General features: G+C 70.1%; 87 protein-coding genes and 2 pseudogenes. 56 read left to right on the top strand and 33 right to left on the bottom strand.

The annotated features are described in order from the left end of the window. The first annotated feature begins 9 nt into the window (after nucleotides 1-9). Nucleotides 10-114 carry a hypothetical protein gene (locus IEZ13_RS48045; protein WP_373293093.1) on the top strand — a complete coding sequence of 35 codons (105 nt, stop codon included), beginning with the start codon at nucleotides 10-12 and terminating at the stop codon, nucleotides 112-114. 41 nt (nucleotides 115-155) lie between these two features. Here the strand turns inward: IEZ13_RS48045 and IEZ13_RS41380 are convergent, their stop codons facing one another. The 7 genes and pseudogenes from IEZ13_RS41380 to IEZ13_RS41355 form a co-directional block, all read right to left on the bottom strand. Continuing rightward, nucleotides 156-935: a S8 family peptidase gene (locus IEZ13_RS41380; RefSeq protein ID WP_260179617.1), complete on the bottom strand. Its 780-nt coding sequence runs from the start codon at nucleotides 933-935 to the stop codon at nucleotides 156-158. Nucleotides 936-1,007: 72 nt separating this feature from the next. Beyond that, nucleotides 1,008-1,100: pseudogene (locus tag IEZ13_RS47675) on the bottom strand (protease inhibitor I9 family protein); the annotation flags it as partial. A gap of 90 nt (nucleotides 1,101-1,190) precedes the next feature. Continuing rightward, nucleotides 1,191-1,952 (bottom strand): VOC family protein, encoded by a 762-nt coding sequence (locus IEZ13_RS41375; protein ID WP_183225932.1) that lies wholly within the window; start codon nucleotides 1,950-1,952, stop codon nucleotides 1,191-1,193. A 51-nt stretch (nucleotides 1,953-2,003) separates the two neighbouring features. Beyond that, nucleotides 2,004-2,744, bottom strand: a complete 741-nt coding sequence (locus IEZ13_RS41370) for an ABC transporter permease (RefSeq protein WP_183225931.1) — start codon at nucleotides 2,742-2,744, stop codon at nucleotides 2,004-2,006. Then, nucleotides 2,741-3,622: an ABC transporter ATP-binding protein gene (locus IEZ13_RS41365; protein ID WP_183225930.1), complete on the bottom strand. Its 882-nt coding sequence runs from the start codon at nucleotides 3,620-3,622 to the stop codon at nucleotides 2,741-2,743. The genes IEZ13_RS41370 and IEZ13_RS41365 overlap by 4 nt, the downstream gene beginning before the upstream one ends. Beyond that, entirely contained in the window at nucleotides 3,619-3,945 is a 327-nt protein-coding gene (locus IEZ13_RS41360) for a winged helix-turn-helix domain-containing protein (RefSeq protein ID WP_183225929.1), read from the bottom strand. The genes IEZ13_RS41365 and IEZ13_RS41360 overlap by 4 nt, the downstream gene beginning before the upstream one ends. Continuing rightward, a complete protein-coding gene (locus IEZ13_RS41355) occupies nucleotides 3,942-4,553 on the bottom strand; it encodes a transporter (protein WP_183225928.1) in 612 nt (203 codons plus the stop codon). The genes IEZ13_RS41360 and IEZ13_RS41355 overlap by 4 nt, the downstream gene beginning before the upstream one ends. Nucleotides 4,554-4,615: 62 nt before the next feature. Here IEZ13_RS41355 and IEZ13_RS41350 point away from each other — a divergent pair, with 62 nt between their 5' ends. Continuing rightward, nucleotides 4,616-5,029: a GNAT family N-acetyltransferase gene (locus tag IEZ13_RS41350; protein ID WP_183225927.1), complete on the top strand. Its 414-nt coding sequence runs from the start codon at nucleotides 4,616-4,618 to the stop codon at nucleotides 5,027-5,029. Between the two features lie 56 nt (nucleotides 5,030-5,085). On the opposite strand, the gene IEZ13_RS41345 is transcribed toward IEZ13_RS41350, so the two are convergent. From IEZ13_RS41345 to IEZ13_RS41335, 3 genes are all read right to left on the bottom strand, one after another. After that, nucleotides 5,086-5,952, bottom strand: a complete 867-nt coding sequence (locus IEZ13_RS41345; RefSeq protein ID WP_183225926.1) for an LLM class flavin-dependent oxidoreductase — start codon at nucleotides 5,950-5,952, stop codon at nucleotides 5,086-5,088. Beyond that, on the bottom strand, nucleotides 5,952-7,952 hold the full coding sequence (locus IEZ13_RS41340) for a HelD family protein (protein WP_183225925.1): 2,001 nt from the start codon (nucleotides 7,950-7,952) through the stop codon (nucleotides 5,952-5,954). The genes IEZ13_RS41345 and IEZ13_RS41340 overlap by 1 nt, the downstream gene beginning before the upstream one ends. A 160-nt stretch (nucleotides 7,953-8,112) precedes the next feature. After that, entirely contained in the window at nucleotides 8,113-9,303 is a 1,191-nt protein-coding gene (locus IEZ13_RS41335) for an ATP-binding protein (RefSeq protein ID WP_183225924.1), read from the bottom strand. 322 nt (nucleotides 9,304-9,625) lie between these two features. Here IEZ13_RS41335 and IEZ13_RS41330 point away from each other — a divergent pair, with 322 nt between their 5' ends. Then, on the top strand, nucleotides 9,626-10,477 hold the full coding sequence (locus IEZ13_RS41330) for a menaquinone biosynthetic enzyme MqnA/MqnD family protein (RefSeq protein ID WP_183225923.1): 852 nt from the start codon (nucleotides 9,626-9,628) through the stop codon (nucleotides 10,475-10,477). An 87-nt stretch (nucleotides 10,478-10,564) separates the two neighbouring features. Continuing rightward, nucleotides 10,565-12,085, top strand: coding sequence for a COG1361 family protein (locus IEZ13_RS41325; RefSeq protein WP_183225922.1), 1,521 nt, complete (start codon nucleotides 10,565-10,567; stop codon nucleotides 12,083-12,085). 275 nt (nucleotides 12,086-12,360) lie between these two features. On the opposite strand, the gene IEZ13_RS41320 is transcribed toward IEZ13_RS41325, so the two are convergent. The 4 genes from IEZ13_RS41320 to IEZ13_RS41305 form a co-directional block, all read right to left on the bottom strand. Then, the gene (locus IEZ13_RS41320; protein WP_183225921.1) at nucleotides 12,361-13,308 is read right to left on the bottom strand and encodes an aldo/keto reductase; all 948 of its coding nucleotides are present in this window, start codon (nucleotides 13,306-13,308) and stop codon (nucleotides 12,361-12,363) included. 190 nt (nucleotides 13,309-13,498) lie between these two features. Next, entirely contained in the window at nucleotides 13,499-14,332 is an 834-nt protein-coding gene (locus IEZ13_RS41315) for an SWIM zinc finger family protein (protein ID WP_183225920.1), read from the bottom strand. A 1-nt stretch (nucleotide 14,333) separates the two neighbouring features. Beyond that, nucleotides 14,334-17,339, bottom strand: coding sequence for a DEAD/DEAH box helicase (locus IEZ13_RS41310; protein ID WP_183225919.1), 3,006 nt, complete (start codon nucleotides 17,337-17,339; stop codon nucleotides 14,334-14,336). A gap of 33 nt (nucleotides 17,340-17,372) precedes the next feature. Continuing rightward, nucleotides 17,373-17,753 (bottom strand): VOC family protein, encoded by a 381-nt coding sequence (locus IEZ13_RS41305; protein ID WP_183225918.1) that lies wholly within the window; start codon nucleotides 17,751-17,753, stop codon nucleotides 17,373-17,375. A 67-nt stretch (nucleotides 17,754-17,820) separates the two neighbouring features. On the opposite strand from IEZ13_RS41305, the gene IEZ13_RS41300 reads away from it, so the two are divergent. The 22 genes and pseudogenes from IEZ13_RS41300 to IEZ13_RS41195 all read left to right on the top strand — a co-directional run bounded on the left by IEZ13_RS41300 (nucleotide 17,821) and on the right by IEZ13_RS41195 (nucleotide 41,541). Further along, nucleotides 17,821-18,576, top strand: coding sequence for a TetR/AcrR family transcriptional regulator C-terminal domain-containing protein (locus IEZ13_RS41300; RefSeq protein ID WP_229795689.1), 756 nt, complete (start codon nucleotides 17,821-17,823; stop codon nucleotides 18,574-18,576). Nucleotides 18,577-18,622: 46 nt separating this feature from the next. Further along, a complete protein-coding gene (gene mqnC / locus IEZ13_RS41295; protein WP_183225916.1) occupies nucleotides 18,623-19,861 on the top strand; it encodes a cyclic dehypoxanthinyl futalosine synthase in 1,239 nt (412 codons plus the stop codon). 347 nt (nucleotides 19,862-20,208) lie between these two features. Then, nucleotides 20,209-20,904, top strand: coding sequence for a demethylmenaquinone methyltransferase (locus IEZ13_RS41290; RefSeq protein ID WP_268240201.1), 696 nt, complete (start codon nucleotides 20,209-20,211; stop codon nucleotides 20,902-20,904). A 49-nt stretch (nucleotides 20,905-20,953) separates the two neighbouring features. Next, nucleotides 20,954-21,211 carry a hypothetical protein gene (locus IEZ13_RS41285; RefSeq protein WP_183225914.1) on the top strand — a complete coding sequence of 86 codons (258 nt, stop codon included), beginning with the start codon at nucleotides 20,954-20,956 and terminating at the stop codon, nucleotides 21,209-21,211. Between the two features lie 122 nt (nucleotides 21,212-21,333). Next, nucleotides 21,334-22,626: a geranylgeranyl reductase family protein gene (locus IEZ13_RS41280; protein ID WP_183225913.1), complete on the top strand. Its 1,293-nt coding sequence runs from the start codon at nucleotides 21,334-21,336 to the stop codon at nucleotides 22,624-22,626. Between the two features lie 93 nt (nucleotides 22,627-22,719). After that, on the top strand, nucleotides 22,720-23,085 hold the full coding sequence (locus tag IEZ13_RS41275; protein WP_203737666.1) for an NADH-quinone oxidoreductase subunit A: 366 nt from the start codon (nucleotides 22,720-22,722) through the stop codon (nucleotides 23,083-23,085). A 6-nt stretch (nucleotides 23,086-23,091) separates the two neighbouring features. Then, a complete protein-coding gene (locus tag IEZ13_RS41270) occupies nucleotides 23,092-23,763 on the top strand; it encodes a NuoB/complex I 20 kDa subunit family protein (RefSeq protein WP_183225912.1) in 672 nt (223 codons plus the stop codon). Then, entirely contained in the window at nucleotides 23,760-24,467 is a 708-nt protein-coding gene (locus tag IEZ13_RS41265; protein ID WP_183225911.1) for an NADH-quinone oxidoreductase subunit C, read from the top strand. Before IEZ13_RS41270 ends, IEZ13_RS41265 begins: the two co-directional genes overlap by 4 nt. Continuing rightward, nucleotides 24,464-25,789 carry an NADH-quinone oxidoreductase subunit D gene (locus IEZ13_RS41260; protein WP_183225910.1) on the top strand — a complete coding sequence of 442 codons (1,326 nt, stop codon included), beginning with the start codon at nucleotides 24,464-24,466 and terminating at the stop codon, nucleotides 25,787-25,789. The genes IEZ13_RS41265 and IEZ13_RS41260 overlap by 4 nt, the downstream gene beginning before the upstream one ends. Nucleotides 25,790-25,799: 10 nt before the next feature. Continuing rightward, nucleotides 25,800-26,487, top strand: a pseudogene (gene nuoE / locus IEZ13_RS41255) (NADH-quinone oxidoreductase subunit NuoE); the annotation flags it as partial. Nucleotides 26,488-26,522: 35 nt separating this feature from the next. Next, the gene (nuoF, locus tag IEZ13_RS41250) at nucleotides 26,523-27,839 is read left to right on the top strand and encodes an NADH-quinone oxidoreductase subunit NuoF (RefSeq protein ID WP_183225908.1); all 1,317 of its coding nucleotides are present in this window, start codon (nucleotides 26,523-26,525) and stop codon (nucleotides 27,837-27,839) included. Then, nucleotides 27,839-30,337, top strand: a complete 2,499-nt coding sequence (locus tag IEZ13_RS41245) for an NADH-quinone oxidoreductase subunit G (protein ID WP_183225907.1) — start codon at nucleotides 27,839-27,841, stop codon at nucleotides 30,335-30,337. The genes nuoF and IEZ13_RS41245 overlap by 1 nt, the downstream gene beginning before the upstream one ends. Then, on the top strand, nucleotides 30,334-31,704 hold the full coding sequence (nuoH, locus tag IEZ13_RS41240; RefSeq protein WP_221246137.1) for an NADH-quinone oxidoreductase subunit NuoH: 1,371 nt from the start codon (nucleotides 30,334-30,336) through the stop codon (nucleotides 31,702-31,704). The genes IEZ13_RS41245 and nuoH overlap by 4 nt, the downstream gene beginning before the upstream one ends. A gap of 1 nt (nucleotide 31,705) precedes the next feature. After that, nucleotides 31,706-32,338 carry an NADH-quinone oxidoreductase subunit NuoI gene (nuoI, locus tag IEZ13_RS41235; RefSeq protein ID WP_183225906.1) on the top strand — a complete coding sequence of 211 codons (633 nt, stop codon included), beginning with the start codon at nucleotides 31,706-31,708 and terminating at the stop codon, nucleotides 32,336-32,338. Continuing rightward, entirely contained in the window at nucleotides 32,335-33,078 is a 744-nt protein-coding gene (locus IEZ13_RS41230; protein ID WP_183225905.1) for an NADH-quinone oxidoreductase subunit J, read from the top strand. The genes nuoI and IEZ13_RS41230 overlap by 4 nt, the downstream gene beginning before the upstream one ends. Continuing rightward, nucleotides 33,075-33,374 (top strand): NADH-quinone oxidoreductase subunit NuoK, encoded by a 300-nt coding sequence (gene nuoK / locus IEZ13_RS41225; protein WP_183225904.1) that lies wholly within the window; start codon nucleotides 33,075-33,077, stop codon nucleotides 33,372-33,374. Before IEZ13_RS41230 ends, nuoK begins: the two co-directional genes overlap by 4 nt. An 11-nt stretch (nucleotides 33,375-33,385) precedes the next feature. Continuing rightward, entirely contained in the window at nucleotides 33,386-35,308 is a 1,923-nt protein-coding gene (nuoL, locus tag IEZ13_RS41220) for an NADH-quinone oxidoreductase subunit L (protein WP_183225903.1), read from the top strand. After that, complete coding sequence (locus IEZ13_RS41215; RefSeq protein ID WP_183225902.1) at nucleotides 35,305-36,843, top strand: NADH-quinone oxidoreductase subunit M; 1,539 nt, start codon at nucleotides 35,305-35,307, stop codon at nucleotides 36,841-36,843. The genes nuoL and IEZ13_RS41215 overlap by 4 nt, the downstream gene beginning before the upstream one ends. A 2-nt stretch (nucleotides 36,844-36,845) precedes the next feature. After that, nucleotides 36,846-38,378, top strand: a complete 1,533-nt coding sequence (gene nuoN, locus IEZ13_RS41210; protein WP_183225901.1) for an NADH-quinone oxidoreductase subunit NuoN — start codon at nucleotides 36,846-36,848, stop codon at nucleotides 38,376-38,378. Between the two features lie 407 nt (nucleotides 38,379-38,785). Then, a complete protein-coding gene (locus IEZ13_RS41205) occupies nucleotides 38,786-39,745 on the top strand; it encodes a polyprenyl synthetase family protein (protein WP_183226004.1) in 960 nt (319 codons plus the stop codon). A 217-nt stretch (nucleotides 39,746-39,962) separates the two neighbouring features. Further along, nucleotides 39,963-40,757: an IclR family transcriptional regulator gene (locus tag IEZ13_RS41200; protein ID WP_043522768.1), complete on the top strand. Its 795-nt coding sequence runs from the start codon at nucleotides 39,963-39,965 to the stop codon at nucleotides 40,755-40,757. A gap of 127 nt (nucleotides 40,758-40,884) precedes the next feature. After that, nucleotides 40,885-41,541 (top strand): anti-sigma factor family protein, encoded by a 657-nt coding sequence (locus IEZ13_RS41195; RefSeq protein ID WP_183225900.1) that lies wholly within the window; start codon nucleotides 40,885-40,887, stop codon nucleotides 41,539-41,541. Nucleotides 41,542-41,570: 29 nt separating this feature from the next. Here the strand turns inward: IEZ13_RS41195 and rarD are convergent, their stop codons facing one another. The 3 genes from rarD to IEZ13_RS41180 all read right to left on the bottom strand — a co-directional run bounded on the left by rarD (nucleotide 41,571) and on the right by IEZ13_RS41180 (nucleotide 44,826). Further along, the gene (rarD, locus tag IEZ13_RS41190) at nucleotides 41,571-42,506 is read right to left on the bottom strand and encodes an EamA family transporter RarD (protein WP_183225899.1); all 936 of its coding nucleotides are present in this window, start codon (nucleotides 42,504-42,506) and stop codon (nucleotides 41,571-41,573) included. Between the two features lie 92 nt (nucleotides 42,507-42,598). Beyond that, the gene (locus tag IEZ13_RS41185; RefSeq protein WP_183225898.1) at nucleotides 42,599-42,976 is read right to left on the bottom strand and encodes a phage holin family protein; all 378 of its coding nucleotides are present in this window, start codon (nucleotides 42,974-42,976) and stop codon (nucleotides 42,599-42,601) included. Nucleotides 42,977-43,056: 80 nt separating this feature from the next. Continuing rightward, a complete protein-coding gene (locus IEZ13_RS41180; protein ID WP_183225897.1) occupies nucleotides 43,057-44,826 on the bottom strand; it encodes a type VII secretion protein EccE in 1,770 nt (589 codons plus the stop codon). A 286-nt stretch (nucleotides 44,827-45,112) separates the two neighbouring features. On the opposite strand from IEZ13_RS41180, the gene IEZ13_RS41175 reads away from it, so the two are divergent. From IEZ13_RS41175 to IEZ13_RS41155, 4 genes are all read left to right on the top strand, one after another. After that, nucleotides 45,113-45,430: a WXG100 family type VII secretion target gene (locus IEZ13_RS41175; protein WP_183225896.1), complete on the top strand. Its 318-nt coding sequence runs from the start codon at nucleotides 45,113-45,115 to the stop codon at nucleotides 45,428-45,430. 17 nt (nucleotides 45,431-45,447) lie between these two features. Then, the gene (locus IEZ13_RS41170; protein ID WP_183225895.1) at nucleotides 45,448-45,741 is read left to right on the top strand and encodes a WXG100 family type VII secretion target; all 294 of its coding nucleotides are present in this window, start codon (nucleotides 45,448-45,450) and stop codon (nucleotides 45,739-45,741) included. Between the two features lie 276 nt (nucleotides 45,742-46,017). Next, entirely contained in the window at nucleotides 46,018-49,179 is a 3,162-nt protein-coding gene (locus tag IEZ13_RS41160; RefSeq protein WP_229795688.1) for an SseB family protein, read from the top strand. Beyond that, a complete protein-coding gene (locus IEZ13_RS41155; RefSeq protein WP_183225894.1) occupies nucleotides 49,176-49,541 on the top strand; it encodes a hypothetical protein in 366 nt (121 codons plus the stop codon). The genes IEZ13_RS41160 and IEZ13_RS41155 overlap by 4 nt, the downstream gene beginning before the upstream one ends. Before the next feature lie 280 nt (nucleotides 49,542-49,821). On the opposite strand, the gene IEZ13_RS41150 is transcribed toward IEZ13_RS41155, so the two are convergent. After that, complete coding sequence (locus IEZ13_RS41150; protein WP_183225893.1) at nucleotides 49,822-50,748, bottom strand: alpha/beta fold hydrolase; 927 nt, start codon at nucleotides 50,746-50,748, stop codon at nucleotides 49,822-49,824. Nucleotides 50,749-50,814: 66 nt separating this feature from the next. Next, nucleotides 50,815-50,976, bottom strand: coding sequence for a hypothetical protein (locus IEZ13_RS47205; protein WP_229795686.1), 162 nt, complete (start codon nucleotides 50,974-50,976; stop codon nucleotides 50,815-50,817). Nucleotides 50,977-51,004: 28 nt separating this feature from the next. On the opposite strand from IEZ13_RS47205, the gene IEZ13_RS47200 reads away from it, so the two are divergent. Next, nucleotides 51,005-51,394: a hypothetical protein gene (locus IEZ13_RS47200; RefSeq protein WP_229795684.1), complete on the top strand. Its 390-nt coding sequence runs from the start codon at nucleotides 51,005-51,007 to the stop codon at nucleotides 51,392-51,394. A 1-nt stretch (nucleotide 51,395) separates the two neighbouring features. Here IEZ13_RS47200 and IEZ13_RS41140 read toward each other — a convergent pair whose 3' ends face one another. Continuing rightward, on the bottom strand, nucleotides 51,396-53,747 hold the full coding sequence (locus IEZ13_RS41140; RefSeq protein ID WP_183225891.1) for an immune inhibitor A domain-containing protein: 2,352 nt from the start codon (nucleotides 53,745-53,747) through the stop codon (nucleotides 51,396-51,398). A 286-nt stretch (nucleotides 53,748-54,033) separates the two neighbouring features. After that, nucleotides 54,034-56,025: an acetate--CoA ligase gene (gene acs, locus IEZ13_RS41135; RefSeq protein ID WP_183225890.1), complete on the bottom strand. Its 1,992-nt coding sequence runs from the start codon at nucleotides 56,023-56,025 to the stop codon at nucleotides 54,034-54,036. A gap of 212 nt (nucleotides 56,026-56,237) precedes the next feature. Here acs and IEZ13_RS41130 point away from each other — a divergent pair, with 212 nt between their 5' ends. After that, complete coding sequence (locus IEZ13_RS41130) at nucleotides 56,238-56,969, top strand: Fic family protein (RefSeq protein WP_183225889.1); 732 nt, start codon at nucleotides 56,238-56,240, stop codon at nucleotides 56,967-56,969. Between the two features lie 20 nt (nucleotides 56,970-56,989). Then, the gene (locus IEZ13_RS41125) at nucleotides 56,990-57,466 is read left to right on the top strand and encodes a PH domain-containing protein (protein ID WP_183225888.1); all 477 of its coding nucleotides are present in this window, start codon (nucleotides 56,990-56,992) and stop codon (nucleotides 57,464-57,466) included. Between the two features lie 503 nt (nucleotides 57,467-57,969). On the opposite strand, the gene IEZ13_RS41120 is transcribed toward IEZ13_RS41125, so the two are convergent. Further along, entirely contained in the window at nucleotides 57,970-58,770 is an 801-nt protein-coding gene (locus IEZ13_RS41120; protein ID WP_183225887.1) for an HAD family hydrolase, read from the bottom strand. Between the two features lie 309 nt (nucleotides 58,771-59,079). Beyond that, the gene (locus IEZ13_RS41115) at nucleotides 59,080-59,436 is read right to left on the bottom strand and encodes an STAS domain-containing protein (protein WP_183225886.1); all 357 of its coding nucleotides are present in this window, start codon (nucleotides 59,434-59,436) and stop codon (nucleotides 59,080-59,082) included. Between the two features lie 229 nt (nucleotides 59,437-59,665). Between IEZ13_RS41115 and ssd the strand changes: the two genes are divergently transcribed. The 8 genes from ssd (at nucleotide 59,666) to IEZ13_RS41075 (ending at nucleotide 64,572) form a co-directional block, all read left to right on the top strand. Continuing rightward, complete coding sequence (ssd, locus tag IEZ13_RS41110) at nucleotides 59,666-60,715, top strand: septum site-determining protein Ssd (protein ID WP_183226002.1); 1,050 nt, start codon at nucleotides 59,666-59,668, stop codon at nucleotides 60,713-60,715. Beyond that, nucleotides 60,712-61,887, top strand: a complete 1,176-nt coding sequence (locus IEZ13_RS41105) for a TadA family conjugal transfer-associated ATPase (protein WP_183225885.1) — start codon at nucleotides 60,712-60,714, stop codon at nucleotides 61,885-61,887. Before ssd ends, IEZ13_RS41105 begins: the two co-directional genes overlap by 4 nt. Beyond that, nucleotides 61,884-62,633 carry a hypothetical protein gene (locus IEZ13_RS41100; RefSeq protein ID WP_229795682.1) on the top strand — a complete coding sequence of 250 codons (750 nt, stop codon included), beginning with the start codon at nucleotides 61,884-61,886 and terminating at the stop codon, nucleotides 62,631-62,633. Before IEZ13_RS41105 ends, IEZ13_RS41100 begins: the two co-directional genes overlap by 4 nt. Further along, nucleotides 62,630-62,875 (top strand): hypothetical protein, encoded by a 246-nt coding sequence (locus IEZ13_RS41095; RefSeq protein ID WP_183225884.1) that lies wholly within the window; start codon nucleotides 62,630-62,632, stop codon nucleotides 62,873-62,875. Before IEZ13_RS41100 ends, IEZ13_RS41095 begins: the two co-directional genes overlap by 4 nt. Then, on the top strand, nucleotides 62,872-63,570 hold the full coding sequence (locus IEZ13_RS41090; protein ID WP_183225883.1) for a type II secretion system F family protein: 699 nt from the start codon (nucleotides 62,872-62,874) through the stop codon (nucleotides 63,568-63,570). Before IEZ13_RS41095 ends, IEZ13_RS41090 begins: the two co-directional genes overlap by 4 nt. A 167-nt stretch (nucleotides 63,571-63,737) precedes the next feature. Beyond that, nucleotides 63,738-63,866 carry a DUF4244 domain-containing protein gene (locus IEZ13_RS41085; RefSeq protein WP_221246146.1) on the top strand — a complete coding sequence of 43 codons (129 nt, stop codon included), beginning with the start codon at nucleotides 63,738-63,740 and terminating at the stop codon, nucleotides 63,864-63,866. Beyond that, a complete protein-coding gene (locus IEZ13_RS41080) occupies nucleotides 63,863-64,225 on the top strand; it encodes a TadE family type IV pilus minor pilin (RefSeq protein WP_183225881.1) in 363 nt (120 codons plus the stop codon). The genes IEZ13_RS41085 and IEZ13_RS41080 overlap by 4 nt, the downstream gene beginning before the upstream one ends. Further along, on the top strand, nucleotides 64,222-64,572 hold the full coding sequence (locus tag IEZ13_RS41075; RefSeq protein WP_183225880.1) for an Rv3654c family TadE-like protein: 351 nt from the start codon (nucleotides 64,222-64,224) through the stop codon (nucleotides 64,570-64,572). The genes IEZ13_RS41080 and IEZ13_RS41075 overlap by 4 nt, the downstream gene beginning before the upstream one ends. Here IEZ13_RS41075 and IEZ13_RS41070 read toward each other — a convergent pair. Further along, the gene (locus tag IEZ13_RS41070; protein ID WP_183225879.1) at nucleotides 64,559-66,910 is read right to left on the bottom strand and encodes a DEAD/DEAH box helicase; all 2,352 of its coding nucleotides are present in this window, start codon (nucleotides 66,908-66,910) and stop codon (nucleotides 64,559-64,561) included. The two genes, IEZ13_RS41075 and IEZ13_RS41070, sit on opposite strands and share 14 nt — an antisense overlap. A gap of 113 nt (nucleotides 66,911-67,023) precedes the next feature. Between IEZ13_RS41070 and IEZ13_RS41065 the strand changes: the two genes are divergently transcribed. The 6 genes from IEZ13_RS41065 to topA all read left to right on the top strand — a co-directional run bounded on the left by IEZ13_RS41065 (nucleotide 67,024) and on the right by topA (nucleotide 74,991). Beyond that, complete coding sequence (locus IEZ13_RS41065; RefSeq protein ID WP_183225878.1) at nucleotides 67,024-67,380, top strand: STAS domain-containing protein; 357 nt, start codon at nucleotides 67,024-67,026, stop codon at nucleotides 67,378-67,380. After that, nucleotides 67,377-67,817 (top strand): ATP-binding protein, encoded by a 441-nt coding sequence (locus IEZ13_RS41060; RefSeq protein ID WP_183225877.1) that lies wholly within the window; start codon nucleotides 67,377-67,379, stop codon nucleotides 67,815-67,817. Before IEZ13_RS41065 ends, IEZ13_RS41060 begins: the two co-directional genes overlap by 4 nt. A gap of 315 nt (nucleotides 67,818-68,132) precedes the next feature. After that, nucleotides 68,133-70,556 carry a sodium-translocating pyrophosphatase gene (locus tag IEZ13_RS41055; protein WP_183225876.1) on the top strand — a complete coding sequence of 808 codons (2,424 nt, stop codon included), beginning with the start codon at nucleotides 68,133-68,135 and terminating at the stop codon, nucleotides 70,554-70,556. Nucleotides 70,557-70,721: 165 nt separating this feature from the next. Then, nucleotides 70,722-71,252: a hypothetical protein gene (locus IEZ13_RS41050; RefSeq protein WP_183225875.1), complete on the top strand. Its 531-nt coding sequence runs from the start codon at nucleotides 70,722-70,724 to the stop codon at nucleotides 71,250-71,252. Between the two features lie 4 nt (nucleotides 71,253-71,256). After that, a complete protein-coding gene (locus tag IEZ13_RS41045; protein ID WP_183225874.1) occupies nucleotides 71,257-71,988 on the top strand; it encodes a hypothetical protein in 732 nt (243 codons plus the stop codon). 192 nt (nucleotides 71,989-72,180) lie between these two features. Beyond that, a complete protein-coding gene (topA, locus tag IEZ13_RS41040; protein WP_183225873.1) occupies nucleotides 72,181-74,991 on the top strand; it encodes a type I DNA topoisomerase in 2,811 nt (936 codons plus the stop codon). A 1-nt stretch (nucleotide 74,992) separates the two neighbouring features. On the opposite strand, the gene IEZ13_RS41035 is transcribed toward topA, so the two are convergent. Continuing rightward, nucleotides 74,993-76,288: a D-arabinono-1,4-lactone oxidase gene (locus IEZ13_RS41035; RefSeq protein ID WP_183225872.1), complete on the bottom strand. Its 1,296-nt coding sequence runs from the start codon at nucleotides 76,286-76,288 to the stop codon at nucleotides 74,993-74,995. Between the two features lie 161 nt (nucleotides 76,289-76,449). Between IEZ13_RS41035 and IEZ13_RS41030 the strand changes: the two genes are divergently transcribed. Beyond that, the gene (locus tag IEZ13_RS41030) at nucleotides 76,450-77,079 is read left to right on the top strand and encodes a TetR/AcrR family transcriptional regulator (protein WP_183225871.1); all 630 of its coding nucleotides are present in this window, start codon (nucleotides 76,450-76,452) and stop codon (nucleotides 77,077-77,079) included. A 7-nt stretch (nucleotides 77,080-77,086) separates the two neighbouring features. On the opposite strand, the gene IEZ13_RS41025 is transcribed toward IEZ13_RS41030, so the two are convergent. Next, on the bottom strand, nucleotides 77,087-78,337 hold the full coding sequence (locus IEZ13_RS41025; RefSeq protein WP_183225870.1) for an amino acid deaminase/aldolase: 1,251 nt from the start codon (nucleotides 78,335-78,337) through the stop codon (nucleotides 77,087-77,089). A 126-nt stretch (nucleotides 78,338-78,463) separates the two neighbouring features. On the opposite strand from IEZ13_RS41025, the gene tmk reads away from it, so the two are divergent. Further along, the gene (tmk, locus tag IEZ13_RS41020) at nucleotides 78,464-80,503 is read left to right on the top strand and encodes a dTMP kinase (RefSeq protein ID WP_229795691.1); all 2,040 of its coding nucleotides are present in this window, start codon (nucleotides 78,464-78,466) and stop codon (nucleotides 80,501-80,503) included. Here the strand turns inward: tmk and IEZ13_RS41015 are convergent. After that, nucleotides 80,472-81,809 carry an SGNH/GDSL hydrolase family protein gene (locus IEZ13_RS41015; protein ID WP_183225869.1) on the bottom strand — a complete coding sequence of 446 codons (1,338 nt, stop codon included), beginning with the start codon at nucleotides 81,807-81,809 and terminating at the stop codon, nucleotides 80,472-80,474. The genes tmk and IEZ13_RS41015 overlap by 32 nt on opposite strands. 325 nt (nucleotides 81,810-82,134) lie before the next feature. Next, a complete protein-coding gene (locus IEZ13_RS41010; RefSeq protein WP_183225868.1) occupies nucleotides 82,135-83,331 on the bottom strand; it encodes a DNA polymerase III subunit delta' in 1,197 nt (398 codons plus the stop codon). 211 nt (nucleotides 83,332-83,542) lie between these two features. Here IEZ13_RS41010 and IEZ13_RS41005 point away from each other — a divergent pair, with 211 nt between their 5' ends. The 3 genes from IEZ13_RS41005 to IEZ13_RS40995 are packed head-to-tail and all read left to right on the top strand — an operon-like array spanning nucleotide 83,543 to nucleotide 84,775. Beyond that, nucleotides 83,543-83,869, top strand: coding sequence for a YbaB/EbfC family DNA-binding protein (locus IEZ13_RS41005; protein ID WP_183225867.1), 327 nt, complete (start codon nucleotides 83,543-83,545; stop codon nucleotides 83,867-83,869). Nucleotide 83,870: 1 nt separating this feature from the next. Beyond that, nucleotides 83,871-84,170, top strand: coding sequence for a hypothetical protein (locus IEZ13_RS41000; RefSeq protein ID WP_183225866.1), 300 nt, complete (start codon nucleotides 83,871-83,873; stop codon nucleotides 84,168-84,170). Then, entirely contained in the window at nucleotides 84,170-84,775 is a 606-nt protein-coding gene (locus tag IEZ13_RS40995) for a hypothetical protein (RefSeq protein ID WP_183225865.1), read from the top strand. Before IEZ13_RS41000 ends, IEZ13_RS40995 begins: the two co-directional genes overlap by 1 nt. A 161-nt stretch (nucleotides 84,776-84,936) precedes the next feature. Here IEZ13_RS40995 and IEZ13_RS40990 read toward each other — a convergent pair whose 3' ends face one another. Next, nucleotides 84,937-86,244: a hypothetical protein gene (locus IEZ13_RS40990; protein WP_183225864.1), complete on the bottom strand. Its 1,308-nt coding sequence runs from the start codon at nucleotides 86,242-86,244 to the stop codon at nucleotides 84,937-84,939. 714 nt (nucleotides 86,245-86,958) lie between these two features. On the opposite strand from IEZ13_RS40990, the gene IEZ13_RS40985 reads away from it, so the two are divergent. The 3 genes from IEZ13_RS40985 to IEZ13_RS40975 all read left to right on the top strand — a co-directional run bounded on the left by IEZ13_RS40985 (nucleotide 86,959) and on the right by IEZ13_RS40975 (nucleotide 89,219). After that, complete coding sequence (locus tag IEZ13_RS40985; RefSeq protein ID WP_183225863.1) at nucleotides 86,959-87,801, top strand: PSP1 domain-containing protein; 843 nt, start codon at nucleotides 86,959-86,961, stop codon at nucleotides 87,799-87,801. Nucleotides 87,802-87,912: 111 nt separating this feature from the next. Further along, nucleotides 87,913-88,461 (top strand): hypothetical protein, encoded by a 549-nt coding sequence (locus tag IEZ13_RS40980; RefSeq protein WP_183225862.1) that lies wholly within the window; start codon nucleotides 87,913-87,915, stop codon nucleotides 88,459-88,461. Continuing rightward, nucleotides 88,458-89,219, top strand: coding sequence for a sigma-70 family RNA polymerase sigma factor (locus IEZ13_RS40975; RefSeq protein WP_183225861.1), 762 nt, complete (start codon nucleotides 88,458-88,460; stop codon nucleotides 89,217-89,219). The genes IEZ13_RS40980 and IEZ13_RS40975 overlap by 4 nt, the downstream gene beginning before the upstream one ends. A gap of 13 nt (nucleotides 89,220-89,232) precedes the next feature. On the opposite strand, the gene IEZ13_RS40970 is transcribed toward IEZ13_RS40975, so the two are convergent. The 4 genes from IEZ13_RS40970 to IEZ13_RS40955 form a co-directional block, all read right to left on the bottom strand. Beyond that, the gene (locus IEZ13_RS40970) at nucleotides 89,233-90,141 is read right to left on the bottom strand and encodes a JmjC domain-containing protein (RefSeq protein WP_183225860.1); all 909 of its coding nucleotides are present in this window, start codon (nucleotides 90,139-90,141) and stop codon (nucleotides 89,233-89,235) included. Between the two features lie 517 nt (nucleotides 90,142-90,658). Then, nucleotides 90,659-90,895 carry a DUF397 domain-containing protein gene (locus tag IEZ13_RS40965; protein ID WP_183225859.1) on the bottom strand — a complete coding sequence of 79 codons (237 nt, stop codon included), beginning with the start codon at nucleotides 90,893-90,895 and terminating at the stop codon, nucleotides 90,659-90,661. A 151-nt stretch (nucleotides 90,896-91,046) separates the two neighbouring features. Beyond that, the gene (locus IEZ13_RS40960; RefSeq protein ID WP_183225858.1) at nucleotides 91,047-91,301 is read right to left on the bottom strand and encodes a hypothetical protein; all 255 of its coding nucleotides are present in this window, start codon (nucleotides 91,299-91,301) and stop codon (nucleotides 91,047-91,049) included. After that, nucleotides 91,298-91,555 carry a hypothetical protein gene (locus IEZ13_RS40955; RefSeq protein ID WP_183225857.1) on the bottom strand — a complete coding sequence of 86 codons (258 nt, stop codon included), beginning with the start codon at nucleotides 91,553-91,555 and terminating at the stop codon, nucleotides 91,298-91,300. The genes IEZ13_RS40960 and IEZ13_RS40955 overlap by 4 nt, the downstream gene beginning before the upstream one ends. 447 nt (nucleotides 91,556-92,002) lie before the next feature. On the opposite strand from IEZ13_RS40955, the gene IEZ13_RS40950 reads away from it, so the two are divergent. After that, nucleotides 92,003-92,813: helix-turn-helix domain-containing protein (locus IEZ13_RS40950; RefSeq protein ID WP_229795677.1), on the top strand; the 811-nt coding region annotated here is incomplete at its 3' end.

Below are 92,813 nucleotides of genomic sequence, written 5' to 3'. Positions count from 1 at the left end.
CCGAAGGCGATCGCGATCGGCGCGGCCCTGCTGCTGGCCGGCAACTGGATGCTCCACGAGATGATGACCTACACCACCCAGCTCTTCGAGAAGGTGCCGAGCCTGCTCGCCTGAGCAGGGCCGCCCGAACCGGGCGGCCCTTCCGTCAGGGAGGATCAGGAACCGACGTAGAGCAGCCGGTTCGGCGAACCGGTGCCGCGGCTGGTGACCACTCCGGTGGTGGCGTTGTTCACGATCGCCGCGTTGACCGTGCTGACCGAGGCGCCCGGGTTGGCGGCCAGGTAGAGGGCGACCGCGCCGGCCACGTGCGGGGCCGCGAACGAGGTGCCGCTACCGGTGTAGGTGGCGGTGTTGCCGGTCCGCCACGCCGAGGTGATCGAGACGCCGGGTGCGAAGAGGTCCAGCACCGGGCCGTAGTCCGACCAGGAGGCCTTGGCGTCGGTGTTGCTCGTGGCGCCGACGGTGAGCGCCTCGGTGACCCGGGCCGGGGAGGTGTTGCTCGCGTTGACCCCCGAGTTGCCGGCCGCGATCGTGTACGGGATCCCCGCCGTGATCGACCGCCTCACCGCCGCGTCCAGGGTGCTGCTCGCCCCGCCGCCGAGGCTCAGGTTCGCCACCGACCGGCCGGGGGCCGCGTTGGCGGTCACCCAGTCGATGCCGGCGATGACCCCGGCGGTCGTGCCCGAGCCGTTGTTGTCGAGCACCCGGACACCGACCACGTTGGCGCTCTTGGCGACGCCGTAGGTGCTGCCGGCCGCGACCCCGGCCACGAAGGTGCCGTGCCCGTTGCCGTCCTGCGCGATGTCGTCGCCGTCGACGGCGTCGTAGCCGTACGACGCCCGGCCCCCGAAGTCCTGGTGGGTGATCGTGATGCCGGTGTCCACCACGTAGACGGTGACGCCGCTGCTCGCCCCGTACGTGTAGGTGCCGCTCAGCGGGAGCGCGCGCTGGTCGATGCGGTCCAGGCCCCACGGCGCCGAGGTCTGCGTGCCGGCGATCCGGACGACCTGGTCGGCCTCGACCGACGCGACGGCGGGATCGGCGGCGAGCCGGGCGGCCTGGGCGTCGCTCAACTTCGCGGTGTAACCCTCGACGGCGCTGCCGAAGACTCGGGTGGACGCCTGGCGAAGACGCTAGAGAGAAACCTTTGATTGAAGATCAACGATTCGTTAGGACTCGGACAACGACTTTTATCGCTGGTTGTTGAGGATTGCGAACGTGCCGCCCTGCGGATCGGACAGCACCGCGTAACGCCCGGGCGCGATCGGCGTGGGCGGATGCACGATCCGGCCGCCAAGGGCGGCGGCGTGCTCGGCGGCGCGATCACAGTCGCTCACCGCGAAATAGACGAGCCAGTGTGCCGGGAGGTCGTCCGGCCAGCCGCTGCCGACCATCAACTGGAGGCCGGCGACCGGGGTGCGGTTGAGTTCGCAGATCACGTACGGCAGGCCGGTGACGTGGGCCTGCCGGAAGGTCCAGCCGAACACCGCGCCGTAGAAGGCCATCGCGCCCTCCAGGTCCCGGGTGTTCAACTCGTTCCACGTCAGGGCGCCGGGCAGGCCGAACACCTCGGCGCCGCGCATCATCCCGGCCTCCCAGGTGCTGAACGGCGCCCCGGCCGGATCCAGGAACGCCGCCATCCGTCCCTGGTCCATCACGTCGAACGGCGGCACCAGCACCTTGCCCTGCGCGCTCTCCACCCGGCCGGCGACCGCGTCCGCGTCACCGGCCGCGAAATACGTGCTCCAGGCGGTCGGCTGCCCCTCGCCGAGGAGCGGTCCGGCGCCGGCCACGGGCAGCCCGTTCAGCTGGAAGGTGGTGTAACCCCCGAAGTCGTCGCCGGAGATCTCCGCGGTCCAGCCGAACAGAGCGGTGTAGAAGCGGATCGCGTCATCGAGGTCGGCGGTGGCCAGATCCACCCAGTTGGGCACTCCGGGCGATGGAACGGTCATGTCAGGCATCGTGGCATTTCCATGCCACCACATGTATGAAAGTGTCAACCTTCAGCCGAAACGGCGGCCCTCGTCGCGGCGGTAGGACCAGATGGCCAGGGCGCCGAAAAGGGTCGTCCAGGCGACCAGGGCCAGCATCGAACCGGTATCGAACGGGAAGTCGCCCACCGCCGCCCACATCAGGCGGACCGCGCCGCCGGTCGGCAGGTAGGGCGCCAGATTCTCGACGAAACCGGGCGCGCCACCCGGCGGCGTCATGAGGCCGCCACCGAAGGCCAGCGGCAGGAACAGGATCTGTGCCACCACGAGCGCCGCCTTCGACGGCAGCGCGTACCCGATCGACAGGCCCATCAGGATGAACGGGATCGAGATCACGGCGCAGACCGCGACCGCGAGCAGGAACGCGACCGGCGTGACGCTCGCCTCGGTGAACAGGGCGGCGATCAGCGCCACCGGGATCAGCGAGACCGCCATCATCAGCAGGCCGGTCAGGATCCGGCCGGCGAACCGGGGCGCCGTTCCGGCCGGCAGCGTCCGGACATAGGGATCCCAGGGTTGTGCACGGTCCTCGGAGACGCCGATGCCGTACTGGAAGAGGTTGGTGTTCATCACCGCGAACGTGATCATCGAAGCGGTCGCGTAGGTGGCGTAGACCGGTTCGTCGCCGACGAACGGCACGACGAACGCCAACATCGACGCGGCCGGCCAGAACGCGCTGCCCACCACGGCGATCGGGATCCGGAAGATCTCGGTGATCTGGAAACGGGCATGGATCAGGGCGAGAGCGGTCATTGCGCATCCTTTCCGGTCATGGCGAGGAATGCCTCTTCGAGTGAGGTCGGGCGCACCTCCAGATCACAGAACGGCACATCGTGCGAGACCAGGGTGCGAACCATCCGGTCCGCGTCCGGCGTGAGCAGATGCACGCGGTCACCGGCACGCTCCACGGACACCAGACCATCAAAATCAAAATCAGTCAGGGGTACGGCTGACGTAAGGCTGATCCGCCGTATCCCGACCAGCCCGCGCACCGCCGCCACACTGTCGTCGGCCAGCACCCGGCCCTGGGCGAGCACCACGACCCGACTCGCCAGCGCCTCGATCTCCTCCAGGTAGTGGCTGGTCAGCACCACCGTGCCGCCGCCCGCGTGGAACTCCCGGATGCTCTCCCAGAGGGCGCGACGGGCCTCCACGTCGAGTCCGGTGGTCGGCTCGTCCAGGAAGACGATCTCCGGGCGGCCGGCGAACGCGAGGGCCACCGCCAGTCGCCGCCGCTGCCCGCCGGACAGTCCACCGGTCTGCCGCCGGATCAGATCGGACAGTCCGAACCGGTCCAGCAGTTCGTCACGGGGGAGCGGATCGGGGAAGTGCGCTCGTACGAAATCGACGACCTCGCCGACGCGGAGCGAGGCGGGCAGACCGGTCTCCTGCGGGGTGACGCCCAGCGTGCGCCGGCTCGCCGGATCGCGCGGATCGCCGCCGCACAGCTCGACCCGCCCGGACGTCGGCCGCCGGCTGCCGGTGAGCAGGCCGACCAGGGTGCTCTTGCCGGCGCCGTTGGGACCGAGCAGGCCGACCATCTCGCCCCGGCGGACCTCGAAGTCGACGTGGTCCAGGGCGATAGTGGCGCCGAACCGGCGGGTGACGCTCTCGGCGCGGGCGTGGATCATGACGGCTCCTCTCCCGGATCGATCAGGGTGCGCAGGGCGGCCACGTACTCCTCGAAGGCGAACCGGCCCCGGCGGGTGAGCTGCACGAGCGTGGCCGGGGTGCGCCCCCGGTGGGTCTTGGTGACCTCGACGTAGCCGGCCTCCTCGAGCTTGCGCAGGTGTACCGAGAGGTTGCCGGGGGTCATCCGCAGGATCTCCTGCAGGCGCGGGAAGGCGATCCGGTCGCCGCCGTTGAGCTGCGACAACGCCGCCACCACGCGGAGCCGGGCCTGTGCGTGGATGACCGGGTCGAGGTCGGGGAGGGTGGGTTCGTCGATGGTCATCGCAGCCGCATCCAGCCGATCAGCCCGGCGGCCAGCATGCCGCCGCCGCCCGCGAGCGCGGCGACGAGCGCGTGCCAGCCCGGCCCGAGAAGGACGCCGACCACGTTGACCGCGCTGATCCAGGCGCCGAGCGTGAACATGGTCCGCTCGTTCCAGATCGCGCCGCCGGCCATGTAGAGCGCGCCGACCAGGGCGACCATGCCGCCACCCCAGAGCAGGCCCATCAGGTGCTCCGGGAGCACCTCGCTGATCCGGCCGAAGACGACCGCCAGGCCGGTGAAGCCCGCGGACCAGGCGATCCCGTACCAGATGCCCTGCCGGCTCGTCGGGCCGGAGACCGACCGGCCGGAACGCGCGCCGACCAGGCCGGTGAAGAGGCCGGCCGCGATCATCAGCGCGGTCAGGCCGAAGAGCGGCACCCACTCCGGGAGGGCGACCAGCGTCCGGCCGTCGGGTCCGTAACGAAGGAAGGACAGTCCGAAACCGATCAGCCAGGTGAGGCCCCACGGCCAATACATCAACCGGGGATCGGGGGTCAGCGCGCGGCCGGTGTTGGCCCGCTCCTGCCGGATCAGATCCAGCGCTTCAGAGGGATCCATCGATGCCATGGCTCTACTTTACGACGCAAAGTCAAAGAACTTTGTGCCATAAAGTTGACTAGGCTGGATACATGATCTTGCGTGCGGCCACGGCCCCGGAACTCCCCACGGTACTCACCTTCTGGCAGGAGGCGGCGGAGAACGACAGCCGCCCGGTGGACACAGTGGAGGCTGTCACGGCGCTGCACCAGCGGGATCCGGAGGCGCTGATCCTCGCCCTCGACGCCGGCGAGATCGTCGGCACGATCATCGCCGGATGGGACGGCTGGCGGTGCCACCTCTACCGGCTCGCGGTCGCGCCGGCCAGGCGACGGGCCGGCATCGGGGGGCGCCTCATCGCCGCTGCCGAGGAGCGCTTCAGATCCTTCGGGGGTACGCGCGCCGACGCCATGGTCCTGGACGCCAACGAGGCCGCCCACCGAATCTGGAAGCTCCACGGCTACACCCCGCAGGACGAGTGGTCCCGCTGGGTCAAGCCCCTCTGAGGAGTTATCCACAGCCCGCGGTGCCGGGCTGTGGATAACTCATATCGTTCTTCCGCTCAGCGGCCCAGGGCTTTGAGGGCGGCCAGCGACTGGCCCAGGTGGTCGTCGCCGAACGGGCGCAGGATCACCGTGTCCACCCCCGCCTCGACCAGGGCGTCCACCTTCGCCGGGATGTCCTCGGCCGGGCCCAGCAGGCCGAACACCTCCTCCGGCTCGATGCCCAGGAAACCGGCCTGACCGGTCAGCTCCGCCGCGGCGGTCCGGGCGGCCCGCTCCGCGTCCTCGTCGACGTGCAGGAAGGTGAACCCGATCACCTCGTGCTCCGGGCCCGCGCCGCCGCGCCGCAGGTGGCCGATCGCCTCGACGAGCCGGTCCGGGCTCAGGCCCTCGACCAGGATCGTGCCGTCCGCCGACCGGCCGGACAGCTCCAGCGACTTCTCCCGGATCACCCCGGTGACCACCGGCGGGACCACCTCGGGCGGGTGCACGAGACGGACCCCGTCCAGATGCACCTCCCGGCCGTCCAGCGTCACGGTCTCGCCGCGCAGCAGGCCGCGGACCGCCGTGACGCTCTCCTCCAGCAGGGCCAGCGGCGACTTCGGGGCTACGCCGACCTGCCGCATCCAGTCCCGGACACCGTGCCCGAGACCGGCCACCACCCGGCCGGGGTGCACCCGGGCCAGATTGGCGATCTCCATGGCGTACAGCATGGGACTGCGCAGCGGGGCCGGTGCGATGCCGATGCCGACGCGCAGCCGGGAGGTGGCGGCCAGGGCCAGCGCGGCGGCGCTCACGCCACCGGTCCAGCCCAGATCCTCCACCACCCACAGGTCGTCGGCGCCGGCCTCCTCCAGGGCGGTGGCGAAGCCGGTCAGCTCTTCGGGGGCACGGTCACGGTCGAACATCACACCGATACGAGGCATCACGCGAGAGTAAGCGCCTCCGGCAGCGGCTTGGCATGCAATACCGAAAGGCGGGTCACGGCCCGGGTGAGGACCACGTACAGCCGGTTCAGGCCCTTCGGCTCGGCGGCCACGATGTCGGCCGGCTCGTGCACGATGACATGGTCGTACTCCAGGCCCTTGACCAGCGTGGCGGGCACCACCGTGACGCGCGCCCCGGCATCGACGTCGTCGGGGGTCGCGTGCTTGATGCCGGCGGCGTCCAGATGCGCGCGCAGTCGATCCACCGCGGCGTCCGCCGCGATCACCGCGACCGACCCCTCGTGCACCAGCGCCGCGGTCAGCTCGGCCATCGTCACCGCGTCCAGATCGGCGGGCTCGGCGACCGGCACGACGGCGAGATCGCCGTCGGCCCGCAGCGAGACCGCGGCGGGCACATTCACCCCGAGCGCCGGCAGCAGGCGGTTGGCCAGCCTCACCACCACTTCCGGTACGCGGAAGCCGACCGTCAGGGGCACCACGGCCGCGTCCGGCTTGCCCAGATGACCCAGAATGTCCCGCCAGTCGGTGGTGGCCCACGGCGCCGTGCCCTGCGCCAGGTCACCGAGCAGGGTGATCGAGCCGTGCTCGCTGCGCCGGGCGATCGCGCGGGCCTGCATCGGTGACAGGTCCTGTGCCTCGTCGACGACCACGTGACCGAAACTGGTCTCCCGCTCCAGGAGCCCGGCGGCCTCGTCGATCAGCAGCAGGTCGGCCGCGCTGAACTTCGCCGACTTCACCGTCTTGGGCGGCTTCACCCAGCGGATCGCCTCCCGCTCCTCCTCGGTGAGCAGGTCCGTGGGCGGCTCGGTCAGCACGCCAGCCACCAGCGACTCCGGGGTGACGGCCGGCCAGACCGACTCGAGGAACTCGGTGACCTGCGCGATCCGGCTCATCCGGCGTAGCCAGGACTCGCTCGGTGAGTTGCCGGTCCGGTACTCCGACTGGCGCTGCAACAGGCCCACCACCCGGGCCCGCACCCGCTCCCGGCCGACCGAATACGGCAGGCCCTCGCGGCGGGCCTCGTCGACGATCCGGCGCAAGGGCTCGACGTCGATCCGCCACCGGTACGAGCCGTCCGACACCATGATCGGCTCGGTCGGCCTGGTGATCCGGCTCCACAGTGCCCGGCTCAGTACCTCGGCCATCCGTACGTCATGTTTGATGGTTTTCGCGGCATCCGTGTCGGTCGCCCTGATCGGAGCCCGGCCCACCAGCTCGTCCAGGGTGGACTGGAGCACCTCCACCTCGCCGAGGGTCGGCAGGACCGCCGAGATGTACGACAGGAACGCCGTGTTCGGCCCGACGATCAGCACCTTCGACTTCCGCAGCCGCTCCCGGTGCAGATAGAGCAGATAGGCGGCCCGGTGCAGGCCGACCGCCGTCTTACCGGTGCCGGGCGCGCCCTGCACACAGATCGAGTCGGCCAGATCGGCCCGGACCAGCTCGTCCTGCTCCGGCTGGATGGTCGCGACGATGTCCCGCATCGGCCCGACACGCGGCCGCTCGATCTCGGCGGTCAGGATCCGGCTGCTGGTGCCCAGCTCCTCGCCACGATCCAGGTGTTCGTCCTCGAAGCTGGTCAGCTCACCCTTGACGAAACCGAACCGGCGGCGGACCGCCACCCCCTGCGGGTCGCGCACGCTGGCCCGGTAGAACGACCGGGAGAGCGGCGCCCGCCAGTCCAGCACCATCGGCTCGCCGGCATCGTCGGTGACGTGCCGCCGGCCGACGTGGTAGGCGCTGTCGTCGATGTCCAGCCGCCCGAAGAACAGCGGGGTGTCCGGATCGTCGGCCAGCTCCTTGACCCGCCGGGCCATGTGCCGGCCCAATTGCTCGGCGGTGTACGAGTCCCCGGCGACCTTGTCACCGGTGGCGAAGAGCGACTCGGCGCGGTCCCGCATCCGCCGCAGCGCGGCCCGCGACTCGGTGAGATGGCTTCGTTCGGCGGCGAGTTCGGTGTCCAGATCGGTAGTGGGCACAGGTCGTCCTCAGAATGCGGATCGAGTCTGCTCGCGTATCCGGGAGGGCGGGTCGGCCGCCCCTCGGCGCGGGGACGCCCGCTGCGGTGCATGTTCACCACGGCCGTCAAGCGGCCCTCCACGCTACGCGATTCCCCACCGCTGTCCACCGAGTTTCGAGTCAGGGAGCCAGCCGGTACCGCCGTAGAGGGGAGCGGGCGGGGGCTGTGGGCTGTACCGTGCCAGCGACCTCAAGGTCTTTCAGGGCGCGGAGTACCTTCATGTAGCTGAGTCCGGTTCGTTGCTCGAGGTCGCGGCGGCTCAATTCCCGCCCGTCCCCGAGCGCCCTCTTGATGATCTCGGCGTCGCTGACGCCCGTGGCGGTCAACAGCGCCAGTTGTTCGGCCTGCGGGGCGACCAGATAACGGGCATGACGGCGTTCTCCGACGCGGACCACGATCCCTCGGCTGACAAGATCCGCGAGTTCGCCAGTCGCTCGATGCGCCTCAAGGCCGAGGTTACGCATGGTGGAGTTGGTGACCGCCCGCCCCAGCCGCATCTCGGCCAAGGCCAACTGTTGCGTGGTCGTAAGGCCCTGCTGGCCGAGGCCGTCGATCCATGTGGTCGTCTCGTCGTCCAGCAGGGTGTGGCGCGGGAGAAGCAGCTTGAAACGAGTGATGCGGTTGTGGAACTCGGGTAGCGGGGAGCCGGTGCGCCGTAGCTCTCGCAGCATGGTGGGAATCCCGCTAGCCCGGTTCTCGCACCCCATCCGGCCGGTCTCGGGTAGGCGAACGTCCTGGAGCAGGCGTGCGAGAACCGGATTACGAGTGGAGGTCACGCCTTCACGGCCGAGATCGTCCTCGGTCACGGCGCCGAACAGCCCACCCGGGTTGGCGATGACAAGTCGATCGGAGTAGAGGGTGATCTGGACCGGTGTACCTCGCGAGTAGGACGAGTAGTCCCGGTGCAGGAGCGCGTTCGCCACTCCCTCGCGGATCACCTCCGCCGGATAGTCGTACCGGTCGATCCGGCCGCTGCCGTCGATGAAGGAGCGGACAGACGTGTTCCGGAGCACGGCCGTGACCGCCTCGTCGACGATCACTGGGATCGGACCGTCGAACGTGCGGTTCTCCAGAAAGCGGGGCCCGTTGACCGGGATGTCCTGAGCCGATGTGCCTGGGTAGACGACCAGGGTGGCGTTCAGCTGCGGAAAGAACTGCTGTGGGTAGATCCCCAGGGTGAGGAGCCCGCCCAGACTGGGGCGGAGGACACCCGTGGAGTCCTCGGTGAGGATGTTGAGCCGGCGTAGTACCTGTTGCCGGTCAAGATCAGCGAAGGCCCGCGGCTGTCTTTGCCGGACTCGCGCCAGCAAGAACTGGATCTCGGTGTCGTGGCCAACCCAACGACGATCGGGAACCGGTGGAACCCGACCTTCTCCTCCAGCCCGAGAATGACCGTGCCACCCCGGTCATTGCTGAACGCGCTGAGCGTGTCACGTATCGATTTGGGCAGGCCGCCTCCGGCCGCCTTGACCTCCACATCGCGAAGGTCGGTTCCGCTCTGGCGCAGAAGCGCGACAAGCCGGGCGATCTCCTCGGAAGTCATAGCCACCCTTGCTAAAGACTTTAGCGGGGATCCTGCGATCTGGGCCACGCGAGTCAGCCGTCCGGGAAGATCGGGGATAACGTCGCAGCATGAGCGACAGCGTCCGTCGGCCCCGGGTCGGGCACATCCAGTTCCTCAACTGCCTGCCCATCTACTGGGGGCTGATGCGCTCGGGTGCTCTTCTCGACGTCGACCTGCACAAGGACACCCCGGAGCGGCTCAGCGCCGACCTGGTCGCCGGTGACCTCGACATCGGGCCGATCACCCTGGTGGAGTACCTGCGCCATGCCGACGAGCTGCTCCTGCTGCCCGATCTGGCGGTCGGCAGCGACGGACCGGTGCTCTCGGTCAACCTGGTGTCCACCCGGCCGCCAGCCGAGCTGGACGGGCGGCCGGTCGCGCTCGGCTCCACCTCCCGGACCGGGGTGATGCTCGCCCAGATGCTGCTCTCCGAGCGGTTCGGCGCCGAGCCGGAGTATTTCCGCTGCCCGCCCGATCTGTCGCAGATGCTCATGGAGGCGGACGCCGGCGTGCTGATCGGCGACCCGGCGCTCCGGGCGATGTACGAGGCACCTGCCAAGGGCCTTCAGGTGATCGACCTGGCCGAGGCGTGGAAGGAGTGGACCGGCCTGCCGATGGTCTTCGCCGTCTGGGCGGTCCGGAGGGACTTCGCTGTCGCGCATCCCGGTCTCGTCAAGGATGTGCACGAGGCCTTCCAGCGGTCCCGTGATCTGTGCCTTGGTGAATTGGACGAGGTGGCCGCGTCGGCCGCCCGCTGGGAGCCGTTCGACGCCGCGACACTCGCCAACTATTTCCGGGCGCTCGACTTCTCGCTCGGTGAACGGCAGATCGCCGGTGTTCGCGAGTTCGCCCGGCGTGCGGCAGAACGGGGCGAAGTGCCCAGCCTGCCGAAGAACGGCCCGTTCTTCGCCGACGTTTGATCTTCACGGTTCGCGCGCCTTAAGATCCTCGAACTTTTTCCGCGGCCGATTCTCTGGCCGGCCGTATCAGTTCGAAAATCGGTGATCATGCGACTGCGCGCCCTGTTCAGCCGTCTTGCCCTGACCACAGCGGCATCTGGATTGGCCGTCACCGGCCTGTCCCTGCCGGCTCAGGCCGCGGAAGAGGTCGAGGTGCCCTATATCGGCATCTTCAGCCCGGAAACGGTGACCGTGATCAACGGTCAGTCGAAGACGGTCAAATTCGACCTCTACAACCTCAGTGACGTTTCCGCCAAGAATGTGGTTCTCACATTCGGTAGCGCCGCCAAGCCGATCAGCGCCGATTTGGGATTCACCGCGCCCACCGGTTGCGACGCCACCACATGCACGATCGGTGACTTGGCGCCGGGTCAGCGGCGCAGCATCAAGTTCACGATCAAGCCGGCCGCCGCAGCGGGTGCCGCCGACCCGGCCAAGAGCATCGCGCTCAGCACGACGGTCGGCGAGCTGCCCAGCGACGAGACGTCGATCACCGTGGTCCGCACCGACAAGGGTGGCATCGACCTCGAGGTCGAGGACGTCGCCGACCTGAAACTGGCCCAGGGCGAGAGCGCCGACGTGCCGGTCCTGGTCCGTAACACCGGCAACAAGGACGTCGCGGCCCTCGGTCTGGTGGTGATGGCCCCGTACGGGGTGACGCCGCTGCTGAACTACCGCAACTGCGAGCAGGACGCCGAGATCGGTGGCTTCATCTGCGTCTTCAACGAGCCGCTAGCCGGCGGGGGCGCCTTCACCCTGCCGGACAACATGCCGCTGCGGGTCAAGGTGCCGTCGGACGCCGCCGGGCCGTTCGAGTACCCGGTCTACATCGCGGCGATCGGCCTCACCGACAAGTACGTATTCGACTTCACGAAGCGCACCGCCGGCGCCGCCGGCAAGGAACTGTCGCTGGAGGCCGTCTCGTCGGTCTCCGCCGAGGAGCCGGAGGTCGCCGAGGACCTCAACGAGGACGACAACTTCACGATCTTCTCGGTGACCGTGCCGAAGTCGACGGCGGAGACCGCGGCCGTCGGCGGTTCCTTCACCGGCGAGATCGGCGAGGAGCGCACCGCCGAGGTGGGCCTGCGCAACCTGGGCCCGTCCGGAACCGTCCCGCCGAGCATCGCCTCCCTCCAGTACGCGCACATCAAGCTGCCGACCGGCATCGAACTCATGAAGATCGACGAGCGCTGCCTGCCGGGCACCTCGCTCACCGAGATCGACGAGTCCGTCACCGACCTGGCCCAGGTCACCGACCTGGTCTGCCTGGTCGTGGAGAGCGTCCCGAACAAGGGCCGCTACATGTTCAGCCTCTCCGCCGAGATCCTCGACGTGGCCGAGCACAAGGCCGGTTCGGTCAGCATCAACGGCGGCGTGCAGGACAAGAAGAAGGACAACAACAAGGCCGCCCTCACCGTCAAGCTGACCTCGGGCGGCACCGGCGGCGGTCTCCCGATCACCGGTGCTCCGGCCGGCCTGATCGCCGGCAGCGGCGCGGCCCTGCTGGCCGCGGGCTTCATCGCCTTCCGGGCGGCTCGGCGCCGCCGCATCATCACGGTCGCCGAGTAGTCACTCTCTCCGGGCCGGGCACGCTTCCCGCGTGCCCGGCCTCACCGTTTCCCGGGTACGCCCGACGCGCGCTCTCACTCACACGCCGTCCGCTGCTCACAGCCCGCGCCGCGTCTTGTGCCCGCGCCCGCGCCTTGTGCCCGCGCCCGCGCTGCCCCCGCGCCCGCGCTGCCCCCGCGCTGCCCCCGCGCTGCCCCCGCGCCCGCGTCCGTGCCCGCGCCTTTGGCCTTTCGCTGAGCTGGGTCAAAGGTCGGGGCGGAGGTGGGGTTGGGCTCCTACGAGTCGAGGAGAGCGTCGAGGGCGGCCACGTCGGCGGCGGTGAGGTCCCACGTGCCGGCTGCGGCGTTGGCCTGGACCTGCTCCGGAGTGGTGGCGCCGGCGATCACGCTGGCCACCGCCGGCCGGGCGAGCAGCCCGGCGATCGCCACCTCGAGCAGGGTGCGCCCGCGCTCGGCCCCGAAGGCGGTCAGTGCCTCGATGGTGTCCCAGTCCGCGTCGGCCAGCCATGGGCGGTAGCGCTCCTGCGACATCCTGGTCCCGGCGGGAGCCTGCTCACCGCGCCGGTACTTGCCGGACAGCAGGCCGGACTCGATCGGGAAGAAGGGCAGCAGCCCGAGCCCGAACTGCTCGCACGCCGGCACCACCTCGGCCTCGACGCCGCGGTTCAGCAGGCTGTACCTGTTCTGTGCGCTGACGAACCGGGTCAGACTCCCGGTCCGTGCCGTCCAGTCGGCGTCGGCGATCTGCCAGCCGGAGAAGTTCGAGTTGCCCAGGTAGCGGACCTTGCCGGCACGGACCAGGTCGTCGAGGGCGGCCAGGGTCTCGTCGATCGGGGTGGCCGGATCCGGCTCGTGCATCTGGTAGAGGTCGATGTGATCGGTCTCCAGCCGCCGGAGTGAGGCCTCGACGGCGCGGACGACATACCGTCGCGAGCCCCGTGCCCCGAAGTCCCTCCCGTTGAGCCCCTCCATGTTCATGCCGAACTTGGTGGCCAGCACGACCTCGTCCCGCCGGCCCTTGAGCGCGGCTCCGAGGAACGCCTCCGACATGCCGTGCGGGGTGCCGTAGATGTCCGCGGTGTCGAAGAGGGTGATCCCCGCGTCGATGGCGGCGTCGACCACCTCACGGGTGCCGTCAGCGTCCAGCTTGCGGCCGAAGTTGTTGCAGCCGATCCCGATCGCGGACACGACCAGGCCCGAGTCACCCAGCCGGCGATAGGTCATCTCACTCATGATGCGGTGCTCCGATATCGGTAGTTGTGCATTGACACGGGTGGTGACGGCTATCTAGCTTGAGGTCACCTTTCGGGGAGGCGAAACCGGGCGAAGCCCGGTAGCGTGACAAGCCACCGCGTCCATCGTGGACTCGCCCACGATCGGTTCACGATGGGCGCGGTCCTGTCGAAGGACTCGCTCATTCCTCCCCCTCCGCCACGCCCAGGTCGCGATAGACCGGCCGGAGGACGTCGACCAGCGGCACATGCCGGACCCGGATCTGTGGCGGGTCGAGCGCCCGCAGCAGCAGCTCGGGTGGCAGCCCGCCCCGGGGTGGCCGCTCCCGCAGCCGGCCCAGGCTGATGGCGGGGGAGTAGAAGTCGGCCAGCCGGGCGTCCAGCGGCTCCTCCTCGACCGCCAGCGGGTCGACGGTCTCCTCCGGCTCGGGGGTGCCGCGCAGCGCGTCGAGCAACTCGTCGCGGCCGCGGCCCCGCCAGCCCAGCACCAGGAACGGGTCGTCGTCGAACGCCTCGGCCAGCACGTACAGCACCGCCGAGCCGTGTTTGCAGGGAACACCCCAGTCCGGGCAGGAACAGTCGATGTCCAGCCGGTTCGGGAACAGTGGAAGACCCAGCTCGGTGAAGAGGTCGACGATCTCGTGCGGCATCTCGCCGGCCAGCAACGCGGCACGGTACAGCGCCCGGGTCGCGAGCGCGTCGATCACGTCGGCCCACCGCGCGTCGTCGAAGGCGGTGATCCGAATCGTCACCTCGTACGGCCGGGGGCGGGACCCCTGCACCCGGGCGAGCACCCGCCCCGGCTCGAGGGCGAAGTCCATCACCTGGCCCTTGCGCGCATAGGCCCGGCCGCGCGCCAGCCGCCCCGCGTCGCAGACACCCTCCAGCACGTCCACGAACTTGCGTGACCACCACTGTTCGCCGATCTTGCCTCGTTTCGACCGCACGCTCAGGCCGCCGTCCACCTCGATCGGGCGGGCCGCCTCGTAGAACTGACCGGACCTGTCGAAGGGCATGTCAGCGCACCGCCGCCGGGTCGAGCGAGAACAGCTCCCGCAGCTGATCGGTGCTGAGGTCGGTGATCCACTCCTCGCCGGTGCCGACGACCGAGGAGGCCAGCGCCTTCTTCCGCTCGATCATCGCGTCGATCTTCTCCTCCAGGGTGCCGGTGCAGATGAACTTACGGACCTGAACGTCGCGAGACTGCCCGATCCGGAACGCCCGGTCGGTGGCCTGGTCCTCGACCGCCGGATTCCACCACCTGTCGAAGTGGACGACGTGGTTGGCGGCGGTCAGGTTGAGACCGGTGCCGGCGGCCTTGAGGGAGAGCAGGAACAGCATCGGCTCGCCGGAGGTCTGGAACCTCTCGACCAGCTCGTCGCGCCGCGCCTTGCTCAGGCCGCCGTGCAGCCACAGCACCGGGCGGTCGGTGTGGGCCGTCAGGTAGGGCTGGAGCAGCGTGCCCCACTCCGCGTACTGAGTGAAGATCAGGGCCTTGTCGCCGTCCTCGATGATCTCGTCGGCCAGCTCCTCGAGCCGGGCCAGCTTGCCGGAGCGGCCGGGCAGCCGGGAGCCGTCCTTGAGCAGGTGGGCGGGATGGTTGCAGACCTGCTTGAGCTTCATCATGGCGGCCAGCACGTTGCCCCGCCGCTGAATGCCCTCGGTGCTCTCGATCTCGGCCATCATGTCCTCGACGACCGCCTGGTAGAGGGTGGCCTGCTCGGCGGTGAGCGAGCACCACACCTTCATCTCGTTCTTCTCCGGCAGGTCCGAGATGATGGTCTTGTCGGTTTTGAGGCGCCGGAGCACGAACGGGCCGGTGGCCCGCTTCAGAGCGGCTGTCGCGTCCTCGTCCTGCCGGCTCTCGATCGGCTCCTGGAACCGGCGGCGGAACCGTTTCGCCGGCCCGAGCAGCCCCGGATTGCAGAAATCCATGATCGACCACAGCTCCGCCAGATGGTTCTCCACCGGGGTGCCGGTGAGCGCCAGCCGGGTGCGGGCCGGAATCGCGCGGACCGCCTGCGACTGCCTGGTCCCGCTGTTCTTGATCGCCTGCGCCTCGTCGCAGACCACCCGGCTCCACGTCACACCGCGCAGCGTCTCCAGGTCGCGGAGCGCCGTGCCATACGTCGTGATGACCAGGTCGGCCCCGGCGACCGCCTCGTCGAACTCGGGCCCGCGCATCCGGGTGGCGCCGTGATGCACATAGACCCGCAAGCCCGGCGCGAACCGGCCAGCCTCCTTGTGCCAGTTGCTGACCAGTGACATCGGGCAGATCAGCAGGCTCCGTGAGCCCTCGTCGGTGAGCAGCAGAGACAGGGTCTGCGCGGTCTTGCCCAGACCCATGTCGTCGGCCAGGATGCCGCCGAGGCCGAGCCGGCTGAGGAAGTGCAGCCAGGACAGGCCCCGCTCCTGATAAGGCCGGAGCGCCCCCTGGAACCCGGCCGGCGTCGGCAGCGGGCTGAGCCGCTCGGCCGCCTGACCGGAGAGCAGGTCACCGAGGTCGCCGTCGGCGTCGACCTCGACCAACGGCAGGTCCTCGTCGCCGCCGTCGACCACCTGCTGCAACAGCTCACCCGCGGTGAGCTGCCCCTCCCGCCGCTCCCCGACCGCCTTGAGCGCGGCCTTGAGCTGACGGGCATCCAGCTCCACCCACTGGCCGCGGACCCGGACCAGCGGCACCTTGAGCCGGGCCAGCTCGGCCAGCTCCTCGGCGGTCACCGCGCCGTCGCCGATGACCAGATCGAGCCGGAAGTCGACCAGCTCGGAGAGTCCGAAACCGGAATCCGCCACGGCCCGGGACGACGACCCGGATTTGGACCGGGTGCGCGTGGTGAGTTTCAGCCCGACCGCCTTCCGGCCGGCCCACGACGGGAGCTGCACACCGAACCCGGCCGCCTGCAACAGCGGCGCCGCCTGGCGCAGGAAGTCATAGGCCTCGCCGGTGGTCAGCGGCATGGCGGACGGTCGCTGCTCGAGCAGTGCCACGTGCAGCAGGGGGAAGAGCCGGACGGCCCGGCCCAGCCCGGCGAGCAGGGTCTCGTCGGGCCGGCGCGGCAGCCCGGGGAACCGGGCGCCCTCCCAGAGGTCCTCGGCGGGCAGGTAGAGACCCGGGTCCTCGGCCGACTGCAACGCGAACTCCAGGAACCACCCGTCCTCACCGGGCGGCGCCTCCGGCGACGGCTCGAAGAGGCGGAAGCTGACCCGGATCGGGCCGTGGGCCTCGTTGGCCGCGCGCATCCAGTCGTCCAGCGCGCGGCGCAGGTCGCGCACGTCGGCGTCGGCGGCGCCGGGCAGCGCCGGATCGGCGCCGGTGAGGGCGGCCAGCCAGCGGTCCGGCAGGGCGGACTTCGGCCCCGGCCGCTGGCCGACCATGAGCCGCTCCGGCAGGGTGGCGCGGGCCGCCCCGTCCAGCAGCGACTCCAAGGCGTCCCGCACCGTCCGCCCGACGGCCTGGCCGTCTCCCGCGGCCCGCACCACCGGCGGCATGCCGGCGGCGAAGTCGCGGAAGGTGGCCGTGTCGGACCCGGTCAGCACCGGCCGCCAGCGCGCCGTGGGCATCCCGGCCTCGACCGTCAGTTGCGGCAGCATCCGCCCGCGCCCGGCCAGGTCACAGGCGTAGCCGGCGAGCAGGGTGAGATAGCGCAGCGACGGCCCGGCGAGCCAGGGACCGTCCGGATCGGGGTCGGCAAGCTCACCGAGGACCGCCATGGCCTCGTCACCGGGCACCGACAACGCCGGAACCGTCCATGTGCCCAGCTTGATCCCGCGGGTGGCCGCCTCGAGCCCGGTCTCGGGCGACGGCAGGGGGCCACGACCGCTCCCGGGCAGGGTGAGCGCCAGCGACCCGCCCTCCGCGCCGGGCACCACCTGCTGGAGCGCTTCGACGGGAGCCGCGAACGGGTGTGGACGCGATCGCGCCCGGGACGTCGACGACGTGGGAAGAGCCGGGTCCTCGGCCCAGATGATCAATTGGCCCGGGCGCCCGGCCCCGGCCACCCAGCCGCCGTGAACGACGAGCACTGCAACCCCCTGAACGATCCGTGAGAACAGAACCTATCGGTCCGGCCACTCCACCAACTCGTAGACGACACCGTTGGGGTCGGTCACCAGAAGGAGGCGCTCACCCCACGGCTCCTCACGGATGGGCAGCGTGGGCTCGACCCCCTCGGCCCGCAACCGGGCCTGCTCGGCCTCCAGGTCGTCGACCACGAAGGCGACGATCGTGCCGGCGGTGTGCACCTGGCGCAGCTCGGGTGGCAGCACCTCGATGCCGCGGCGCAGGAAGATCAGGTCGACGCCACCGTCGTCGCGGCCGAGCGAGACGAAACCGTCTGCCGCCATCCGCACGGCATAACCGAAGTGGTCCGCGAGAAACTTGCTGGAAGCCGGGACATCGTCGACGGTGAGCGAGATGGCGGACGAGGTGATCTGCATGGCGCCTCCCCGAAGCTGTTACTTGTACGTCGTACACAATACGCCGTACAGGAAAGGAGTGCCACCCGTGGCCGAAGTGCGCCGCACCATCGACCTGCTCTGGTTCCCGGACGGCGAACCGGAGGGGAAGCGCCGTGGCCGCCGCCCCGGCCTGACCGTCGCGCGGGTGGTCGAGACCGGGATCGCGCTGGCCGACGCCGAGGGCCTGGAGGCGGTGTCGATGCGCCGGGTCGCCCAGGAGCTGGGCGTGGTGCCGATGACCCTCTACACGTACGTTCCGGACAAGAGCGCCCTTCTCGACCTGATGCTGGACCGTCTCTACCTGGAGATGCCCCGTGCCGGGCATCCGGACCGGCCGTGGCGGGAGCGCCTGGCCGCGGTCGCGGGGGAGAACCGCCGGCTCTACACCGCCCATCCGTGGGCGGCGACCCTCCCGGCCAGCCGCCCGCCGCTGGGCCCCGGCCTGATGGCGAAGTACGAGCACGAGCTGCGCGCCTTCGACGACTGCGGGCTGGACGACGTGACCCGGGACGCGGCGCTCACCTTCCTGATCGGATTCGTGCAGGCCGCGGCCCGGTCGGAGGCGGACGTGCGGGCCGCCGAGGCGCGGGCCGGCAGCACCGACTTCGAGTGGTGGCAGGAGCGTGGACCGGTCTTCGAGCTGGTCTTCGACCAGCACCGGTACCCGACCGCCACCCGGGTCGGGGCCGCCGCCGGGTCCGCGATGGGCGCCGCCTACGAGCCCGGCCACGCGTACGAGTTCGGGCTCGCCCGGGTGCTGGACGGCCTGGCCGCGCTGATCGGGACGGCCGGCTCCCGGTGACCCTCGCCGCTGACGGTCGGCACCCGGTGGACGTACGCTTCCTGACGTGACCGCGAATCCGGAGATCGACAGCATCCTGCAGCGCGGAGCCGACGGTGGGCGCATCACGCCCGAGGAGGCGTTGCTGCTCTACACGGAGGCCCCGTTCCACGCGCTGGGCGAGGCGGCCGACGCGGTCCGGCGCCGCCGGTATCCGGACGGCATCGTCACGTACCTGATCGACCGGAACATCAACTACACCAACGTGTGCGTCACGGCGTGCAAGTTCTGCGCGTTCTTCCGGGCCCCGAAGCACAAGGAGGGCTGGGCGCACCCGATCGAGGAGATCCTGCACCGGGCCGGCGAGGCGGTCGAGCTGGGCGCCACGCAGGTGATGCTCCAGGGTGGGCACCACCCCGAGTTCGGGGTGGCGTACTACGAGAATCTCTTCTCCTCGGTCAAGCAGGCGTTCCCGCAGCTCGCCATCCACTCGATCGGCCCGAGTGAGATCCTGCACATGGCCAAGGTCGACGGCGTCTCCATCGAGGAGGCGGTGATCCGGATCAAGGCGGCCGGGCTCGACTCGATCGCCGGCGCCGGCGCCGAGATGCTGCCCGAGCGGCCGCGCAAGGCCATCGCGCCGCTCAAGGAGAGCGGCGCGCGATGGCTCGAGGTGATGGCCATCGCGCACCGGCACGGCCTCTCGTCCACCGCCACCATGATGATGGGTACGGGTGAGACGAACTTCGAGCGCATCGAGCACATCCGGATGATCCGTGAGGTGCAGGACCTGGCCGTGGCGAACGGCTACCAGGACGTCCCGGTCGAGCAGTCGCACGAGGTCGGCGGTTTCCGCGCGTTCATCCCGTGGACGTACCAGCCGGAGAACAACCACCTCAAGGGCCGCACCCAGGCCACCACCATGGAGTATCTGCGTTTCATCGCGGTCTCCCGGCTCTTCTTCGACAACGTGGCCCACCTCCAGGCGTCCTGGCTCACCACCGGCAAGGACATCGGCCAGCTCTCGCTGCACATGGGCGTCGACGACCTCGGCTCGATCATGCTGGAGGAGAATGTGATCTCCTCGGCCGGCGCCAAGCACCGGTCGAACCTCCAGGAGCTGATCTCGATGATCCGCACCGCGGACCGTGTCCCGGCGTGGCGGGACACCTGGTACAAGCACCTCGCCGTGCACCGGACGGCCGCGGAGGACCCCACCGACGACCGCGTGGTCTCGCACTTCTCCTCGATCGCGCTGCCCGGTGGAGGGGTCCGTAAGCAGCTTCCGCTGGTCGAGGCGAGCTGATAACTGGCCCCTTCAGGGGGTGGCAGTCGTCCGTTCGGCCAGGTTCGGATCGTCGGACCGGCGAGGCTGGGTTGCTCCTTCGTAACGAGCCCGCCGGTTGCCTGTACCGGGTCGTTGCTGCTGGTTACGTTGCCCTTGTAAGGCAACGGAACACTCATACGTCGCCAGTCGCGATCGCGTCGGTGACGAGCATTCGGACCCGACCGACGACGGTCGTATATATAACGCACAAGGCGCGGGCGGGATGGGAAACCATCCCGCCCGCGCTGTTGCGTGGGAGGGCCTTTAGTCCGATTTAAGGGCGGGGGTCGTCGGGGTGGTCGGATGGGATGGCAGAGTTAGTCCTCGTGACGCGCGCAGATCTGGACAAGCAGCCGCACGAGGTCGCCGAGATGTTCGACGGCGTGGCGAAACGCTACGACCTCACCAACACCGTGCTCTCCTTCGGGCAGGACCGGGGCTGGCGCCGGGCCACCCGGACCGCGCTGGGGCTGCGGCCCGGCGAGCGGGTGCTGGACGTGGGCGCCGGCACCGGGATCTCCACCGAGGAGCTGGGCCGGTCCGGGGCGTTCGCGGTCGGCGCGGACCTCTCGGTGGGCATGCTCCAGGCCGGCCGCCGGGTCCGGGCCGAGGTGCCGCTGCTGGCCGGGGACGCGCTCCGGCTGCCGTTCGCGGACGGTGTCTTCGACGCGGTGACGATCTCCTTCGCGCTGCGCAACGTGGTGGACACCGGCGCCGCGCTGCGTGAGTTCGCCCGGGTGACGCGGCCGGGCGGCCGGCTCGTGGTGTGTGAGTTCAGCCACCCGACGAGCACCGCCTTCCGGACGATCTACATGCAGTATTTGATGCGCTCGCTGCCGACCGTGGCGCGGGGCGTGTCGAGCAATCCGGAGGCGTACGTCTATCTGGCCGAATCGATCCGCGCCTGGCCGGACCAGCAGGGTCTGGCGGACCGGATCGCCGCGGCCGGGCCGTGGGACCGGGTCGGCTGGCGCAATCTGAGCGGTGGGATCGTGGCGCTGCACCGCGCCACCCGGGTGTAAATACGGCATTTCGCCCACCAGGCAGTGAATGTGCTGCTTAGTTCGAGTCATGACTGATCTCGGACAACTCGACGACACCGACATCGACCTCGCGATCGACGAGGGTGAGGCGGACGCGCGCCGCGCAACCGAGCTGGCCGCGCGGCTTCGGCGGGTCGCGGCGCAGGATCCCGATCTTGCCCAGGACCTCGTGGAGGGGCTCATCGTGGCGCTCGACCAAGCGATGGGCGGCACCATCCGCGACCACCTGGACGGCCCGGCGCTCGGCGTGGCGGACCGGGTCCTCCGTGCCCCTGAGCAGGGATGATAGTGCTTCAGGAACAATTAGGGGAACCTAAGCGCAAAGATCTTCGATAGTCGGCCTACACTCCGATCGAGGCATGCTTGTGAACTAATTCACGAGCGTCCGGGCGAGACGGAGGTTGGACCGTGAACGACCACCCGAGTGGGCCCGTCGTAGACGAGGCGGACGTGATCGTGGTCGGAGCGGGTCCCGGTGGCTCCGCGGCGGCTTACCATCTGGCTCGCCACGGCGTGCGCGTTCTGCTGCTCGAGAAGACCGAGTTCCCGCGCGAGAAGGTGTGCGGTGACGGCCTCACCCCGCGCGCGGTCCGCCAGCTCATCCGGATGGGTGTCGACACCTCGGAGAAGGCCGGCTGGCTGCAGAACCGGGGCCTGCGGGTGATCGGCGGCGGAGTCCGGCTGGAACTGGACTGGCCCGATCTCGCCAGCTTCCCCAACTACGGTCTCGTCCGTACCCGGATGGACTTCGACGACATGCTGGCCCGGCAAGCCGTGGAGGCCGGCGCCATCCTGCGCACCGGGGTGAACGTCATCGGAGCGGTGACCGACGACGACGGCTACGTGATCGGCGTCGAGGCGAAGTCCGGCCCGGAGCGTGAGCCGGTCTCCTTCCGTGCCCCCCTGGTGATCGCCGCGGACGGCGTGTCCGGCAAGTTCCCCCTGTCGCTCGGTCTGGCCAAGCGGGACGATCGGCCCCTCGGCGTGGCGGTTCGGCGCTATTACCGTTCGGCCGTGAAGGCGGACGACGACTACCTGGAGTCCTGGCTGGAGCTGCGCAGCGCGCAGAACCCGGGCCGGCTCCTGCCCGGCTACGGCTGGATCTTCGGACTGGGTGACGGCCGGGTGAACGTCGGTCTCGGCATCCTGAACTCCTCGGACGCCTTCGGTAAGACGAACTACCGAAATCTGCTCACCGACTGGCTGGGCAGCACTCCGGAGGAGTGGGGACTGCGTGAGGAGGCCAATGCGGACGGCCCGACGCTGGGCGCCGCGCTGCCGATGGGCTTCAACCGGGTGCCGCACTACACCCGTGGGGTGATGCTGGTCGGTGACTCCGGCGGCATGGTCAACCCGATGAACGGCGAGGGCATCGCGTACGCGATGGAGTCCGGTGAGATGGCGGCCGAGGTGGCGGTGCAAGCCCTGGCCCGGCCGGCCGGACCGGAGCGCGAGCGCGCGCTCCAGGCGTACCCCGCCGAATTGAGTCTCCGGTTCGGTGGCTATTACCGGATCGGTGGGATCTTCGTGAAGCTGATCGGCAACCCGCAGATCATGCGGCTGGCCACCAAGTACGGCATGCCGCAGCCGCTGCTCATGAAGTTCGTCCTCAAGCTCCTGGCAAACCTCACCGACCCCCGGGGTGGCGACGCCATGGATCGCATCATCAATGGATTGACCAAGGTGGCGCCCTCCGTCTGACCTCGGTCAGTACGAATTAGGGCACCCCCGACCAAAGGACAGCACAACCTCAGTAACTAGTGTGAAGCGGCTAACAGTCGTACGGGAGTAGACATGACGATCAACCCTTATGTCCCGATCGTCGGGTTGCTGATCCTCGGCGCCCTCTTCGCGTTGTTCTCGGTGTCCATCGCGCCGATCGTCGGGCCGAAGCGCTTCAACCGGGCCAAGCTCGACGCCTACGAGTGTGGGATCGAGCCTGCGCCACAACCGATCGGTGGCGGGCGGTTTCCGGTGAAGTTCTACCTGACCGCGATGCTCTTCATCATCTTCGACATCGAGACCATTTTCCTGTACCCGTGGGCCGTGTCCTTCGACGCGCTCGGCCTGTTCGGGTTCGTGGAGATGGTCCTGTTCATCCTCACCGTCTTCATCGCCTACGCGTATGTGTGGCGACGCGGCGGACTCAACTGGGACTGATGCGTTATGGGAATCGAAGAGAAGCTCCCGTCGGGCATCCTGCTGACGAGCGTGGAGAAACTGTCCAACTGGGCCCGTAAGTCGTCGTTCTGGGGCGCCACCTTCGGCCTCGCCTGTTGCGCCATCGAGATGATGGCCTCCGGCGGCCCCCACTACGACCTGGGTCGCTGGGGGATGGAGGTGTTCCGCGCCTCGCCGCGGCAGGCCGACCTGATGATCGTGGCCGGCCGGGTGAGCCAGAAGATGGCCCCGGTCGTCCGGCAGATCTACGACCAGATGCCGGAGCCGCGGTCGGTCATCTCGATGGGCGTGTGCGCCTCGTCCGGCGGCATGTTCAACAACTACGCCATCGTCCAGGGCGTGGACCACATCGTCCCGGTCGACATCTACCTACCCGGGTGTCCGCCCCGGCCGGAGATGCTGATCGACGCGATTCTCAAGATGCGCGAGAAGGTCATGGCCCAGCCTCTCGGCCCGAACGGCCGCAAGATGCTCGAAGCCCGGCAGGCCGAGGGCCGGGTTCCGATCGTCGCGCCCGGCGCCATGCCCTCTTCCTACCGCGTGGACAAGGCCCGCCGTGCGGAATGGACCCAGGCCGTGAAAGAAGGGCGCGAGGAGCAATTGCGGATCGAGAACTGGATGAAGCTCCAGCCGCATTTGCGGGAGGTTCACAAATGAGTATTCAGCCCGGAACCGAGGGTAGTGCTCCGGTAGGCGCGGAATTGGGTGCTCCCGCACAGACGCCGCCCAGCCCGGATAAGGGCATGTTCGGCGTCAAAGGCACCGGAGACGTCTCCGGCTTCGGTCGCCTGACCCGCCCGCGACCTGCTGCTTTTGACAGCCCACGACCCTACGGCGGGTATTTCGACGACGTCTATGACGCGTTGGAGGAAGCTTATCCGGCCCTCTCCGAAGCCATCGAGAAGGTGGTCGTGGATAGGGCAGAACTCACACTCCACGTACGCGCCGAGCACATCGTCGAGGTGTGTCAGGTAATGCGTGACGACGCCGCACTCCGGTTCGAGCTCTGCTCGTCGGTCGACGCGGTGGACTATCTCGGATCCGATGAGCGCCGATTCCACATCGCTTATCAATTGACTTCGATGACCTATCGCCGCCGGGTGCGGCTGGAGGTCGCGGTGGCCGACGGCGTCACCGTCCCGAGCGTCACCGGGGTCTACCCGACCGCCGACTGGCAGGAGCGGGAGATCTACGACATGTTCGGCGTCGTCTTCCCGGGCCACCCGAACCTGACGCGGATCCTCATGCCGGACGACTGGGAGGGCCACCCCCAGCGCAAGGACTACCCGCTCGGCGGCGTGCCCGTCGAATACAAGGGCGCCGAGATTCCGCCTCCCGACCAGCGGAGGGTCTACCAGTGACCACATCTGAGTACGCGAGCGAGCGCGAGACCACCGAGGGCCGGGTCTTCACGGTCACCGGTGGGGACTGGGACTCCCTCACCGCCAGCGTCGACCCGCTCAGCAACGAGAAGATCGTCGTCAACATGGGCCCGCAGCACCCGTCCACGCACGGTGTGCTCCGGCTGGTGCTCGAGCTCGACGGCGAGACGGTGACCGAGTGCCGCCCGGTCGTCGGCTACCTGCACACCGGGATCGAGAAGAACCTGGAGTACCGCAACTGGACCCAGGGCGTCACCTTCGTGACCCGGATGGACTACCTCTCCAACATGTCGAACGAGGTGGCCTACTGCCTCGCCGTGGAGAAGCTGCTCGGCGTCACCGACCAGATCACCGAGCGCACCAACACGATCCGGGTCATGTTCATGGAGCTCCAGCGGATCGCCTCGCACCTGGTCTGGCTGGCCACCACCGGCATGGAGCTGGGCGCGATCTCGATGATGCTGTACGGCTTCCGCGAGCGGGAGTACATCCTCGACATCTTCGAGGAGACCTCCGGCCTGCGGATGAACAACGGCTACATCCGCCCGGGCGGCCTCGCGCAGGACCTGCCGGAGTCCGCGGTCAAGAAGATCCGCGACTTCCTCAAGTACCTGCCGAAGAAGCTCAAGGAGTACGAGGCCATGCTCTCCGGGCAGGTCATCTGGCAGCAGCGCACCCAGGGTGTCGCGGTGCTGGACGTGACCGGCTGCCTCGCCCTGGGCATCACCGGGCCGGTGCTGCGCTCGGCCGGCCTGCCCTGGGATCTGCGCAAGACGATGCCCTACTGCGGGTACGAGGACTACGAGTTCGACGTGCCCACCGCGACGACCGGTGACGTCTGGGGCCGCTACCTGGTCCGGGTGGCGGAGATCCGTGAGTCGCTGAAGATCGTCGAGCAGGCGCTGGACCGTCTCCGGCCCGGGCCGATCTGGATCGAGGACAAGAAGATCGCCTGGCCGTCGCAGCTCGCGCTCGGCCTCGACGGGCTCGGAAACTCCCTCGAGCACGTCGCCAAGATCATGGGTCAGTCGATGGAGTCGCTGATCCACCACTTCAAGCTGGTGACCGAGGGCTTCCGGGTTCCGCCCGGCCAGGTCTACGTCGCCATCGAGCACCCGCGTGGCGAACTCGGCGTACACGCGGTCTCCGACGGTGGCACCCATCCGTACCGGGTGCACTACCGCGAGCCGAGCTTCGTGAACCTCCAGGCCATCCCCGCGATGGCCGAGGGCGCCCTGCTGGCCGACGTGATCGCCGGCGGCGCTTCGCTGGATCCCGTGATGGGTGGGTGTGACCGATGACAACGGTGGAATTCTCGCCGGCCGCCGAACCACTGGCGGCGAAGCTTCTCGAGCCCGCGCTCGAGATCCTCGCCCGCTACCCGGCCGGCCGGGAACGGTCCGCGCTGCTGCCGCTGCTGCACCTGGTGCAGACCGAGGAGGGCCATGTCAGCCCGAACGGGGTGGCGTTCTGCGCCGACCTGCTCGGCATCAACAAGGCCCAGGTCGGCGCGGTCGCGACCTTCTACACCATGTACAAGCGCCGGCCCACCGGTGAGTACCTGGTCAGCGTCTGCACCAACACCCTGTGCAACGTGATGGGCGGCCAGGAGGTCTACGACCAGCTGACCGAGCACCTCGGCGTGGGCCACGACGAGACCACGGCCGACGGCAAGATCACGCTGGAGCACGCCGAGTGCCTGGCCGCCTGCGACTACGCGCCGGTGGTGACGGTCAACTACGACTTCACCGTCGACCAGGCCACCCCGGAGAGCGCGGTCGAGCTGGTGGAGAACCTGCGCAAGGGGGATCGGCCGACGCCCGCCCGGGGCGCGCGGATCTGCTCGCTGCGGGAGATGCAGTACCAGCTGGCCGGCTTCGCCGACCCGCGCGAGGGCGCGGTGGCCGACGGGGTGGCGGGCGCGCCCACGCTGCGCGGTGTGCGGCTGGCACAGGAACACGGTGTCACGGTGGCCGGTTTCGACCCGGACACCCCGATCACCAAGACCAAGCCGCGCGTCACCGAGGAGAAGAAGTGACCCAGCCACGGCCGGAGGTCCTCCAGAAGCTCACCCCCGTGCTGACCAAGCGCTGGCTCTCGCCGGACGCCTGGCGGATCGGGGTCTACGAACGACTCGACGGCTACCTGGCGCTGCGCAAGGCGCTGGACGTGCACCCGGACGACCTGATCCAGCTGGTCAAGGACTCCGGCCTGCGCGGCCGGGGCGGTGCGGGCTTCCCCACCGGGCTCAAGTGGGGATTCATCCCGCAGGGCGACGGCAAGCCGCACTACCTCGTGATCAACGCGGACGAGGGCGAGCCGGGCACCTGCAAGGACCTGCCGCTCATGACGTACGACCCGCACTCGCTGGTGGAGGGCGCGATCATCGCCTCCTACGCCATCCGGGCCAACCGGGCGTACATCTACATCCGTGGCGAGGCGGTGCACGCCGCCCGGCGGCTGCGCAACGCGGTCCAGGAGGCGTACGCCAAGGGCTACCTCGGGAAGAACATCCTCGGCTCGGGATTCGACCTGGACCTGGTCGTCCACAGCGGCGCCGGCGCGTACATCTGTGGTGAGGAGACCGCGCTGCTCGACTCGCTGGAGGGCTTCCGCGGCCAGCCGCGGCTGCGGCCGCCGTTCCCGGCGATCGCCGGCCTGTACGCGAGCCCGACCGTGGTCAACAACGTCGGGACCATCGCCAGCGTGCCCTACATCGTGCTGGGCGGCGCGGACTGGTGGAAGAGCATGGGCACCGAGAAGTCGGCGGGCCCGATGATCTACTCGCTGTCCGGCCGGATCACCAACCCGGGCCAGTACGAGTGCGGCCTCGGCATCACCCTGCGCGAGCTGATCGAGCTGGCCGGGGGCATGAAGCCGGGCCACAACCTGAGGTTCTGGACGCCGGGCGGCTCGTCGACGCCGATCCTGACCGCCGAGCACATCGACACCCCGATGGACTTCGAAGGGGTGTCGGCGGCCGGGTCGATCCTCGGCACCACGGCCATGCAGATCTTCTCGGACCAGGACTGCCCGGTCTACAACACGTGGCGGTGGCTGGAGTTCTACCACCACGAGTCCTGCGGCAAGTGCACCCCGTGCCGGGAGGGCAACTACTGGATGGTGCGCACCTACCGGCGGATCCTCGCCGGTCAGGGCACCTACACGGACCTGGACACCCTGCAGGACACCGCGGACAACATCTTCGGCCGGTCCTTCTGCGGCCTCGGTGACGGCGCGGCCACGCCCGTCGTGTCGACGCTCAAGTGGTTCCGGCAGGACTACCTGGACTACATCGAGGGCCGGACCGCCCCGCGGCTGTCCGAGAAGTCCCTGGTTGGAGCGCACTGATGACCGACGTATCCAAGAGGGTCGACACCGTCAAGCTCGTCATCGACGGGGTCGAGGTCACCGCCGAGAAGGGCGAGCTGGTCATCCGGGTCGCCGAGCGGATGGGCATCGCCATCCCGCGGTTCTGTGACCACCCGCTGCTCGCCCCGGCAGGCGCCTGCCGGCAGTGCCTCGTCGAGGTGGAGGGCCAGCGCAAGCCGGTGGCCTCCTGCACCCAGACGGTGGCCGAGGGCATGGTGGTGAAGACCCAGCTCAGCTCGCCGGTCGCCGCCAAGGCGCAGGCCGGCGTCATGGAACTGCTGCTGATCAACCACCCGCTCGACTGCCCCACCTGCGACAAGGGCGGCGAGTGCCCGCTGCAGAACCAGGCGATGAGCACCGGCCGGGCGGACTCCCGCTTCGTGGAGGAGAAGCGGGAGTACCAGAAGCCGATCCACATCTCCAGCCAGGTGCTGCTGGACCGGGAGCGCTGCGTGCTCTGCCAGCGCTGCACCCGGTTCTCCGAGGAGATCGCCGGCGACAAGTTCATCGATCTGATGGACCGCTCCTCCGGCGAGCAGATCAACGTCTATCGGGACGACTTCTTCGGCGGCGACGGCACCGGTGACGGCGAGGTCGGTGACGGCGACGGCGACGTCCCGTTCAACTCGTACTTCTCCGGCAACACCATCCAGATCTGCCCGGTCGGCGCGCTCACCGGCGAGCAGTACCGGTTCCGCGCCCGCCCGTTCGACCTGGTCTCCACGCCCAGCGCCTGCGAGCACTGCGCCTCCGGCTGCTCGCAGCGCACCGACCACCGGCGCGGGAAGGTGCTGCGCCGCCTGGCCGGCGACGACCCGGCGGTCAACGAGGAGTGGAACTGCGACAAGGGCCGCTGGGGCTTCCGCTACGCCACCGCCACCGACCGCATCATGACGCCGCTGGTCCGCGACGCGGCCACCGGTGAACTGCGTGAGGCGGCCTGGAGCGAGGCGCTGCTGGCCGCGGCCGAGGGACTGAAGGCCGCACGGGAGCGCGGCGTCGGGGTCCTTCCGGGCGGCCGGCTCACGGTGGAGGACGCGTACGCGTACGCGAAATTCGCCCGGACCGTCCTCGGCACCAACGACATCGACTTCCGGGCCCGGCCGGTCCGTGCCACCGGATCGTCGACCGGGATCACCGAGGAGGCCGACTTCCTGGCCGCGAACGTCGCCGGGGGCACCGGAGTGACGTACGAGGACGTGGAGAACGCCCCGTCGGTGCTGATCGTGGGCCTGGAGCCGGAGGAGGAGGCGCCGATCCTCTTCCTGCGGCTGCGCAAGGGCCACCGTAAGGGCAAGCTCAGGATCACCGCGGTCTCCTCGTACCTCTCCCGGGGTCTGGAGAAGCTCGGCGCCGCGCTCGTCGCGGCCGTCCCGGGCGGCGAGGCCCACCTGCTCGGCACCGACCCGGCGGTCGCCGCCGCGCTCAGCGCGCCCGGCTCACTGCTGATCGTGGGCGAGCGGCTGGCCGAGGTTCCGGGTGGTCTCAGCGCGGCGGCGGCCCTGGCCGACCGCAGCGGCGCCCGCCTCGCGTGGGTGCCCCGCCGGGCCGGCGACCGCGGCGCGATCGACGCCGGCTGCCTGCCCAACCTGTTGCCCGGGGGTCGCCCGGTCACCGAGGCGGGGGCCCGCGCCGAACTGTCGCTGGCCTGGAAGGCCGAGCCGGGCGCGCTGCCCGGTACGGCCGGCCGGGACGTCGACCGGATCATCGCGGCGGCCGCGGACGGCACGCTCGGCGCCCTGCTGGTCGGCGGCGTCGACCCGGCCGACCTGACCGACCCGCAGCGGGCCGAGGAGGCGCTCGACGCGGTGCCCTTCCTGGTCAGCCTCGAGATCCGGCAGAGCGCCGTGACCCGACGGGCGGACGTGGTCCTGCCGATCGCGCCGGCCGTCGAGAAGGCCGGCACCTACATGGACTGGGAGGGCCGGCTGCGGTCGTTCGGCGCGGTGCTGAAGAGCACGGCGATGACCGACGGCCGCGTGCTGGAGGCGATCGCTGCCCTGCTCGACGTCACCCTGAACACCGGGGACGTGATGGCGATCCGCCGTGAGCTGGGCGGCCTTCCCGGCAGCACGGCGTCGAGCCCGGCGCAGCCCGCCGCCGAGGCGGCCCGGCCCGCACAGCCGGCCGGCGACGAGGCGGTCCTCGCCACGTGGCACCAGCTGATCGACCTGGGCTCGCTGCTCGACGGCGACCAGGTGCTGGCCGGTACCGCCCGGCCGCCGGTGGCCCGGATCGGCAAGGACCTCGCCGAGTCGCTGGGTGTCGGCGACGGTGACCTGGTCACGGCGAGCACCGCCCGTGGCTCGGTCACGCTGCCGGCCGCGATCACCGACCTGCCGCCGCGGGTGGTGTGGCTGCCGACGAACTCACCGGGCTCGACGGTCCGGCGCAGTCTCGGCGTCACCGCCGGCGCGGTGGTCAAGCTGAGCGCCGGGGTTCCCGGCCCGATCCTCGCCGAAGAGGTGGCGCAATGAGCGAGCTTGCGGTGGCGGCACACGCCGTCGATCCCACCCTGGAGACGTTCGAGAACGACGTCTGGTGGATCGTTCTGATCAAGCTGGTCGGCGTCTTCGTCCTGCTCCTGCTGCTGACGCTGTTCACGATCAACTACGAGCGCAAGGTCGTGGCCCGGATGGCGGTCCGGCCTGGCCCCAACCAGGTCGGCCCGAAGGGCTGGTTGCAGAGCCTCAGCGACGGCATGAAGCTGCCGTTCAAGGAGGAGATCATCCCGAAGACCGCCGACAAGGTGGTCTACTTCATCGCCCCGGTGATCTCCGCGACCACGGCCTTCACCGCCTTCTCGGTGATGCCGTTCGGTGGCGTGGTGACCATGTTCGGTCAGAAGACCGCGCTGCAGCTCACCGACGTACCGGTCTCGGTGCTGGTGCTGCTCGCCTGCTCGTCGATGAGCGTCTACGGCGTGGTGCTGGCCGGCTGGGCCTCCGGCTCGACCTACCCGCTGCTCGGCGGCCTGCGGTCGAGTGCTCAGATGATCTCGTACGAGGTCGCGATGGGCCTGTCCATCGTGGCGGTGTTCATGACCGCCGGCACGATGAGCACCTCGCAGATCGTCAAGGCGCAGGCCTCCGGCACCCCGGTGGAGATCTTCGGCACCGAGCTGACCGCCCCCGGCTGGTACGCGGTCCAGCTCCTGCCGAGCTTTATCATCTACATGATCGCGGCCGTCGGTGAGACGAACCGGGCCCCGTTCGACCTCCCCGAGGCCGAGTCCGAGCTGGTCGGCGGTTTCCACACCGAGTACTCGTCGTTCAAGTTCGCGCTGTTCTTCCTGGCCGAGTACATCAACATGATCACCGTCTCGGCGTTCGCGACCACGCTGTTCCTGGGCGGCTGGCGGGCTCCGGCCCCGATCACCACTTTCTGGGAGGGCGCCAACTCCGGCTACTGGCCGCTGCTCTGGTTCTTCGGCAAGGTGCTGATCCTGCTCTTCGGCTTCATCTGGCTGCGGGCCACGCTTCCCCGGATGCGCTACGACCAGTTCATGCGGTTCGGCTGGAAGGTCCTGATCCCGGTCAACCTGGTGTGGATCCTCTGCCTGGCGTTCTTCAAGGTCGCCCGCAGTGGCCAGATCTCGGACACCGCCAAGTGGACCACCACCGCGGTCGTCGCGGTCCTGGTCCTGGCCGTCGCCTGGGGCTGGCCGGCACCGAAGAAACCGAAGCAGCTCTCCCTCGAGGAGGAGTTGCACCAGCGGCCGCCGGGCAGCTTCCCGGTCCCGCCGATGGACCTCCAGGTCCCGCCGAGCCCTCGCGCCCGCCGGGCCGTGGCCGAACGCGCCCCCGCCACCGTCGGCGGCGAGCCCGAAACGAAGGAGGTGTGACGTGGGCACGTTTACCGGCTCCTTCAAAGGGTTCGGCGTGACCTTCGCGCACATGTTCCGCAAGGTGATCACCACCGATTACCCGTTCTCCCCGCCGAAGCCGGCGCCGCGCTACCACGGGCGGCACATCCTCAACCGGCACCCGGACGGCCTGGAGAAGTGCATCGGCTGCGAGCTGTGCGCCTGGGCCTGCCCGGCCGACGCGATCTACGTCGAGGGCGGCGACAACACCGACGAGCAGCGGTTCTCGCCGGGTGAGCGGTACGCGAAGATCTACCAGATCAACTACGCGCGCTGCATCTTCTGCGGGCTCTGCATCGAGGCCTGTCCGACCCGCTCGCTGACCATGAGCAACGAGTACGAGCTGGCCCGCGACAACCGGCAGGACCTGATCTTCACGAAGAAGGAACTGCTGGCCCCGCTGCTGCCCGGCATGGAGCAGCCGCCGCACCCGATGCGCCTGGGCGAGACCGACAAGGACTACTACATCGGGGCGCTCACCAACCCGGGCACCTCGGTAGGTGCCGAGCGGGCGCCGTGGGCCGCGTCGGCCACGCACGACGCGTCCGAACCCGTGGAGCACGCAAGCCGGCCGGAGACGGCCGGCCCGGTTCGCCGGGAGGGGGCGGCATGATCGAGGTATCCACCGGGGAGCAGGTCGCCTTCTGGATCCTCGGCTCGCTCGCGGTGATCGGCGCGCTCGGCATGGTGCTGGCCCGCAACGCGGTGCACTCCGCGCTCTGGCTGGTGGTCACGATGCTGAACCTCGGGTTCCTCTACGTGATCAACTCGGCGCCGTTCCTGGGCTTCGTCCAGATCATCGTCTACACCGGCGCGATCATGATGCTGTTCCTGTTCGTGCTGATGCTGGTCGGCCGGGACGCGTCGGACTCGCTGATCGAGACGCTGCGCGGCCAGCGGGTCGCCGCGATCGTGCTGGGCGTCGGCTTCGCCGCCCTGATCGGCACCGGTCTGGCCCGCGCGCTCGGCGACACCCCGTCGATCGGCCTGGACGCGGCCAACCAGAACGGCAACGTCGAGGGCCTCGCCTCGCTGCTCTTCACCAAGTACGTCTTCGCCTTCGAGGTCACCTCGGCGCTGCTGATCACCGCCGCGGTCGGCGCCATGATCCTGGCGCACATCGAGAAGGCCAAGGAGGACAAGCGGGACCAGGTGACGCTCATGAAGGAGCGGTTCCGGCCGGGCAACTACCCGGGTCCGAAGCCCGGCCCCGGCGTCTACGCGAACACCATGTCGGTGGCCGCGCCGGGTCGTCTGCCGGACGGCAACGGAGCCGAGCGGAGCATCTCGCCGATCCTCCCGATCCGCGAGCTGACCCCGAGTGAGGCCGCGCCGAAGGGAACCGAGAAGTGACTCCTGACTATTACTTGGTGCTGTCGGCGATTCTCTTCACCATCGGCGCTGCCGGGGTGCTCGTCCGAAGGAACGCGATCGTCCTGTTCATGTGCATCGAGTTGATGCTGAACGCGGCGAACCTGGCCCTGGTCACCTTCAGCCGGATCAACGGCGGCCTGGACGGCCAGATCATCTCGTTCTTCGTGATGGTCGTCGCGGCCGCCGAGGTCGTGGTGGGCCTCGCCATCATCATGTCGATCTTCCGTACGCGACGCTCGGCGAGTGTCGACGACGCGAACCTCCTGAAGTACTGAAGGGGCCTGACGTGGAAATCAGTTACGCCCCGGCTACGGGAGTGCTGAGCAACATCTGGTTGCTCGTGGCGATTCCGCTGGCCAGCGCGGCGATCCTGCTGTTGCTCGGCAAGCGGGCCGACAAATGGGGCCATTGGCTCGGCGTCGCCTCGGTTGCGGCCTCGTTCGTACTCGGTCTGATCTTTTTTGTTAGTTTGTCCGGTCTGGAGGCCTCGCAGAGGTCGGCTGAGCTGAGCCTCTGGGACTTCATCGTGGTCGGCCGGCTGAACGTCGACTTCGGCCTGCTCTTCGATCCGCTGGCCGGTGTCTTCGTCCTGCTGATCACCGGTGTCGGCTCGCTGATCCACCTGTACGCGGTCGGGTACATGGAGCACGACCCCGGCCGGCGGAAGTTCTTCGGCTACTTCAACCTCTTCGTCTCGGCGATGTTGCTGCTGGTCCTGGGCAACAACTACGTGATGCTGTACTTCGGCTGGGAGGGCGTCGGTCTGGCGTCCTACCTGCTGATCTCGTTCTGGTACACCCGGCCGTCGGCGGCCACCGCCGGCAAGAAGGCGTTCCTGATGAACCGGGTCGGCGACGCCGGCCTGGCGATCGGCATCTTCCTGATGTTCACCGAGCTGGGCAGCACCCAGTACGAGGACGTCTTCAACGGTGTCGACTCGCTGGCCGCCGGAACCATCCTGGTCATGGGAATCCTGCTGCTGCTCGGCGCCTGCGGTAAGTCCGGCCAGTTCCCGTTGCAGGCCTGGCTCCCGGACGCGATGGAGGGCCCGACCCCGGTCTCCGCGCTCATCCACGCGGCGACCATGGTCACCGCCGGCGTCTACCTGATCGCCCGGTCCAACCCGATCTTCTCGGCGAACACCACGCTCCAGTTGGTCGTGGTGAGCGTCGGCGCGCTGACCCTGCTGATCGGCTGTGTCATCGGTGCGGCCAAGGACGACATCAAGCGCGTCCTGGCCTGGTCGACGGTCAGCCAGATCGGCTACATGTTCCTCGGCGTGGGGCTCGGCGGTGGGGCGTACGCGCTGGCCATCGTGCACCTGCTGGCGCACGGCTTCTTCAAGGCCAACATGTTCCTCGGCGCCGGCTCGGTCATGCACGGGATGCACGACCAGGTCGACATCCGGCGTTTCGGTGGCCTGTCGAAGCACATGAAGATCACCTGGCTGACCTTCGGCACCGGCTGGCTCGCGATCATCGGCATCCCGCCGCTGTCCGGCTACTTCTCCAAGGAGCCGATCATCGCGGCCGCCTTCGAGCGTGAGGTCGTCTGGGAGGCCTGGGTCTTCGGAATGGCCGCGCTGATCGGCGCCGGCCTGACCGCGTTCTACATGACCCGGCTCTTCGTGCTGACCTTCCACGGCCCGGCCCGCTGGACCGAGGACAACCAGCACCCGCACGAGTCGCCGGCGATCATGACGATCCCGCTGATCCTGCTGGCGATCGGCTCGGTCGGCGCCGGTTTCCTGATGAGCACCAGCGTGCCGGACTGGCTGAACCCGGTCTTCGGCGAGCACGGTGAGGAGGCGCACGGCGTCCTCTCGCACACCGTGATCACCGCACTGTCGCTGGTGGTCACGATCATCGGGGCGGGCCTGGCCTGGGCGCTCTTCCGCCGGGGCACGGCCCTCGAACCGCAGCCGGCCGGGGTCCTGGTCACCGCTGCGCGGCGCAACCTCTACACGGACGCGTTCAACGAGGCGGTCTTCGAACGGCCCGGCATCTACCTCACCCGGGCGCTCGTCTACCTCGACGGCAAGGGCATCGACGGCCTGGTCAACGGCCTCGCGGCCGCGGTCGGCGGTGGGTCCGGCAGGCTGCGCCGGCTCCAGACCGGATTCGTTCGTTCGTACGCGCTGTCCATGCTCACCGGCGCGATGCTGGTGGTCGGCGCCTTCCTCGCGATCCAGCTGGGGTGGTTGGCGTGAAAGACTTCCCGTTCCTGTCCATCCTGACGGCCCTGCCCCTGGTGGGGGCCGCGGTGGTGGCCTTCATTCCGCGTACGAAAGCGGAGCTCGCCAAGATCGTGGCACTGGGCTGGTCGCTGGCCGTCCTGGTGCTGAGCGCCGTCATGTGGGGCGCGTTCACCATCGGCGGCGACCGGTTCCAGTTCCGTGAGTCGTACGCCTGGATCCCGTCCTGGGACGCCCGGCTCACCTTCGCGGCCGACGGCATCGCGCTCGTGATGCTGTTGCTGATCGCGATCCTGTTCCCGGTCGTGATCCTGGCGAGCTGGCACGACGTCGACCAGAGCACCCGGTCGGCGCCGGCCTACTTCGCGCTGCTGCTGGCCTTCGAGTTCACCATGATCGGGGTGTTCGCCGCGGCGGACGTGTTCCTGTTCTACGTGTTCTTCGAGATCATGCTGATCCCGATGTACTTCATCATCGGCTCGTTCGGCAGTGGCCAGAAGCAGTACGCGGCCGTCAAGTTCTTCCTCTACAGCCTGGTCGGCGGCCTCTTCATGCTGGCCTCGGTGATCGGGCTGTGGGCGCTCGGCGGGCACACGTTCGACTTCGCCGAGCTGGTGAAGGGCACCGCCCAGATCGACCAGAACACCGCGCGCTGGCTGTTCCTCGGCTTCTTCGTGGCGTTCGCGATCAAGGCGCCGTTCTTCCCGTTCCACACCTGGCTGCCGGACTCCGGTGGGGCCGCCCCGGCCGGCGCCGCGGCGCTGCTGGTCGGCGTGATGGACAAGGTGGGCACGTTCGGCATCCTGCGCTACTGCCTCTCGCTCTTCCCGGAGGCGTCGCGCTGGTTCGCACCGGCCGCCATGGTCCTCGCGGTGATCGGCATCATCTACGCGGCGCTGCTCGCGGTCGGGCAGAACGACCTGAAGCGGCTCGTGTCGTACACGTCGATCGCCCACTTCGGCTTCATCGGCATCGGCATCTTCGCCTTCACCACGCAGGCCGGGACCGGCGCGGTGCTCTACATGGTCAACCACGGTCTGGCCACCGGCCTGCTGTTCATCGTGGTCGGCATGTTCGTGGCTCGGCGCGGCTCGGCGCTGGTCAGCGACTTCGGTGGGGCCGGGAAGCTGATGCCGGTGCTGGCCGGGGTGCTGTTCTTCGCCGGTCTGGCGTCGCTGGCGCTGCCCGGCACGGCCCCGTTCGTCAGCGAGTTCCTGGTGCTGATCGGCACGTTCAGCACCCACAAGGGGTACGCGGTGGTGGCGACCCTCGGGATCGTGCTGGCCGCGGCGTACGTGCTGTGGATGATCCAACGGACCACCCAGGGCACGCTCAACCCGGCGCTCACCGAGGTGCCGGCCATGTCGAAGGACATCACCCTGCGGGAGAAGGCGGTCGTGGCACCCCTGATCCTGCTCCTGCTGGTGCTCGGCTTCTACCCGAAGCCGGTCACCGACGTGATCAACCCCGCGGTGCAGGCGACGATGCAGGACGTCGGCGCGAATGACCCGGTCCCCGCGGTGGAGGCCGGCGGAAAGGTGGGCGGCTGACCATGGAATCCCTACAACTGCCCCCGATCGACTACGGGGCACTGCTGCCCATGCTGATCCTCTTCGGGGCGGCCTGCCTCGGCGTCGTCGCCGAGGTGGTGACCCCGCAGCGGGCGCGCAACGCCGTACAGCTGGGTCTGGCCCTTGTCGCAGTGGTCGCGGCCCTGGCCGCGGTGGTGTGGCAGCGCGGCACCCGGACCGTCACCATCGGCGGCGCGGTCGCGGTCGACGGGCCGACCCTGTTCCTCCAGGGCTCGATCCTGGTGCTCGGCGGGGTGTCACTGCTGCTGATCGGTGAGCGATCGATCGAGAAGGGCGGGGCGTTCGTCTCGCAGGCCGCGGTCACCGTCGGCTCGCAGAAGGACCTCCAGCAGGCCGGTGGCCGCCCCGGCGCCACCGAGGTGTACCCGCTCACCGTGTTCGCGCTCGGCGGCATGCTCCTGTTCGTCGCGGCGAACGACCTGCTCACCATGTTCGTGGCGCTGGAGGTCTTCTCGCTGCCGCTCTACCTGCTGTGCGCGCTCGCCCGGCGGCGGCGCCTGCTCAGCCAGGAGGCGGCGCTCAAGTACTTCCTGCTCGGCTCGTACGCCTCGGCGTTCTTCCTGTTCGGCGTGGCCTTCGTCTACGGCTACGCGGGCGGGATCCAGCTCGAGGTGGTGCACGAGGCGGTCGCCAACCCGCAGCGCAGCGAGGTGCTGCTCTACGTGGGCCTGGCGATGGTCGCGATCGGCCTGCTCTTCAAGGCGGCGCTGGCCCCGTTCCACGTCTGGACGCCGGACGTCTACCAGGGCGCGCCCACGCCGATCACCGCGTTCATGGCGGCCTGCACGAAGGTCGCCGCGTTCGGGGCCCTGCTGCGGATCCTCTACGTGGCGTTCGAGGGGGTGCGCTGGAGCTTCCAGCCGATCCTCGGGACGATCGCGGTGCTCACCATGTTCATCGGCGCGGTCCTGGCGGTCACCCAGACCGACCTCAAGCGCCTGCTGGCCTACTCGTCGATCGCGAACGCCGGCTACCTGCTGGTGGGCGTGCTCGCGCTCAACGAGGAGGGCCTCAGCGGCACGATGTTCTACCTGGTGGCGTACGGCTTCTCGGTGCTCGCGGCGTTCGCGATCATCAGCCTGGTGCGCGACGCGGACGGGGAGGCCACCCACCTGTCCCGGTGGGCCGGCATCGGCCGGAAGAGCCCGCTGCTGGCCGGTGTCTTCACCTTCATCCTGCTCACCTTCGCGGGCATTCCGCTGACCAGCGGCTTCACCAGCAAGTTCGCGGTCTTCGGGGCGGCCGTCGAGGGCGGGCAGACCTGGCTCGTCATCTTCGGCGTGATCACCAGCATGCTGCTGGCCTTCCCGTACCTGCGGGTGGTCGTGCTGATGTGGCTGTCCGAGCCGGGCGAGTCGGCGCCGACCGTGTCGATCCCGGGCTTCCTCACCTCGGCGGTGCTGGGGATCGGCGTGATCGTGACGGTGGCGCTGGGCGTGGTGCCCGCGCCGCTGATCGATCTCACCCGGGAAGCGTCCGAGTTCGTGCGCTGAAAATGATCAGGACGCGAGAGCCCCGGCCGGCGGTCGGGGCTCTCGCCTTTCTCCGGCCCCACGGCAAACGGCCTGAAAGATCCAGGACAGATTTCGGTACGGGGAGCCGACCACCTTCCCGGATGAGGTCCACACGCGGCCCACCGGCGACCTGGGACCCCCGCACCGGGCGTTCATGACCGTCTTCGATCACCCGTGGCCGACACCGGCGGGTTCGAGGATGCGGACTGCTCGTTAAGGCGCCGCGTCGCCCGTACCCGTGCTGTCGGGTTTTTGATCTTGTCGCGTGCCACCCTGGGACAGAAACCGGATGGACGGTATGGCATCGTGAAAGCGTGGTGAGCACCGGTGATCCGACCCCGCGCGAAACGGCGCTGTCATCGCTGGGCCTCGACGTCGATCCCGCGATGGACGAGTCGGTGTCGGCGACTTTGGCCGCTGTGGAGGAGGCGCTGCGGGTCCACGTGACCAGCGCCGATCCGTTGGTGGCCGAGGCGGCCCGGCATCTGGCCGATGCCGGCGGCAAGCGGTTCCGGCCGTTGCTTGTCGCGTTGGGGGCGCAGTTCGGCGACCCGGCGTCGCCCGAGGTCGTGGCCGCGGCCAACGTGGTGGAGCTGACCCACCTCGCAACGCTGTACCACGACGACGTGATGGACGAGGCGGCCGTGCGCCGGGGCGCGTCCAGCGCGAACGCGCGCTGGGGCAACTCGGTGGCGATCCTGGTCGGCGACTACCTCTTCGCCCAGGCCGCGGATCTGGCGGCCAGCCTCGGCACCGAGGCGGTGCACCTGCAGGCGCAGACGTTCGCCCGTCTGGTGCACGGGCAGATCGCCGAGACGGTGGGGCCGCGCGGCACCGACCCGATCGAGCACCACCTGTTCGTCATCACCGAGAAGACGGCGTCCCTGATCGCCACCGCGGCCCGGTTCGGCGGGCTGTTCTCCGGCGCCCGGCCGGAGCATGTGGAGGCCCTCGCCGGGTATGGGCACGCCATCGGGATCGCGTTCCAGCTCTCCGACGATCTGCTCGACATCGCCAGCGAGTCCGTCCAGTCCGGTAAGACGCCCGGCACCGACCTGCGCGAGGGCATTCCGACCCTCCCGGTGCTGTACGCACTGGCCGGTGACGACACCGACGCGTCGGCGGTCCGGCTGCGCGAGCTGCTGGCGGCCGGCCCGATCACCGACGACACGCTGCATGCCGAGGCGCTGTCCCTGTTGCGGGAGTCGGCGGCGATGAAGCGGGCGCGGGAGACGGTCCGCAGTTACGCCGAGGAGGCACGGACGCAGCTCGCTCCGCTGCCTGACGGGGCGCCGAAGCGGGCCATGGAGTCGCTCTGCGACTTCATCGCCGACCGCACCGGCTGATCTCCATATTTCGCTGTTTTCGCCTGCCAGCCGGCGCCGCTTCGTTGCGGCGCCGGCTTTTTGCTGGTGGAAGCGGTTCGACGGGACGGGCTATCCGGATGCGGACAGTTCCATTGATCGCACCCACTGTGAAGATCGATCGTGATCCACATGCATTTGGCATTCCGTAGAAGCACGATTCTTCATATGGTGTAAGTCCCTGGTTTCGGAGGTAGCTGTGCGTGACCCCCTAGCGGAGCCGTCAGATCTCATCCGGAGCGTTTCGCGTGCCCTGCGCGTGCTGGAGTCGGTGGGACGAGCTCCACGAGGGCTGACCGTGAAACAGATAGCCCGCAGGTGCGAGCTGACCGTCGCGACGACGTACCACCTCGTGCGGACACTGGCCTACGAGGGCTACGTGATCCGGCGCGAGGACGGCACCTACATCGTCGGCCTCGAGATCGCTGATCGATATCGGGAGCTGGTCTCCGCCTTCCGTGGGCCGCCCGCGGTCGGTGAGGCGCTGCGCCGGGCGGCCGTCGACAGTGGATACAGTCACTATCTCGGGCGGTTCGTGGGCGGGCGGATAGCCGTCACGGCGTCGGCCGAGGGCGCCCGGTCCCCCTTCATGGACGACGTGGCCCCCGGCTTCGACGAGGGCGGCCATGCCACCGCGCTCGGCAAGGCCCTTCTCGCCACGCTCACCCCCGACCAGCGGTCGCGATACCTGCGCGACTACGGGATGCGGGCCTTCACCCCGGCGACCCTCACCACACCCGAGGCGCTGGAGGCCGACCTGGCCGCCGGCGAGCGGCGCGGCATGCAGATCGAGATGGGTCAGTTCCGGCAGGGTCTGGCGTCCGCCGCCGTCGTCGTCGTGGCCGACCGGGACATGGAGCGCCGCCTCGTCCTCGCCTGCTCCATGCCCGCCGCCGAGATGCTGACCTCGGCCCGCGTGGTGCGGGCCAAGCTCACCGCCGCCGCCCGCAACGTGGCCGAAGCGCTGTCCGGAGGGGAGTCCGCAACCGCCTGAACGAGCGATAGCTCTCCGAATTCGGGCCGCCACGGTTTGAGGTGGGGGTTTAAGGCTGCGTTGAACCTTCGCGCCCGAAACCGCGTACCTCAAACCGGGAACAGTGACCCGGTGGGAGGCGGTACGGATGCGATGCGAGGACGGGCACGACGACGCCGCCTATGTCCTCGGTGCGCTGTCTCCAATTGAACGAGCCGCGTATGAGCGCCACCTGGCGACATGCTCGTTCTGCCGGGAAGCGGTGGCCGATCTTGCCCAGGTGCCGGACATGCTCGACCGGCTCGACGCGGAGGACTTCGCGCGCCTCCTCGACCCCGGTCTGCCGGTGCCCTCCCGTCCGGCGGCACCCCGCGTGCGGGCCCTTCCCCGGCGACTTCTCAGCACCGCGGTCGCGCTGGTTCTGGTGCTGATGATCGGAGGCGGGCTGGCGTTCTGGGGACTGCGGGACTCGCCGGCCGACACGCCGCCACCGGGGCCGGCCATCGCCATGACGCCCGTCGACGACGTCACGCCGATCACCGCCACGGTCCGGATCACCAGCACGCCCAGTGGGAGCCGGGTGGAGATGGAGTGCTCCTACAGCAAGACGGCCAAGCCCTATACGTTCCGGCTCATCGCGTACGGGCCGGACGAGCAGACCGAGCAGCTCGGGTCGTGGCTGGCGCAGCCGGGGGCGGAGTTCTCGATGCCGGCGGCCACGCACTTCGCCCAGGGGAGCCTGTCCCGGTTGGAACTGGTCCGGTACGACGGCAAGGTGATGCTGGCGTACGAGCCGCCTCGGTGACTCGCGGTCTCAGTCTCTCGCTGTGCGGGTCAGTGGGTGGGCAGGGTTTCGGGGGCCGGCTCGGCCGCGGCCGCCGCGCGGTTGTGGGCCGCGGTCCGGGCACTGCGGATGCCGTCCACGGTGAAGACGATCAGCGCCAGCCAGACCAGCCCGAACCCGGCGAGCCGGGCCGCCGGCATCGGCTCGTGGTAGATCAGCAGGCCGACGGCGAGCTGCAGGATCGGCGCCACGTACTGGAGGATGCCGAGCCCGACCAGCGGCACCCGGTTCGCCGCCGCGGCGAACAGCAGCAGCGGGATCGCGGTGGCCACTCCGGAGAGCATCATCAGCACCGTGTGGGTGACCGACACGTGCCCGAAGTCCGCGCTCCCGGACAGGTTGAGCCAGGTCAGGTACGCCAGCGCGGGCAGCGCCAGAACGCCCGACTCGACGAACGCGCCCTCCGCGGGCGGTAGCGACATGCGCTTCTTGATCAGGCTGTAGCAGCCGAACGAGACGGCCAGGGTGAGCGCGATGTACGGCAGCCGCCCATAGTCCAGGGTCAGGATGGCCACCGCCAGCACACCGATCCCGACGGCGACCCATTGCAGGGCCCGGAGTCGCTCCCGCAGCACGGTCACGCCGAGCAGGACGACCAGCAGCGGGGTGATGAAGTAGCCGAGTGCCGTCTCCACGACCCGGGACGAGTTCACACCGTAGATGTAGGTGCCCCAGTTGACCGCGAGCAGTACCGCGGCCAGGGAGATTCCACCGAGCAGGCGGGGCGTGCGCAGCAGGCGGGACAGGAAGCGCCAGTTACGCATCGCGGAGAGCAGCAGCGCCACGAAGACGACCGACCACAGTACCCGGTGGGCGAGGATCTCCAGCGGCGGGGCGGGGCGGAGCAGCTTGAAGTAGATGGGGAAGAAACCCCACATCGTGTACGCCGTGAGGCCGTACAGATACCCACGCCGCTCCTCGCTCATCCCCCCACGGTAAGGGCGGGAGGATTCAGCGGTCCTTGCGTATGAACCAGGTCACGAGGCCGACCCGGCACTCGCGACCTGGTCGTCCGGGTTTAGTCGTCGCCGTCCGGAACCAGCATGTTGAGGACCCAGCTCACGACACCGACCAGCAGCGCGCCGAGGATCGCGGCGATCACCCCGTCGACGTGGAAGCCCAGCTCCAGCTTGCCCGCGATCCAGCTGGTGAGCAGGAGCAGCAGACCGTTGACGAGAATCGCGACCAGGCCGAGCGTGAGAACGTAGAACCCGCAGCCGATGGTCTTGATGATCGGCCGCAGGATCGCGTTGATCAGACCGAAGATCACGGCGACGGCGAGCAGCGTGCCCGCCTTGCTCGCGGCGGTATCGGCCGTCAGTTGGATGCCGTCGATCACCAGGGTCGCGATCCACAGCGAAACGGCGGTGATCACCAGCCGAATGAGGATGCCCATGGCGTGCGATGGTGCCATGCGTGATCCACTCGTGGAAACGACAACCCGGGATCTTTTCGAGATCTATGCCCGGGAGGGTGTCACCCGACGGGCTGATTTCGCGCCGGTGGCCCGATCAGGGACTGCTCGATCGGCGTCTGTGACAGGGTGGCCCACCGGACCGCCCGCCGGTTCACCACGGCGATCATGTCGGCCCGCATCCGGGTGAGGTACGGCGTGGTGTCACCGAGCCCGAGCGCCCCACCGAGCAGCGTCGCCTCGGCCGGGTGCAGCGGCTGGAGCACCACCACGTCGGCCTCGGTGGCATGTGGCACGTCCGCCGTCCCGAATTCCTCCCGGAACACCAGCGTGGTCTGCCAGCCCTCCTCCCGGGACGGCTCCCGGCCGGCCGTCGTCGCGCCGGTGTCGAGGATGGTGAGCACCGGATGCCGGACCGACCCGGCCGGAGCCTCGAACGGGCTGCCGGGAGGAAGAATCGTGATCGACTCGCCGGGCACGGCCGCGCCCCGGGCGAACGGCTCCCAGTCGTGCGGCCGGGTCGTCCGGACCTGCACCCGGGCGCCGGTCGCCATGGCCCGGAACGCGAGCATCTGCGCGCCGCCCAGCCCGCCCACCAGCAGGGCCCGGGTCGGCTCCGGCCGGAACAGCCGGACCAGCACCGGGCCGCCGTGCCGGTTTCGCCCCACCATCAGGCCGGCCGGGCTGATCCGCACCTCCGGGACGCCGAAGGCCGGCCCGTCCGGTGCCGGACCGCCGAGAGGCAGCGTCGCGGCCAGACCGGGCAGATGAGCGCCGTCCCACCGGCGGATCCGGATCCGCTCGGCGGCGAGCAGCGTGCGCAGCGCCCGGCTCGCGGCCTCCAGACTCGGGGCGTCCGGAGCGGCGAGCCGGACGAACAGGGCGGTCGCCGTCAGCGCCACCGTGGTGGCCGCGGCGGGCAGATGCAGGATGCGGGTGATCAGCGCGCCGGACAGATCGCGGCCGGCCGCCGGCCGGCAGTGGAAGGTCGCCTGGAGCAGCCCGCCGAGCCGCAGCCCGGCCCAGCTCTCCTGGGCGGGGCCGGGACCGCCGGAGGCGTCGGTGTTCGCCAGGTCGGCGATCGCCCGGAGGGCCGCCACCTCGCCCAGCGGCCGGGCCGCGCCGAGCCGGCGGGTCACCCGCCGGGTGATGCCGGCCAGACTGCGGTGCAGCTCCTCCTCCGACCAGCCGCCGGCCCGCGAGACACGCAGCGCGAGCACCGCGCGGAGATGGCCGAGCGAGCTGCCCTCGGCAAGAGTCCGGTACGAGCTCTGTGGTGGGCCGGTGCCGGACCCCGCGGTCGGCGCCGAGACGGCGCTCAGCACCAGCTGAACCCGGACGCCCGGCTGGTCCTTGCCGGTGGCGCCGTCGCGCCCGGTGGCCTGCAGCACCGTCGCGAACGACGGGACGGGTGACGCCTCGTCGGCCGGGTCGCCGAGCTCGATCATGACGGTGAGGCCGGCGTCGTCGGCGAGTGCCGCCGCCGGCTCGCCCGGCAGATCCAGCGTCGTCGGCCGGACCCGCGGAGCCGCATAGCCCAGCAGCGCGGTGGTGCCGTCGATCGGGGCGCTCCGCCGGCGCCCGGCGAACCGGATCAGGACACCCAGCCACTGGAACGCCCATCGGCCGCGCAGGCGCAGCCAGGTCAGCGCCAGCAGGGCGGCCGCGGCGGCCACCGCTGGCACCATCGCGATCCCGCCGATGGCGAACCCGGACAGCAGCAGGACCACCGCCACCTGGGTGATCACGATCTGCTCCGTGCTCGCGCCCAGCCCGCGCCGCCGGGGGCGGACCAGGGACTCGGTCATCGGGACCGCGACATCGATGCTCACGAGCCGCCCCTCTCCGTCGTCGGTCGTTCCTCCACGGTCATGCGCGGCCCATATCGTAGGGCAGCGTGCGGCCGGACCCGGGGTTCGTCCACAGGGCCGGAAACGATCACGGAGTTATCCACAGGTTCGTCACCAGGACTGCCGTCTCTCGCTCCGGGCCGCTAACGTCGTCGCCGATGTCGTTCGCGGCGGGCCCCCGGTCCAGGCCGCGACCGGCTAGCCTAGTGGCCCACGTCGATGAAGCGTTGGTCCGAATCGGATTTCTGAACGGGAGGGGTGACGTCCGATGGCGCAGACGCAAGCCGAAGCCGCGGTGATGGCGAGTACCGCCACCAAGTTCGACGACACGAACGCCGCGCTGCAGAGCATGCTGAGCACGCTGATGTCCGAGTTGTCGGTTCTCAGTAGCTCCTGGAAGGGCATGGGCGCGAACGCGTTCGAGCACGTCAAGCAGCAGTACGCGACGGATCTGAACAGCCTCAACAACGCGCTCGCCGAGACCGCCGAGGCGATTCGCTCGTCCGGCACCAGCTACGACGCGGCCGACAGTGATGCCGCTTCCAGGGTCAGCCAGACCGGCGGCACGTTCACTCTGCCGCTCTGATCGATCGGAGGAATCCCATGAACGACGGTCTTCTGCTCGTCAACTTCGGCGCGCTCCAGCAGGCCGGCGCCGACATCGAGAAGGCGCTGAACACGCTGCGGTCGAACCTCGACCAGCTCGAGCGCGACGCGGGCCCGCTGGTCCAGACCTGGGAGGGTTCGGCCCAGGAGGCGTACGCGGAACGTCAAGCCAAGTGGCGGCAGGCCTCCGAGGATCTGTCGCACATCCTGCGGCGGATCAAGGGCGCCGTGGATCACTCGTGCAACGACTACCTCGACACCGAGCGGTCGGCGACCCAGCGGTTCCAGTGAGCTGTCGGGGTCGCCCATTCGCGTAATGGTCTACCCCGCCCTCGCGGTTACCATCGGTTGTTGAATGATCGCGTCAGGTGATCAATGAGCGCCCGTGAGGCGTGGGTGATCTCGTCCCCGGCGTGCCGATGTTGCGACCTACCTGTCAGCACACCGCCGCCCATTGTGATTGTGGCCTGACCTTGTAGGTTATACGCGTTGAGTTGGCTCGTTGGCACGCGTGGGGAGAGGGTGGACGTGTCCGAGTGGGAACCGGCTACGGACGCCGAGGTTGCGATGCGCGATGCGTTGCGCACCGACGACCAGGAGTCCTACTTCCGCATTCTCGCCGGTGTCGACCTGTTGTTACCGGTCTCCGCCGACGTACTGGCCGGCCTCGCGCCGCTTGGCTGGGGCACGTGGAGCACCGGCGGGCGCACCCATGTGCTGGCGTTCACGTCGAATGCGGCGTTGCGGGCCTGCCTCGCCGACTACGCCGGTTCGGCGCGGCGGGTGCCGTATTCCGAGCTGGCCAACACCTGGCCCAACCTCGAGTGGTGGCTGGCGGTCAACCCCGGCCTGCCGATCGAGGGCTACCTGCCGGCCTGGTTCGTGGCCCAGCTCGCTCGCGGTGACCTGCGGCTGCCCACCCGGGGGCCCGGGCGTGAGGCGCACACCACCTCGAAGATCCAGGAGCTCGGCGCGGCGGCGCTGGCGGCGAACCGGACCGGGGAGAACACGGCCGGCGGGCCGACCTATGATCAGGCGCCGGCCGCCGCGGCCCCGGCCGCCGCACCGGGCGCCCCGCCGGTGGGAGCCATCGGCGGTGCACAGCCTCCGGTCGGGCCGGGTGGCCTGCCGGTGCGGACGCCCAGCGGGACCGCGTCCAGCGGCCTGCCGGTGCGCGCGCCGGCGGGGACGACCGCTCCGGCCACTCCCGCGGCCTACCAGTCGCCGGTCCCGCCCGCTCCCTCGGGCTACCAGCCGCCGGCTCCTCCCGCGTCCGCCGGTTACCCGCCCCCGGCTGCCTACGAGGCTCCGCCCGCGCCCGCGGCCTACCCGGTGCCCCCGGTTACGGGAGCACCGCGGAGCCCGGCCGCCCCGGGGTCCGTTCCGCCCGGTCTCGCGCCGGCGTCGGCGGTTCCGTCCGGCCGGAGTGTTTCCGGGTCGGGCATGGCCACGCCCGGTTGGGAGCGGCCCGGTATGCCGTTCAGCCCCGAGGAGGACCCGCGCGGGCCACTCCAGGACCTGCGCGCGCCGCTGCCGACGCGCACCCCGATGGCCAACACGCCGCCGGTGCCCGAGCACGTCGCGCCGTATGACCCGGCTGAGGCGCAGATCAACCCGAGCTGGGCCGGGAACGCCGGCGCCCGCCCGGCGAGCGGCCCGCCCAGCGGCACCCTCCCGGCGAGTGCGCCGCCCGCCAGTGCCCCGCCCTCGGGTGCTCCGTTCAGCAGTGCCCCGCCCTCGGGTGCTCCGTTCGGCGGCGCGCCGTCGTCGGGCGCACCGCTCGGGGGTCCCGCTCTGCCGCGGCGCCAGCCTGGGCAGTCTTCCGGCGGCGGTTCCATGTCGAGCATGGCCGGGTTCGTCCCTTCCTCGACGAATGTGAGCAACGCCGGTCGGCCGGCACCCGCGATTCGTCCCGCCTCGCCCGCGGGCGGTCCCGTTCCGGCCTCGCCGGCGCCCGGATTCGGTGCAACCGGCACTGCCGGGCCTGTTCCGGGTTCACCCGCCCCCGATTTCGGTTATGCCCCGTCTGCCGCCGGGCCCGTTCCGGGCTCACCCGCGCCCGGGTTCGGCCCGGGTTCGGCCGGAGGCGGCTCCGCCCCGGCCGCAGGTCCGCAGCCGGTCAGCCCTTCCGGGCCGGCGTCGTCCGCACCGGGTCTCGGTGGCCCCGATCTCGCTGGTCCGGGAGCCGATGGTCCGGGAGCGGGAAGCGCGGGGCCCGGTGGCCTGCCGCGCCGCCAGGTCACTCCGCCGTCCGAGCGTCCGGCCTCGATGGCCGCCGCCGCACAGGCGCTCGGCGTGAACCGTGCTCCGGCGACCGAGCCGCCCGCCCCGGCGGCCTGGGACCGCGCGGCCCCGCCGCCGTCCACGGACCGGTTCGGCCCCTCCGGGCCGCCGCCCTCGATCGCACCGGCGCCGCCCGTCGCGCCGAGCCCCGAGGAGCATCCCGCGGCCACGACCAAGACGAATCTGATTCCACCGGTGATCCCGGGCGCCGCGGGTGCCGACCGGGCCTACTCGGCCCCGTCCGGGTTCGACCGGCCCGGTCAGGGTTCCGCCGTTCCGACCGCGTCCGTCGGCTACCCGGCGACGGCGCCCAGCCCGATCGCCTACGGTCTGCCGCCGCAGGGCAGCCCGGCCTCCGCCTATGCGACGCAGACCTTCGCCACGCAGGCGCTGCCCGTGTCGACCGCCGGCTATACCCCGTCCGGGGCCTCCAACCTGGGTGTCGCGGGTTCGGCGACCGGAGCGCGCGGGCCGGCTGCCGCCGAGTTCGTCCCGGCCAACGATGTCGAGCGCGAGTTGCAGGATGCCGCGGACACCGGCAACACCGACGTCTTCCTGTCGACGCTGCTGCTGGCCAAGGTCCTGGTGCCGGTCGCCAGCCACTCCCGTCCGGGCAGCGCGCCCGGCGAGTCCGGCTTCGCCTTCCTGCCGGAGGAGGTGGAGGGCGAGCGTTACCTCATCGTCTTCACCAGCAAGGACCGGCTCTCCGAGCACTTCGGCGAGCCGACCCGTACGGTCGGGGTCCGCTTCTACGAGCTGATCCGGAACTGGCCCGACCCGGCCTGGTCGTTCGCCGTGAACCCGGGCACGCCGGTCGGGGCGAAGTACCCGGGCGCCCAGATCATCGCGCTGGCCAACTGGGCCACCGAGGCCGGTCTCGGCGCCGAGCCGGCCGAGAGCCCGGTCATCGAGACGCCGACCACTCCGGTGCCGGCTCCGGAGCCCGCCAGCGACGAGGCGCAGCAGGCCACCGTCATGCAGAAGACGATCTCCGCCGAGCAGGTCGACTACTACCTGGACCGGGGTTACGACCGGGTGGCCGGGTTCGTGCACCGGGCCTCCGAGGTCGAGCACCTGAGAACTCCGGGGGAGTTGTTCGGCGCGCTGGGGCTGTACTACGAGGCGTCCCCGTTCCAGCCGGACGCCAAGGAGGCGTTCGTGCTGCGCTGGCCGGCGTACCGGCCGAGCTTGTACCGGATTCCGTACGGCGGGCAGAACGAGCAGGCGCTGCGTGCCATGGACGGCTGGGTGATCGAGCGTCCCCCGTTCCGTGGCAACGGGTTCGCGCCCGGTGAGGGCCGTGACGTCATCGCCGAGTTCAAGGTGGACAGTGTCCGGCTGCCGCACGGCGCACAGCTGTGGCGCGTCGACGCGGACGGTAACGAGCGGATGATCGCGATCTTCGACATGGACGGCCCGCTGTGGCGCCGGGTGGGTGAGCAGTGATGCGCGACGGCTACGTGGTCTCCTGGCAGGGGCAGGAGTTCGACGCGGCGCCTGACGGCGACCGGGTCCGGATCTACAGCACCACGGCGCTCGACGGTTTCGAGGAGATCCGGCCGGGCCGGTTCGTCCGTGTCCTGGAGCCGGACGAGTACGACGAGATGTCCTACGTCCGGACCCTCTGCACCTGGCGGGGTGAGCCGTTCATCGTGCTGGCCGAGGCCGACAACTGGCTGCGCCTGGAGTACACCGGTGGCCGTGCCCCGGTGGCCCGCCAGCTCGGGCTCGAGGAGTTCGACTACGGCGTCTACCAGGGCTGGGCTCCGGCCGGCGAGGTTCGCGACCGCTACGAGCACCGCATCTGACCGGCATAGGGCCGAGACACAGAAGTTGGGAAGGGCTCCCCGCCTCCGAGGCGGGGAGCCCTTGTCCGTTCCGATGCCCGTGACCGGCGAGGAGAGAAAGGGGAATGGTCGCCGGGCTTCGGTCGGGACGGTGGGGGACTGCGTCGTTCTGCCGGGTGCGGCTACGTTGAGTGGCATGTCTGGGAGCGGTGCCACCGTTCCCACGACCGTGACACTAAGCCAGGTGGAGCGGGCTTGACCGGTCCACTAAAGATCACTTAAGGCGAGCCTAAGGGGCTGCTCAGGATGGGGTCTTGAGCCAGCGCAGGATCTCGCCGGTGACCATGTCCGGCGTCTCCTGATGGAGGAAGTGCCCGGCCTCCGGAATCAGCCGCCACTCGTACGGAGCGGTTACGTAGCGTCCCGAACCCTGTGCGGTGCGGGGCAGCACCGCGGTGTCCAGCTCGCCGTGCAGTTGCAGGGTCGGCACACTCGACGGCCGCTGCATGAGCTTCACGAACCGGTAGCCCTGGAGCCGCAGAGCGCTGCGCGCCACCCACCGGTACGCCTCCAGCGCGCAGAACGACGCCTGTGGGATCTGCATCGCCTCCCGGCAGCGGGCCGAGTAATCCGCGAACTCCGGTGAGGCCGCGAACCGCGGGCTGGACCACTGGGTCATCAGATCGCCGACCAGGGCGGCGTTGTCGCGGGTCAGCACGTGCTCGAAGCGCGGCACCTGGAAGCGCAGGACGGTCGCCGATGCGGAGAGCTGGCCCCGCGGGTCGGCGAAGAGGGCGGCCCGCAACCGCAGCGGATGCGCCGCGCCGAGCACCACGAGCCGGTTGACCAGTTTCGGGTGGAACGAGGCGGCCGCCCAGCCGATCATGCCGCCGGCGCCCGCGCCGACCACGGTGGCCGACCGTTCGCCGAGAGCCCGGATCAGGCCGGTGACGTCGGCGGCCATGGTGTAGCCGTCGTACCCCCGGGGTGGTTTGTCGCTCGCGCCGTAACCGCGCAGATCGATGGCGGCGGCCCGGAAGCCCGCGTCCGCGACGCGGACCATGATGTCGTGCCAGGCCCACCAGAACTCGGGGAAGCCGTGCAGGAAGAGCACGAGCGGTCCGGTGCCGACCTCAGCGACATGGAACCGGCTGCCGTTCGCGCCGACGAACCGGTGCTTCCACGGCCCTTCCGTCAGCACGCACGACTCGTCCACCCGACCGCCCATCCTGTCAGCCTATGCGCCGCTGTCACGCATGATGCCGGGCAGTGCGGAAATCAAGCCACACCGTGATCATTTGATCTGTTTCACCTCGGTCATCGCCATCAGGGTGCCCGGACCGCAGTAGATGCGCAGCATGGTGGTTTCCAGGTGCGCATTGATCCGGTCGCCCTTGGCCAGTTCGACACCCTCGGTGGAGTAGAGCGCGTACCGCTGGCCGTCGTCGGCGATCATGCCGTAACACGGACCTTTACCCCCACGGGTGACCATTCCGGTCACCCAGCCGGTGCTCGGCTGCGGATCGGTGGGCTCCTTCGGCGGCTTCTTCGTCAACGTGATCGTCGGCAGAGGCTCCGCAGACGACGGTGCTTCCGACGAGGGTGCTTCCGACGGCGGTGCCTCCGATGGTGTCGGCGCCGTCGAGGACGAGGAGGACGCCGGCGGAGTGCCGAGGGACGGGGGCGAGGCGCAACCGGCGACGATCGCCACGGCCGTCAAAGCCAGACCGATCCGGTACGGAGGACGAGCGCGCATGACTGAATCCTTCCCGGGTGAGGCTTCGAAGATAGGACGAATCGCCGGGGGTATCGGTTCCCGAACGTGGAACGGCGCCCGGGCCGTCTCGACCCGGGCGCCGCGTGTTGCCGTGTGAATCAGAAGACGGCGACCGTCATGGACGTGCCGACCTGGCTCAGCACCGCGATCTTGACGCCGGTCGCGGGGAGCTTGACGCCGTGGTTCGGCAGCTCCTCGTAGTAGTACTTGTCCTTGTCGTTGAAGACCGGGTTGCCGGGCAGCGGCTTGACCACCGACTCCACACCGTTGAGGTGCAGCTTCATCCCGTCGGTCGGGTAGAAGCTGAACGGCGCGTCGTACACCTGGACCCGCGACCGCCACGGAACCCCGTTCGGGTTCAGGAACGGCTTCGGGTGGGCGTCGATGTAGAGGTTGCGGCCCGCACCCGGGTGCTCGTTGGTGTTGTTGTCCACCTGCGAGGTGTCCCAGTACGAGATGAGCAGGCCCTGCTGGTAGTTGTAGTGCTCCACCCAGTCCGGCTTCGTGTTGAGGAAGCCGAAGTTGTACGGCCCGGTCGCCAGGTACTTGTCGTAGGACGTGTAGCTGCGGTAACCGGCGATGTAGTAGTTCGGGTAGCTCTGGGTGACGGAGGCGCCCACGATCGTGAACCCACCGAGCGTCCAGGACGAGGTGGCCTCGGCGCCCTCGGTGCTGATCACGGCGCCGTCGGCGGTGACGGTCAGCTCGTCGCCGAAGAAGCCACCCTCCGAGACGCCACCGTCGGTCACGTACCGCAGCCGGAAGTCGAACTTCTTGCCGGCGTACGCGTCCAGCGGAACGGTGATGTCGACCCAGGCGTCCTTGGTCGTGCCGCTGATCGCCGGAGCACCCGCGCCGTCCTTGACGAAGGGCGCGCCCGCGGCCGTACCGTCGAGCTTCGTCCAGTTCGCGCCGCCGTCGGTGGAGGCCTCGGCGTAGAGGTAGTCGTAGTCCAGCTCGATCGCGTAGCGGCCCTTGGCGCTGAAGCTCGCGGTCGTCTTGCCGGTCAGGTCGATCGGCGTGGACAGCGAGACGTTCAGGTCGTCGGCGTTGCCGGAGAAGAACTGCTTGGACCCGGCGTACGGAGTGCCGAGGTTGGTGGTGACCGGCTTGTCCGGCAGGTTCACCACGACGGCCTGCTTCTTCTTGGTGTTGTACTCCTCCGGGCCCAGGTTGACGACCTTCTTGGCGCCGGCCTTGACGGACTCGTAGTTGAGCCAGCCCAGCTGGAGCTTGTTCCACGCGCCGAGGTCGCCGGGGCGGGTGCCGATGCCCTGGTCGTTCTTGGCGCTGAGGCGGCTCTGCGCCATCAGCGTCCAGTGCTCGTTGTTGTTGTCGCCGCCCCCGCTGGTGTCGTAGTCGTCCGGCAGACCGAGGTCGTGCGCGTACTCGTGGACGAAGACGCTCAGGCCACCGTTCTCCGGCTGGATGGTGTAGTCACCGACCCACAGGCCACTCGTGCCGACCTGGGTGCCACCCAGCTTGTTGAAGTCCGGGCCGGTCGCCCCGGCGCTGCTGGAGTAGGCGTACCAGCGGTGGCTCCAGACCGCGTCCTCACCCTGGTACGGGTCACCGTCGGCCTGGTCGCCACCGGAGTGGACGATCTGGAAGTGGTCCAGGTAGCCGTCGGACTCGTTGAAGTTTCCGTCGCCGTCGAAGTCGTACCGGTCGTAGACGTCGTACTCCTTGAGCGCGGTGTTGATCTCGGCCTCGGTCTTGCCGGCCGCCTTCTGGTCCGCGTACCACTGGTTCACGCCGTCCCGGACCAGCGCCCACACGTTGGTGCAGTTGCTGCTCTCGCAGACGGCCGGGTCGTCGCCGTTGGTGTCGATCGGGTTGTCGTTCGACCGGCCGTAGCGGGCCTCGTTGTAGGGCACCTTGACCCAGTCGGAGACCTGTCCGTCGACGCTGTAGCGGCCGGACGACTGGCTCTCGAAGTAGGTCTTGACCGACTCGACGTCCTTGCCGGTGCCGAAGTACAGCTTCCGGAAGTAGTCCGGCGCGTAGTCCGCCTGCCAGACCGTGGAGTTGTCCACCGTCCGGTCCGGAGCCGGGATGGCGTTGTGCAGCGGGCCCTCGAAGGTCGACGGGCCGGCGAACTGCGTCGTCGTGTCCTGGTCCGGGTACGACGGATGCCGCGTGTTGCCGAACTCGGTCAGGATCACGAAGATCTTGTCGGTCTGTTCACGGCCCAGTTCCACGTACTGGTTCTTGCCGGGGTGACCGAAGCCCCCGTTGCCGTAGGTCCGGCCCAGATTGACGACCTTGCTGCCGTTTCGGGTCTCGACCTTGGCCTCGCCGCTGATCACCTCGGAGACTGCCTGCTCGCGCAACGCGCGGCGCTTCTCCTCAAGGGGGTTGGGCAGGTCATCAACGTGGGCCGCCTCGCCGGCCGCTGACGACGGGACTGGATCCGAGGGGGGTGCCGCTGCGACCATCGTCGGTGCCATCGCCCCGACACTGGTCACGACCGCGGCGCCAAGCAGCCCTGCGACCACCTTGCGCACTACGTTTACCTCCGTTTTCGATGCCGCGCTCCGGGTGTGGAGTGCGGCGTGAAACGGTCCCGGGGTTCGGGACTCAGGTGAACGTATGCAAACGAGCCGATGTTCGGGGAACTGAAAGCATATTGATGACCAACGGTTATCCAGTATGGCTTTGCCATACTGTCAATACCGGCATAAAAGACAGAAAGGCTGGCAGCGCAGACGCGCTACCAGCCTTTATGGACTGTCGTCAGTCCTCCGATTTGGCCGTCTGGAGACCCGAGGAGATCAGGTCCATGACGGCCGAGTCCTGGAGCGTGGTCACGTCGCCGAGCGACCGGTTCTCCGCCACGTCCCGCAGCAGCCGCCGCATGATCTTGCCGGAGCGGGTCTTCGGGAGCTCCGGAACCAGCATGATCTGACGCGGCTTGGCGATCGGGCCGAGCGTCTTGGCCACGTGGTCGCGCAGGTCCTTGATCAGGGCCTCGCCGGCGTCGCCCGTGGTGTCGACATTGCCGCGCGGGATGGTGAACGCGACGATCGCCTGCCCGGTCGTCGCGTCGGCCGCGCCGACCACCGCCGCCTCGGCCACCGCCGGGTGCGACACCAGCGCCGACTCCACCTCGGTGGTGGAGATGTTGTGCCCGGAGACCAGCATGACGTCGTCGACCCGGCCGAGCAGCCAGAGCGCGCCGTCCTCGTCCTTCTTCGCGCCGTCACCGGCGAAGTAGATCCACTCGTCCGAGGAGCCGGAGCCCGAGCCGGCGCCGAAACGGGACCAGTACGTGTCCAGGAACCGCTGGTCGTCGCCCCAGATCGTGCGCAGCATCGACGGCCACGGGTCACGCAGCACCAGGAAGCCGCCGCCACCGTCCGGCACCGAACGCGCCTCGTCGTCGACCACGTCGGCGCTGATGCCCGGCAGCGCGGTCATCGCCGAACCCGGTTTCGCGGCGGTCACCCCGGGCAGCGGGGAGATCATGATGGCGCCGGTCTCGGTCTGCCACCAGGTGTCCACGATCGGGGTGCGCTCCCGGCCCACGTGCTGCCGGTACCAGATCCACGCCTCCGGGTTGATCGGCTCGCCCACGCTGCCGAGGACCCGCAGGGACGACAGGTCGTACTTGGCGGGGATGTCGTCGCCCCACTTCATCATGGTGCGGATCAGCGTCGGCGCGGTGTAGAGGATCGACACCTTGTACTTGTCGACGATCTGCCAGAACCGGCCGCGGTCCGGGGTGTCCGGCGTGCCCTCGTACATCACCTGGGTCGCGCCGTTGGAGAGCGGGCCGTAGACGATGTACGAGTGCCCGGTCACCCAGCCGATGTCGGCGGTGCACCAGTAGACGTCGGTCTCCGGCTTCAGGTCGAAGACCGCGTGATGCGTGTACGACGTCTGGGTCAGATAGCCGCCAGTGGTGTGCAGGATGCCCTTCGGCTTACCGGTGGTCCCCGAGGTGTAGAGGATGAAGAGCGGGTGCTCCGAGTCGAACGCCTGCGCCTTGTGCTCCGGGCTGGCCTGCTCGACCGTCTCGTGCCACCACTTGTCCTTGTCCGTCCAGGCGACCTCCTCGCCGGTCCGGCGGACCACCAGCACGTGCTCGATGCGGTCGGTCCGGGCGACAGCCTCGTCAACGGTCGGCTTGAGCGCGGACGGCTTGCCACGGCGGTAGCCACCGTCGGCGGTGATCACGACCTTGGCGTCGGCGTCCTCGATCCGGGTGGCCAGCGCGTCCACCGAGAAGCCGCCGAACACCACACTGTGGGTGGCGCCGATCCGGGCGCAGGCCAGCATCGCGACCGCGGCCTCCGGAATCATCGGCAGATAGATCATCACCCGGTCGCCGGCGGTCACACCGAGGCCGGTGAGCGTGTTGGCCGCCTGGCTGACCAGCTTCTGGAGGTCGGCGTAGGTGACCGTGCGGGTGTCGCCGGGCTCGCCCTCCCAGTGGATCGCGACCTTGTCGCCGTTGCCGGCCTCGACGTGCCGGTCCACGCAGTTGTAGGCGATGTTCAGCTCGCCGCCGACGAACCACTTGGCGAACGGCGGGTTCGACCAGTCCAGGATCTGGTCCCACGGCTTCGTCCACGCGAGCCGCCCGGCCTGCTCCGCCCAGAAGGCCAGCCGGTCGGCGGCGGCCACCTCATACGCGTCGGCCTTGACATTCGCGTTCGCCGCGAGGTCGGCGGGCGGCGGGAACTGCCGCGTCTCCGAGGACAGGTTCTCCAGTGTCTCACTCATGAGGGCGGCTCCTCTTGCCGTGACCGGGGTCTCTCTCGTGCACACTAGTTGTGCCGGAGGATCCCGCGAAGTTTTGCGCCGCAGCCCGCGCCCGATGGTGTCGTGCGCGCGCTGACTGGCGGATTGATGCTCACTACTGCGCGAATCTTGCCATTTCCAAGCTCGTTTGTGCACCCCGTGGTTCCGTCCTTTTACCGGGTTACCGTGTTCAGGTGGATCCACTAGCACCCCTGCTCGACCTCGCCGACGTGGCGCCCGCCTTCGCGAGCGCGCGGGACGCCGTCGACGCCGCCCACCGCCATCGAGCCCTGCGCAAGCACGGCGGCCAGGTCGCCGCGGAGGCCAGCCTGCGCGCCGCGGTCGCCAGCGCCGCGCTCGACGGCAGCCGTTTCGACCTCGAAGAGGTGCGTGGCGGCACCGTCACCGATCCGGTCGTGCAGGGCGCGCTCCGGGTCGCCGAGGCGCTGCCCGGCCTGGTCGACCTCTGGCCCCGCGCGCCCCGTCAGGTGCTGGCCAAGCTGCACGTGCTCGCCGCCCGGGGCGTCGTCCACGACCACGACCTCGGCCGGCTCACCTCCGGCGCCGAGCGGATCGACGCGCTCGCCGGGCTGGTCGCCGGGAACGAGACCACCCCGCCCATGCTGCTCGCCGCCGTGGTGCACGCCGAGTTGATCACCCTGCGCCCGTTCGCCGGGCCGGCCGGCGTCGTGGCCCGGGCCGCTGCCCGCCTCACCCTGATCGGCCGGGGCTTCGACCCCCGCGGCCTGGTCACGGCCGAGGTGGGTCACCTTTCCCGAGAGCCGGAGTACGTGGGATCGGCCGGCGCCTACGCCACCGGCACCACCGACGGGGTGCGGTCCTGGCTGCGCCACTACGCCGCGGCGGTCACGGCCGGGGCCGAGGAGATCGTCGTCATCGGAGACGGTGTGCTGGCCGCGGTCTGACCGGCGGCATACTTTCCTACGTGGGTTCGCAGTGGGTCCGCCCGTACACGCCGGGTAACGGCCGTTGGCTCGTCATCGTCTGGGAGGCCGTCGCTCTCGCACTGCTCACCTGGGCCTCGATCCGCCAGTTCGACCTGATCGGGCACGGAGTGCGGGCGGTCGCCTGCACTCTGGCCGCGGTCTGGGTGATCGGCGCCTGGCGGATCCTGCGGCACGGCGTCTACGTGAGCAGCGACGGCGTGCTCATCCGCGGCCTGCTGCGCTCGCGGAGCATGCGGTGGCACGACATCGCCGGTGTGCACCTGCACCAGTCCATCCACAAGCTCGGGCGGTGGGAGTTGCAGAACGACACCACCGTGCTGATCGAACGGCACGACGGCGCAACGGTGAACACCGAACTGTGGGCGCGGGGCGTCGACTTCCACTCCCGGCCGAAACTCTTCCGCGCCGTCTACCAGGAGATCCGCAACCGGCACCGGGCCGCCGCCGAGAACTGACCGGTAAGACATGAGGAGCCGGCGTCCCTCGCGGGGGCGCCGGCTTCGCGCGTCCGGACCGGGTTATCAAGCGTGCACCTGAGTCGTTGTCGACGGTCCTGGCGCTCTTTCGAGCGGAGGTCCCGCCGCAACGTGCCTGCCGTGGCTGATCGCGCGTGGGTTCCCGGTGGCCGTGCACGGTGCCCGATGTTTCCGGGCCCGCGAGTCATTTCTACGCCGCCCTCCGCTTGATCACCAGATTTCGCCCAAAAAGAGGCCCCGTCAGGCGAATGCTCAGACCGATTTCCCGCCACTCAACCACCACGAGCCCGGTACCGCCCGCAGAGCGACCCGGATCTCCACGGCTGGTCGTGAGCGCTGTCTCGCGGCTCTTGAGACAGCCCTGACAACCAGCTGGACCACCCACTCACGCCCGGCGGGCGCGGCATGGTCTGGAGTGGCAGGAGGTCGCGGGTCTGGTACGGCGGGTTCGAGTAGCCCGTACGAGATAAGGGGTTTGATCTTCAGGCGACGGAGGCGCGAGTTCGGCGATGGCGGCCGTAGAGGGCGAAGCCGATCGCGACGCCGACGCCGACGCCCAGGGCCGCGGCGACCGGCACGGCCGGGCGGTCGCGCAGGCGCTTTCCGAGGGGTACGGGGTTGCGGAACTCCATGATCGGCCAGGACCGGAGCGTGGCCACCCGGCGCAGGGCGCGATCGGGATTGACCGCGCTGGGATGACCGACCGCCTCGAGCAGAGGGAGGTCACTGCTGGAGTCCGAATAGGCGTAACACTGGCTCAGGTCGTAGCCCCGCTCCTCGGCCAGCCGTTTCACGCCGACGACCTTGGCCGATCCGGCCGAGTAGAACTCGACGGCCCCGCTGTACCGCCCGTCGGCGATGGCCATGCGGGTGGCGATCACGTCGGTGATGCCGAGCAGCGCGCCGATCGGGCGGACCATCTCGTCGCCGGACGCGGAGACCAGCACGACATCGCGGCCGGCCGCCTGGTGCTCGGCGATCAGAGCGGCCGCCTCGGCATAGACATAGGGGTTGATGAGATCGTTGAGCGTCTCCGCGACGATCTGCTGCACCTGCTCGACCCGCCAGCCCTTGCAGAGGGCCGCCATGTAGTCACGGGTGCGGGCCATCGACTGCTCGTCGGTGCCCCCGCCGAGCCGGAACATCAGCTGCGCATAGGCGGTCTTCACCACGTCCCGGCGGCTGATCAGCCCATCACGATAGAACGGCCGTCCGAAAGCCAGCGCGCTGGACTTGGCGATGACGGTCTTGTCGAGGTCGAAAAACGCGGCGCTGAGGCCCACGGGCCGAAAGTGTAGCCGCAACATGCTCGAAACGACTGCCCCGAACGCGGGACGCGCTTGTTCGTGACGCGCTGTGAAAACGGTCAGACGGGCAGGAGGCGTTGCAGGGACCCCATTCGGTACTCGACGGGGAACCCGATCCTGAGGCAGACTTGTGTTTGCTACCGGGTTGTGTGTTGCTGTCGTTGCGCCCGGTGATTTCGGCGCTCGGTGATTGCGCCCCCCGCGATCACCGAGTTGATTCGGCTCGACCCCCCCGGAGCCGAATCCCAGGGCGGCCCCCGTCTCCCCCGACGGGGGTCGTTCCCGTTAGACGCCGGAGGCCCGGCTCGGCTCCTCGTCGCGGTCGTCATGGATGAGACCGAAGAGGTCGGCCAGCCCGGTCACCGACAGCACCCGCCGGAACGTGTCGCTCGGATTGACCACCTCGAAGGTGACGCCCTTGGCCTCGGCGGTGCGGTAGCCCTCGATCAGCGCGCCGAGCCCGGTCGAGTCGATGAAGGTGGCGTCGCGCAGGTCCACCCGGACGGCCGCCGGCGACCAGTCGGTGATCGCGTCGTGGATGCCCAGAGCCACCGTGCCGGAGTTGGCGAAGTCGACCTCGCCCAGCACCGTGACCGTGACCGATCCGTCATCGGCGCGCGTGGCCCGGATCGAGTTCTCCATAGCGACTCCATCGGTCCGTGTGGTACCCGAAGATACCCAACTCGGTCACGCGCATGCCTGCGGCTTATCAGATCATCGCCGTGCGTAGCGGTTGTCCACAGGGCTTGTGGTTATCCACAGGCGAGGCCGGTGGTGGTTGTCGCGGCCGTACGGGCTCGGCGACGGTGGGCGCCCAACCCCGCCGTCCCCCGCTGGAGACCCGATGCCCGCTCCGCGCCGCCCCCTCATCGTGACCGCCGACCAGGACCTGCTCGACGACCTGCTGCGCCTCGCCGCGGCCGGCGGATGCGAGGTCGAGGTGGCGCCCGACCCGGCCACCGCCCGGGCCCGCTGGACCGGTGCCCCGATGGTGCTGGTCGGCGCCGACCAGGTGGCCGCCTGCCTCCGGGCCCGGCTGCCCCGGCGGTCCCGGCTCATCCTGGTCGGCCACCCGGAGACGATGCAGCCGGCCTTCCAGGTGGCCGACCTCATCGGCGCCGACAACCTGGCGGTTCTGCCGGAGGCCGACCCCTGGGTGGTCGACCAGTTCGCGGGGCTCACCGCTCCGCTCGCCCCCTCGCGGACCCTCGCGGTGATCGGCGGCCGCGGCGGCGCCGGGGCGAGCATCCTCGCCACCGGGCTGGCCACCACCGCGGTCCGGGCCGGCCACCGCACCCTGCTGGTCGACGCCGACCCGCTCGGCGGTGGCCTCGACCTGGTGCTCGGCTGGGAGCAGGTGGGCGGGATGCGCTGGTCGGCCCTCGCCGGAGCGGACGGGCGGGTCGACCCGCCCACCCTGCTCGGCGCCCTGCCGCACCGCGGGGACCTGGTGCTGCTCTCCTTCGACCGGGACGAGCTGCCCGGAGTGCCGGTCGAGGCGATGGCGGCCGCCCTCGACGCGGCCCGCCGCGGCCGCGACGTGATCGTCGCCGACCTGCCCCGGCAACTCGACGACGCGGCCGTGCTCGCGCTCCAGGCGGCCGAGCGCGCGCTGCTCGTGGTGCCGGCCGAGCTGCGGGCCACCGCGTCGGCGGCCCGAATCGCGGCCACCGTGTCGGTCCACTGCGACGACGTGGCGGTGGTGGTGCGCGGCCCGGCGCCCGGCCGGCTCAAGGCGCGCGACATCGCCCGGGCGCTCGGCCTGCCGCTGGCCGGGACCCTGCGGCCGGAGCCCGGTGTCTGCCAGGGCATCGAACGCGGTACGGCGCCGACGGCCGACGGGAAGGGGCCGCTCGCCGACCTCTGCCGGCGGCTGGTCGGCGAGCTGATGGGGACGGGTCCGAAGGCGGCCGCAGCATGAGCGAACTTGCGAGCGACCGGGTCACGGATCGGGTGCGGCGCCGGTTCGCGTACGAGGGGGTGGAGGCGACGCCGGCCGCCGTGGTCAGCGCCGTCCGGCAGGAGACCGCGGTGCTCGGTGACACCGCCGTGCTCCGCCTCGCCGGGCGGGTGCGTGACGAGCTGATCGGGGCCGGCCCGCTGGCGCCGCTGCTGGCCGACCCCGCCGTCACCGATGTGCTGGTCAACCGGCTGCACGTGTGGGTGGACCGGGGCGCCGGGCTGGAGCGGGCGGCGATCCGGTTCGGTGACGGCGACGAGGTGCGGCGGCTGGCCCAGCGGCTGGTCGCGGCCTGTGGGCGACGGCTCGACGACGGGCAGCCGTTCGCCGACGCCCGCCTCCCGGACGGCACCCGGCTGCACGCGGTGCTGCCGCCGATCGCCACGGACGGGCCGTACCTGTCGTTGCGGACCTTCCGGCAGCGGCCGTTCAGCCTCGAGGACCTGGTTCGGCACGGCACCGTGGAGACGGTCGCCGCCGAGGTGCTGGCGGCCGTGGTGACGGGGCGGCTGGCGTACCTGGTGACCGGCGGCACCGGCAGCGGCAAGACCACGATGCTCGCCACCCTGCTCGGGCTGGTGCCGCCGACCGAGCGCATCGTGCTCGTCGAGGACGCCGCCGAGCTTCGCCCGGTGCATCCGCACGTGGTGGCGTTGCAGGCGCGTACCGCCAATGTGGAGGGCGCCGGTGCCGTCGGGCTGACCGACCTGGTCCGGCAGGCGCTGCGGATGCGACCCGACCGGCTCGTCATCGGGGAGTGCCGGGGCGCCGAGATCGTCGACCTGCTCGGCGCGCTCAACACCGGCCACGACGGCGGCGCCGGGACGCTGCACGCCAACGCGCCCGGGGATGTACCGGCCCGGCTCGAGGCGCTCGGCCTGCTCGGCGGCCTGCCCCGGGCCGCGCTGCACGCCCAGGTCGTGGCGGCGCTCCAGGTGGTGTTGCAGGTCCGGCGGACCGGTGCGGGCCGGTTCCTGGAGTCGATCAGCGTGCTCGTGCCGGCGGGGGAGGAGCGGTTGGCGACCGTGGTGCCGGCCTGGCAGCGCGACCGCGGCCCCGGCCCGGGCGCCGGGGTGCTGGCCCGGCTGCTCGCCGAGCGGGGGATCACGGTCCCCGAGGTGCTGCGGTCGTGACCTGGGTGCTCGTGACGTTGCTGGTGACGGGCGTGTTCCTGGTCGCCGGACCGGAACGTGGGGCGCGGGACCGGCTGCCCGGGCGGCGGGCCCGGCTGGACCTCACCGGGGTGCGGCGGGTGCTCTTCGCCCTGCTCGGCGGGCCGGAGTGGCGGCTCGCCCTCGGCGCCGCGGCCGTCGCCGGAGTGGCCGCCGGATCGGCCGGCGGCCCGGTCGCGGCGGTCGTGGCGAGTGCGTACGCGGGACTGGCGGTCCACGAGTGGCGACGCCTGGACCGGCGGAAACGCGGCACGGTCCGGCGGATGGCGACCCTCGACGAGCTGACCTCCCTGGTGGCGGACCTGCGGGCGGGCATTCCGGCGGCCGTGGTGGCGGCCGCGTCGGCGAGCGGAGCCCGGCTGGCCGGGGACGAGCGGATCCAGCAGCTGACCGGTGCGGTGTGGCGGCTCGCCGAGCACACCGGGGCGCCGGCCGCCGACCTGCTCGAGCGGATCGAGTCGGACGCGCGGGAGACCGGGCGTCTCACCAGGAAGGCGGGTGCCCAGGCGGCCGGGGCCCAGGTGACGGCCGGGCTGCTGGCGGTGCTGCCGTTCGCCGGGATCGGCGCCGGGTATGTGCTGGGCGGCGACCCGATGGACGTGCTGCTGCACACGCCGGGCGGCGCCGGGTGCGCGATCGGGGCGCTGATCCTCCAGTGCTGCGGCCTGAAATGGGCACAGCGCATCGGCGAGCGGGTGCTGCGGTGACGCCGGTGTGCGGCGTGGCGGAGCTGCTGCGCCCCGGTGGGCCGGTCCGGGTCCCGTTGCGGGAGTGCTGCGCGGCGGCACTGGTCGGAGCGGGCGGTGAGACCTCGGCGTGCGCCGCGGCGCGGGTCGGACCGGGACGGGCGGCTTTCCCGGCGGGGGTGGACGCCGTTGCTGCTCCGGCTGTTCGGCGGGCGACCGGGCCGGACGGTGACCGCGGGCAACCTGCCGAGGTGGCGCGATGACCGGGATCGTGGTGGCGGGTTGTGCGGCGCTGGCCGCCGGGCTGCTGATGTTTCCGGCCGGCCGGCGACGGCTGCCGCGCCCCCGCTCCGGGCGACCGGGCGGGCGGCGGACCGGGGTGCTGCTGTCGGTGCTGGCCGGGCTCGCCGTCGCCGGCCTCATCGGCGGCCGGTGGGGTGTCCCGCTGGGTCTTGCGGCCGGCCTCGGGACGGAGCGCTTCCTGCGCGCCCGGGAACCGGCCGAGCTCCGCCAGGAACGCGCCGAGGCCCTGGCCGACCTGCCACTCGGCGCGGACCTGCTGGCGGCCGCATTGCAGGGAGGCACGTCGGTGGACCGGTCGATCGCCGCCGTCGCGGACGCCATGGGCGGTCCGCTCGGGGACCGGCTCCAGCGGGTCGCCCGGTCGCTGCGGCTCGGTGCGAGCCCGGCCGAGGCCTGGGCGCACCTGGCCGGGGTGCCGCAGAGCGAGCGGCTGGTCGCCGCGGCCGTCCGGTCCAGCGCGAGCGGCGGTGCGCTGGCCGGTGCGCTGGAACGGTTCGCCGGTGACCTGCGGGCCGAGCGCGCCGTCGAGAACGAGGCCGCCGCCCAACGCGCGAGTGTCCTCATCGTCCTTCCGCTCGGGCTGTGCTTCCTGCCCGCCTTCGTGCTCGCCGGCCTGGTGCCGTCGATGGTCGCGATTCTTCGCGACGTGCTGTGAACCCGGCACGGCGTGTCCGGCGCCGTGCCCGACGTCGCGATCTTCCGTGACGTGCTGTGAAACCCGGCACGGCGTGTCCGGCGCCGTGCCCGACCGACCGAGGAGGTCCAGTGCACAAACTCATCGCCCACTACCGGCGGCTCCAGGCGGAAGCCGGGGACGCCGGGATGAGCACCGCCGAATACGCCGTGGGCACCATCGCCGCGGTGGCCTTCGCCGGTGTCCTGCTCAAGGTCATCACGAGCGGGACCGTGCAGTCGGCGTTGAGCGCGCTCATCGCCCGGGCGCTGAAGTGAGACGGCGCCGGTGGTCCGGCCGGGACCGGGGTTCGTTCACCGCGGAGCTCGCGGCCGGGCTGCCGGCGCTCATGGTGCTGCTCAGCGCCGGCATCACGGCCGTCACGGCGGTGGCGACCCGGATGCAGTGCCTGGATGCGGCCCGGGAGGCCGCGCTGTCCTCGGCCCGGGGCGAGCCGTCCACGGCGGCGGGCCGGATGGCTCCGGAGGGTGCCGCCATCCGGGTGTCGGAGGGCGGGGAGACGGTCACGGCGGAGGTGTCGGCACCGGTCCGGATCCTCGGGGCGGATCTGCCGGGGATGACGGTCCGGGCCAGCGCGTCCGCGGCCCGCGAGCCGGAGGGGGAGGCTGTCCGGTGAGAGACCGGGGCTCGGCGTCGATTCTGGTGGCGGGCGTCGGATCGGTGCTGGTCGTGCTGGCCGCGGGCCTGGCCACCGTCGGCGCTGCCCGGGTGGCCCGGCACCAGGCCAAGGTGGCGGCCGACTTCGGGGCGCTGGCCGGGGGAGCGCACGCCATCGAGGGGCAGGCGGCGGCCTGCGCGGTGGCACGGCGCTACGTCGAGGCCAACGGGGCGAGCATGTCCGGCTGCGTCGTCTCGGGACTGGAGATCGTGGTCCGGGCCGAGGTCCGGTTCCGGTTCGCTCCGGCCGGCGCGGAAGCCGCCTCCCGGGCGGGGCCGGTCTCCGTTGTGACTATTCCCACATGACTGGTGCGGGTGGTGAAGGAGGGAGTGCGCCCAGGACGACGTCGAGCACCTTCACGGCGTCCTCCTTGTTCAGCGGATTGTTGCCGTTTCCGCACTTCGGGGACTGCACGCAGGACGGGCAACCGGCCTCGCACACGCACGACGCGATCGCCTCCCGGGTCGCCCGCAGCCACTCCGCCGCCGTTCCGTAGGCCCGCTCGGCGAACCCGGCACCCCCGGGATGCCCGTCGTAGACGAAGACGGTCGGCGCCTCGGTGTCGGCGTGACCGGCGGTGGACAACCCGCCGATGTCCCACCGATCGCAGGTGGCGATCAGCGGCAGCAGGCCGATCCCGGCGTGCTCGGCGGCGTGCAGCGCCCCCGGGAACTCGCTCGGCTCCACCCCGGCCGCGGCCAGCGCCTGCGGCGAGACGGTGAACCAGACGGCCACCGTGCGCAGTTCGCGTACCGGCAGGTCGAGCGGGCGGGTGTCGATGACCTCGCCGCTGCCGATCCGTCGCCGCTGGTAGGACACCACCTGGTTGGTCACGTCCACCTCGCCGAGGAACAGGCCGACCGGGCCGGCGTCCACATACGACCGCACGTTCACCACCGAGAGGTCGGTGACGTCCCGGGCGTGCGTGGTCCAGTCCGGCTCCTCCTGGTGGACCAGTGCGATCGCGTCCTCCAGGTCGAGGTCGTCCACCACATAGGACACGCCCTGGTGCAGGTAGACCGCGCCCGGGTGGAGCATGGCGTGCGACGAACCGGGGTCGACCGTGCCGAGCAGCCGCCCGGTCGACGATTCGACGACCGCCACCGGCGCCCCGCCGGTGCCGCGCAGGTCGACCTCCGGCCGCCCACGATGGATCCAGTACCACCCGGACGGCCGCCGCCGCAGCAACCCCTCGGCGACCAGCCGCTGCACGATCCCGCTCGCCGCGTCGCCGAAGAGGGCCAGGTCGGCGTCGGTGAGGGGCGCCTCGGACGCGGCGCAGCACAGTTGCGGACCGAGCACGTACGGGTTCGCCGGGTCGAGCACTGTCGCCTCGACCGGCCGCCCGAACACCGCCTCCGGATGGTGCACCAGGTAGGTGTCGAGCGGATCGTCCCGGGCCACCAGCACGGCGAGCGCCTCGCCACCGGCCCGCCCGGCCCGGCCCGCCTGCTGCCACAGCGACGCCCGGGTGCCCGGGTAACCGCAGATCAGCACGGCGTCCAGCCCGGCCAGGTCGACGCCGAGCTCCAGCGCGTTGGTGGAGGCCAGCCCGAGCAGCTCCCCGGAGAGCAGCGCCCGTTCGATGGCCCGCCGGTCCTCCCGCAGATAGCCGCCCCGGTAGGCGGCGACCCGGTCACCGAGCCCGGGCACCGCCTCGTCCAGCGACTGCCGGGTCAGTGCGGCGACCACCTCGGCCCCGCGACGGGACCGGACGAAGGCCAGCGTGCGTGTGCCGGCCACGACCGCGTCGGTGAGCAGGTCGGCCGTCTCCCGCAGGGCGGACCGCCGGATGGGGGGCGCCTCCTCGGCGGAGTCCTCGAAAGTGGGGAGCAGCGGCGGCTCCCACAGGGCGAACGTGACGGCGCCCCGCGGGGAGGCGTCGTCGGTCACCGCGGTCACCGGGAGCCCGGTCAGCCTCGACGCCGACCCGGCCGGATCCCCGGAGGTGGCGGAGGCCAGCACGAATGTCGGGGAGGCGCCGTACCGGGCCGCCGCCCGGCGCAGTCGTCGCAGCACGTGCGCCACGTGCGAGCCGAACACCCCGCGGTACGTGTGACATTCGTCGATCACCACGTACCGGAGGCGGCGGAGGAAGACCCCCCACCGGTTGTGGCCCGGCAGCAGGCTGTGATGCAGCATGTCGGGGTTGGTGAGCAGAAAGCGCGAGTGCTGCCGGATCCACTCCCGTTCCTCGCGTGGGGTGTCACCGTCGTAGGTGGCCGGCCGCACCCCGTCCAGCCCGAGCCGCATCAGACCGCGCAGCTGATCGGCGGCGAGCGCCTTGGTGGGTGACAGATAGAGCACCGTCGCCTTAGGGTCCGTGGCGAGCGTGCTGAGTGCCGGCAGCTGGTAGGCGAGCGATTTGCCCGATGCCGTGCCGGTGGCCAGAACGACGTGTGTGCCCTCCCGGGCGAGGGTGGCCGCGGCCGCCTGATGCTCCCACGGTGCGGCGATCCCCTGTGCGACGAGGGCGTCACGCACCGCTGGATCGGTCCAGGTGGGCCACGGCGCCGGGCGGCCCTCGCGAGCGGGGACCCGCTCGATGTGGGTGACCGGCGAAACCGCTGTGCCGTTGGTGCGGGCCCGCAGCCGGTGCAGCAGTTCAGCAGGACCGAAGGCGGTGGAGGTCACGCATTGCACTGTGACACCGGTATGCCCCGAACCTCAAACGGGTAGGACGGTGGGTGCCATGCGTCAGCCCCGATCGGTCGGTGGTTAGATTTCGCGGGGGGAGAGATCAGGGAGGAGGACCGATGGAGCTGTCACTCACGACCCGGACCGTCGCCGAGCACACCGTGCTCGAGGTCGGCGGTGAGGTGGATGTTTACACCGCCCCCCGATTGCGCGAGCGGCTCATCGAGCTGGTCGACGCGGGCGCCCGTGATGTGGTCGTCGATCTGGAGCGGGTCGACTTCCTCGACTCGACCGGCCTGGGTGTCCTGGTCGGCGCCCTGAAGCGGCTGCGTACCGCGCACGGAACCTTCGGCCTGGTCTGCGCCAAGGAGCCGCTTCTCAAGATCTTCCGGATCACCGCTCTGGACCAGGTCTTCCCGATCTTCCCAACGGTCGATGCGGCCACCGAGCGCGACGGCAGCGGTCCCACTTCGTGATGGCAACCGTTCGGCTCTCCTTCTCTCCGGCCCCGGTGCATGTGCGCACCGCCCGGCTCGTCGGCGTCGCCGTGGCCCGGCGTGCCGGCGTGGCGGAGGAGCTGCTCGACGAGGTTCGGCTCGCCATCGGTGAGGCCTGCACCCGGGCGGTCACCCTGCACCGCCAGTACGGCCTCACCGATCTCGTCACGATGGAGATGTCCGACTCGGATTCGTACACGGTCCGGGTCATCGACCACGCCCCGATCGAGGCGAGCGTGGGCCTGGCCAAGCTGCCGCCGGACGAGCTGGCCGCGGAGAACCTCACCGACGACGCGCTCACCACCGGTGTGGGTTTCGCGCTGCTCGCCGGTTTCGTCGACGACCTGCAGGTGCGCCCGGTGGACGACGGCCCGGGCACCGAGGTCCGCATGGTCTGGCCGGTCACCCGCCGCTGACGCGACACCCCTCGCCGCCATGTCCGTTTATGGACGAAATTTCCGGAAATAGGGTTAAAATTGGGTGCGGGCTTGCGTCCTGTCAAACGATCCCATCTACCCGGGATCGACGGTGGCCTAACATAGCGGCGATCATCGCCGGAACACGCCTGGTGCTACATGTGACGACCAACACGTAAGCCCTATACAGTACGCGAGTTATCAGCTACTGCTGGCCCGCGTCCGCGGGTCTGGTCGTCGTTCCCCGGGCTCCCCGGGGAACGCGCCCGGGGGCTTCGTCCGCCGTCCGGGCGCCATCGGTGTAGGAGGACAAGGATGTCCGGGACCTCGATAGACCTCGCCGCTGATGGCGGTGGAGTGTCCCTGAGTGGATCAAACGTCACATTCGTCATCGTTGCCCTGGTGTTCGCCCTGGTGGCCCTGGGCTTCGCCGCCGCGTTCGTCCAATCGGTACTGAAGGCCGAACGCGGCACCCCCAAGATGCAGGAGATCGCGGGCGCCGTGCAGGAGGGCGCCTCGGCGTACCTGTTCCGGCAGTTCAAGACCCTCGGCATCTTCGTCGTCATCGCGGTCGTTCTGCTGTTCCTCCTGCCGGTGCACGAGACGGACAACGAGACCTGGGTCAAGATCGGCCGCTCGCTGTTCTTCATCGTCGGCGCGGTGTTCAGCTCGTTCATCGGCGGCGCCGGCATGGCGTTGGCCACCCGGGCCAACCTGCGGGTCGCCGCGGCGGCCGGGGAGCAGGGCGGCCGGGAGAAGGCGATGGGCATCGCCTTCCGTACCGGTGGTGTGGTGGGCTTCCTCACCGTCGGCCTCGGCCTGTTCGGCGGCGCGCTGGTCGTGCTGATCTTCCGCGGCGACGCGCCCACCGTCCTGGAGGGCTTCGGCTTCGGCGCCGCGCTGCTGGCCATGTTCATGCGGGTCGGCGGCGGCATCTTCACCAAGGCCGCAGACGTCGGCGCCGACCTGGTCGGCAAGGTCGAGCAGGGTATTCCGGAGGACGACCCGCGCAACGCCGCGACCATCGCCGACAACGTGGGCGACAACGTCGGCGACTGCGCCGGCATGGCCGCCGACCTCTTCGAGTCGTACGCCGTGACCCTGGTGGCCGCCCTGATCCTGGGTTCGGCCGCGTTCGGTCAGGACGGCCTGATCTTCCCGCTGATCGTCTCCACGGTCGGTGTGCTGATCGCGATCATCGGTGTCTTCATCACCCGTCTGCGGCCCAGTGACCGTAACGGCCTCACCGCGATCAACCGGGCGTTCTACATCTCGGCAGCTCTCTCCGCGATCGCGGTGGCCGTGGTGAGCTTCGTCTACCTGCCTGACAGCTTCGCCGGGTTCGGTGACGCGGGCATCGCCGAGGACATCCTGAACAGCGGTCAGGACCCGCGGATCGTCGCGGTCGGCGCGGTCGTGATCGGTATCGTGCTGGCCGCCGCCATCCAGGCGCTGACCGGCTACTTCACCGAGACGAACCGGCGCCCGGTGCAGGACATCGGCAAGTCGTCGCAGACCGGTCCGGCCACCGTGATCCTGGCCGGCATCAGCGTCGGCCTGGAGTCGGCGGTCTACTCGGCGCTGCTGCTCGGCGCGGGCGTCTTCGGCGCCTTCCTGCTGGGCGGCTCGTCGCTGACGCTGTCGCTGTTCGCTGTGGCGCTGGCCGGCACCGGCCTGCTCACCACGGTCGGCGTCATCGTGGCGATGGACACCTTCGGCCCGATCTCGGACAACGCGCAGGGCATCGCCGAGATGTCCGGCGACATCGACGAGCGGGGCGCCCAGATCCTCACCGAGCTGGACGCGGTCGGCAACACCACGAAGGCGATCACCAAGGGCATCGCGATCGCGACCGCGGTGCTCGCGGCCACGGCGCTGTTCGGGTCGTACACCAACAGCCTGGCCAGCTCGATGGCCAGCGCCGGGGTGACGGACGTCGGCGCCGAGATCCTGGCCCAGCTGAACATCTCCAACCCGCGGGCGCTGGTCGGCCTGCTGGTCGGTGCGGCCGTGGTGTTCCTCTTCTCCGGTCTGGCCATCAACGCGGTCTCCCGCTCGGCCGGCGCGGTCGTGATGGAGGTCCGCCGCCAGTTCCGCGAGTTCCCGGGCATCATGGACGGCACCCAGCGTCCGGAGTACGGCCGGGTCGTCGACATCTGCACCCGGGACGCGCAGCGTGAGCTGCTCACCCCCGGTCTGCTGGCGATCACCGCGCCGATCGCGGTGGGCTTCGGCCTCGGCCCGGGCGCGCTCGCGGCGTACCTGGCCGGCGCCATCGGCACCGGCACCCTGATGGCGGTCTTCCTGTCCAACTCCGGCGGCGCGTGGGACAACGCGAAGAAGCTGGTGGAGGACGGCGCCTTCGGTGGCAAGGGCTCCGAGGCGCACGCCGCCACGGTCATCGGCGACACCGTCGGCGACCCGTTCAAGGACACCGCCGGTCCGGCGATCAACCCGCTGCTCAAGGTGATGAACCTGGTGTCGCTGCTGATCGCCCCGGCCGTGGTGACCTGGAGCTACGGCGCGGACGCGAACACCGCCCTGCGGGTCGGTGTCGCGGTCGTGGCGGTCGCGATCGTCGCGACCGCGGTGTTCTGGAGCAAGCGCAAGCCGGTCACGATGGGCGACGAGCCCTCCGCGGCCGCGGCTGCCGCCGCTGTCGGTGCGGCCGACACGGCCAAGGCCGTCCAGGATGCCCGCGCCACGGAGTCGTCCCGGGTGAAGGACAACGTCTCCTGAACCAGGTCCGACAAGGACGAAAGGCACCCGGCTCGGCCGGGTGCCTTTCGGCACACCATTTCAAGGTGGCTTCGAGCCCCGCGGTGGCGGCCTCGCCACGTTGAAAAAGTTTGGTGACTCGATCGAGGTGTGTGGAGTGTCCGGCCCTAGTCGTACCCTGCTTCCATGCGCGCGGTCCGACCGATCACCCTGGCCCTCGTCCTCGTGCTCGCCGCACCCTTGGCCGGCTGCTCCAGCCGACCCGGTGCGCAGGCCTGGGCGGCGCTGGTGTGCACCGCTCTGAGCCCATGGCGCAGCGAGATCGACACCCTCACCAGCCGGACACAGCAGCAGATGACGGCTGAGACCACACCCGCCCAGGCGAAGGAGAACCTGGCCCGTCTCTTCAACGGCGCGGAGAGCGCCAGCGAGGAGGCGCGGGCCGGCGTGCAGCGGGCCGGTGTCCCCGACGTGACAAACGGCGAGGAGATCGCCGACGGCTTCCTGGGCTCGCTCGCCGGCATCCGGGACGCCTACGGCACCGCCCGCACCGGCATCGAGGCGCTGGCCACCAGCCCGGCCAAGTCCTTCTACACCGAGGTCGCCCGGGTTGTGGAGAAACTCACCACGGATTACGAGCGCAGCAGCCTGGACACCACGAGTCTGGAGTCGGTCGAGCTGAGACAGGCCTTCGACTCCCTGCCCGAATGCCAGTGACCGGATGTCCGAGACCGGCTGGCCGCTGATCCCGCGCGAGGAGCTGCCCCCACCGATCCCGGTGGAGCGGAGGCCCGCTCAGCGCGGCGTGCCCAGCGAGCCGGGCGGGCGCCAGCTGTCGATGTTCAGCGCCGAGACCACCGAGCCGTCACCCGCCGATCTGGCCGGCCTGCTGGCCGGGCCCGGCCGACTCGGCCGGATGGGGGGCACGGCCCGCGTCTCGGTCCGGGTCGATGCCGCCTGGCGGGTCCACGTCCTGGTCACCGAGCTGGCCGCGCGCGGCCTGAGTGCCACCTGGGCTCCCCTTCAAGACGATGGGGTACGAGGAGAGCACCCCGAAGTCACGGAAGAGGCGATCGACACACCCGAGCCGGAGGATCCGCCCCGCCCGATCTTCGAGGTGCGTACGGCGTACTCCCGGAGGTTGAATGGTCTTGCCCGCGCCTGGCCGGAGGCATCCGCGCAGCTCTTTCTCTCCGGGCCGCGGATGCGGCTCTGGGTGGCGGCGGCCGGTGAGCCCCTGCCGGGTGGGTTCGCCCTGGGTCTGGACCCGGCGAAGGATCCGCACGGGGTGGCGGCCGCGCTGGTCCGGGCCGGTCTGGCCGGCCGCGTGTCGGATGATGGAAGTCGGTGGCTGATCACCGGTCGCAGGCGTCTGCGCCGGCTCCGTGAGCTGGTGGGGGAGCGTCCTTCATCCGCTCCGGATGAGTTCTGGCCGGGCAGCGTAGTCGCATGATCTTCCGGGATTGTGTCCGACATAACAGTGTCTTCCCGGTGTACGGTGTCGCGGTCAGACGCATGCGGTGGCCGGACCGTTACCATCCGACTGCGGGGTTCCCTGGGAATGCAGTCTTGTCCGGCGCGTTACGTTGAACGTCTGTGCTCCGCCGGACGGAGCAGGGAGCGCTGAAGGTCAATAAGGAGTGCCGTGCCGAGTGACACCAGGACGACCCGTCTGGTCATCGTCGAGTCCCCGTCGAAGGCCAAGACGATCGCCGGTTACCTGGGCCCCGACTATCTGGTCGAGGCCTCCGTCGGCCATATCCGCGACCTGCCGAAGAACGCCGACGAGGTGCCCGAGGCGTTCAAGGGGCAGCCTTGGGCGCGGCTCGGCGTCGACGTCGACAACGGCTTTCAGGCGCTCTATGTGATCTCCGAGAGCCGCAAGCAGCAGGTGGCGAAGCTCAAGCGCCTGGCCCGGGAGGTGGACGAGATCTTCCTCGCCACCGATGAGGACCGCGAGGGCGAGGCCATCGCCTGGCACCTGGTCGAGACGATCCAGCCCAAGGTGCCGATCAAGCGGATGGTCTTCCACGAGATCACCAAGCCGGCCATCCAGGCCGCCGTGGCGAACCCGCGGGACATCGACCGTTCCCTGGTGGATGCGCAGGAGGCCCGCCGCATCCTGGACCGGCTGTACGGCTACGAGGTCAGTCCGGTCCTGTGGAAGAAGGTCATGCGCGGCCTCTCGGCGGGCCGTGTGCAGTCCGTCGCCACCCGCATCGTCGTCGAGCGTGAGCGGCAGCGGATGGCCTTCCGGACCGCGGAGTACTGGGACATTCTGGCGAGCCTCGCCGTGCAGGGGCAGGTCGAGGGCCCGCGCACGTTCCAGGCCACCCTGATCGCGCTGGACGGCGACCGCATCGCCACCGGCAAGGACTTCGAGCCCACCACCGGGCAGCTCAAGGCCGGCTCCACCGCGGTGCAGCTGGACGGCGACGGCGCCCGCGGGCTGGCCGCCCGTCTGGAGGGCCGCCCGTTCACCGTCACCCGGGTCGAGGAGAAGCCGTACCGCCGGCGGCCGTACGCGCCGTTCATCACGTCGACGCTCCAGCAGGAGGCGGCCCGCAAGCTGCGCTCCTCCTCGAAGGAGACGATGCGTACGGCGCAGAGCCTGTACGAAAAGGGCTATATCACCTATATGCGTACGGACTCGGTGAACCTTTCCGAGACCGCCGTGGCCGCCGCCCGCCGGCAGATCGCCGAGCTGTACGGGGCGAACAACGTGCCGCCGCAGCCGCGGAAGTACACCACCAAGGCCAAGGGCGCGCAGGAGGCGCACGAGGCGATCCGCCCGGCCGGCGACAACTTCCGCACCCCGGGCGAGGTCGCCAAGGAGCTGACCAGCGCCGAGTTCAAGCTCTACGAGCTGATCTGGCGCCGGACCATCGCCTCGCAGATGACCGACGCCGTCGGCAACTCGGTGAGCATCCGGATCCGCGCCGTCTCGTCGTCGAACGAGGAGGCCGACTTCGCGGCATCCGGCAAGACGATCACCGACCCCGGTTTCCTCCGGGCGTACGTGGAGTCGTCGGACGACGAGAACGCCGAGGCCGAGGACGCCGAGCGGCGCCTGCCGAACCTGGTGAAGGACCAGCCGCTCACCGCCGACCAGCTGACCGCGACCGGCCACAACACCGCGCCGCCCGCCCGCTACACCGAGGCGTCGCTGGTCAAGGCGCTGGAGGAGCTGGGCATCGGCCGCCCGTCGACGTACTCGTCGATCATGCAGACCATCCAGGACCGCGGCTACGTGGAGAAGCGCGGCCAGGCGATGATCCCGTCGTTCCTGGCGTTCGCGGTGATCGGCCTGCTCGAGGGGCACTACCCGCGGCTGGTGGACTACAACTTCACGGCCGCCATGGAGGGCCAGCTCGACGACATCGCGGCCGGCGACGGAACCCAGCTCGCCTTCCTCACCTCCTTCTACTTCGGCAGCTCGGAGTCCGGGGCGGACGAGGAGATCGCCAAGGCCGGCGGCCTGAAGAAGATGGTCACCGAGAACCTCAGCGCGATCGACGCCCGCGAGGTCAACTCGATCCCGCTCTTCGTCGACGAGGAGAACCGGCGGGTCGTCGTCCGGGTCGGCAAGTTCGGCCCCTACCTGCAACGCCGGCTGGTGGGCGGCGACGAGGACACGCCCGAGGACAAGGCCTCGCTCCCGGATGGCATCGCTCCCGACGAGCTGACCCCGGAGAAGGTGGCCGAGCTGTTCCTGGCCGGCAACGGCGACCGCGAGCTGGGCGACGACCCGGTGACCGGCGAGCCGGTGGTGGTCAAGTCCGGGCGCTACGGGGCGTATGTGCAGAGCGGCGAGCGCAGCTCGTCCCTGTTCGCCTCGCACTCGCCGCAGACGCTCACCCTGGAGCAGGCGCTCCAGCTGCTCACCCTGCCCCGGGTGGTCGGCAAGGACGCCGAGGGCAACGAGATCGTCGCGCGCAACGGCCGGTACGGGCCGTACATCTCGCGCCTGAAGGACTCCCGCTCGCTGGAGAACGAGGACCGGCTCTTCACCGTCACCCTGGACGAGGCGCTCGCCCTGCTGGCCGCGCCGAAGACCCGTGGGCAGCGGGGTGCGCCGAAGCCGCCGCTGGCCGAGCTGGGCCCGGACCCGGTGACGCAGAAGCCGATGGTGGTCAAGGACGGCCGGTTCGGGCCGTACGTGACCGACGGCGAGACCAACGCCACCCTGCGCCGCGGTCAGACCCCGGAGGAGCTCACCCCGGAGCAGGCGTCCGAGATGCTCGCCGAGAAGCGCGCCAAGGGCCCGGCGCCGAAGAAGAAGGCCGCCGCCAAGAAGGCCCCGGCCAAGAAGGCGGCGGCCGCGAGTGGCGAGACGCCGGCCAAGAAGGCGCCGGCGAAACGCGCCACCGCGGCGAAGAAGACCACGACCGCGGCGAAGAAGGCGGCCCCCGCGAAGAAGGCCGCCCCGCGCAAGGCGGCCACCACCGCCGAGTAGTTCAGCTGCCCAGGACCCTCACCAGGTAGTCGTTGGTGAAGACCCGGTGGGGGTCCAGCCGGTCGCGGACGGCCAGGAAGTCGTCGAAGCGGGGGTACGCGGGACGCAGTGACTCCGCGTCCCGGTAGTGCAGCTTGCCCCAGTGCGGCCGGCCGCCCAGCGGCGTGCACAGTTCCTCGAAGGCCCGGAAGTACGGCTCGTACGGGCTGCCGATGAACTGGTGCACCGCGATGTAGGCGGACTCCCGGCCGTACCCGTGCGACAGCCACACGTCGTCCGGCCCGGTGAACCGCACCTCGACCGGGAACTGCACCCGGAACGGCAGCGCGTCCAGCAGTTTCGGGAGCGCGGCGATCACCTCGGGCAGGGCGGCGCGCGGGACCTCGTACTCCATCTCGGTGAATTTGACCCGCCGGGGTGAGCAGAAGACGCGGTCGGACCGGCCGGTGTAGGTCCGCGGGCTGAGCGCGCGGGCGGAGACCGCGCTGATCGCCGGCACCGTGGCCGGGAATCGCCGGCCCACGGTGCAGACGCCCTGCAAGACGGTGTTGGACAGGAAGTCGTCGTCGAACCAGCCCCGGAACCGCGACAGCGGCCGGTCGTCGGCCTCCACCCGGCGGTTGCGTTTGAGCTGGGCCCGGTCGGTGTACGGGTACCAGAAGAACTCGACGTGGTCGTCGCTCGCGATCCACTCGTCCATCCCGGCCAGGATGTCGGCGAGTGCCATCGGCCGCTCGTCGGCGAGCAGCGTGAACGCCGGAACGCACCGCAGCGTGACGTCGACCAGCACACCGAGCGCGCCGAGCCCGAGCCGCACAGCCGGAAACTCGGGATCGCCGGCCGCGAACCGTTGCACCGTCCCGTCGCCGGTCACCATGGTCACGGCTTCGACGCAGGACGCCAGGGTGGAGTAGGCGATCCCGGTGCCGTGCGTGCCCGTGGAGATGGCCCCGGCGACCGTCTGGGCGTCGATGTCGCCCAGGTTCGGCATGGCCAGCCCGTGTTCGGCCAGCACCTCGTTGAGTGTGGACAGCGGCATTCCGGCCTGTACGGTCACCAGTGGCCCGTCGACCGCCACCAGCCCGTCGAGCCGGTGCACGAACATCCGCTGGTCCTCGGCGACGGCGATGGGCGTGAACGAGTGACCGCTCCCGACCACCTTGATCCGGCGCCCGCTTTCCACGGCCTGCTTCACTTGACTGGCGACCTCATCGACGCCGCCGGGGAGCAGCACCTCAGCGATCGATTCCTGGTTGCGCCCCCAGTTGCTCCAGCGGCGGGAGTTGACGCTAGTCATTCCGGGCTTTGTCCTCCGTCCGAGCGGACACCGGCACACGGCGTCCCGTCGATGCGGCTCGCTCGTTGATCCGAGTAACGTTCGATTTAACGATGAGATTTATTCATGACGTTGAAAGATGGTCGTGGATGGATCTCACTGCGGAGAGGGAGTGGCGACGCGTGTCGACACCAACCGTCAGCACCGGCCCGCTGCGGCGGGTTCCGGTGCAGGGCAGAAGCGTGGCCCGGGTCCAGCGCATGCTCGACGCCTGCGCCGAGCTGGTGGACGAGGTGGGCTATGAGGGCTTGACCACGACGCTGCTCGCCGAGCGCGCCGAAGTCGCCATCGGTTCGGTCTACCAGTTCTTCCCGGACAAACGGGCCATCGTCCAGGCCCTCGCGCTGCGCAACATGGACGCGTATTTGCAGAGTCTGTCGGACCGGTTCGCCAGCGAGACCTTCACCCATTGGTGGGACGCGGTCGACGGAGCCATCGACGCCTACATCCACATGCACCGCAGCGTGCCGGGTTTCCGGACGCTGCACTTCGGTGACGTGGTCGACCTGCACCTGCTGGACTCGGACCGGGACAACAACGCGGTCATCGCCGAGCGCCTGGCCGAGCTGCTGATCGAGCAGTTCAACCTGGCCGACCGGACCCGTCTGCGGTTCGCCCTGCAGATCTCGGTCGAGGCGGCGGACGCGCTGATCAAGCTGGCCTTCCGCCGGGACGTGTCCGGGGACGAAGAGGTGCTGACCGAGGCCAAAGCGTTGATAAGGGAATACCTGCACCGCCACGTTTCGGCCTGAGCCTTTTTCAGCCCAGGAAGGCATGGCCTTCTCCTCGGTAGGTGGGGGCCGGCGTCGCTGTCTCGCCGTCGATCAGCTGTAGCTCGTTGACGTGTTCGCACAGCTCGCCGGCCTTGGCGTGGCGGAACCACACCCGGTCGCCGGGGCTCAGCCGCTCGGCGGCCGCGCCCAGCAACGGCGTCTGCACCTCACCGGCGCCCTCGTCGGCCTTGAACCGCAGCCCCTCGGGCAGCCACGGGACCGGCAGGCGGGACGGCTCGGGCGCGCCCGAGGCGATCCAGCCACCGCCCAGCACGGTGGCGATCCGGGGAGCCGGCCGGCGGACCACGGAGAGGGCGAAGAACGCCGCCGGACTGGGCTGCCAGTTCCGGTAGGTGTCGAAGAGTGTGGGGCCGTAGAGGCCCGAACCCGCGGTGACCTCGGTGACCGCGGGATCGGCGCTGGTCGCGGCCACACTGCCGGTGCCGCCGCCGTTCACGAACTCGAGATCGGCGTGCTCGCGGACCGCCCGCACCGCCGCGGCGCGTCGCTCCCGCAACTCCGGGAGCGCGCGGCTCTGCATCATCCGGATGGCCCGCGCCCGCAGCGCCTGACCGGGCGGGTTGTCGCCGACGCCGGCGATGTGCGCCTCGTAACACATCAGCCCGACCAGGCGGAATCCCTCGCGCCCGGCGATGCTCCGGGCCAGACCACCCGCTTGCGCGGCCGAATGCACCGGCGACCTGCGCACCCCGATGTGCAACGGCCCGGCGGGACGCCAGGAAGCATCAAGATCAATACATAGGCGTACGGGTGAGCGCCCACCCGGAGCGGCGACGGCATCGATCAGGTCGAGCTGGGACGGGTGATCGACCATGATCGTGATCGCGGCGGCCAGCTCCGGGTCGGCGGCCAGCTCGCCCAGCGCCGTGCGGTCCGCTGTGGGATAGGCCACCAGAACGTCGCCGGTCACGCCCGTGCGTACCAGCCAGATCGCCTCGGGCAGGGTGTAGGCCATCACCCCGTGCCAGCCGGGCCGGGCCAGCACCCGCTCCAGCAGGGTCCGGCAGCGCACCGACTTGCTGGCCACCCGGATCGGCTTGCCGCCGGCCCGCCCGCTCAGGCGCTCGGCGTTGTCGTCGAAGGCGGCCAGGTCCACCACCGCGACCGGGGTCTCCAGGTGGCCCGTGGCACTGTCGAGTCGCTGGTGGAGGGCGGTGCGGTCGGTGAACACGCCAGCACGGTATCCCGTGAGACGGGTAACACGAAAGACATTCATCTCTGCTCCACCCGATCGTGGTTGCCCCGCGACCCATGGAGCGGACGGTTACAGTGCTCCGAGCAGTGACCACGGGAGGTAGGGGCCATCAACACGGAAACGCAACAGGAGCCGGGGCCCGTCGACATTTCGGGCATAGCGGCGCTGCGCTCGGTTCTGCGGCGGCGCGGCTTCCGGCGGCTCTGGCTGGTGCTCGCCGCCGCCTCCTTCGGTGACTGGGTCGGCCTGCTCGCCACCGCGCTGTTCGCCTCCGCCCAGTTCGAGAACCCGGCAGCCCAGGGCGCCGCGTTCGGCGGCACCATCGCCGTACGCCTGATCCCCGCTCTCCTGCTCGGCCCGATCGCCGGCGTCTTCGCCGACCGGTTCGACCGCCGCTACACGATGGTGATCGTCGATCTGCTGCGGTTCGTCATCTACTTCTCGATCCCGCTCGTCCCGCTGCTCGGCGGGACCCCGGCGCAGACCGTCGCCTGGGCCACCATCGCCACCTTCATCGGCGAGACGATCACCCTGATCTGGATCCCGGCCAAGGAGGCCGCGGTCCCCAACCTCATCCCGAAATCGCAGATCGAGGTCTCCAACCAGCTGACCCTGATCACGACGTACGGGATCACGCCGATCCTGGCCGCGCTGTCGCTCGCCGCGCTCACCGCCGGCCTCCAGCAGTCCGGCGCCTCCCTGCCCGACTGGGCCCAGCCCATCCAGTTGGCGCTCTACATCAACGCGTTCGCCCGGCTCGCCACCGCGCTCGTGGTCTTCTTCGGCATCAAGGAGATCGGCGGCAAGAGCGCCGCCCGGGAGAAGGCCGCCGAGCAGAGCATGACCCGCCAGTTCCTGGACGGGTGGAAGTTCATCGGCAACACCCCGCTGGTGCGCGGCCTGGTCCTCGGCATCTTCGGCGCGTTCGGGGCCGGCGGTGTGGTGATCGGCGCGGCGGAGAAGTTCGCCAAGTCGCTCGGCGCCGGACAGGCCGCCTTCTACCTGCTCTTCGGCACCATCTTCATGGGCCTCGCGATCGGCATCGGCCTGGGCCCGATGATCGTCAAGGAGCTGTCCCGCAAACGCTGGTTCGGCATGAGCATCGTGCTGGCCAGTGGCTCGGTGATGTTCCTCGGGTTCTCCATCCACCTCTCCATGGCGCTCTTCGGCGCCATCATGGTCGGTGCCGGCGCCGGCATGGCGTTCCTGTCCGGCACCACCCTTCTGTACGGGGAGATCGCCGACGAACTGCGCGGCCGCACCTTCGCCGTGGTGCAGATCGGCGTCCGAACCGTCCTGCTGCTGGCCATCACGCTCTCCGGCATCCTGGTCGGCCTCGGCAGCTCCCGCCGGGTCGACATGGGCCTCTTCCACATCGACATCTCGGCCACCCGGGTCCTGCTCGTGGTGGCCGGCGCGATCGGCATCTGGGTGGGCATCGGCGCGTTCCGCCAGATGGACGACAAACCCGGTGTCCCGGTGCTGCCCGACCTGATCGGGTCACTGCGCGGGCGGCCGCTGTCGCCGCCCGAGTCGTTCCCCCGCTCCGGCGTCTTCGTGGTCTTCGAGGGCGGTGAGGGCGCCGGCAAGTCCACCCAGGTCACCCGTCTCGCCGAGGCGCTCAAGGCGGACGGGCGCGACGTGGTGGTCACCCGCGAGCCCGGCGCCACCGACATCGGCGCCCGGATCCGCGGGCTCGTCCTGGACCGGGCCGAGACGCCGTCCGCCCGGGCCGAAGCCCTGCTCTACGCCGCCGACCGGGCGCACCACGTCGCCACGGTGGTCCGGCCGGCACTCAGCCGCGGGGCCGTCGTGATCAGCGACCGGTACGTGGACTCGTCACTGGCCTACCAGGGCGCCGGCCGTACCCTCCCGGTCCAGGAGATCTCCTGGCTGTCGGCGTGGGCCACCGGCGGCCTCAAGCCCGACCTGGTGGTCCTGCTGGACGTCGACCCCGGCGTCGGCCTGACCCGGGTCGACTCCCGCGGCGAGGCCGCCGACCGGCTGGAGAGCGAGTCCCGGGCGTTCCACGAGCGGGTCCGCTACGCGTTCCTCGACCTGGCGGCCGCCGACCCCAAGCGCTACCTGGTGCTGGACGCCGCCCGGCCGGTCGAGGAGATCGCCGCGGCGGTCGAGGCCCGGCTGTCGTCGCTGCTCAGCCCGGTCCCGGCCGGAACAGCCGGATAGGCACGGCGGCCGCCATCGCCGCCATGCCGGCGTCGTTCGGGTGCAGGTGGTCGCCGCTGTCGTAACGGGCGGCAAGCCGCAGCGGATCGGCCGGATCACGGACCGCCGCGTCGAAGTCGATCACCGCGTCGTACTCGCCGGAGGTCCGGATCCAGGCGTTCAGCGCGGCCCGCTTACGCTCGTTCTCGACGGTGTAGAAGCCGAGCGTGTCGTCCTTGAACGGCAGGATCGTTGCGCCGTACACCCGCAGCCCGGCCAGCCGCGCCCGTGCGACGAGCTGGCGGTGCCCCCAGATCAGATCGTCCGCCGTGACCACCTCCCCGGGCGGCGCCACCGTGCCCGGATGACCGAGATCGTTCACCCCTAGCAGCACCACGAGATGCGTGACCCCCGGCTGCGCCACCACATCCCGGTCGAACCGGCGCAGCCCGCTGTGCCCGAAAAATGCCGCGAACGCCTCGGCTCCGCTGCCCGCCGGAGGGTTCGGGTCGTGCAGCAGCCGGTTCCCGGAGATGCCCACGTTCGCCACCCCGAGCCGGATCCGGGCCGACCGGAAACGCGCCGCCAGCAGGTCCGGCCAGCGGTGGTTGGCGCTGGTCACGGTGTTCGCCCCGTTGGTGATCGAGTCGCCGAGCGTGACGACCGCCCCGTCCCCGCCCCGCCCGCCGACCCCGGCGTCGTCACCGCCTTGCACGGTGACTCCGGTGCCGTCACCGCCCCACACGCTGACTCCGGACAGGAACAGGTACTGGCCGATCGTGCTGGTGGGGGTGATCCGTGCCGCCCCGGTCACGTTGCCGGCGGCGATCGCGTTGTCCTGGAAGGCGAAGGCGGCCAGCGTGGTCACCGGCGTGCGCTCCGGCAGGAAGACGCTGATCACCAGGTCGGCGCCGGGCGGCAGGCCCAGGCGCACCGGGTCGCTGACCAGCGGGGCCCCGGCCGGCACGGTGACCGCCTCCCGCCCGCCGAAGGTCACCCGCCGGTCGGTGCCCGGAACCGCGTCGGTGCTCGCGCCGTCACCGGCCCGGATCGCGACCCGCACCTCGCCGATCCGCAGCGGGGTGGCGCCGAACTCGTTGGTCAGCCGGATCCGCAGCCGCTCACCGCCCACGCTGGTGCGCACCACCTGCCGGACGGTCTGGCCGTTCAGGATCAGCGGGTCGCCGGGTGGCACCGTGGTCGGCGCGGCCGCCCAGGTGGCGACCCACCCGTCGGCGCGGCCGGCCGCGGCGGCCGGGCCGGGAAGAGCGGCGGCGGTGAGCGCGGCGCCGGATGCCAGCGCCAGCATCTCGCGTCGAGTCGACATGAGCACTCCGAAACTTTCGGAAACCGGGCGGTCGGACGCTCGTAAACTAAAGCGACCAATGTCTATGCGTCAAGGTTGACGTCTGGAGCAAATCGGCCTAACGTTTCGGTCAGGATTCGGAAGTTTCGGGAGTCCGGCTTGGGGAGCCAGCGCATTGCACTGAATCCGGGCCCCGGGAACCGTGTGGCCCGTGCCGGGGTCTTGCCGGCGCGGGCCACACGGCCGTTCCAAGGCCCTCTCAGCCCTGCCTTCCCTCGGCCATCGCTTCCGGCGGGCATTCAACCCCTGCCTTCGGCGAGCGTTCGGCCCTGCCTTCGGCGGGCGCTCAGCCCTGCCAGAGGCTGACCATCATCGCCTCCAGGGCGACCTGTGGCTTCACGTTGCGATCGATCGCGTCCCGGCAGGTCAGCACCGCCTCCAGGCGGCGCAGCGTGCTCTCCGGCGTCCACTTCCCGGCCGCCGCCGCCGACACCGCCGCCAGGTCACCGTGCACCACCGGAACGGGTGCGCGCATCGAGGTGACCAGCACGTCCCGGTAGAAGCCGATCAGATCCTGGAGCGCCCGGTCCAGAGCGTCCCGTTGGGCCCGGGTGGCCCGCAGCTTCTGGTTGCGCTCCAGCTCCTTCAGCTGGCCGGCGGCGCCGCGCATCGCCGTCGTGGCCCCCCGGCCGGTGCCGCCCGCGCCGAGCGCCCGCTCCAATGCCGCACGCTCGGCCACGTCGAGCTCGGCCACCGAGATCGCCGCCTCCTGCTTCGAGGCCGCCTCCAGCCGCGACGCCGCGTCGAAACAGGCGCCGATGCTGGTCAGCTTGCGGGGAACGGAGAGCACGTCGTCACGCCGCCCCCGGGCCTCCGGATCGGCGGCCAGCTGCCGGGCCCGCTCCACGTCGCCCTGTGACGCCGCCGCGGCCCATGCCGCCTGGTCCGGCGCGATGTCGTGGCGCCGCACGAGGACGTCGGCGACCGCGGCCGCCGGTGGCTGGCGCAGCGACACCAGGCGGCACCGGGACCGGATCGTCACCAGGATGTCGTCCGGGTGCACCGACGGCGTGCACAGCAGGAAGACGGTCCGCGGAGACGGCTCCTCGATCGCCTTGAGCAGCGCGTTGCTGGCCCGCTCGTGGAGCCGGTCGGCCGCCTCGATGATCACGACCTGCCAGCGGCCGCCGGTCGGCGCGCTCGCCGCCCGGAGCACCACGGCCCTGGTCTCCTCGGTCTTGATGGTCAGACCCTCGGTCGTCACGATCTGCACGTCCGCGTGGGTGCCGGCGAGCGTCGTGTGACACCCGTGGCACTCACCGCAGCCTGTGCCGTCCCGCTCGCACTGGAGCGCGGCCGCGAACACCCGCGCCGCGACCGTGCGGCGAGCGCCGGGTGGGCCGGTGAAGATCCAGGCGTGCGTCATGCCGCCGGAATCCGGCTCGCCCGCCACGATCCGGGCGGCCGCGGCGGCGGCCCGGCGCAGCGTCACGACCGGCTCGTCCTGGCCCACCAGCTCGGAGAAGACATCATGCGGACTCACCCGACGATGGTATTTCGCCGGTACGACGAAAAGCGCCACCGGATCGAGTCGATTACGAATGGTAGTCACCTAAAGGCGTACCGTCACGCTCAGTCGCCCCCGTCGGGGGTTATCCACAAAGGATGCGGCGACGTAGCGGGACGGTCGCCTGAGCGGGTACGGTCTCAACCCGGAACGCGACGGCGACATGACGCGCGGTGAGGAGCCATGGATGGCCCGCGAGATCGACGAGGCGTGGATCGACGAGGCGATCGACCGATATCGGCACTTTGAAGAGCTGCGTGCCGACTTCGACAAGGCCGTGTCCGCTCACACCGTCTCGGTGCATTCGCCGGACCAGTCGATCGAGGTGGTCGTGACCGCCGCGGGCGACATCGTGGACGTTCAGGTGCACGGCCCGCTGCGTCATCGCGAGCCGGCCGAGTTCGCCCGTGAGATGCGCGCCGTCGTGACCAGTGCGGCCGAGGCCGCCCGCTGGGCCCGGGAGAAGCTGCATGCCGAGGTTTTCGGACAGTTCCGCACGCTGGAGGGGCACTGACATGGATCGACTCGCCGACCAGATCGACCATGCGGCGGCCGCTCTGACCACCATGGACCGCCGGATGCCCAACCTGGCCCCGGCGGCGGTCGCCTTCGGTGCCGACGACGCCGGCCGCCCAGGGCGGATCGGGCGTGCCCTCTACGCCGGCTGGACGGCCGTGCTGGCCGCGCGGGCGCGCGAGGCCGCCGACGCCGCCGACCGCCTCTCCGAGATGGCGGGCGCCGTGCGTTCCGGCGCCCGGCACTACGCCGACACCGACGAGACCGTCCGGCGCCGCCTTCTGCGGGGCCAGCAGTGATGGACCGGCTCGACCAGCTGCTCGACGCGGCGGCCCCACTGCTCAACCGGGTCGACGAGGTGCTCGCCACCATCGGCGCGCCGGAGGGCCACGACGTCTGGGCCGAGCTGCGCCGCGTCCGCCTCCTGCCCGGTGACGCGGCCCGCGCCGTCGCCGCCCTGCACCCGGCATCCATCCTGGACGCCGTCCCCGAGCTGCGCGCCGACGCCCGGGCCTATGCCGACCTGGCCGACGCGCTACCCCCGGCCGGGAGCTGGTCGGGCGAGGCCGCCGAAGCGTATGAGGCGGCCCGCCGCCGCGCGGCCGAGCACCTCAACGGCGGCCCCGACAGCCTGGGCAGCCGCATGGAGGCGACCGCCGACCTGGCCGACGACCTCACCGACTGGATGATCCGCACCCGCGACGACCTGGCCGTCACCCTGGCCGAGGCGTCCCTCTCCACCGAGGCGATCACCCTCACCGGCGGCGACCATCCCCCCGACACCCAAGCCACCGCGGCCGCCACCCTCGGAGCCGTCCTGCTACGCACCATCGCCGACTCCTACGACCGCGCCGAGGGCCTGCTCGACGGCTCCACCGCCCTCCAGACCCCCTTGCTGGTCTGACCCGGCCCCCGCGCCACCGGCCCGGCCCCGCCGCCGTCCCCCGGCCTGCACTGTCGTTCCCGCGCGGGGCCATCCGGGAACGTGTCGCAAGGCTTGCGGCACGTGGGTCGTGTCGTAAGCCTTGCGACGGGCTTCGGGGTCTCCCGGTGGCGAGGTGCGGGTCAGGAGTCGCTGCGACGGCGGCGTGACGTGAGGAACACCGCGGCGAGGCCGCCGAGCACCAGGGCCGCGCCCGCGATGAACAGGAAGACGACCCGCGGGCCCGTGATCGGCAGTCCCACTCCGTCCGGGCCGTCGCCTCCGGCGGTGCCGCCCGGAACGCCCTGACCGGGAGCGTTCTCCGGGGCCACCGCGGCCGCCTCGAGCATGCCGATGCCCAGATCGGCGACCACACCGGACCGGCCGTAACCGGGCGCGCCCTGCCTGTCGCCCTCATCACACACCAGGGTCACCCGGATCGAGGTGGCACGGGCCGCGATCGCGTCCCCCGAGGTCGCCTGACGTACTTCACCGAGCGCGATGCGCAGCGTCAGACCGGACCCACCGATCGGCGCGGGGCCCGACTCCGGCTTGCCGAGCCCGGGGATTCCCGGCACCTTCGGCAGCGGCAGGCCCTCGATGGGAGTCAGCCGAGCCGGAAGCGACTCCAGCGATCGCATCTCCTCACTCAAGGTGATGTCAACGTGATCACCAGAGGTAGCCAGACGAGTCTGCTTGCCGTTCCGGGTGGTGACCTCGACGACGGCGGGCCGGTAGTCGACCCGTCCCTCACCGCCCGCGGTCATGCTGGCCCGCAGTTCCGGCGCGCGCACCACGCGGATACGAACCTCGTTGTCGACCAGACTGATCCGTCCCGCGGTGATAGTCGCCGACGCGACGGTCTGTGCGCCCCCAGCGTGCTGCCGCAGCGCGGTCCCGGTGCGGCTGGAGACCATTTCCGGTACGCGGACCAGCGCACCGATTCCCCCACCCGTGACCGTCACCCGGCTGATCTCGGCCGCCGACGAGGACACGTCACCCTCGGTGGACCCGCACTCCATCCCGGCCGCCCACACCGCCCGCGCCCGGAGCCGCCCCGCCCCGACCTGTACCGGACCGAACTGCTCGGCCCTCGTACCCCGCTCGTCGGCCTTGGATTTGACCGGCGGAGCCTGCTGCACCACGAAGTCGCCGGCGCCGCCCCGGCCGACCTGCCCGTTGAGGATCCGCGCCGCGCCCGCCGACTTGACCGGCCCATCGGCGATGAGCACGCTGCGCGCCTCACCGAGTCCGACACCCCCGATAGCGGAATTCCGGCCGCTGCCCGTCTGCTCCCCGGAAGGCCGAGTCCGCGCCTGGTGCTCGCTCCCGGCCACGCCACCCGCCCGGTCGGATCCCTTCCCGCCGTTGCCCTTGGCCCCGCCGGAGCCGATCGCCTTGCCGGAGTTCATCGCGCCACCGGAGCCGAGCATGCCGTCGGTGCTCGTCATGCCGCCCTGACCCGCCGCGTCACCGGAGTTCTTTGCACCCCTGGAGTCTTTCGCAGCGCCGCGCGCATCGACGATGGCCGGCGAAGGGCCCATGCCGTTCCCGCCAACCGCGCCCGCGCCCCCGGAACCCGACCCGCTTCGGCCCGTGCTGCCGGAGCGTGATCCGCCGTCGCCGGCGATGTCTTCCGACCCGATCGGCCCTTCGGCCGAGTCCCCGCGCCCGTCGTTCCCCGGCCCGTCGACCGGATCGCTACTCACACCCGACGCGACCGCGCCGCCCGAGCCGCCGGTGCCCGAAGCGCCACCGGCACTCGGCTTCGACCCGTTCCCATCCGCTCCCGGGCGACCGTCTCCGCCGCGCGGGCCGTCGCCCTCCACGTCCGCCCCATTCCCGCGCCGATCGGCGATTCCCAGCTCAAGCCGATCGATCCGTAGCAACTCCGCCGATGACTGCGCGGCGAACCGGGCGGGCTGAGCGCAGGTCACCGGCGCACCGAACGCCGGCGTTGGGGCGGTCAGGAACCCGAGCATGACGACACTTGCGGCCACCGACCTGGCGGGGTTCATGGAGAGTCCTTTCGAGGCGTGCGGCGTCTACGGGACTGGCCAACGATGGTCGATTGGGCCGGTTGCGCAGCATCTATGCGACAACCCTCGCGGGTAGTTCAAACCCGGCATTTGGTACGGCTTGCGAACCGTCGTAGGGTTGATCGCATGGGCATGCTGTGCGCGGTCAGTTTCAACCGGTACGGCCGCCTCTACTACCTCGATCCAGCCGGCTTCACCCCGGCCGTCGGTGACCGTGTTCTGGTCCCGACCGACGACGGTCCCGAGGTGGCGGAGTGCGTCTGGGCGCCGCAATGGGTCGACGAGGACACCTCGGGTTTCCCGAAGGTCGCCGGTCTGGCGGACGATCGTGACCTACGCCGCGACGAGCAGCTCCGCAAGCGCAAAGCCGAGGCCAAGGTAGCCGCCAAGAAGCTGATCAAGGCCCACGACCTGCCGATGAAGGTCGTGGCCGTCGACCACGTCCTCGATCAGCCCGGCAACGGCGGCGCCCGCACGACGATCTACTTCACCGCCCCGCACCGGGTCGACTTCCGCTCCCTGGTCCGCGACCTGGGCGCCACCCTGCACTGCCGGGTGGAGCTGCGCCAGCTCTCGGCCCGCGATTCGGCCCGGGTCCAGGGCGGCATCGGCTCGTGTGGCCGCGACCTCTGCTGCGCCACCTTCCTGACCGATTTCGAGCCGGTCACCATCCGCATGGCGAAGGACCAGGACCTCCCCCTGAACCCGTTACGGATCTCCGGCGCGTGCGGCCGCCTGATGTGCTGCCTCAAGTACGAACACCCTCTGTATGTGGGAAGCAGCACTAGCGACTTTCACCAAGGTCAACGAGTCACCCTCACGGACGGAACCGAGGGCAAGGTGTCGTCGAAGCACCCGCCATCGGACTCCCTCACCGTCCGGAACCTGCAAGACGGGCAGCCCCGGCGCTGCTCGGTCGCCGACATCTGCGGCTCACGGCGAGCCTACGAGGGAGGCGATGCTCCCTAAACAAAACGGCCCCGGCAGGTGTGCTACCACCTGAACGCCGGGGCCCGGATCGCTGATTGAGAAGGGGCGACCCGATATGCACGAGCTTACTCCATCGCAGGTTGGCGCGCGATGAGCATCGAGGCTCTGAACTGGGCACTTACCCAGGCGCCCGACGTTCCCGCGCACTGCGTCGGCACGCTGATCGGCTTCGCCAACCACGCCCGCGAGGACGGCACCGCCGCTTACCCGAGCGTGCCAACCCTCGGCCGCTACGCCCGCAAGGGCGACCGGCAGATCCAGAACGACATCGTCAAGCTTCTCGAACTCGGCCTCATCCGCGAGGGCGACCAGCGGTTCGTGGCCCACCTGCCCAGCGACCGCCGACCGATCGTTTACGACCTGGCCATGGAGCGACGCATTGACGGCGGCGTGATCCAGCCGAAACCTGTACCCGTCTCCGGCAAGGCGCACCGCACCCGCACCGCCGCCCCTCACGCGCCCGCCGAGAAGCCCTCGCGCAGGCGCCCGAAGATCACCCGAACCGAACCCCAGGACCAGCGGCACGGGGGCGCGGTGCTTCCGCTGGATGCCCCGCGATGCACCGTTCCTGGGCACCACAATCACTCGGCGAACGCCTGCGCGGTCTGCCGTAGCGAGAAGCTGGGTCGTAACCGATGAGCCGGGTCGAGAGGCTCGCCCGAGCTGCGGTCATCACGACGATCGGCATGGGTGCGGGCTGGATCAGCCTCATGCACGTGTACGCGTTCGTCATGGGATACACCCCGCCCGGCACGCACTGGTCGACCGGCGTCATCGTGGCCGGCGTCTCCGAACTGATGCCCCTCGGTGTCGCCCTCAACGCCCGCAACACGGGCAGGCTCGGCGGGCTCGCGGTCTTCCTGCTCCTCCTGGCTGGCGTGTTCAGCCTGCTCGCCCAGATCGTCACGGCCGACCCCACGACCTTCGGCTACATCGTGGCGAGCTTCCCGACGCTGGCCTTCATGGGCTTGGTCAAACTCATGCTTGGCAAGAGGGGTGAGGTAAAGGCCCAGCCCGAGCAGCGCGCCGTTGAGCTACTCGGGCTGGGCCAGGCGACCAGGGGGGAGGTCGCCGCCCAGCCCGCCACATTGGGCGAAAGGGAGGGCGAGCTGGAGGTGGTGCCCGGTCCGGCCGCAACCACGGGGGAAGAAGCTGCCGGACCGGGGCTGGACGCGACGCCGACCCCGGCGACTGGGCCGAAGAGGTCGGGCGACAAGCGACCCCGTAGGTCGGCGTCGCGGGTTGAGACCGCCGAGAAGGTCCGGCTGGCCCGCGTCGAGCTGGAGCAAGAGCTGGGCCGGAAGGCGACTCAGGCGGAGGTTGGCGTGCGAGCGGGTTGCAGCGCCGCCACGGTCAGTCGTGCAGAGAGTCGGCCGCAGCTCAGCCTTGCGGCTTAAGAGCCACCGGCCCTCAGATGTAGTCCGGCTCCAGCTCGGTCCTGGCCACGTCGAGCAGTTCGAGAGCCAGAACCTTTGCGTCGACCTTGCTGAGCCATGCAATCAGGTTGTCCCGGGCCGCTTGAACCTCTTCCGCGAGGGCTCCTTGGTCGATCACTCGACTCGGCGCGATCACCTTCCGCAGCGGAGCTGATTCGATCGCGGCCCGAGTCAGCTTCTCGCCGATCCAGATGCCGCTGCGCTCGCGTACCGTGAACGTCAGGTGGACACTCTGCTCCGACTCGCCGAAGGCGTGCGGATTGTGCACCCATCCGCGCGGGAGGGCGAGTATCTGGCCGGCCTCAAGCACGATCTCCTCGTCCGGCCCTTTGGCCTTCCACTGCGCGATCTGGTCACCGATCGGTGTTCGGTTGGACGCCAGGTGGGTGTGGTGCGGCTCCTCCACCACGGGGCGCCAGAGCTGCCACGTCTTTCGGCCCGATGACTGATAGATGATGGCCATCGCCTGGTCCCAGTGGTAGTCCAGCCCTTGGGTGCCGCCCGGGGTGAGGAATGCGGTCACGTAGCAGCCGAACCCCGTCTCTCGTTGGATTCCCCGGCACACGGCGTGCAGCGGCGGATACCAGCGGTCAAGGTTGCGCATCTGGAAGCTGTACCCGCGCTCCTTCCACATCGCGACCTTGGCCGGGTCTAGCTTGCCCGCCGTCGTGTATCCGCGAGGGTGCCGGACAGCGCCGTCCTTGAGGACATTGATCTCCTCAGCCGGCGCGCAGCCGGTGTCAAGGTATTTGTTCAGGAGTCTCGCGTTGATGATCTTCGGTAGGTCGCTGTCGTGCGGGACTTCGCGGACCGCCGGCTCAGTCGGCCAGTCGGTCATCATCCGGGCAACCGTCGCTTCGTCAAACAACATGCTGAGGGACATTCCAGTCTCCGCTCAGGGGCGCTTAGCTACGGGGTGGCATAGGGCAGGAGAGTGTCCGTAGGTGTGAGTGCGGGCAGCAGATGGCGGTAATCACGACTTCCGATCCGGGGCTGGTGTTGTATTGCCAGCAGCCGTCGACCCCGTTCACCAGGCCGTCGCGTGTGGTCTCTTGGCGTTGCTCGAAGTCCGGCCATGTCTGCTTGCCGTCCTCGCGAGTGGCCGGACGGTGACGCTCATAGGTGGCGATCATCCAGGCCATGACGTCTTCGACCTCAGTCCAAGTCCGGTCGGCCTCGGGACGGACATTGAGGTAGTAGCCCATTTGCAGCGGAGGCCGGTCGGGCCGGAAACTCGGGTCCAGGTTGAGCTGGCTAGGTCGGCCTCTCAGCGCCTCGCTCGATCCCGCCCAGAGGTATCCGTGCCAGTGCCGTACTGCTGCGGCCATGCGGGCTACCAGCCTCTCGCTAGGTGGATGGGCCACCAGGGGGCGGCCCATCCGTTGAACTGATCTCGTTGATCAGGCGTTGTCGCCGTCACCGGCGATGGACGCCATGAAGTCGTCCAGCTCCTGCTTACTGAAACGCAGGGTCGGGCTGTCCTCCCCGAGCTTGGTGTCCCGGATGGCGTAGGTGCCGGGCGAGCCGGGGATCTCGGCCGCCGAGACGCAGCCCTCCAAGGTCAGGCCGTTGCCGCCGCAGCGCCCCGCGAACGCCTCGTCCGGGACTTCGATCGAGTACAGGTCGTCCTTGGGCATGGCATGATCTCCTTACGTGTGCCGCCGCGAGGTCCTTCCTCGCGGGTGGTGCACTAGCCCCGGTTCGGCCGTCGATCTTGTCTAGGGAAGGCGGCCGGGCCGGGCGTCTTGGCGTGAACGGGCTCGCACCTGTCGAACGTGGGTAGCGACGTCACGTTCCTCCGGGCGCGGCTTCCCTTGTCGCGGCAATGGACCTTGCCGCCGTGACGCTGTCCAGCACGAGGTCTTCGACAGCGACCTCCATGTCCTCCGGATCGAGTTCCAGGACGGCACGGCCCTCGTGCAGGTTGATCCAGCCGATCTTGACCAGCGTTGTGCCGACCCTCACCACAACCGGCACATCGAAGACGTCCAGTAGTAGGGCGAGCAGCCCGCTCCCCTTGTTTGCCGGCGTTTCACGTGTCATGCCGCAAGCTCCGGTTCGTTGGACCAGCCGAGGAATCGCTCATGCAGGTCGGGCGGAGGGCCACCCGAGCCCGCGGCCCAGTCGTCGATCGCGTCGATCAGGCATGAGCCGAGGTAGATTGCGAGACCGTTCTTAAAGCGCTGGTACTGCTCGACAAGTTCGACCTTGGCGATAGCGCATGGCCAGGGCTTGCCGCAGACCACGCAGTCCCAGGCGGGTCGCTCGCCCTGATGCTCTGTACGGGGAATCAGCACGATGCGCCCCCGTGCGAACGCCGCTCCTGCGCCGGGGTCAGCGAGCCGGCTCGACCAACCTGCGGGTATGCGTCGGTGTATACGACCCATGTGCCGGTCCGATCGTTGCGGACTTTGCCTGCCCGCTTGCGGTTCCGTTCCTTGATCGCCTCGTCGCACATCCACTGCACACCGCATGCCGCACACCTTGGCTTCCGCCCCGGCAAAAACCGTTCCCACCACGCCTGCACTCGCGGGTAGTGGCGCATGGCGTACCCCCTTGCATGTCGGGAACCGGACGATCGACATGTTGCATGCGGCGACGTGGATCAAGTACGCAAGCATGTGTCAACTAGGATGCATCTCCTATCACGAGAATGCAAGACATGCATTCGCGTGTTCCGGTGACGCGAACCCTTGTGCAAGCACGATTGAGTGCAAGTTGCACACTGAGACGGGAGTGGAAGGATGGAATCGACGGGAGTGGTGGTACGCAAGATGGCACCTACCATCCGGCTGCGCAGGCTGGCAGGAGAGTTGCGCAAGTTACGCATCGGCGCTGGCTTGAAGATCGAGGATGTCGTCAAGCAAACCCAGATAGACCAGTCGTCCATCTACCGCATCGAGCGCGCCCTCACGAGGCCACAGCGCCGAACCCTCACCGCCCTGCTCAACCTGTACGGAGTGCCGGCCGAACGCCAGGCGACACTGCTCAACTGGTTGAAAGAGTCGAACCAGCAGGGCTGGTTCCGGGTGTACGAGCCCTACCTGCCTGAGCAGTACCAGGCCCTCATCGCCTTCGAGTACGAAGCTGAGAGCCTGCAAACGTACGAGTCCATGTTCGTGCCAGGCCTACTGCAAACCGAAGCCTATGCACGTGCACTGATCAAAGGCGTTGTGCCTGCAATCGACGAGGATGATCTCCAGCGCCGGGTGGAGGTTCGTATGCAACGACAGAGCGTCTTGCAGAGACCGATCCCCATGCAACTCTGGGCGCTGGTTGATGAAGCCGCGATCCGGCGGGTCGTCGGAGGTTCCGACGTGATGCAGGAACAGATGCGTCACCTGTTAGAGGCCGCCGCAAGACCTCACATCCGCCTGCAAGTCGTACCCTTTGGGGCAGGGGCTCACCCTGGCATGCCGGGGTCCTTCATCCGCCTTGACTTTGCAGATCAGTTCGACGCTCCCATGATCTACACCGACAGCATGGCCGGCGACGCCTTGTTCCGCCCCGGGTTTGATGGAGACATCGAAACCTGGGAGAAGATTCAGCTATGCC

The organism is Actinoplanes campanulatus, assembly GCF_014647795.1.
GTDB classification, from domain to species: domain Bacteria; phylum Actinomycetota; class Actinomycetes; order Mycobacteriales; family Micromonosporaceae; genus Actinoplanes; species Actinoplanes campanulatus.
The sequence above is the reverse complement of the archived record's forward strand: the minus strand, read 5'-3'. Positions and strand labels throughout refer to the sequence as shown.

Bases quoted from the DNA above. Each gene is read 5' to 3' on its own strand.
- IEZ13_RS41375 (WP_183225932.1), bottom strand. From the start codon at position 1,952: ATGACCGTTCCATCGCCCGGAGTGCCCAACTGGGTGGATCTGGCCACC.
- IEZ13_RS41370 (WP_183225931.1), bottom strand. From the start codon at position 2,744: ATGACCGCTCTCGCCCTGATCCATGCCCGTTTCCAGATCACCGAGATC.
- IEZ13_RS41365 (WP_183225930.1), bottom strand. From the start codon at position 3,622: ATGATCCACGCCCGCGCCGAGAGCGTCACCCGCCGGTTCGGCGCCACT.
- IEZ13_RS41360 (WP_183225929.1), bottom strand. From the start codon at position 3,945: ATGACCATCGACGAACCCACCCTCCCCGACCTCGACCCGGTCATCCAC.
- IEZ13_RS41355 (WP_183225928.1), bottom strand. From the start codon at position 4,553: ATGGCATCGATGGATCCCTCTGAAGCGCTGGATCTGATCCGGCAGGAG.
- IEZ13_RS41350 (WP_183225927.1), top strand. From the start codon at position 4,616: ATGATCTTGCGTGCGGCCACGGCCCCGGAACTCCCCACGGTACTCACC.
- IEZ13_RS41345 (WP_183225926.1), bottom strand. From the start codon at position 5,952: ATGCCTCGTATCGGTGTGATGTTCGACCGTGACCGTGCCCCCGAAGAG.
- IEZ13_RS41330 (WP_183225923.1), top strand. From the start codon at position 9,626: ATGAGCGACAGCGTCCGTCGGCCCCGGGTCGGGCACATCCAGTTCCTC.
- IEZ13_RS41325 (WP_183225922.1), top strand. From the start codon at position 10,565: ATGCGACTGCGCGCCCTGTTCAGCCGTCTTGCCCTGACCACAGCGGCA.
- IEZ13_RS41320 (WP_183225921.1), bottom strand. From the start codon at position 13,308: ATGACCTATCGCCGGCTGGGTGACTCGGGCCTGGTCGTGTCCGCGATC.
- IEZ13_RS41315 (WP_183225920.1), bottom strand. From the start codon at position 14,332: ATGCCCTTCGACAGGTCCGGTCAGTTCTACGAGGCGGCCCGCCCGATC.
- IEZ13_RS41305 (WP_183225918.1), bottom strand. From the start codon at position 17,753: ATGCAGATCACCTCGTCCGCCATCTCGCTCACCGTCGACGATGTCCCG.
- IEZ13_RS41285 (WP_183225914.1), top strand. From the start codon at position 20,954: ATGACTGATCTCGGACAACTCGACGACACCGACATCGACCTCGCGATC.
- IEZ13_RS41275 (WP_203737666.1), top strand. From the start codon at position 22,720: ATGACGATCAACCCTTATGTCCCGATCGTCGGGTTGCTGATCCTCGGC.
- IEZ13_RS41270 (WP_183225912.1), top strand. From the start codon at position 23,092: ATGGGAATCGAAGAGAAGCTCCCGTCGGGCATCCTGCTGACGAGCGTG.
- IEZ13_RS41265 (WP_183225911.1), top strand. From the start codon at position 23,760: ATGAGTATTCAGCCCGGAACCGAGGGTAGTGCTCCGGTAGGCGCGGAA.
- IEZ13_RS41245 (WP_183225907.1), top strand. From the start codon at position 27,839: ATGACCGACGTATCCAAGAGGGTCGACACCGTCAAGCTCGTCATCGAC.
- nuoH (WP_221246137.1), top strand. From the start codon at position 30,334: ATGAGCGAGCTTGCGGTGGCGGCACACGCCGTCGATCCCACCCTGGAG.
- IEZ13_RS41230 (WP_183225905.1), top strand. From the start codon at position 32,335: ATGATCGAGGTATCCACCGGGGAGCAGGTCGCCTTCTGGATCCTCGGC.
- nuoN (WP_183225901.1), top strand. From the start codon at position 36,846: ATGGAATCCCTACAACTGCCCCCGATCGACTACGGGGCACTGCTGCCC.
- IEZ13_RS41205 (WP_183226004.1), top strand. From the start codon at position 38,786: ATGGACGAGTCGGTGTCGGCGACTTTGGCCGCTGTGGAGGAGGCGCTG.
- IEZ13_RS41195 (WP_183225900.1), top strand. From the start codon at position 40,885: ATGCGATGCGAGGACGGGCACGACGACGCCGCCTATGTCCTCGGTGCG.
- rarD (WP_183225899.1), bottom strand. From the start codon at position 42,506: ATGAGCGAGGAGCGGCGTGGGTATCTGTACGGCCTCACGGCGTACACG.
- IEZ13_RS41185 (WP_183225898.1), bottom strand. From the start codon at position 42,976: ATGGGCATCCTCATTCGGCTGGTGATCACCGCCGTTTCGCTGTGGATC.
- IEZ13_RS41175 (WP_183225896.1), top strand. From the start codon at position 45,113: ATGGCGCAGACGCAAGCCGAAGCCGCGGTGATGGCGAGTACCGCCACC.
- IEZ13_RS41170 (WP_183225895.1), top strand. From the start codon at position 45,448: ATGAACGACGGTCTTCTGCTCGTCAACTTCGGCGCGCTCCAGCAGGCC.
- IEZ13_RS41160 (WP_229795688.1), top strand. From the start codon at position 46,018: ATGCGCGATGCGTTGCGCACCGACGACCAGGAGTCCTACTTCCGCATT.
- IEZ13_RS41150 (WP_183225893.1), bottom strand. From the start codon at position 50,748: ATGGGCGGTCGGGTGGACGAGTCGTGCGTGCTGACGGAAGGGCCGTGG.
- IEZ13_RS47205 (WP_229795686.1), bottom strand. From the start codon at position 50,976: ATGATCGCCGACGACGGCCAGCGGTACGCGCTCTACTCCACCGAGGGT.
- IEZ13_RS41140 (WP_183225891.1), bottom strand. From the start codon at position 53,747: ATGGCACCGACGATGGTCGCAGCGGCACCCCCCTCGGATCCAGTCCCG.
- acs (WP_183225890.1), bottom strand. From the start codon at position 56,025: ATGAGTGAGACACTGGAGAACCTGTCCTCGGAGACGCGGCAGTTCCCG.
- IEZ13_RS41115 (WP_183225886.1), bottom strand. From the start codon at position 59,436: ATGGAGAACTCGATCCGGGCCACGCGCGCCGATGACGGATCGGTCACG.
- IEZ13_RS41105 (WP_183225885.1), top strand. From the start codon at position 60,712: ATGAGCGAACTTGCGAGCGACCGGGTCACGGATCGGGTGCGGCGCCGG.
- IEZ13_RS41090 (WP_183225883.1), top strand. From the start codon at position 62,872: ATGACCGGGATCGTGGTGGCGGGTTGTGCGGCGCTGGCCGCCGGGCTG.
- IEZ13_RS41085 (WP_221246146.1), top strand. From the start codon at position 63,738: ATGAGCACCGCCGAATACGCCGTGGGCACCATCGCCGCGGTGGCCTTC.
- IEZ13_RS41065 (WP_183225878.1), top strand. From the start codon at position 67,024: ATGGAGCTGTCACTCACGACCCGGACCGTCGCCGAGCACACCGTGCTC.
- IEZ13_RS41055 (WP_183225876.1), top strand. From the start codon at position 68,133: ATGTCCGGGACCTCGATAGACCTCGCCGCTGATGGCGGTGGAGTGTCC.
- IEZ13_RS41050 (WP_183225875.1), top strand. From the start codon at position 70,722: ATGCGCGCGGTCCGACCGATCACCCTGGCCCTCGTCCTCGTGCTCGCC.
- IEZ13_RS41045 (WP_183225874.1), top strand. From the start codon at position 71,257: ATGTCCGAGACCGGCTGGCCGCTGATCCCGCGCGAGGAGCTGCCCCCA.
- IEZ13_RS41035 (WP_183225872.1), bottom strand. From the start codon at position 76,288: ATGACTAGCGTCAACTCCCGCCGCTGGAGCAACTGGGGGCGCAACCAG.
- IEZ13_RS41025 (WP_183225870.1), bottom strand. From the start codon at position 78,337: ATGAATGTCTTTCGTGTTACCCGTCTCACGGGATACCGTGCTGGCGTG.
- IEZ13_RS41015 (WP_183225869.1), bottom strand. From the start codon at position 81,809: ATGTCGACTCGACGCGAGATGCTGGCGCTGGCATCCGGCGCCGCGCTC.
- IEZ13_RS41005 (WP_183225867.1), top strand. From the start codon at position 83,543: ATGGCCCGCGAGATCGACGAGGCGTGGATCGACGAGGCGATCGACCGA.
- IEZ13_RS41000 (WP_183225866.1), top strand. From the start codon at position 83,871: ATGGATCGACTCGCCGACCAGATCGACCATGCGGCGGCCGCTCTGACC.
- IEZ13_RS40995 (WP_183225865.1), top strand. From the start codon at position 84,170: ATGGACCGGCTCGACCAGCTGCTCGACGCGGCGGCCCCACTGCTCAAC.
- IEZ13_RS40990 (WP_183225864.1), bottom strand. From the start codon at position 86,244: ATGACGAGCACCGACGGCATGCTCGGCTCCGGTGGCGCGATGAACTCC.
- IEZ13_RS40985 (WP_183225863.1), top strand. From the start codon at position 86,959: ATGGGCATGCTGTGCGCGGTCAGTTTCAACCGGTACGGCCGCCTCTAC.
- IEZ13_RS40980 (WP_183225862.1), top strand. From the start codon at position 87,913: ATGAGCATCGAGGCTCTGAACTGGGCACTTACCCAGGCGCCCGACGTT.
- IEZ13_RS40975 (WP_183225861.1), top strand. From the start codon at position 88,458: ATGAGCCGGGTCGAGAGGCTCGCCCGAGCTGCGGTCATCACGACGATC.
- IEZ13_RS40970 (WP_183225860.1), bottom strand. From the start codon at position 90,141: ATGTCCCTCAGCATGTTGTTTGACGAAGCGACGGTTGCCCGGATGATG.
- IEZ13_RS40965 (WP_183225859.1), bottom strand. From the start codon at position 90,895: ATGCCCAAGGACGACCTGTACTCGATCGAAGTCCCGGACGAGGCGTTC.
- IEZ13_RS40960 (WP_183225858.1), bottom strand. From the start codon at position 91,301: ATGACACGTGAAACGCCGGCAAACAAGGGGAGCGGGCTGCTCGCCCTA.